At 47.2% G+C, this 115,343-nt stretch carries 86 protein-coding genes and 1 pseudogene (1 of these 87 running past the window's edge); 42 read left to right on the top strand and 45 right to left on the bottom strand.

Features of this window, described 5'->3' with window-relative positions; genetic code table 11:
- A protein-coding gene (locus Q369_RS0117685) for a porin family protein (protein WP_031529115.1) crosses the window boundary here: on the top strand, positions 1-67 show its 3' portion. 509 nt of this gene lie to the left of the window's left edge; only the last 67 of its 576 coding nucleotides appear in the window; the start codon falls outside the window, past its left edge; it ends in the stop codon at positions 65-67.
- A gap of 235 nt (positions 68-302) precedes the next feature.
- The gene (locus tag Q369_RS0117675) at positions 303-563 is read left to right on the top strand and encodes a hypothetical protein (protein ID WP_031529114.1); all 261 of its coding nucleotides are present in this window, start codon (positions 303-305) and stop codon (positions 561-563) included.
- 63 nt (positions 564-626) lie between these two features.
- On the opposite strand, the gene Q369_RS0117670 is transcribed toward Q369_RS0117675, so the two are convergent.
- From Q369_RS0117670 to Q369_RS0117645, 6 genes are all read right to left on the bottom strand, one after another.
- Positions 627-2,291: an FAD-dependent oxidoreductase gene (locus Q369_RS0117670; protein ID WP_031529113.1), complete on the bottom strand. Its 1,665-nt coding sequence runs from the start codon at positions 2,289-2,291 to the stop codon at positions 627-629.
- A 22-nt stretch (positions 2,292-2,313) separates the two neighbouring features.
- Positions 2,314-4,326: an FAD-dependent oxidoreductase gene (locus Q369_RS0117665; RefSeq protein WP_031529112.1), complete on the bottom strand. Its 2,013-nt coding sequence runs from the start codon at positions 4,324-4,326 to the stop codon at positions 2,314-2,316.
- A gap of 35 nt (positions 4,327-4,361) precedes the next feature.
- On the bottom strand, positions 4,362-5,801 hold the full coding sequence (locus Q369_RS0117660) for a RagB/SusD family nutrient uptake outer membrane protein (protein WP_031529111.1): 1,440 nt from the start codon (positions 5,799-5,801) through the stop codon (positions 4,362-4,364).
- Positions 5,802-5,828: 27 nt separating this feature from the next.
- Positions 5,829-9,149 carry a TonB-dependent receptor gene (locus Q369_RS0117655; protein ID WP_229206882.1) on the bottom strand — a complete coding sequence of 1,107 codons (3,321 nt, stop codon included), beginning with the start codon at positions 9,147-9,149 and terminating at the stop codon, positions 5,829-5,831.
- A gap of 207 nt (positions 9,150-9,356) precedes the next feature.
- Positions 9,357-10,487 (bottom strand): FecR family protein, encoded by a 1,131-nt coding sequence (locus tag Q369_RS0117650; RefSeq protein ID WP_031529109.1) that lies wholly within the window; start codon positions 10,485-10,487, stop codon positions 9,357-9,359.
- 117 nt (positions 10,488-10,604) lie between these two features.
- Positions 10,605-11,213, bottom strand: coding sequence for an RNA polymerase sigma factor (locus Q369_RS0117645; RefSeq protein ID WP_031529108.1), 609 nt, complete (start codon positions 11,211-11,213; stop codon positions 10,605-10,607).
- A gap of 296 nt (positions 11,214-11,509) precedes the next feature.
- Here Q369_RS0117645 and Q369_RS0117640 point away from each other — a divergent pair, with 296 nt between their 5' ends.
- Together Q369_RS0117640 and Q369_RS0117635 are read left to right on the top strand one after the other, a co-directional pair.
- Entirely contained in the window at positions 11,510-11,794 is a 285-nt protein-coding gene (locus Q369_RS0117640; protein WP_031529107.1) for a type II toxin-antitoxin system TacA family antitoxin, read from the top strand.
- Positions 11,784-12,299 carry a GNAT family N-acetyltransferase gene (locus Q369_RS0117635; RefSeq protein WP_031529106.1) on the top strand — a complete coding sequence of 172 codons (516 nt, stop codon included), beginning with the start codon at positions 11,784-11,786 and terminating at the stop codon, positions 12,297-12,299. The genes Q369_RS0117640 and Q369_RS0117635 overlap by 11 nt, the downstream gene beginning before the upstream one ends.
- Positions 12,300-12,350: 51 nt before the next feature.
- Here Q369_RS0117635 and Q369_RS0117630 read toward each other — a convergent pair whose 3' ends face one another.
- The 4 genes from Q369_RS0117630 to Q369_RS0117615 form a co-directional block, all read right to left on the bottom strand.
- Positions 12,351-13,700 carry an aryl-sulfate sulfotransferase gene (locus tag Q369_RS0117630; RefSeq protein WP_031529105.1) on the bottom strand — a complete coding sequence of 450 codons (1,350 nt, stop codon included), beginning with the start codon at positions 13,698-13,700 and terminating at the stop codon, positions 12,351-12,353.
- Positions 13,701-13,703: 3 nt separating this feature from the next.
- Positions 13,704-15,305: a SusD/RagB family nutrient-binding outer membrane lipoprotein gene (locus tag Q369_RS0117625; RefSeq protein ID WP_031529104.1), complete on the bottom strand. Its 1,602-nt coding sequence runs from the start codon at positions 15,303-15,305 to the stop codon at positions 13,704-13,706.
- 14 nt (positions 15,306-15,319) lie between these two features.
- On the bottom strand, positions 15,320-18,508 hold the full coding sequence (locus tag Q369_RS0117620; RefSeq protein WP_031529103.1) for a SusC/RagA family TonB-linked outer membrane protein: 3,189 nt from the start codon (positions 18,506-18,508) through the stop codon (positions 15,320-15,322).
- A 186-nt stretch (positions 18,509-18,694) separates the two neighbouring features.
- Positions 18,695-22,810 carry a hybrid sensor histidine kinase/response regulator transcription factor gene (locus Q369_RS0117615; protein WP_229206881.1) on the bottom strand — a complete coding sequence of 1,372 codons (4,116 nt, stop codon included), beginning with the start codon at positions 22,808-22,810 and terminating at the stop codon, positions 18,695-18,697.
- A gap of 180 nt (positions 22,811-22,990) precedes the next feature.
- Between Q369_RS0117615 and Q369_RS0117610 the strand changes: the two genes are divergently transcribed.
- Positions 22,991-23,638, top strand: a complete 648-nt coding sequence (locus Q369_RS0117610; protein WP_229206880.1) for a GDSL-type esterase/lipase family protein — start codon at positions 22,991-22,993, stop codon at positions 23,636-23,638.
- A gap of 28 nt (positions 23,639-23,666) precedes the next feature.
- Entirely contained in the window at positions 23,667-24,392 is a 726-nt protein-coding gene (locus Q369_RS0117605; RefSeq protein ID WP_031529100.1) for an esterase family protein, read from the top strand.
- Positions 24,393-24,418: 26 nt separating this feature from the next.
- Here Q369_RS0117605 and Q369_RS0117600 read toward each other — a convergent pair whose 3' ends face one another.
- Positions 24,419-24,979, bottom strand: a complete 561-nt coding sequence (locus tag Q369_RS0117600) for an RNA polymerase sigma factor (RefSeq protein ID WP_031529099.1) — start codon at positions 24,977-24,979, stop codon at positions 24,419-24,421.
- Positions 24,980-25,360: 381 nt separating this feature from the next.
- Between Q369_RS0117600 and Q369_RS0117590 the strand changes: the two genes are divergently transcribed.
- From Q369_RS0117590 to Q369_RS0117580, 3 genes are read left to right on the top strand one after another with little or no spacing between them, the layout of a single operon-like run.
- On the top strand, positions 25,361-25,588 hold the full coding sequence (locus Q369_RS0117590) for a helix-turn-helix domain-containing protein (RefSeq protein ID WP_031529098.1): 228 nt from the start codon (positions 25,361-25,363) through the stop codon (positions 25,586-25,588).
- Entirely contained in the window at positions 25,569-25,886 is a 318-nt protein-coding gene (locus tag Q369_RS0117585) for a HipA N-terminal domain-containing protein (RefSeq protein ID WP_031529097.1), read from the top strand. Before Q369_RS0117590 ends, Q369_RS0117585 begins: the two co-directional genes overlap by 20 nt.
- Before the next feature lies 1 nt (position 25,887).
- Positions 25,888-26,868, top strand: a complete 981-nt coding sequence (locus tag Q369_RS0117580) for a HipA domain-containing protein (protein ID WP_035333654.1) — start codon at positions 25,888-25,890, stop codon at positions 26,866-26,868.
- A gap of 135 nt (positions 26,869-27,003) precedes the next feature.
- Here the strand turns inward: Q369_RS0117580 and Q369_RS0117575 are convergent, their stop codons facing one another.
- Together Q369_RS0117575 and Q369_RS0117570 are read right to left on the bottom strand one after the other, a co-directional pair.
- Positions 27,004-28,788 carry a RagB/SusD family nutrient uptake outer membrane protein gene (locus Q369_RS0117575; RefSeq protein WP_031529095.1) on the bottom strand — a complete coding sequence of 595 codons (1,785 nt, stop codon included), beginning with the start codon at positions 28,786-28,788 and terminating at the stop codon, positions 27,004-27,006.
- 7 nt (positions 28,789-28,795) lie between these two features.
- Positions 28,796-32,152, bottom strand: coding sequence for a SusC/RagA family TonB-linked outer membrane protein (locus Q369_RS0117570; RefSeq protein ID WP_031529094.1), 3,357 nt, complete (start codon positions 32,150-32,152; stop codon positions 28,796-28,798).
- A 352-nt stretch (positions 32,153-32,504) separates the two neighbouring features.
- Here Q369_RS0117570 and Q369_RS0117565 point away from each other — a divergent pair, with 352 nt between their 5' ends.
- Positions 32,505-33,371 carry a lysophospholipid acyltransferase family protein gene (locus tag Q369_RS0117565; protein WP_169739260.1) on the top strand — a complete coding sequence of 289 codons (867 nt, stop codon included), beginning with the start codon at positions 32,505-32,507 and terminating at the stop codon, positions 33,369-33,371.
- Between the two features lie 13 nt (positions 33,372-33,384).
- Here Q369_RS0117565 and Q369_RS0117560 read toward each other — a convergent pair whose 3' ends face one another.
- Entirely contained in the window at positions 33,385-34,572 is a 1,188-nt protein-coding gene (locus Q369_RS0117560) for an ABC transporter permease (protein WP_031529092.1), read from the bottom strand.
- Positions 34,573-34,726: 154 nt separating this feature from the next.
- On the opposite strand from Q369_RS0117560, the gene mnmH reads away from it, so the two are divergent.
- From mnmH to Q369_RS0117545, 3 genes are read left to right on the top strand one after another with little or no spacing between them, the layout of a single operon-like run.
- Positions 34,727-35,773 carry a tRNA 2-selenouridine(34) synthase MnmH gene (mnmH, locus tag Q369_RS0117555; protein ID WP_031529091.1) on the top strand — a complete coding sequence of 349 codons (1,047 nt, stop codon included), beginning with the start codon at positions 34,727-34,729 and terminating at the stop codon, positions 35,771-35,773.
- A 5-nt stretch (positions 35,774-35,778) separates the two neighbouring features.
- Positions 35,779-36,819: a selenide, water dikinase SelD gene (gene selD / locus Q369_RS0117550; RefSeq protein WP_031529090.1), complete on the top strand. Its 1,041-nt coding sequence runs from the start codon at positions 35,779-35,781 to the stop codon at positions 36,817-36,819.
- A gap of 50 nt (positions 36,820-36,869) precedes the next feature.
- Positions 36,870-37,571, top strand: a complete 702-nt coding sequence (locus tag Q369_RS0117545; RefSeq protein WP_051664124.1) for a DUF2490 domain-containing protein — start codon at positions 36,870-36,872, stop codon at positions 37,569-37,571.
- 30 nt (positions 37,572-37,601) lie between these two features.
- On the opposite strand, the gene Q369_RS0117540 is transcribed toward Q369_RS0117545, so the two are convergent.
- The gene (locus Q369_RS0117540) at positions 37,602-37,985 is read right to left on the bottom strand and encodes a DoxX family protein (RefSeq protein WP_031529088.1); all 384 of its coding nucleotides are present in this window, start codon (positions 37,983-37,985) and stop codon (positions 37,602-37,604) included.
- 112 nt (positions 37,986-38,097) lie between these two features.
- Here Q369_RS0117540 and Q369_RS0117535 point away from each other — a divergent pair, with 112 nt between their 5' ends.
- The 11 genes from Q369_RS0117535 to Q369_RS0117480 all read left to right on the top strand — a co-directional run bounded on the left by Q369_RS0117535 (position 38,098) and on the right by Q369_RS0117480 (position 54,078).
- On the top strand, positions 38,098-38,436 hold the full coding sequence (locus tag Q369_RS0117535; protein WP_031529087.1) for a winged helix-turn-helix transcriptional regulator: 339 nt from the start codon (positions 38,098-38,100) through the stop codon (positions 38,434-38,436).
- A gap of 50 nt (positions 38,437-38,486) precedes the next feature.
- Positions 38,487-42,275 carry a bifunctional metallophosphoesterase/BamA family protein gene (locus tag Q369_RS0117530; protein WP_031529086.1) on the top strand — a complete coding sequence of 1,263 codons (3,789 nt, stop codon included), beginning with the start codon at positions 38,487-38,489 and terminating at the stop codon, positions 42,273-42,275.
- 191 nt (positions 42,276-42,466) lie between these two features.
- Positions 42,467-42,829: a YtxH domain-containing protein gene (locus Q369_RS28410; protein ID WP_051664123.1), complete on the top strand. Its 363-nt coding sequence runs from the start codon at positions 42,467-42,469 to the stop codon at positions 42,827-42,829.
- Complete coding sequence (locus tag Q369_RS0117520; protein WP_051664122.1) at positions 42,829-43,260, top strand: YsnF/AvaK domain-containing protein; 432 nt, start codon at positions 42,829-42,831, stop codon at positions 43,258-43,260. The genes Q369_RS28410 and Q369_RS0117520 overlap by 1 nt, the downstream gene beginning before the upstream one ends.
- Before the next feature lie 40 nt (positions 43,261-43,300).
- Positions 43,301-44,233, top strand: coding sequence for a YsnF/AvaK domain-containing protein (locus Q369_RS0117515; protein WP_035333650.1), 933 nt, complete (start codon positions 43,301-43,303; stop codon positions 44,231-44,233).
- Between the two features lie 187 nt (positions 44,234-44,420).
- Positions 44,421-44,996 carry an RNA polymerase sigma factor gene (locus Q369_RS0117505; protein ID WP_031529082.1) on the top strand — a complete coding sequence of 192 codons (576 nt, stop codon included), beginning with the start codon at positions 44,421-44,423 and terminating at the stop codon, positions 44,994-44,996.
- A 123-nt stretch (positions 44,997-45,119) separates the two neighbouring features.
- The gene (locus Q369_RS28405) at positions 45,120-46,160 is read left to right on the top strand and encodes a FecR family protein (RefSeq protein ID WP_051664121.1); all 1,041 of its coding nucleotides are present in this window, start codon (positions 45,120-45,122) and stop codon (positions 46,158-46,160) included.
- 160 nt (positions 46,161-46,320) lie between these two features.
- Positions 46,321-49,743, top strand: coding sequence for a TonB-dependent receptor (locus tag Q369_RS0117495; protein WP_051664120.1), 3,423 nt, complete (start codon positions 46,321-46,323; stop codon positions 49,741-49,743).
- Between the two features lie 26 nt (positions 49,744-49,769).
- On the top strand, positions 49,770-51,344 hold the full coding sequence (locus Q369_RS0117490; RefSeq protein WP_031529079.1) for a RagB/SusD family nutrient uptake outer membrane protein: 1,575 nt from the start codon (positions 49,770-49,772) through the stop codon (positions 51,342-51,344).
- 12 nt (positions 51,345-51,356) lie between these two features.
- A complete protein-coding gene (locus tag Q369_RS0117485) occupies positions 51,357-53,435 on the top strand; it encodes a CehA/McbA family metallohydrolase (RefSeq protein ID WP_031529078.1) in 2,079 nt (692 codons plus the stop codon).
- 142 nt (positions 53,436-53,577) lie between these two features.
- Entirely contained in the window at positions 53,578-54,078 is a 501-nt protein-coding gene (locus Q369_RS0117480; RefSeq protein WP_051664119.1) for a GyrI-like domain-containing protein, read from the top strand.
- A 77-nt stretch (positions 54,079-54,155) separates the two neighbouring features.
- Here the strand turns inward: Q369_RS0117480 and Q369_RS0117475 are convergent, their stop codons facing one another.
- Positions 54,156-54,599: an SRPBCC family protein gene (locus tag Q369_RS0117475; protein ID WP_031529076.1), complete on the bottom strand. Its 444-nt coding sequence runs from the start codon at positions 54,597-54,599 to the stop codon at positions 54,156-54,158.
- A 140-nt stretch (positions 54,600-54,739) separates the two neighbouring features.
- Here Q369_RS0117475 and Q369_RS0117470 point away from each other — a divergent pair, with 140 nt between their 5' ends.
- From Q369_RS0117470 to Q369_RS0117455, 4 genes are all read left to right on the top strand, one after another.
- Complete coding sequence (locus Q369_RS0117470) at positions 54,740-55,732, top strand: GlxA family transcriptional regulator (RefSeq protein WP_031529075.1); 993 nt, start codon at positions 54,740-54,742, stop codon at positions 55,730-55,732.
- Between the two features lie 59 nt (positions 55,733-55,791).
- Complete coding sequence (locus Q369_RS28400; protein ID WP_031529074.1) at positions 55,792-56,676, top strand: helix-turn-helix domain-containing protein; 885 nt, start codon at positions 55,792-55,794, stop codon at positions 56,674-56,676.
- 62 nt (positions 56,677-56,738) lie between these two features.
- A complete protein-coding gene (locus tag Q369_RS0117460) occupies positions 56,739-57,743 on the top strand; it encodes a quinone oxidoreductase family protein (RefSeq protein ID WP_031529073.1) in 1,005 nt (334 codons plus the stop codon).
- A gap of 98 nt (positions 57,744-57,841) precedes the next feature.
- The gene (locus tag Q369_RS0117455; protein ID WP_157488232.1) at positions 57,842-59,626 is read left to right on the top strand and encodes a family 1 glycosylhydrolase; all 1,785 of its coding nucleotides are present in this window, start codon (positions 57,842-57,844) and stop codon (positions 59,624-59,626) included.
- Between the two features lie 30 nt (positions 59,627-59,656).
- Here Q369_RS0117455 and Q369_RS0117450 read toward each other — a convergent pair whose 3' ends face one another.
- On the bottom strand, positions 59,657-62,158 hold the full coding sequence (locus tag Q369_RS0117450) for a phosphocholine-specific phospholipase C (RefSeq protein ID WP_031529071.1): 2,502 nt from the start codon (positions 62,156-62,158) through the stop codon (positions 59,657-59,659).
- A gap of 154 nt (positions 62,159-62,312) precedes the next feature.
- Positions 62,313-63,149 (bottom strand): helix-turn-helix domain-containing protein, encoded by an 837-nt coding sequence (locus tag Q369_RS0117445; protein ID WP_031529070.1) that lies wholly within the window; start codon positions 63,147-63,149, stop codon positions 62,313-62,315.
- 174 nt (positions 63,150-63,323) lie between these two features.
- On the opposite strand from Q369_RS0117445, the gene Q369_RS0117440 reads away from it, so the two are divergent.
- Genes Q369_RS0117440 through Q369_RS0117430 form a run of 3 tightly spaced genes read left to right on the top strand, consistent with a single transcriptional unit; the run spans position 63,324 to position 65,078 of the window.
- Positions 63,324-64,136, top strand: coding sequence for a 3-keto-disaccharide hydrolase (locus tag Q369_RS0117440; protein ID WP_229206879.1), 813 nt, complete (start codon positions 63,324-63,326; stop codon positions 64,134-64,136).
- 34 nt (positions 64,137-64,170) lie between these two features.
- Positions 64,171-64,569 carry a Dabb family protein gene (locus Q369_RS0117435; protein WP_031529068.1) on the top strand — a complete coding sequence of 133 codons (399 nt, stop codon included), beginning with the start codon at positions 64,171-64,173 and terminating at the stop codon, positions 64,567-64,569.
- A gap of 53 nt (positions 64,570-64,622) precedes the next feature.
- On the top strand, positions 64,623-65,078 hold the full coding sequence (locus Q369_RS0117430; protein WP_031529067.1) for a ferritin-like domain-containing protein: 456 nt from the start codon (positions 64,623-64,625) through the stop codon (positions 65,076-65,078).
- A 48-nt stretch (positions 65,079-65,126) separates the two neighbouring features.
- Here Q369_RS0117430 and Q369_RS0117425 read toward each other — a convergent pair whose 3' ends face one another.
- Positions 65,127-66,044, bottom strand: coding sequence for a ClpXP adapter SpxH family protein (locus tag Q369_RS0117425; protein WP_031529066.1), 918 nt, complete (start codon positions 66,042-66,044; stop codon positions 65,127-65,129).
- Between the two features lie 152 nt (positions 66,045-66,196).
- On the opposite strand from Q369_RS0117425, the gene Q369_RS0117420 reads away from it, so the two are divergent.
- A complete protein-coding gene (locus tag Q369_RS0117420) occupies positions 66,197-66,505 on the top strand; it encodes a winged helix-turn-helix transcriptional regulator (protein ID WP_031529065.1) in 309 nt (102 codons plus the stop codon).
- Between the two features lie 14 nt (positions 66,506-66,519).
- Here Q369_RS0117420 and Q369_RS0117415 read toward each other — a convergent pair whose 3' ends face one another.
- The 11 genes from Q369_RS0117415 to Q369_RS29275 form a co-directional block, all read right to left on the bottom strand.
- Positions 66,520-67,044, bottom strand: coding sequence for a TlpA family protein disulfide reductase (locus tag Q369_RS0117415; protein ID WP_031529064.1), 525 nt, complete (start codon positions 67,042-67,044; stop codon positions 66,520-66,522).
- Position 67,045: 1 nt separating this feature from the next.
- Complete coding sequence (locus tag Q369_RS0117410) at positions 67,046-67,483, bottom strand: rhodanese-like domain-containing protein (RefSeq protein ID WP_031529063.1); 438 nt, start codon at positions 67,481-67,483, stop codon at positions 67,046-67,048.
- Positions 67,484-67,591: 108 nt separating this feature from the next.
- Positions 67,592-69,115 (bottom strand): sensor histidine kinase, encoded by a 1,524-nt coding sequence (locus tag Q369_RS0117405; protein WP_031529062.1) that lies wholly within the window; start codon positions 69,113-69,115, stop codon positions 67,592-67,594.
- Positions 69,116-69,283: 168 nt separating this feature from the next.
- A complete protein-coding gene (locus Q369_RS0117400) occupies positions 69,284-70,030 on the bottom strand; it encodes a LytR/AlgR family response regulator transcription factor (protein ID WP_031529061.1) in 747 nt (248 codons plus the stop codon).
- Entirely contained in the window at positions 70,030-71,682 is a 1,653-nt protein-coding gene (locus Q369_RS28395; protein WP_051664118.1) for a sensor histidine kinase, read from the bottom strand. The genes Q369_RS0117400 and Q369_RS28395 overlap by 1 nt, the downstream gene beginning before the upstream one ends.
- 142 nt (positions 71,683-71,824) lie before the next feature.
- Entirely contained in the window at positions 71,825-72,727 is a 903-nt protein-coding gene (locus Q369_RS0117390) for a bestrophin family protein (protein ID WP_031529059.1), read from the bottom strand.
- 94 nt (positions 72,728-72,821) lie between these two features.
- Positions 72,822-75,998 (bottom strand): efflux RND transporter permease subunit, encoded by a 3,177-nt coding sequence (locus tag Q369_RS0117385; protein WP_031529058.1) that lies wholly within the window; start codon positions 75,996-75,998, stop codon positions 72,822-72,824.
- Positions 75,999-76,036: 38 nt separating this feature from the next.
- Positions 76,037-77,146 (bottom strand): efflux RND transporter periplasmic adaptor subunit, encoded by a 1,110-nt coding sequence (locus Q369_RS0117380; protein ID WP_031529057.1) that lies wholly within the window; start codon positions 77,144-77,146, stop codon positions 76,037-76,039.
- A gap of 42 nt (positions 77,147-77,188) precedes the next feature.
- Positions 77,189-78,553 carry a TolC family protein gene (locus Q369_RS0117375; RefSeq protein WP_031529056.1) on the bottom strand — a complete coding sequence of 455 codons (1,365 nt, stop codon included), beginning with the start codon at positions 78,551-78,553 and terminating at the stop codon, positions 77,189-77,191.
- Between the two features lie 344 nt (positions 78,554-78,897).
- Positions 78,898-80,595 (bottom strand): sodium:solute symporter family protein, encoded by a 1,698-nt coding sequence (locus Q369_RS0117370; RefSeq protein ID WP_031529055.1) that lies wholly within the window; start codon positions 80,593-80,595, stop codon positions 78,898-78,900.
- The gene (locus tag Q369_RS29275) at positions 80,592-80,729 is read right to left on the bottom strand and encodes a hypothetical protein (protein WP_169739259.1); all 138 of its coding nucleotides are present in this window, start codon (positions 80,727-80,729) and stop codon (positions 80,592-80,594) included. Before Q369_RS29275 ends, Q369_RS0117370 begins: the two co-directional genes overlap by 4 nt.
- Before the next feature lie 188 nt (positions 80,730-80,917).
- On the opposite strand from Q369_RS29275, the gene Q369_RS0117360 reads away from it, so the two are divergent.
- From Q369_RS0117360 to Q369_RS0117350, 4 genes are all read left to right on the top strand, one after another.
- The gene (locus tag Q369_RS0117360; protein ID WP_084165775.1) at positions 80,918-82,678 is read left to right on the top strand and encodes an alpha-L-rhamnosidase-related protein; all 1,761 of its coding nucleotides are present in this window, start codon (positions 80,918-80,920) and stop codon (positions 82,676-82,678) included.
- A gap of 30 nt (positions 82,679-82,708) precedes the next feature.
- The gene (locus Q369_RS27810; RefSeq protein WP_262485491.1) at positions 82,709-84,919 is read left to right on the top strand and encodes a family 78 glycoside hydrolase catalytic domain; all 2,211 of its coding nucleotides are present in this window, start codon (positions 82,709-82,711) and stop codon (positions 84,917-84,919) included.
- Positions 84,909-85,550, top strand: coding sequence for an alpha-L-rhamnosidase-related protein (locus Q369_RS29690; protein WP_262485490.1), 642 nt, complete (start codon positions 84,909-84,911; stop codon positions 85,548-85,550). Before Q369_RS27810 ends, Q369_RS29690 begins: the two co-directional genes overlap by 11 nt.
- Positions 85,551-85,621: 71 nt before the next feature.
- Positions 85,622-87,136 (top strand): capsule assembly Wzi family protein, encoded by a 1,515-nt coding sequence (locus tag Q369_RS0117350; protein ID WP_051664117.1) that lies wholly within the window; start codon positions 85,622-85,624, stop codon positions 87,134-87,136.
- A gap of 3 nt (positions 87,137-87,139) precedes the next feature.
- Here Q369_RS0117350 and rfbD read toward each other — a convergent pair whose 3' ends face one another.
- A complete protein-coding gene (gene rfbD, locus Q369_RS0117345) occupies positions 87,140-87,997 on the bottom strand; it encodes a dTDP-4-dehydrorhamnose reductase (RefSeq protein ID WP_031529052.1) in 858 nt (285 codons plus the stop codon).
- Between the two features lie 371 nt (positions 87,998-88,368).
- On the opposite strand from rfbD, the gene Q369_RS0117340 reads away from it, so the two are divergent.
- From Q369_RS0117340 to Q369_RS0117330, 3 genes are read left to right on the top strand one after another with little or no spacing between them, the layout of a single operon-like run.
- Positions 88,369-89,616, top strand: a complete 1,248-nt coding sequence (locus Q369_RS0117340; protein WP_031529051.1) for a polysaccharide pyruvyl transferase family protein — start codon at positions 88,369-88,371, stop codon at positions 89,614-89,616.
- The gene (locus Q369_RS0117335) at positions 89,604-91,133 is read left to right on the top strand and encodes an MATE family efflux transporter (protein WP_031529050.1); all 1,530 of its coding nucleotides are present in this window, start codon (positions 89,604-89,606) and stop codon (positions 91,131-91,133) included. The genes Q369_RS0117340 and Q369_RS0117335 overlap by 13 nt, the downstream gene beginning before the upstream one ends.
- Positions 91,134-91,143: 10 nt before the next feature.
- Positions 91,144-92,067, top strand: a complete 924-nt coding sequence (locus tag Q369_RS0117330; RefSeq protein WP_051664116.1) for a glycosyltransferase family 2 protein — start codon at positions 91,144-91,146, stop codon at positions 92,065-92,067.
- Between the two features lie 39 nt (positions 92,068-92,106).
- On the opposite strand, the gene Q369_RS0117325 is transcribed toward Q369_RS0117330, so the two are convergent.
- The 14 genes from Q369_RS0117325 to Q369_RS0117260 form a co-directional block, all read right to left on the bottom strand.
- The gene (locus tag Q369_RS0117325) at positions 92,107-93,471 is read right to left on the bottom strand and encodes a sugar transferase (protein WP_031529048.1); all 1,365 of its coding nucleotides are present in this window, start codon (positions 93,469-93,471) and stop codon (positions 92,107-92,109) included.
- Positions 93,472-93,697: 226 nt separating this feature from the next.
- Positions 93,698-95,203 carry a capsule assembly Wzi family protein gene (locus Q369_RS0117320; RefSeq protein ID WP_051664115.1) on the bottom strand — a complete coding sequence of 502 codons (1,506 nt, stop codon included), beginning with the start codon at positions 95,201-95,203 and terminating at the stop codon, positions 93,698-93,700.
- A gap of 28 nt (positions 95,204-95,231) precedes the next feature.
- A complete protein-coding gene (locus Q369_RS0117315; protein WP_031529046.1) occupies positions 95,232-96,725 on the bottom strand; it encodes a glycosyl hydrolase family 28 protein in 1,494 nt (497 codons plus the stop codon).
- Complete coding sequence (locus tag Q369_RS0117310) at positions 96,722-97,837, bottom strand: glycosyltransferase (protein ID WP_169739258.1); 1,116 nt, start codon at positions 97,835-97,837, stop codon at positions 96,722-96,724. The genes Q369_RS0117315 and Q369_RS0117310 overlap by 4 nt, the downstream gene beginning before the upstream one ends.
- Positions 97,838-97,893: 56 nt before the next feature.
- The gene (locus tag Q369_RS0117305; protein WP_031529044.1) at positions 97,894-99,000 is read right to left on the bottom strand and encodes an EpsG family protein; all 1,107 of its coding nucleotides are present in this window, start codon (positions 98,998-99,000) and stop codon (positions 97,894-97,896) included.
- Between the two features lie 7 nt (positions 99,001-99,007).
- Positions 99,008-99,811, bottom strand: coding sequence for a glycosyltransferase (locus tag Q369_RS0117300; protein WP_169739257.1), 804 nt, complete (start codon positions 99,809-99,811; stop codon positions 99,008-99,010).
- Positions 99,812-99,822: 11 nt separating this feature from the next.
- Positions 99,823-100,734: a glycosyltransferase family 2 protein gene (locus Q369_RS0117295; protein ID WP_031529042.1), complete on the bottom strand. Its 912-nt coding sequence runs from the start codon at positions 100,732-100,734 to the stop codon at positions 99,823-99,825.
- 10 nt (positions 100,735-100,744) lie between these two features.
- Positions 100,745-101,164, bottom strand: a complete 420-nt coding sequence (locus Q369_RS29770; RefSeq protein ID WP_310589011.1) for an acyltransferase — start codon at positions 101,162-101,164, stop codon at positions 100,745-100,747.
- Positions 101,165-101,381: 217 nt separating this feature from the next.
- On the bottom strand, positions 101,382-102,539 hold the full coding sequence (locus Q369_RS0117285) for a glycosyltransferase family 4 protein (RefSeq protein ID WP_031529040.1): 1,158 nt from the start codon (positions 102,537-102,539) through the stop codon (positions 101,382-101,384).
- Positions 102,540-102,547: 8 nt separating this feature from the next.
- Entirely contained in the window at positions 102,548-103,441 is an 894-nt protein-coding gene (locus Q369_RS0117280; protein WP_051664114.1) for a glycosyltransferase family 2 protein, read from the bottom strand.
- A gap of 50 nt (positions 103,442-103,491) precedes the next feature.
- Positions 103,492-104,814 carry a UDP-glucose dehydrogenase family protein gene (locus tag Q369_RS0117275; protein ID WP_031529038.1) on the bottom strand — a complete coding sequence of 441 codons (1,323 nt, stop codon included), beginning with the start codon at positions 104,812-104,814 and terminating at the stop codon, positions 103,492-103,494.
- A gap of 243 nt (positions 104,815-105,057) precedes the next feature.
- Positions 105,058-107,439 carry a GumC family protein gene (locus tag Q369_RS0117270; RefSeq protein WP_031529037.1) on the bottom strand — a complete coding sequence of 794 codons (2,382 nt, stop codon included), beginning with the start codon at positions 107,437-107,439 and terminating at the stop codon, positions 105,058-105,060.
- A 40-nt stretch (positions 107,440-107,479) separates the two neighbouring features.
- Positions 107,480-108,298, bottom strand: coding sequence for a polysaccharide biosynthesis/export family protein (locus tag Q369_RS0117265; RefSeq protein ID WP_031529036.1), 819 nt, complete (start codon positions 108,296-108,298; stop codon positions 107,480-107,482).
- 225 nt (positions 108,299-108,523) lie between these two features.
- Positions 108,524-109,381: a tyrosine-protein phosphatase gene (locus tag Q369_RS0117260; protein ID WP_229206877.1), complete on the bottom strand. Its 858-nt coding sequence runs from the start codon at positions 109,379-109,381 to the stop codon at positions 108,524-108,526.
- Positions 109,382-109,813: 432 nt separating this feature from the next.
- On the opposite strand from Q369_RS0117260, the gene Q369_RS0117255 reads away from it, so the two are divergent.
- The 3 genes and pseudogenes from Q369_RS0117255 to Q369_RS0117245 all read left to right on the top strand — a co-directional run.
- Positions 109,814-111,448 (top strand): DUF1800 domain-containing protein, encoded by a 1,635-nt coding sequence (locus Q369_RS0117255; RefSeq protein WP_031529034.1) that lies wholly within the window; start codon positions 109,814-109,816, stop codon positions 111,446-111,448.
- Positions 111,449-111,457: 9 nt separating this feature from the next.
- A complete protein-coding gene (locus Q369_RS0117250; RefSeq protein ID WP_031529033.1) occupies positions 111,458-112,987 on the top strand; it encodes a DUF1501 domain-containing protein in 1,530 nt (509 codons plus the stop codon).
- 145 nt (positions 112,988-113,132) lie between these two features.
- Positions 113,133-115,343: pseudogene (locus Q369_RS0117245) on the top strand (hypothetical protein); the annotation flags it as partial.

Raw genomic sequence — 115,343 nt, 5'->3', positions numbered from 1 at the left:
CAATCCTGATTTCAAAAACAGCGTAATCCAGGCAAGTTTGTTCTGGGCGATCCCGTTGGTGAAGTAATCATATTCATTATTTTGAAAAGCGGACGGGCTGAACAGCTCGTCCGCTTTTTTGTTGCCCGCTCAGGTCCGGACCTGCTTCATTCATCCATTCATTTCAGTAACGGTTCAGCGGTTCTCCCCGGCAACTTAGAAAAGCACCCGAAAAGTGACTTGGAAGCCATTGTATCCTTCGCACGTTTTTTCTAAGTTTATAATCGACTTGCAATCAGCGAATCTCTAAGCCGGGTAGCACAGTGATACTTCTTGAATTGATACTCTTTATTGTCGCCGGGACGGTCTGCTTCATCGTTAGCCAGATACTCAACTGGATAGACGAGAAGTACCCTTCCAAAAAAGAGTATGTACTCCCGCCAAGAAAGCGGCGCGGAAAGATCAAAGCAGACCTGGACATGGTCCTGCATTCCTATCAGCAGGGCTTATTAAATGAGGAACAATACCTGGATCAAACCGACGAGCTGATTGACGAGCTGGCTGATTTGCTGCACAAGAAATAGTCCCATTAACAATACAAAGGCATCAAAAAAGGCCTTCCCGAAGTGAGAAGGCCTTGATTCTGATCATTTGCCGGTTGACGGTGCCACGTATTCAAGTCGCTGTTTATCTTTTAGCAGCTGCTTGCGAAGCTCGGCATAATCCACATCCTGTACCGCCACTTTCTTGTCGATCGCCAGTACAGCTGCCGAAGCGGCACTCTGGCCCAGAATCATAAACACCGGCTCCATCCGGATAGATCCGAATGCAATGTGCGTGCTCGACAGGCACAATGGAACCAGCAGGTTCTGGCATTCTGCTTTTTTAGGTACCAGCGAACCATAGGAAATTGCGTAAGGTACCTTCGGATGCACACCAATATCCCCTTCGTTTTGGACAAAACCATCTTCTTTCACATACCGCTGCGCATTATGCGCGTCGAGGGAGTAAGATCCCATTCCCACTGACTGGTTCACCGGCTTTTTACCCAGAGTTTCATTTTCTGTCATTACTTCCTGGCCGATCATCCGGCGTGCTTCGCGCACGTAGATCTGATGCGGCCAGCCGCCATTGTCCTTGAACTCATCCTTCGGTAAGCCCCATTTCGCCATTTCGGCGCGCACACTGTCGGGTACGTTCTTGTCATTGGTCAGATAATACATCAGGCCTTTTTGATAAAGCTCGTGCTCTTTGATGATCTGCTTCCTGCGCTCGTAAGTAGCATCGGGATAGTCGTAATTTTGCCCGATGAAATCCGTGCTGAATGGACCGTGGTTGTTGGTATCGGTCTTTTTGTTTGGGATTGGATCGTATTTGTCGAAAGTTTCTGACCAGCCTGCTTTGTAAACCCTTGCCAGCAGCTCATATTTCGCAGGATCATAGCCTTCGGGTTTGGCAAACGGAATGCGGTTGTCGGGATTGGATGACAGGCACATACGGAAGCAGTAAGCCTGGATCTTGTTATCACCGTCGCCGTTTTTCCCGATTGGCTCGTCTGAAACATAAGGAAGCAGGCCGCTCTTCGGATCGCCCTCGATTTTGTACGGACTCACGTTCTTTTTGAAATAATGCCCATGCTGAAAAACGCCGGCTTGTATCCCGTTCCATTCCTCGTTGTAAACGCTGTTGGCCTCGCGTCCTACGTGGTATTTCACGCCGGCAGCAGCCATTAAATCTCCCTCGTAGGTAGCGTCGATGAACATTTTTCCTTTGAAGGTTTTGCCGCTCAGTGTTTTGAAGGAAACGATTTTACCACCTTCCATCTTCACGCCCTTTTCGCGGTCGAGCCACTCATCGCGGTACACTTTCAGGTTATTCTCTTTCACAAAATCTTCAAAAACACGCTCTGCAACCTTTGGTTCAAATATCCACATGGTCCGGTCGGCACCGTCCATTGCCGGCGTGCCCTGGCCTTTGTTACCGTACTCTTCTTTCTTTTGCCACTGCCAGGCTTCCGGCTTGTCGTAATGCAGGTACACGCGGTGGTAGAACTCTCGCGCCAGTCCGCCGATCACGGATTTATTACCAGTATCAGTAAATCCCAATCCCCCCGACGAAAGGCCGCCCAGGTGTTTGTCAGGAGATACCATAATTACAGTTTTGCCTTGCTTCACTACCTGTACTGCTGCCGTAACTGCACCTGAGGTACCTCCGTAAACGACTACATCTGCCTCAAAATCATTTTTTTGGACTTCCGCAAACAGCAAGGCGGGAAAAAGGGCTGCCAATATAAATGCGACTAATTTTTTCATTTTTAAAAAGGTTAGGTAAAAATTATTGAACTGCCGGCACCATCAGCACAGCATCTGCGAGTACCTGTCCGTCGGCTCCTTTATTGGAGATTTCAACAAAAGCTTTTGCACCCGCAGCTATATCAAAGTCGCCCAAAAACACCCATTCACCGGAAGTTTGACCAACGACCTGCACATCAGCAGTTTTGATAGATACATTCTTCTGGCTTTTACCGTCAGAAACAGTGAGTGGAATAATCGAAGACAACCCGGGCAGCTTAGGTAAGTAGATGTAAGCCGCGTACTTGCCAGATTTTGGTATGACCGGCGTAAACCGTACAGATTGCAAGTTTTTCGTAGTTGTGTCAGAAGCGAAAAACGAAGGCCCGTAGCCGCCCTTGTTGCCGGTGGCCCATTTACCTTCCACTTTCACGTTCCGCGCATCTTCATTGTCAACTACCACGTGCTGGATTCGGCCGGTAACCAGCGGATTAGCGGCGAGCTGCTTTTGCAGCTTTGCAACATCCACTTTTTGAACCGGCAGCTTGCCGTCGATTGCCATTACCGCCGCCGCCGCCGCTGACTGGGCGAGAACCATGAACACCGGTTCCATGCGAATAGAGCCGTAAGCAATGTGCGTGGCAGACAGGCAAACGGGGACAAGCAGGTTAGTACATTCAGCCGGTTTCGGAACAATAGCCTGGTAAGAAACAGGGTAGGGGCCAAAGCCGCCCACTTCCACATTACCTTCGTTTTTTACCATCCCATTCACCACAAGACGCTGGATATTGTGCGAATCCATGGTGTATGCGGCCATTCCCACGCCGTCGCTTACCACCTTTTTGCTTTCGCAATTGGCTTGCGTCATCACGTAGTTACCTACCATTCTCCGCGCCTCACGCACATATAGCTGTGGCGACCAGTTACCTGTGTCGGTGTATTCATCTTTTGGGTAACCCCATTTCAGCATTTCGCTCCTGAGCTCCTGAGGTACCCGCGGATCGTTACCCACAAAATACAACAGCCCTTTGGTATATACCTCGTGCTCGCGTATGATCTCCTCACGCTTCCGGTAGTTTGCATCGGGGTACGCGTAGTTGGTCCCGATCATATCTGTCGAAAAGCCATTACGATTATTAATGTCCGTTTTGTTGTTGGGCATTTTGCTCCAGATGAAATAATCATTGAGCGTCTTCCGCTGGGGCTGCTTGTTCATGAGTCGCACCAAAAGCTCGTAGCGCGTCGAATCGTAACCGGCAGGCCGCGTGATCGGCAGCTGGTTTGCAGGATCGGAAGTGAGGCAAATGCGATAGTTGTAAGCCTGTACTTTCTTGTCACCCGTTCCATTAGGCAGCAGTTTTTCATCCGAAATGCCCCACAGCAAGCCGCTTTCGGGCTTCCCTGGGATTTTGTAAGGATCAATGCCGTCGGGAAACTGGTGGCCGGTCATCAGCTGCACGCCATTGATCGTCTCCCCATATTCCGCATTCGATTCCCGGCCGACTGCATAAGAGACACCAGCGCGCGCCATCAGATCGCCCTCGTAAGAACAGTCAATGAACATGGCCGCCTCGATCGTGGTATTGGTCGCCGGATCGGGTTTTTGGCTGTTTTCCAAAACAATGGAGTTGATCACCGTTCCATTCTTGCTTGCCGAAACAATCCTCCGCTGGTAAGTGACCTTAATGCCGGCTTCATCGAGGTACTGCTGCAGATATTTCTTTGCCACGTGAGGCTCAAAGATCCATTGCTCGAACTTGCCGTAATGCTTGCCCAGCCTGCGATAGAAATCCAGGGAAAGTCCCGATATCGCGTATTTGTTACCGATGTCAGTCTGTCCCAAACCGCCCGAGGTCATACCGCCCAAATGCGAGGTAGGTTCGATGAGGGCGACAGTTTTACCCATTTTCTTGGCTGTATAAGCCGCAATTACACCTGCCGCGGTGCCGCCGTAAATGCAGATATCCACTTTTTGCGCCGCCGTCTGCGGCGAAGTGCGAAATCCGGAAGCGACAAAGGCAGTCAGGATCGTAATAGCTACCAGTTTTATCCTCATTTCAAGATTGATTTAGTGAGTAGTATGGACATTTCTTAATAGCCCGGGTTCTGGTCGGTAGGCTTGATCGCCTTGTTATAAAGCAGCTCGGAGTTGGGGATCGGCCAGAGCATGTGCTTGTCTGCCACCACGATTTTCTTTGTTTCCAAAATTCGCTGCTTTGCAATGCCCAATCTTTTGAGATCGTTCCACCTTTTGCCCTCGTACATGGTTTCATACCCTCTTTCCTGCACAACCTTATCTATAAAGGCAGTAAGTCCCGCAAAATCACTGAGTTTGAAATCCACTGCCGAAGGTGCTTTGGAGTTAAACCCGTAAGCCCTGCGATGCACTTTGTTCAGACTTTCCAAACCTTCTGCGGTCGGTTTTCCATTGGCGCGCGCATCAGCCTCGGCGTGAAAAAGCAGCAGATCGGCATAGCGGTACCAAGGGTAATCATTGCCTGCGCCCGCTGTGGCAGCCGGATCGCGGTACTTGCGGAAAAGGCAGGAGTTAGGCCCGAGCCCAATATCTACATTGTACAAAATGTGCGCTTTGCGCAGGTCTTTCGCATCCCAGTTCTTGATTACCGGGTTGGAAACCGAATCGGTATACTGCGCGTAAACACCGCCCGGACCGTAGTAGTTGTATTTATCCGTCTTACGGTGCGCGTAAGTTACCAGCCCGAATCCCTGCTGGCGCGAGTACTTGAAATAGAAAATCTCTTCGGTGGTATTGACAACCTCAGGCCCGTAAATCTTTTGGAAATCCTCGGAAGTAGCCACTTCCACCAGCGAGTATTTATTGCTTTCGATCACTTCCTTCGACTTGGTCTGAGCGCCGGCCCAGTTTTCCTGGTAAAGGTATATTTCTGAAAGAAGTGTCTTCGCAGCCCATTTTGTAGGTCTGCCAATTTCAGCCGGGTTGTCAGGCAGGCCGCTTTCAGCTTCCAAAGCATCGGCAAGGATCAGTTTATATACATCTTCCACACTCGCGCGGGGAATCTCTGCAACCGTCATATTTTCCTCGGTACGCAGCGGCACGCCGCCCCAGTTCCGTACCATTGCAAAATAAATCAGCGCACGCAGGTACTTGGCTTCGGCAACAAACATCGCCTTTTCTTCCGGCGTTGTGCTGGTACCTTTCGGAACGTTGCTGATCACCAGGTTCGCATTGCGGATCGATTGGTAAAAGTTATCCCAGATAACAGCCACGCGGTTGATATTGGTATTATCCAATCCCTGGTAAAGACTCACGGCAGTCTGTGTACCGCGTGAATTTCCATAATCGGCCAATCCTTCCAACTGTGCCGGATAGTTAATGGAAAGTCCATTATCGAGTCGCATCGGACCGTAAATGGCGTTAACTGCCGCCTTGGCTTCCGAGGCAGTATTATAGAAGTTTTCCGAAGCCAGCGATTTTGGTTTTTCTTCCAGTATGTCCGAGCAGGACATGAAAACCACGGCTGAAAACAAGCAGGTGAATATCTTGTTCATTTGTAAATGTTTATGCTTTGTTAAAAATCAAAACCCAACTCTTAAACCTACTGTGGTCGTCTTGGCCGCAGGGTATACATAATGGTCGATACCCTGTACAAACGAGTTACCGCTTCCATAGGAGTTTACCTCGGGATCATACCAGGAGTATTTCGTAAAAGTGATCAGGTTCTGGCCGCTCACGTAAATCTGTGCGTTGCGAAGCCATTTCAGGTCGAGCCTGGATACCGGCAGATTGTAGCTCAGCTGGATATTTTTAAAACGGAGGTAAGAGCCGTCTTCTACGAACCTGTCTGACATTTGAGCCTGCGAAGAAGTCCTGATAATCGGGTATTTGGCATCGGTGTTGGTCGGTGTCCAATGGTCCAGATAAACCTCGCGCGGCATATTCAATGCCTGCCCGTAATCATAACCTTGTCCCTGCGCACTCAGGTTGAAAATGTCGTTGCCCTGAGATCCCTGGATGAAGACATTCAGGTCAAAGTTTTTGAAAGACATGGAAGAATTGAAGCCGTAAGTAAACTTGGGATTGGGGTTACCAATGATCCGCTTGTCGCCCGCGTCCCTGGCGCCGTTGTTGTTGAAATCTTCATAGGCGATAAATCCTTTGTCATCATAACCTTTCTCTACATACCCGTAAAATGAGCCGAGCGGAAAGCCCTCACGAAGAATGTTCACATTATCGTTCACAGCCGCACCGATCGTTTGTCCCAGAATGTCATTTCCCCCGTACAACTTCATCACCTTATTTTTGTTGATGGAAAGGTTGGTTGAAATGTTCCATTTAAATGCGCCTTCCAGTACAGCTGCATTCACGCCGAGTTCTAATCCTTTGTTCTGGATCTTACCGATATTCTGGATCGTATATGTGAAGCCCAGCGAAGAAGGAAGCGCCACATTGTTCAGCAGGTCGCGCGTGTTTTTGATGTAATAATCGGCTGTCAATGTAAAACGGTTGTTAAGAATACCCAGATCAAGTCCAATGTCAGCCTGCGCAGTAGTTTCCCATTTCAATGGAGCAGCAAGCCGCGTTCCGGGCGCGTAGTAAATGTTAAGCGCGTCGCCGAAAACAACCTGGTTGGAGACAAGTTGGTTTAAGGTAAAATAAGGCTGAATGGAAGTATTGCCGGTTTCTCCGTAGCCTGCACGGATTTTCAGGTCTGAAATGAAAGGAACATTCTTGATAAAGTTCTCTTCCGAAACTCGCCATGCAAGTGCGGCAGAAGGGAATGAACCCCATTTCTCACCTTCGCTATACCGCGACGATCCGTCGGCCCGGAAGCTGATCGTAGCAAGGATCTTGCTGTTAAATGTATAGTTCACCCGCGCCAGGTAGGAGAGCAGTGCCCACTTCTGATAAGAAGAAAGCGGTACATCCTGGGTAGCAGCAGCGCCTATGTCGTAAGTTTCCTGGTTATCACTGATGAACCCGCTTCCCGACGTGCGAAAAACAGTTGCTGTGTAATCCTGGTAAGTAAAACCGGCCACAGCCGATATGTTATGCTTGCCGAAATCCTTGATATAATTGACCGTATTCTCGCTCAGAAAGCTGGTAATTTGCCCTGTCTCAATCCGAGCCGAACCTTTCGAATTAACAAACCGCGTGGTGGTATAAGTATCGGTTCTGTCGTCGGTATTTTCAATACCGGCTAGTGTTTTCAATGTCAAACCTTTCACCGGCTCAAAGGTAAGCGCCGCATTGGTCAGCACTTTGTTGGAGCGGATCTTGTCCGAATAGTAATTGAGGTAGTTCAATGGGTTAACAATCACATTGGAACCCCAGGCATAAGCCTCCGCCAGTCTGGAATAGCTTCCGTCGGGCAGGATCGCGGGGATAGTAGGGTAGCCCGACAGCATCGCCGACATCAGTGTACCACCCCGGTTGCCACGCTCCGAATTCTTGCGGTCGGAATCAATGCGGCTGAGAATGGAGCTGATGTCGAACTTGAACTTCTTACCGATATCAGAGCTCAGGTTGAGCCGCAATGCATTGCGCACGTAGTCACTGCCTTTGACGATTCCGTCCTGGTTAAAGTTGCTCAGCGCGACAGAAAACCGCGTTTTCTCGGTACCCCCGCTCACAGTTACTGCGTGGTTCTGAATAGGAGCTTTGCGAAAAACAATATCCTGCCAGTCTGTACCCTCACCGAAGCTGTTGATCTGATCCTGCGTAAAGTGCGGCGCTACGCCGTCGTTGGCCGCTTGCTCATTGTAGAAATTGGCATACTCTGTTGCATTCATCAGGTCAAGCTTTTTCCGGATTGTCTGAATACCGTAATAACCTTCATAATCTACATTGACGCGACCCGCTTTGCCGCGTTTGGTAGAGATCAGTACCACGCCATTTGCCCCGCGTGAACCGTAAATGGCTGTCGCCGAAGCATCTTTCAGTACTTCAATCGATTCGATATCAGCATTGTTGAGCAAAGTAGGGTTACCGGAGTAGGGAAAACCGTCGACCACGTAAAGCGGCTCATTGCTGCCCTGAATGGAGTTGGTACCTCTCACACGCACACTGATCGGACTGCCCGGCGCACCTGTATTCTGCGAAACGTACACACCAGCTGCGCGCCCGGCGAGTGACTGAACCAGGTTGGTGGCCGGATATGCATTCAGCTCTGTCGATTTAATGGAAGCGACCGAGCCGGTCAGGTCGCTCTTTTTCACCTGACCGTAGCCGATAACCACGATTTCCTGCAAAGACTTATCTTCCAGTACCATGTTCACGATCAGCGCCGACTGGCTTCCGATCACAACCTCCTGAGACTGGTAACCTACAAAGCTGAAAATGAGCACTGCATTGGCCGCCGCGTCGGGTACATCCACCTGGAACTGGCCTTCTGCGTCGGTGGTGGTACCGGTCTGCGTGCCTTTCAAAACCACGCTCACGCCGGGTAATCCCGTCCCTTTTTCATCCAATACTTTTCCGGAGACGTTTTTAGCAGGTTTTACAGCGCCCTCGGCTGCTTTCACATCGGGCAGGCTTCCCTGTCTTTTCAAAATGATGATCTTCCCTGAAATTTCATATTGCAGTCCAAGCGGCGTAAGTACCTGATCGAGCACTTCATATAAAGGCTTATCCTGGGCTGAAACAGTTACTTTCCGGGTTGAGTTGATCAGCTTGGAGCTGAATACAAACCGGACATCAACCTGCTTTTCGAGCTGGGCGAGGACTTTCCTTATTTCACTTCCATTCGCTACAAGGGATATTTTCTGACTGAGCAGCGTTTGTGCACGGCCCTCACGCGCATAACTTGTTCCTATCAACAAGAGGGCAAACAGGAGTTGGGTAGCTGTTATTCGCATCGTCCACTTTAATACCTGGCGGCACTTTAAAGGTTTTTTCATAGATTTGATTGTTTTGTTAAGATTGAAAAGTTGGCAAAACAGCCCCCGCCTCCGAAATGGAGGTAAATGACGCCAATCATGTGGGGACAATAATCAGGAGTCGGTAATGCGGGAACATTGCCGGCTCTTTTTACTTGGTAGTCAGTGATTTCTGTTTTTTATAATCGATGTGGGTTAAGGGTTTAGAACTAAGACAAGGTACTTGTATCAATTCCGGCAGCCTCTGCTGTGAATGACAATCTGTCCGTCAATGATCTCGTAATTTGCCTCGATCGCTTTGCAAATGATCGATAGCTTTTCATGAAGCGTCTGGTTATCCAGCATTGCGGTAACGGGGCAACCGTTCAGCAGCTCTTCGTCGAAAATAATGTCAATGCCGTACGCCTTTCCAATCGAAGCGATTGCCTGGCTTGCGGGGGTATCTTCAAATTCAAAATGGGGTACCTGCGATTTTGAAACCACGATCTCGGGCTTCTCCACCAGCGTTTTGACCATTCTTATATCATCTCTTTCAAAAATGATCTTCTGATTCGGAGAAAGCACCACGCCTTCCTGCTCGCGTTTGCCCGCCTTAGCCTGCAAGCCTGTGCCGGCTTTGGTGAATACCGACACCCGGCCCGTTTTTACCTCAACGGTAACCTGGTGGGACGATTCAAAAGCTTTGATCGTGAAGCTGGTACCCAGTACTTTGGTCACTAGCTCATTGGCATACACGAAAAAGGGACGGTCGGGATCTTTGGAAATCTCAAAAAATGCTTGTCCATTCAATATCACTTCCCTTTTGGATTCGGTGAACTGAATGGGATAGCTGATGCTGCTGCTGGGAAAAAGCGTGATCTGGCTGCCATCCGAGAGCTTTACAACCATCGGCGCGGCGGTTGCATTTGTCTTTTCTATTTGTTGTGGTTTCGATTGTTCCTGTACCTGGCCGGTCCCAACTGTACCAAGCGCAGGCAGCCGCTCATTGAAGTTTAATTGCATCAGACCCCAGCCAGCTACGATCAGCAATGCAATGGAGGCTGCAATCCTGAACCAAGCTGCTTTGTAGAATGGGCGCCGGGGCAATGTGTACCTGCCGGGCTCGTGATCAGCCTGCTGGATTCTTGCCACCGTACTTTTCACGATACTGTCAATCTCAGCGGCAGATAACTCGGGTTCCTTTGCACGTAGCGCCAATACCACCTGACGCGCCTGCTGGGCCACAGGCAATATCTGCGGATTTTCAGCAAGCCACTGCGTCCACGCTGCATCACTTTCGCGCGTCGGAGCGAGTACCCACTGCCTGAAAAACGGGTCCCAGACAAAGTCCTCAGCTTCAAAATTTAGGTATTGGTCCATACAAGATTTTGCGTCTATGTTACGATAGACAAAAACCAGTGGGCGATACCAATAATTTTTAAATTATTTCTGGATAAAAGATAAAAAGGGGATTTGAAGCTGGATTATAGCAGCTTTTTACTGGAAAAAATGAATCAAAGCAAAGACAATAAACTCGGCTTTCCATTGATTTTGCAGCTGTTTGATAGCGATTTGAAGCAGGTTGGAGACGGTTTGCGGGGATACTTCCATGATCTCGGAGATCTGATGGCGCTCCATTTCCTGGAAAAATTTCAGGTATATCACTTCTTTCTGGCGGCGCGGCAGCTCGTCAACCAGCTTTTTGAGCTTGTGTGTCAGTACCAGCGTGGATTCGTTTTCAATGTACTCCTGCTCGACTGAAAATTCGATTTCAAAGGTACCTTCCTGATTGTCAAAAGGTTCGTCAGCAAGCCGCGACTTGCCGGTAATGTTGCGGTGCATCAGTCTCCGGAGCGACGCCATCATGTAAGGTTTGATCGCGATATCCGTGCTCAGGTTCTGCCGTTTTTCCCAAAGTGCCAGAAAAAGATCCTGAATGCAGTCTTTGACAAACTCCTTATCCCTTGAAAATTTGCTGCCGTAATGAAAAAGCGCCCGGAAGTGCGTCGACATTAATTGATCAAATGCAGTTACATCACCCGCAACAAACCGCAGCCACAACGCTTGATCGTCGGGCGCTTCGGAGCGGGGTAATGCTATTTTCATCAGGGTTTCGGTTTGATATCCAAAATAATGATAAATAACCTGTAAATCACAATATTCTTGTGAAATTGATCAGATTAAAGAAACGCGCGGCTGCCATTTTCAATGTGTCTACATACCACTGGAAACAAAAGAAATCGCTTGGCGTCGGTAAGACAGGAAAAAGCGTGAAGATTTAAAGTGGACCTACCGCGACGTCCACGAAGTACATTTGGTATGTACGCCACATTTACGTACATTAGCTTTTAGGTAAGCAAAAGTGATGTCTCACCTGAAAGCTAGTATATAACAGAATAGCAATGGCAACATTAGTAAATGACCGCATAGATGTAAGGATCAGCAAAGAACAAAAGGAGCTGATCAAGTATGCTTCGGCGCTCCGTGGATTTAAGAGCCTGTCAGAGTTTATTATTTATTGCGTCAATACAGAGGCTGGTAAAATTATCATGGATAATGAGAAGGTGCTAAAGACGATCGAAGACAAGAAGATTTTTGTAGATGCCATTCTGAATCCGCCAGCACCGGGGGAAGGTCTTAAGAAAGCGCAATCAGCGGCCTTAAACCATGAAATAGATGGGATTTAGCATTAGTATATTAAATAGTACCCATAAAAAAGAAAACTTCTGTTGTGACAGGGAATCGTTAGACGATTACATTAAAAAACAGGCAAAGCAGGACGTAAAACGTTCACTAGCGATCTGTTATGTATTGGAGGATAGCGACGGTGTAGTCAAAGGGTATTTTACCCTTTCGGCAGCATCAGTTTCGCGCGAAGATATGCCTGAGACAATGCTTGTAAAACTACCCAGGGGATATGCGGATTTCCCGGCAACATTGCTTGGAAGGCTGGCTCTCGACAAAACCGTTAAGGGACAAAAACTAGGATCTGCGTTGCTTTATGCAGCATTGAAAAAAGCCCTGATTAACGCTGAGGTAATCGCGTCACTAGCAGTAATAGTTGATCCGCTGGATAACGACGCAAGAAAATTCTACGCCAGACACGAGTTTATAGACCTGCCTGGCAGCGGGCGGATGTTTCTCCCGATGGCGACAATCAGAAAGTTGGTTGAGCAGGAAAGAACTGTTTAACAACCAGCTTGTAACAACACTTACCGTTCCGCCTGGACATACCCAACGCTTTTACAGCTGAAAGGGATCGATAATATACTCGGCCCGGTAAATGGGATTTGAGGTATTCAAAGTCCAGATCACATGGCCTGTCTGGTCCGTTTTGATCAGCTTTCCATTGGTAGCGCTGGCGGAGAGGATGTTTCCGTCAGGTAGCAGCATTGTACTCCCCATAATTGCCGAATAAAGATCGGGCGGGAAGGTTGCATTGATCTTGCTGGTAGCTTCCAGCGTCGTTTCATTCAGTGCAAATGAAAGGACCCGGGTGGTTGGCCTTGCGGCAGATCCATTGTCAAACAGCATGATCTCGTCATTACTGTTCCGGTGCGCAAAGTGCTGGAAAAGGAAGTCGGAGCCTGCCGGCATTTTGATCGTCCCGTTCTTCCCAAGCTTCCACATTACTTTACCCGAAGTAGCATTGATCTTCCAGACCTGCGAGAGTGCGCGCAGGGAAATGATGTAATTGTTGTCTTTATCAATGACCAGCGAATTCCCCCAGGGCTGCGCATAGTTGGTTGGGTCAATGTTGGTCAGCTCGTCAAAGGTTGACCAGGACCAGATCTTGTTACCCTGGCTGTCGAGCACGAGAATACCATCGCCGGGCAGATTGTTTTTAAATTCATTGGTGATCGCGACGATATTGCCTTTGCTGTCCATTTGAAAATCGTGGTGCACCGACTTATCAAAGCCTTTTTCACCCATTTTAAAATAAGAAAGCGTATCGCCTGCAAGTGAAGTTTCAAGGATAATGTTACCGTCGCCCATCGGCGTAGCGTTTTCATCCAAAAGCATTATCAGCGAATGCTTTGGCGTAAAGCGAGCCGTTTTGATCACGTATTTGGCCGGTGGTGACCAGTACCAGGCGATTTTCCCGGTTTTATCCAGGATCACCAGTCCATTCGGCTTGGTCGAGGGCACCAGAAAGTAGTATCCCGGCAAACTCTCCCGGATATTGTTCTTGCTTTCATCATAGTAGGCTTTCAGCCAGGCGGGCATTTCGGCTGTGGTAAAGGTTTTTATCTCACCGGTTTGCTCCGCTCCGTCAGCCGCCTTTGAGATAATGCGGTAGTTATAGGCAGTCTTTTCTTTCAGCTGAAAAAGCGCAATGGAGTGGCTTTTCTTGGATAAAGAAACGGCCGACATAGCTGCATTGTTCTCGTTTTCAGCAGCCGGCCAATACCTTACACTTGCTTCCGATTCTCTGTTCAAAGTAAACTTAACCCTGGCTGTTAATGCAGATAAACCGCTGTTCAGAACAGTAGCAGATTGAACCTGCGGCGTGACAGCAGGATTATCGCTCTCGCAGGAAAAACCGATTCCTGCAAGAGCGATCCCTAAATACAGATTGAATTTTCTAAGCATAAGTTATTCTTTGTCCCACCAAACTCTTTTCAGCCAGTCGTCTGCGCCGCCGATCCTGCCGATTGCCTCGGTGTAGTTCGTCGGGTTTTGTACCGCCTCGGATTCAGGATAGAAAAAGCGGCGCGGGATCACGCCATTGGTACCGCTGGTGTACCAGTCCACCGAAGTGAAAGGTACCAGCTTGGGGTAGCCCGTTCTGCGGAAATTCGAATAGGCTTCGCTTCCGTTCAAGAAGAAGTTTACCCACATCTGCTCGTGGATCACCTTCATCCGGCCGTCGAGCGTGGTAGGGAATACGCGGTAATTGGCTTTCAGCTCATCAATAGCGGCTTGCGAGATAGCAGGCGCGCCGGGGTAGCTGCTCATCATTTCACAGCCAGCCTGAATGCCTTTCATGAAATGCTCCTGCGGGTTGGTTTGTCCGCCCCAGCCGCGCGAAGCCGCTTCGGCCAGCAGCAGCTCAACCTCTGCATAAGTCAGGTGAAAAAACGGTGCATTGACTGCAGCTACGTATTTGCTGGGCTGCATCCGCCGGTAAGCCGTTGGAACCACCACGCTCTGCCCGGAAGCAAGCTTGATCGTCTGATCGGGCATCCACACATTCCACGACATGCCCCCATAAGTCAAACCTTCCTGCAGATAAGCTGTAATATCAAGGTTATTGTTGTTGTCAATTGCTTCGCTGCCGTTAACAGGCAGGTAAGTGCCTCCGTAGATGAACAAGCGCGGATCTTTGGTGGCTTTCAAATGGTCCACCAATGTATTGGCCAGCCTGAAACCCGAAGAAGAAACATCGGCCTGGAATACCTGCGAGCGACCATTTCCGCGGTTTTCACCGAAAGTATAGTTGATAGGTTCGTGGCGCATCATGCAGGTATAGCTGTTATCGGTCATTACACCGCCGGCAATAGCCGCTTCCACCTGCTGTTTAGCTAGGTCAGGCTTCACCTTTGTAAGGCGAAAACCGAGGCGAAGCCGCAGCGAGTTGCCGAATTTCATCCATTTATCAACATTTCCATCGTAAAATGCGTCGCCTTGCACGGTGCCTTTGGTCGCGTCCATTGCTTTTACAGCCGCATCCAGCTCACTGAAAAAGCTGTTGTAGATCTCTTCCTGCGTGTCGTATTTGGGCAAAAATATCTTGTCCGTATAACCTCTGATCGCCTCCGTGTAGGGGATATCTCCGTAAAGGTCGGTAAGCCGTGAAAAGATGTACACCCGCAGAATCCGTGCAGCGGAGTTGATGTTAACCTGGTCCGGGTCACCGTTGGTCCGGTTGATCAGGTCCTGGATGTTTTTCAGATCGCGGGGATAGGTGGTTTCCCAGAGCGTGTACCATTGGCCTTTGTCCAAAATGCGGTACTGACCTCCGTGCTGCGTCCACCAGGAGCCTGCCAGGTGCTGCACCAACGGCGAGCTGATCGCCAGATCGTAGCGCCACACATCCTCGCGCTGGCCCGACAGGTCAGCTTGTACTTTGGTCAGCTGCACACCCGGAGAAATCGTGGAAAAGCCCGCGGGGTTCTTGTTTAACTCTTCAAAATGCTCGGTACAGCCCTGCATAAGCATCGCCAGAGCTGCCAGTGAATATATGATCTTTTTCATGTTCAATGTCTTGTTTAAAATTTCACTACCAGATTGAAACCGTATCTTCTGCGGCCAGGCAGAGAGCCGTATTCGAAACCTTGTCCATTCCCATTGTTGTAGTTGGACTCAGGGTCGATGTTGGGTGTGTTCTTGCTGATAATCCAGAGGTTACGTCCGATTACACCGAGTGTAATGGTTTTAAATGGCGTCTTTTTCAGCAGCGAGCTTGAAAAGGTATAGTTAAGTCCCAGGTCACGCAGCTTGATGTAGCTCGCATCATAAATAAACGGTTCCGGAATGTTGTTACCGATGCTCTGCCAGTAAGCCGCCGGGCTGATCGGGATCGTATTAGGAGCTCCTTCCTGGTTGACACCCTCGCCGATAAATCCTCTGTTGGCACGGTCAACGTAGTAGGGGCTCGTCGGATCGTCCAGGTTAGCTTCCTGACCGGCTGCCTGCGCGGCAGCTTGTGCCAGCTGGCGCTCGCGCTGGTATGCATTCCAGCCCTCGCGGCCTTCTTCGGTATTGGCGTGCGAGCCGTTCATGTGCATGGTCATGTTGGTCATCGAGAACAGATCTCCGCCGACGCGCACATCAAATGCAGCTTTCAGTTGCAGGCCTTTGTAACCGACAGAAGTAATCACACCGCCTGTCCAGTCAGGTAAGGTATTACCCAGTGCCATCGGGCGGGCAGTTGGAAGCGGCTCTCCATTGCTGGTGTTGTAAACACGGTTTCCATTGGCGTCGCGCAAAAAGCCATTTCCCATGATTGTTCCGAAAGGTTTGCCCTTTTCAGCAATGATCGTCGCACCGGCCCAGCGCGCTTCTGCTACCGTGAAAGTTTCAAGCAACTCACTCAGCTCGACTACTTTGTTCACGTTTTTCGCAAAGTTCAGTGACAAATCCCATTGAAAACCATTGTCGAGTTTCACAGGCGTGGTGTTCAGGAGGATTTCCACACCGCGGTTTCTCAGCTTGGCTGCATTGAGGGAAGCCGTATTAAAGCCGGTTGTTTCCGGTACTGTGATATCCAGCAAAACGTCGTTCGTAACTTCATCATAATAGGTAAAGTCCAGGCCGACACGGTCGTGGTAAAGACGGATGTCAGTTCCCAGTTCAAACGAAGTCTTGATCTGCGGTTTCAGATTTGCATTCGGGATAGAGCCGCCCAGGATTTCTCCCATCGGAAGCCCACGTATCGAGCGGCCGGTCAGACTGTACGCGAAAGTGGTTTTATAAGGATCAAAATCACTACCAACCTGTCCCAGCGAGGCGCGGATTTTGGCAAAAGACAATACAGGCGATTCGATCTTGAATGCATCTGTCACGACAAAGCTCGCGTCCACGGAAGGATAAAAGAAGGAGTTGTTCTGCGGAGGCAATGTGGATGCCCAGTCGTTTCTGCCCTGCACGTTCAAAAACAGGAACTCGCGGAAGCTCAGCTGTGCGCTTGCAAAAACAGATTGTATCTCCTTGCGGTTGTCAAAAGGCTGGATCAGCTTTTCTGTGAAATTGACCAGATTGGCAGTCCCGGGCTGGATAATCTGCGTTGCGCTGATGTTGTTTCCCTTGCTGCGGTACTTCATCAGGTTAGCACCCAGCATCGCCGAGATCTTGAAGTCTTTCCCCAGGTCTTTATTGAAATTGAACAAACCCTGAAAGTTGGTCTCGTTCGTGTTCATCGACAGCTGGTTCAATGCGCCGCCGTCGTAGGCCGGAGTGTATTTATCGTAAAAATTCTCGTGGTTGAATGTAAAAAAGTCGGTACCTGCCTGCAAGTTGAGGCTGAACATGCTATTGAATGTATAATTCATGTTCAGGTAGCCGCCTGCTCTCTCTTTGGTACTTCTGTTGAAAGTTTTGTTGAGCGTCCAGTACGGATTGGCGCGGTAAATGTTACCTGTGTAGTTTTTGTAAGTTCCGTCCGGATTGGTGTAATCCTGTAACCAAGCCTGGTCAAAGTTGGCAGCAAGGCCCAGTAAACCGTTCCCGATATTGTTTACCTCATCGGTCAGTGCCGGGCGGTTTCTTACTTTTTCGGTCATGTAGTTAATTTTCGCATCCACAGAAAGCTTGTTGGTCACTTTCGAAGTAGCCCGGATCGCAAAGATGTTTTTGTCATAGCCGCTTTTTGGGACAATGTCGCTGTTGGCAATATTGGAATACGACATTCTGACTGTGTTATCATCTTTACCGCCGGAGACAGCGATCGTGTTCATGGCCGTTCTTCCCACTCTGAAAAAATCCTGGATGTTATCGTCCATGTACCGGTAGGGGCGAACCGTGCCGTCTGCCTGGGTAATGGTTTCAAAGTCGGTAAACTTCGGTCCCCAGTTGCTGGTAATGTTTCTCGCCTGCAATGGGTCCGTTGGAAAAACACCGTCATTTCCCTGTCCGTAAGTTTTCTGGCGTTCGTCCATTCTGGTCGAAATTTCGTCGAGAGTAAATGAGCTGTTGAGCTCTACACCAACGCCTTTATTCGCCTTGCCGCTCTTGGTAGTGATCAGGATTACGCCGTTCAAAGCGCGGCTTCCGTACAATGCAGCGGCAGCCGATCCTTTCAGTACCGAAATGGACTCGATATCGTTGGGGTTAATGTCAGAAAGCCCGTCGCCAAGGTCGAACCCGCCCCATTGACTCGCACTTCCGATATTCCCATTCACCGCCGGAACCCCGTCGATCACATACAGCGGCTGGTTGCTGCCCTGCAATTCACGTATCCCGCGGATCACCACCCGGCTTGAACCCGTCGGGCCGGCTGTGGTGGAAGAGATACTTACGCCCGCAACTTTTCCCGCAATGGATGCAATCGGGTTGGTTTCGCCATTGTTGGCAATATTCTCTGCGCCTACGTCAGAAACCGCGTACCCAAGCGCGCGCTTTTCCCGCTTGATCCCGAGCGCAGTTACAGTTACCTCCGAAAGTACCTGCGTATCTGCATTCAGGGATACATCCATGGTTGTCTGCGTGCCGACAGTTACATCTTTTGGTGCATAGCCAATAAACGAAAAAGTAAGCACGCCGCCACTCGGCACGTCAATGGAATAGTTTCCATTAGATCCTGAGGCAGTGCCCTGGTTAGTGCCTTTCACAAGCACCGAAACGCCCGGAAGCGGCTCGTTTGTTTCTGCATCTTTGATAAAACCCTTCACGGTTACGTTCTGTGCACGAAGCTGGAAGGCCAGAAGCAGAAAAAGAATGAGAGGAGAAATTCTTTTCATAGAGTTGTTAGTAGATAATTTTGCAAGGATACGGAATTTAGAAAGAGTAATTTGCAGCTGTTGGACAATGCAGTACATTGTTTTGTCGCCTAAATGCAAAACTAGCGACATAATCCGTGTGAACCGGGTATCCAAATGTTACATATTGCGTTATCAGTTGTTACCTGCCACATGTAACATTCACCGTCAGAGCACCGGCGGCACAGCGCTGCTCTTCTTGCGGCCGGCATAGGCGGAAGGCAGCTCGCCGAACTTCTCCCGGAAATGTTTGGCAAAGTATTTCGGATTGTTGAAGCCAACCTGATATGCGATTTCCGAAACAGTCAGCTGGCTTTGCTCCAATAGCTGCCGCGAACGGTCGAGCCGGATTGTGCGTATAAAGTCAACGGGCGACTGGCCGGTCAGCGTGTTCAGTTTGCGGTACAAATGAATGCGGCTCATGCCCAGTTCCTTGCTGAAAGCCTCCACCGAAAAGTCCGGATTCGCCATGTTTTTTTCAACGACTTCGATGGCTTTCTGGATCAGCTTCTCGTCGAGTGAGCTGATCGCCACATCTTTTCCTTTGATTGTGACCTGCTGGCGGTAAGCCTTTCGGGCTGCACGCTGCTGGTTAAGCAAGCTTTTGATTTTAGATTGAAGTATCTCAAAATTGAATGGTTTTTCGATGTAGTCCTGGGCGCCCGTCTGATAACCTTCCAGCTTTTGTTCCTCCGAATTGCGCGCAGTCAGCAGCAGCACCGGGATGTGCGAGGTAGCTGCATTCTCTTTGAGCCTGCGGCAAAGCTCGATCCCATTCATTTCAGGCATCATCACGTCACTCACGATCAGATCGGGCAGCTCACCCAATGCATTTTTCAAGCCCTGCTTGCCGTCTGCTGCTTCCAGTATCTGGTACTTTTCCGAAAGGTTTTCTTTGAGGTAATGCCGGAAATCTGCGTGGTCTTCTACCAGCAGGATTTTAGGGCGTTCCGCAAGGAGCTCTGCGGATTGTTCGGCGCTGGCGGAAGCGGCATCCTGGCCTGGGACTGTTTTCGGGTCCGGCGCAGCTTCCCGGGGATCAGGAGCGGGAAGTGTTACGGTGAAGCAGCTTCCCTGGTCCGGCGCGCTGGAAACAGTGATCGTTCCCCCGTGTATCCTGACAAACTCGCGCGTGATCGACAGCCCGATGCCGCTTCCCTGGTTGACCATGCTGACAGGCAGCTCGTTTTGAAAAAACCGGTCGAAGATCTTCTCCTGCTTCTCTGCCGGGATGCCAATCCCGGTATCCATTACATTGATTTCCAGCAATGTAAGCTGCTCCTGATTCCGGATAATATTAGTAGTTACCTTCACGGTTCCATTCTCGGGCGTAAATTTGAATGCATTGGAAAGCAGGTTAAACAGGATCTTTTCAAGCTTATCCTCATCAAAAAGTGTAATAAGCTCTTTCACCTGTGACTCAAAGCTGAGCTTCACATGTTTTTTCTCGGACAAATCCGAAAACGAGAAGGTAGTCTCGCGGATAAACCGAAGAATGTCGCCTTCACGTGGGTTGAAGCGTAGTTCCTGAAATTCCAGCTTACCCAGGTCAAGCAGCTGGTTAACCAGGTTCAGCAGCCTTTTCGCATTGCGGTAAATCAGGTTCAGCTGACTCTGCCTGCGGGGCTCGTCCGTTTCCCTGACCATATTTTCGATCGGCGACAAGATCAGTGTCAGCGGAGTGCGGAATTCGTGGCTTACGTTGGTGAAAAAGTTGATCTTCATCTGGTCCAGCTCGTGCATGCGCTGCGCTTCTTTTCGTTCCTGCTGATGTTCAAAGCGCATCCGCTCACGCCGCAGGATCTCTCTTCTTGACAAATACAAAACCACCGCGATCAGTAGAATGTAGCATGCGACGGCCGTCCAGGTCTGCCACCAGGGCGGTAGGATTACGATTTTAAGCTCAGCGCCGCGTGGGCTCCATACGCCGTCGTTGTTGGAGGCAGTTACTTTAAAAACGTAGGTGCCCGGATCCAGGTTGGTGTAGGTAGCCCTGCCGGATTTGTCGATAGCCGTGATCCATTCTTTATCAAACCCTTCCAGCTGATAACGGTACCTGTTTTTTTCAGGATGGAAAAAGTTAAGAGCTGAAAATTCAATGGAGAGCACATTCTGGTGGTGCTTGAATGTGATCTGCGAACTTTGGTTCAGCGCTTTTTCCAGGATCACCGAGCCGTCGCTTTCTTTTCCGATACCCACTTTTTTGTTAAACAGATAAAGTTCAGACAGGATTACCTTCGGCATCGCATTGCTGCTGGTAATGCTTTCAGGATCAAAAAGGTTAAATCCTTTTGACCCGCCAAAGATCACCTGGCCCGAGCGCGTGGTTAATGCGGCATTCTCGGTAAACTCTTTCCCTTGCAACCCGTCGGACTCGTCGTAATTAATAAAGCTGAACTGCCATTTCCCTGCCGCGCCCGAAACCTGCATCTTACTGATCCCATTGGTGGTACCCAGCCACAGATTTCCCCGTCTATCCTGGGTTATTGACAAAATTGTGTTGTCAGGCAAGCCGTCTTCTTTCCGGAGCGTTCGAAAATTTTGCTTTTCCTGATCATATAAATTCAGTCCCTCGTGGGTACCGATCCAGAGCAGGCCGCGGTCGTCTTCGAAAATGGCGTGGACAAGGTTATTGCTCAATGCGCTGTCACTTTCGGCATCACTCAGAAAGTGCTGGAAGCGATTGGTCGCGTAATCGTAGCGTTCCAGCCCGTAGGAGGTACCTACCCAGATTTTACCCGCTTTATCTTCCGTGATCTCGCTGACATAGCTGGCATGAACAGAATTGGGCGCGCCGCTTGCATAATGTGTGAAAATGCCCGTAGATCTGTCGAGCCGGTCGAGGCCGCCGTTTAATGTACCTATCCAGAGCTGACCTTTCGAATCCTCAAAAATCTCCCAGATACTATCGTCTGCAATGCTGTTTTTATCCGCAGGGTTGTGCCTGTAGGTTTTAAATGTTTTCCCGTCGAAGCAGCTCAGTCCGCCGTAGTAAGTGCCGATCCAGAGCTTCTTCTGGCTGTCGATCAACAGGCTTACGATCACATTGCTGCCGATTGAATTTGCATCGCCGGATTTGTGCAGGTAGCTTTTAAATGTGTTTTTCTGCCGGTCAAAGTAAATCAGTCCGCCCCCGTTTGCGGCCAGCCACAAATTTCCTCTTTCGTCTTCTGCAAAGCGGTTGAGGTCATTGAAAGGTAAACTGGCCGCTTTGGAGCGGTTGTGCTCGTAAATGGGAAAGCGGAAGATATTCTCGTGGTAGTAATTGATCCCGTCTTTGTAAGTACCCGTCCAGATAATGCCGCTGTCGTCTTTATAAAGGCTGTTGATCGTATTCTGGCTGAGGCTCTTCTTATTGTCGATATCGTGCACCAGATAGCTGATCTGCCATTTTTGTTTGTCAAGAATATTGATCCCACCGTGGTCGGTACCGATCCAGATCAACCCGTTATTTCCCTCTACGATTCCCTGAATGATGTTGGAATTGAGCTTTGGCCCGGGCGTATTTTTATCAATGTGGGTAAAAGCCTTTTTCTCCGCATTGAAGTAGTGGACGCCGCTGTTAGCCCTCAATACGTAAATCCACAGATCGCCGTCCCTGTCGATCGTTATGCTGTAAGGCAGCTGCTGGCCGGGGTTCCGTTGCCGGAGCGCAGTGTTGCGGTACAGCAGCCGGTGGCTTTTTCCATCTATCTGATCCAATACCCCGTTCCGGTGCACTACCCAAAGATCACCTTTGTGATCCCGGCCTATCGCCGCAATGCGGTTGTCGCTACGCCTGTAATGCAGATACCGCGTAGACCTGCCCTGGCGGTACTGATAGATCCCCGTCGAATCGTGAACAAACCAGTATTTACCCGGACTCTCTTTCACAATGTTGGAAACTGCTGCATCGGGAAGTCCGAAGCGGCGGACATAATCGATGGTGTTCCGGATAAAACTTTCTTTTTCCGGGTCAAAGATACTGATCCCTTCAATGGTAGTGACCCAGATCCTGCCTTGGGGGTCTTCGAAAAGCTTGATAATGTGGTTGTTCTGAACCGAAGAAGAGTCGCGGATATCATTCCTGAAAACCCGCACGTTCCTGCCGTCGTACCGGTTGAGGCCCGAAATAGTGCCAAACCACATATAACCCCGGCTGTCTTTAAGAAAACAGGTTACCTGGTTGTTGGATAGCCCACTGGTCGCGTCCAGCTTCATAAACCGGTAAGGGGTGGATTGTGCGGACAGCTTGTTGGGCTGAACAAGAAGAAGTAAGAAAAAGAAGAGGATTTTTCCGCGCATCCGCAGCATCATTGAGTTTAGTAACCAATATAATACATATCTGACAATTTGGTGCGTGCTGATTTCGGGCTTGCGAAAGCCTGCCCGCAGGAACACATTTTTTGAAGATAACACAATCAAAAATTTGTCTTAATATGGAGACAACATTGGTTAGCTATCTTTCACGCAGTTCAGGCGGTAATGCGCCTGCTGTTTATCCGGGCGGAAGCCCCATTTGAGTCGCGTATGATTTGGTATGAAGAGGAAGTTTTGAGAGTGGAGAAAGAGGCGGGGAAGCTGGTATATCAGCCGGAAACGATATTCTACGGCAGTTCCAGTTTCACTTTATGGGACACATTATATTCCGATTTTGAGGACTTAAAGCCTGTGAATCTGGGATTTGGCGGCTCGACACTGGCGGCTTGCAGCTGGTTTTTCGACAGGATCATGGCCCAGCTCGGTCATGCGAAAACAATGCTGATCTATGCCGGTGACAATGATCTGGGTGACGGACGGAATGCGATGGAGGTATGCATTTTTTACCGGGAGCTGATCGCTCAAATCCGCAGCCGCTTTGGCGCAATCCCTTGTTATTACATCAGCATAAAGCCCAGCATTCAACGGTGGGAGCTGTTGGCTGAGATCAAAGCGACCAACCAGCTGATTCGTGAGGAGACTGAGAAGGATCAGTTTCAACATTTTGTTGACATTTTTCCTGCTATGCTCGGGACAGACGGGCGGCCGGTTAAGTCTTTCTTCGAGGCCGACGGGCTGCATTTGAGCCCGGCGGGATATGCGGTTTGGGAAAAGGAAATCCGTAATGCTTTCAGGTTGACAGACCACAAGTGATATGATCAGTTCGCCATCTTGCCCGGTAATGGAAAGACAGTACCAGAAGTGGTTCAGCCCCGTGCTGGACAGGGAAATGGAAATGCTTGTTTTTGGGACTGGCGGCACACCCGTTATTTTCTTCCCGACCAGAGCGGCGCATTTCTACGATCTCGAAGACTGGAAGATTATCGATGCAATGGGCGAGCGCATTAACGCGGGTGAGATTCAGGTTTTTTGCGTTGACAGCATTGATCAGGAAAGTTTTTATTCCGAAAAACCGCCCCGCGACCGTATCCTGCGCCATTTGCAATACGAACGGTACATACTCAACGAAGTAGTCCCTTTTATCAGGAGCAAAAACCGCAGCAAGCAGCTGACTGTGGCAGGATGCAGCCTGGGAGCTTACCACGCAGTGAATATCGGATTAAAGCACCCGACGGTTTTTACCAAAATTGTAGGCATGAGCGGCCGCTATGACCTCACTAGGTCGCTGGAATTCTTCGCGGATCTGTTCGATGGTTATGTTGACGAAGACATCTATTTCAACATGCCCAATCATTTCGTGCCCGGTATCCGTGACCCCAAACTTTTGAAGCAGCTCAGAAAACTGGACCTGACCATTGTTATCGGAAAGGAAGATGCTTTTCTGGCAGATAACGAGCAGCTAAGTGCGTCGCTGAATGCGATCGGCGTACCACATCAGCTGATTATATGGGAAGAAGAGGCGCACAGGCCCAGGTACTGGCGGCAAATGGTGAAGCTATACCTGTGAGTTGACTCCATTCTGATCTTGCCGGATCAATGATCGGGCATTTCCGAGAGCATTTCCCGTATCTCCATTAATGCACTTCTGACTCTCGATTTGACTGTGCCCAATGCGATACCGAGCTGAGCAGCGGCGTATTCGTGGCTGAAATCCTGAAAATAGATCAGTTCAATTACCTGCTTTTGTTTAACCGACAGCCGCTCAACATACCCGTTGAGCTCACTGGCGCTAAGACGCGGATTCGCGATGATCAGCGAGATAATATCTGCCTCCCCAACGGTTTCCCAGCCCACGTGGTTTTTGAATTTGAGATTGGTGCGAAGCCTGTCAATGGCCGTGTTGCGTGCAATGTTGAGCATCCAGGTAAAAAGCGTGCCTTTTTCCTTCTGGTAGCTGCCAATGTGGATCCAGATTTTCAGCAATGTATCCTGCACGATATCCTCCACCTGGTGCTCGTCCCTGATAATCTTATGTATGATTTCAGAGAGTGCGGGTGCATACCGGTCGTGCAGCAACTTAAATGCGGGGTTATCGCCGGCTTTAAGAAGCGCTACCAGTTCCGTTTCTGAAAAAGTCAGATCGTGTTTCTTCATCGAATATAAATCCGGTTGGCACGAAGCGGTTTTCAGAAACAGGCAGGTTCAAGGTGGACTGCAAAGAGCTGGCTGCGGCGGGTGGCGCGGGGTGAAAACATGATGATGGATGTTGATGATGGTAACATACGCCCGGCACTTGTCAAAAAGATCGAAAGTGATGGTTCTTTTGCTAAATTCTCACTGAAGTGAAAATCTCCGCCGGTAGGTTTCTGACAAAACAGAATACAAGAACCGGTATTGTAATTCCGATTTAATCCTAATTCACTGCATTTAGTTAGAGATTTGACGTAAATAAATCAAATCGGAAATATATTACTGATTAAGTAGTAAAGTGCGTGTATTTCATGTAAATTTCGTAAAATACATAACATATTACCGATGAACAGGGTTGAATTGGGCAGATATATTGCTGCCAGGCGCCAGGATCTGGGGTTGAAGCAGGAGGATGCGGCCGAGATGGCGGATTTGACTGCCAAAACGCTGTATACGATCGAGCGGGGTAAAGGAAACCCTTCGCTTGATTCGTTAGAGAAACTCCTGGACGTACTGGGTTTGACAATCAATGTAACGATCAGATCGACAGACGATGAAGGGGCTCGTTTATAACAATGGCACACTGGCCGGATTTCTGGAAAAGGATCCAGGCGGCCACTACACTTTCGAGTACGAGGCTGCGTATCACGCTGATACAACGAAGCCTGCAATCAGTCTTACTTTACCCAAAAGCGCGCGCGTCCACCATTCAACAGAGTTGTTCGCCTTTTTCTTTGGCCTGTTGTCGGAAGGTGTTAATAAGGATATTCAATGCCGCGCGTTGCGGATCGATGAGAATGATCATTTTAAAAGATTGCTTTTGACGGCCGGAGAGGATACGATCGGCGCGATAACAGTTAAACCTGAATAGTATGCAGTGTGCAGCTTGCTACCGAGACTCGAAACACGATTTTTGTCCCAAATGCAGTAAAAGGCTTTTTGACGGGACCAAAATCGCCGCGCGCCTGGCTTATGCAGCGCCCAAAGCAGACAATCTTCCTGAATATCTGAGACATACCACACGTCTTTCCATTTCGGGTGTACAGCTTAAATATTCGCTGCGCCGCGATGAGAAGGCATTGGTACTTACTGAAAATAAGGGTGAGTACATTGTAAAACCAATCCCGCCTTCCACTCAGCTGGTTGCGATAGAAGACGCGCCTGAAAACGAACATCTCACCATGGAGATTGCAGAACAGGTATTCAACATCCTGACGGCCGCCAATGCATTGATCTATTTCAATGACGGCCAACCTGCCTACATCACCCGAAGATTCGACTTGAAAGCCGACGGGACAAAATACCAGCAGGAGGATTTCGCCCAGCTCTTGAACCGCACAAGCGTATCGGACGGGCAAAATTACAAGTACGATGCTACCTATGAGGAGATTGGAATATTGATCCGCAAACACGTTGCCGCCGCGCCGCCGGCCATTGAAGCACTTTTCAGGCTGGTAGTTTTCAATTATATAGTCGGCAATGGAGACGCGCATCTCAAAAACTTCTCACTGATACAACATGAATCAGGCGAATACAGAATGACGCCCGCCTACGATCTGATGAGTACCAAGCTGCACACACCTTATGAAAGCGATATTGCCTTAGAGCTTTACGACGGTTGTTTGGATACAGCGTTTTACTCCGTAAACGGCTACTACGGCCGGCCTGATTTCATCGGATTTGCAAAGCGCCTTGGAATAAGTGACAAACGAGCGACCGGAATCCTGGATTTTTTTACCAATCATGAAAAACAGGTTATAACGCTGGTAGAACGCTCCCGCTTGTCACAGGAAAGTAAAAGCAAATATGCCAAGATCATGCGGGACAGACTTCTCCGGCTCAGGGGAAGGTAAACAGCGAGTGTAGTCTAGACTTGAATTTAACCAGGTTGACCAGGAATAAAAAAAGCGGGATCGCTGCATTCGAGCAATCCCGCTTTTACAAGCGTTAAGGAAAAAGATCAGGTAACCCGATCGGCAAGCTTGCCGTTATTGCCAGCCCGGGTTCTGGCCCAGCTGTGGATTCCTGACGCGGTCTGCTTCGGGAATAGGGTAGAGGTACTTTTTGTCAGCCCATTCGCGGGGGCCGGGGTTCCAGATTACCTCGCCGGAAGTGCCGTTCGAAAGCTGCAATCTTCCTGCCGCAGTTGATGGACTCACGTCAACAAAGGCAATACCCGGCGTCGTGGAGCTCGGCTTGGTACCCTGGTAAAAGTACACGTCGTTTTTCCCGTCGCCATTCAGGTCGTGTTCTCCGAGCTTGCTCACGTACATTCCGTTCATTGGAGCCTGCTGGAAAAGATCTCCAAGTCTCCAGCGGATCAGATCGTCGCGGCGAAGTCCCTCAAAAACCATCTCTGTACCACGGTCACGCAGCACTTCCAGCAGCACAGGATCGGTGAATTTACCATTGAAAAATTCGATCATGTACGGATCCGCGACAGTAGGTAAAGTAGTGAGTGTAGCACCTGTGATACCTGCCCTTTTGCGCAACGCACCAATCGTGTTTGTCCATTCAGTTGCCGTCATCTTGTCAAGTTCAGCCAGCGCCTCGGCTTTGTTCAGCAGCACTTCTCCCCAGCGCATAATAATGTGCGCATTGTCGTTACGGCTTTCGTCGTCATAAGGGAAACGCTCGTCGTATGACCATTTGATCGGCTGATAACCTGTCACGGTTTGGGCGAAATTTGGCGGTGCAATCACAGGAACTCCATTCTCAGTCCGGGTATAATCACCCACGCGGATTGTTTGTTTCAGGCGCAGGTCGCGGTTTTTTACCTCTTCGACAAACGGCGTTGTCTTGTATCCGGCTTTGCTGGTAAAAGGTGTTCCGTCCAGGTTGAGGTAAGTGTTGACAAACCGGCGGGTCAGGCTCGGGCGGTTACCATAAGTAGGGCTGATAAACCGGCGGTTGGCCGAACTGTAAATCTGCAGGCTCGCGCTTAATGCGACGGAAAGAATAGTTTCGTCGGTATACGGCGTGCGGGTAATGAACATTTCGCGGTAAGCCCTGTCGAGGGAGGCGCCCTGGTGCAGCGAAAAGCCCGTGATCGCATTTGCCTCTTTCACCACTTCCTCATACCACGCATTGGCAGTCGACTGCTTGTTATAGCTGGTGTGGTACTTACGGAAGGATGCTTCATACAAACAGATCCGCGTTTTGTACGCTCTTGCAACGTTTTTGGTAATCCGGGTAACTGACGGATCGGAAGTCAGGGTAATGTTTTCAATGGCAAAATTAAGATCTGCCAAAACCTTCTCCATTACTTCAAAACGGTCGTCACGCGGCGCGTTGAGTCTTTCCATATCCGTCACCCCGATCGGTGTTTCGATCCAGGGTACGTTTCCAAAGCGCTTTACTTTATCAAAATAAAAGTAGGCCCTGAAAAAGCGCGCGAGGCCCAGGTAATGGTTCTTGGTAGCAACCGTGCTTTTCTCGGCATTAACAATGAAATAGTTGATGTTACGAAGCGGCCGCCAGTTATCCAGTGCCCACCCGGAGCTGGTGATCGGGCTCAATGCACCAACCGCCAGGTAATCGTCGACGCCATTTCTGGCTACGATATCAGAAACATCATCATCCTGGAAAACGCCTACATCTGTGTTAGGGAGCAGGTCGTAAAATGAGTTGCTATACAATTCGAGACCGCTTTCAGAACCAAAAACAGCTTCGTTGGTGGCTGTATCCACCGGGACTTCCGTCAGGTCGCAGGAACTGGTTCCCAGCAGCAGGGAAATGACCAGCGTGGTGGTTAGGTATTGTATCTTTTTCATAGTTGAATTAAAAGTTGAGTGTCAGACCTACTGATATTGCTTTGAGCATCGGATAATTGTATCCGTCACCCGAAGTACCGCCACTGAGGTCAGGGTCGGATCCGTAGATATTTGTCACGTCTGTGTCACGCGTCCATTTGTACATCGGCGACCAGGTCCACAGGTTTTCTGCTGACAGGTACACTTTCAGGTCACGCGCATGGATTTTCTCCACAATGCGCTGCGGAATGGTATAGCCTACTTGCAGGTTTCTCAGCCTGATGTAGCCTGCATTTTGCAGAAAGCGATCATTCGGTACTTGCAATGCGCGGCCGGTACCTTGTGCCGTATACCCCACCAATCGCGGCAGGTAAGCGTCGTAGTTGTTCAGTTCGGGGCGGAACATATTGGCCTCATGCCAGCGTGGATATGCATTGTAAGGTCTGTTGTACTGGCCCCAGAAACGTGCTTCTGCCGACGGGTACCAATCCTGTTTCATCACTCCCTGGAAAAGCCCGCTCAGGAAGAAACCGTTCCAGTCGCCCGACAGGTTGATACCGAAAGTGCGGCGCGGTTCGGAGTTCCCGATGATCGTCTTGTCACCCGAATTACCAACTCTGTTCAGGCCGTGATAAATCACATTGTCACCATCCAGGTTCTTAAATTTGATATCTCCCGGATAGTTCTTCCTGGTGTTCGTGTTCGGAATGTTGGCTTGTGAAGGTGATTCCAGGATCTCGGCTTCCGACCGGAACAAACCTTCCACCTGGTAGCCCCAGATCTCCCCGATGCGCTGACCTTCGTAATACTCCCTCTGATTTTCGTTCGGGTTGTTGACGTTCGTCAGGTTCTTGTCCGGGTTGTTGTATTTGGTGATAATCGCCCAGGAGTCTGCCAGCATGAATTTCAGGTCGTATTTGAAGGGTTTCGAACCTAAGTTAAACTGGTCTGCCCAGCTCGCTGTCAGCTCCCAGCCTGTTGTCTTCAAATCAGCGTAGTTGCCTTTCGGAACTTCAATACCGAATACATTGGGTACTGTCGGTCCTACTGTAAACATGTCCGAAGTGCGGCGCTGGTACATATCGCCCGTAAATGAAAGCCTGTTTTTGAGTGTGAAGAATTCAAGACCAACGTTGGCAGTCGTCGAGGTTTCCCAGGTAAGCCCGTCAGGAACAACACCAGGCTGGCGGGTACTTTGCGGACGGATTCCATTGATCACGCGGCCCGATTGCGAAATGGAGAATTTCTCGTTGAAAGAGTAAGGATCTACATTACCGTTACCCAGCGACCCGTAGGAAGCGCGCAGTTTTACATTGGAAAATACATTCGGGTTTACATTCCAGAAAGGCTCTTCCGAAATGCGCCATCCTGCGGATACCGAAGGGAAAAATGCCCATTGCTGGTTGGTTGGGAATTTTGACGAACCGTCGTAGCGGCCATTCACTTCCAGCAGGTAACGCTCGCGGAAGTTGTAGTTCAACCTGAAAAATCCACCTGCGATCGCCCACTTTTGCAAACCACCCGTGGTTACAATACTTTGTCCCAGTGCAAGGTTGATATCGTCGGCATCTGCATACACCAGCCCGTTTCTACGCGCTGTCAGATTGCTGTAATTGGATTGCTCGTAGTTAAATCCGGCAAGGAATGTAAAGTTGTGTACCTCATTGAAAGACTTCACATAATCTGCGTAGAAGTTGGTAGCCAGGTAGTTGGTAGTCCGTTTTCTTTCCTCGATATCATTGGTATTTGTACCGGTATAACCAATTACGCCCTTTGCGCGGCTGTAAGGAACCTGCACGCGGTTTTGCTGGCTGGCAATATCAGTACTCTGGAATGTCAGGTCAGCGCGGACGGAAAGTGTTTTATCAAAAAACTGTGCTTTAGCGGCTATCTTGTTTTTCAGGAAGCGCTGCGTGTTATCGATGGCATTCTTCCCGATGTAGTAGTCTCCTACTGTGTATGCAGCTGAGAAAGAAAGCGTTCCGTCGGGATTAAGCAAAGGCGCGAGCGGGTGCCCTTCGTCGGCAATGTTACGGTAAATACCGCTCCCTTCGCCCACGTTAATCGGCTGGTGGTATTTCATAGTCGAATACTCGGTATTGTTGTCAATACGGAGCCACGGGGTCACCTGAATGCTGCCTTTCGCGCGCAGGTTATACATGTTGTAAGTATCGGTATTGTACCGGAACAAACCGTCCTGTCCATTATAACGCCCGCTCAGCAGGAAAGTGGCCTTGTCGTTACCGCCTGAGATAGACAGGTTGTGATCGTGCGCGCTGAAACGTTCTTGATAAAGTTCTTTGTACCAGTCTGTACTGTAGAAATACTGGTACTCACCTGTATTCGGGTCCACTTCAAAGCGCGGCAGCGAAGGATCTTCCCATCTTCTTTTGATCTCGGCCAGGTAAGCCGGTGAAAAGCTAATGGTCTTGTTGATCGCCGTCGGGGTATTTCCATTGTCGTTCCAGCGCGACCATGCGTCGCTGAAACCTTGCGCCCAGGGGTAAGATTCAACAATATTGTCAGGAACTTCGGTTGGCGATTTAATGGAGTAGTTGGCTGAGTACGACACCGTGGTCTTGCCTTCCGAGGCCGACTTGGTGGTGATCAGAACCACACCGAATGCGGCGCGGGCACCATAAATGGAAGCCGAAGCTGCATCTTTCAGCACCGAAATGCTCTCGATATCATTCGGGTTCAGAAAGCGCGGATCCGCTTCTACACCGTCGATCAGTACCAGTGCATTCCCGCGCTGCCCGATAGAAGTGGTACCGCGGATATTGAATGCGGGCGACTGGGTTGGTTTACCGTCGAGCATTTTAAGGTTCAGGTTCGGAACAGCGCCCACCAAACCCTGGGTCACATTGGTGATCGGACGGTTGCGCAGCACTTCCTGGCCCACCTGGTCAACGGCGCCAGTCAGGTTTACTTTCTTCTGGGTACCGTACCCTACAACAACTACTTCGTTCAGCGACTTGGCGTCTGCTTTCAGCTGTACATCAATGGTGCTCCTGGTACCGATCTCAATCTCCTGCGCCAGGTACCCCACATAGGAAAATACCAAGGTGGTGCCCTCTTCCGGAACGTTGATCGTGAACTTGCCATCGGCGTCGGTGACAGTACCTATCTGCGTTCCTTTCACAATCACATTCACGCCTGGAAGACCTTGCGGTGTTGGGCCGTCGGTCACTTTACCGGTTATTTGGCGGTCAGCGAGCAGGGTTGACGCGGTGGTGGCGGGACGGGTGGGCAGAAGTGCTATCTCTGCCTTTGCGGGTGTTTTTGCCCAGCTTACGCCACCCACAAGGGCGATCAACGCAAAGCGAGCCAGCGAGTTTGGTACGGTGCTCCCCGGAAGGAACAGCCTGTTCTTGCAGCAATGCATAAATAGTAGATTTTGTTAATAAAAGAGTTGATGTTGTTGAATGATAGCTTGCAATTCGAGGAAGGAGTTCCGTTCAGTGCCTCTGGCGGGCTGCGGAACAACCGCAGGGTTTAACGGTGCAAAATTGAATAATTCCGATAAGATGTACTTTCGAAGAGGAGGTATTTAACAATTTAATAATCTAATCTGATTACAAGTTCAAAGCTGGGGTAAATGGCACTTTACTACTGTTTATTGAAATTTTAATATAATTTAATTGCAAGTAAAACGGGGTTTTTGTGTTAAATGATAGAGGATGAAAACGGCTGATTTGAACCCATTGGTTTGGACGGCAGTTATCAGGTTATCAGCTATGAAAAATAACACACAAACTTCTGCCTTTCACGGCGTGAACAAATTTCTGTTCGTGGCCGCGTCGGCTTTGTCTTCTCTGATCTATCTGGTGACTTATCACTTGATGAAGTACCGTTACAAGGTCATCAAAAAAAATCTCTCAACTTCTTTCGGACGTGAGGGCGAACAGCGGATCAGGGCCATTATTTCCAAATACTACAAACACCTGGGCGATCTGGTGATTGAACCGTTTTTGTATTACGTCGTTAGTCCGGGCAGCCGGAAGAAACTGGCCAACTACACCAACCCGGAGCTACTGGAAGAATTTTACAGGAAGAAAAAACATGTTGTGCTGCTCGCCTCGCATTACGGGAATTGGGAGTATCTGATCAATTTACCCAAAGTGGTCAATTTTCAGGTTTACACTGCCTACACGCCCATTTCAAATGCACGTATCAACAACTGGATCCTGAAAATGCGTTCTTCGCTTGGCGTGCGGCTGATTCCCAAGCAAAGCTTCTATCGCGGCGCATTATCCACATTGAAACAGCACGAAAATCCCTCGCTCGTGGTGGTGATCGCAGACCAGAGGCCGGCCATGGACGCGAAATATTTCGTCGATTTTTTAGGTCAGAAAACGCGGGTACAGATCGGCGCGGAAAAGCTGGCGATTGCGTCGGATTCAGCAGTTGTATATCTGGAATGTACTAAAAAGTCGCGTTTCCACTACGACTATACTTTCCATCTGATTGCAGAAAAACCGTCGGAGGTATCACCGATGACAATCACGGATGCATACTACAACAAGCTGGAAACAAACATCTCCAAAGCCCCGGCGCATTGGCTGTGGTCGCACGACCGCTGGAAAGCACTTTCGCAGGATTGATCCGGTACCGCGTTCATCGCGATTTCTTGTTTATCAAATAGGTTCGCATCGGTTCAGTCGGAATCCGGAAAACGATCCACAAGCTGATCAGTATGCTGCTCAGAAGGGACAGAAGAAGTATTCCCGTTGAAATAGCAGCGTATCCGGTGAAGTTCCCTGTGAATGGGGCATCGAAAAAGAAATCGGATGCGGCAGCCAGGATGAAAGAGGAAACGCAGGCGATCCCGCCCGAAAGCAATACGAGCAAGCAAACCCGCCTGATGAGCTTCCGGTTGCGGTCCCCGCTTGTGATGGTTTGATAATCGTCTCCCAGACTGATCTGTAACAGTACCATCCTGACGAAACTATTGATGGATTCCAAAAGTGCCAGCAGCAGACTGATCAATGAAGCACACCATGCAAAAACCTGAAATCGGCTGAGCAGTGGATTGAAGTAACTTGTTCTCAGCGGTTCAATGCGCATTTGTTTTCTTGTGAGCAAATTATCAAATATGCCGCTTTTGGGATGTGAAAAAAGCGCTTCTACTGACGCCTGCGCATTGTGCCCGCTTGTCCCGCCTTTGAACAACAGGTAAGTGATTACGCCAAATTCTTCCATTTGACCAGCTATACCCGGATCATGCCGCTGTGCTAACGTGGGCATTGAAATAAAAAGACCGGCCGCGATTTGAGAATTCCCCGGCAAATTCCTCGCAACTCCCGTTACCCTGACCGGCTGTTTGATCTTTCCGACATAAAATACTTCACCGACCGCGTCTTTGTCTCCAAACAAATCAGCTGCTGTTTGCTCAGTCAGAACAGCAGTAAATGGTTTCTGCAAAGCTGATTTTGCATTGCCTTTAACAAGTGGAAAATCGAAAATCTCAAATACGGACGCGTCAGCAAACACTCCGTTTGCGGTAAGGGAACGCAAACCAGTACTTTTTAGCTGGAAGCTGGCGTGTGATAACCTGGTCACTTTTTCGACAAGGTTCAGACTTGACTCAATCCGGGAAGCTGCGGCATAACTTGTAACACTGCTGCCAACCTGCTCGCCGGGTGTGCTTAAAGTGCTTTCGAGCTTGTAAATGCGGTTTCCCTTCGAATGAAAGCGGTCGTAATCCAGTTGGTATTTGAAGTGACAAACCAATATGGTGCAAACCGAGATAGCAAGACAGAGGAATACAAAACGGATCCTGATTTCTTTTTTGATGTCAATCATTGATAGGCAGGGATGGGAGCTGTTGTTGAGTGAGTACAATTCTGCTTTGCTTTCGGCCTGATAGCTTTACTTTATTATACTCCAGTATTCGGGTCAAGGTTGGGTCTTCTCAATCAGAAATAGTGTTAATTTGCCAAAGCCTGCATTCCTTTTTATGATCAAAAACATTTCCATTCAGGAGTTTCTCTCCATGAAAGCCGGTATCGTGCTGGCAGATGTGCGCACGCCCGCTGAATTTGAGCACGCGCACATTCCTGGTGCTGTTAACCTGCCGTTGTTCAGCAATGAGGAAAGGGTGCTGGTGGGCACCACTTACAAGCAGGTCAGCAGGGAAGCGGCCATTTTGCTGGGCTTTGATCTGACGGGTAATAAATGGTCGGGTTTTATAAGAGAAGCGCTCGACTTGGCTCCTGATAAAAGAATTGCCTTGCACTGCTGGCGGGGCGGAATGCGCAGCGGGGCAATGGCGTGGGCGCTGGATCTGTACGGTTTTGAAGTGTTTTTGATTCAGGGTGGCTATAAGAGTTACCGGCAATGGGCCAACCAACAGTTTGCCCGCGAGTACCAGCTGCTGGTGCTGGGCGGCATGACGGGCTCGGGAAAAACCCGGCAGCTAAACAAGCTACGGACTCTGGGAGAGCAGGTGATCGATCTGGAAGAGCTGGCGCAGCATCAGGGTTCGGCTTACGGGACGATGAACAAAATGGTACAGCCTAAGCAGGAGCAGTTTGAAAATGACCTGGCCTGGGTAATGAAGGATTTAGACATTACCCGGCGCGTCTGGCTTGAAGACGAAAACATGAACATCGGAAAAGTGACTGTGCCGCGCGCCTTGTGGGCTTCCATGATCCAGGCACCCGTTTTGAATATCGAGGTGGAAACAGCGCGGCGGGTTGCCGGGCTGGTCCGGGAATACGGCGCGCTGGACAAGGATTTTCTGATTACCTGTACGCAGCGCATTCATAAGCGGCTGGGCCCGTTGCAGACGAAACAGGCTATCGAAGCAATACAGCAGGACCGGATGGAGGATTTTATCAGGATCGTGCTGGTGTATTACGACAAAGCTTACCTGAAAGCACTGGCGCGAACAGAACCCGGCCGGATACATACGCTGCCACTCGCCGGAGATTCTCTGGACGAGGAGGTGCGTCAAATTTTAGATTTTGCCAAAACAATTAAAACGCACAGCGTACAATCATAGCTTTTATGAATATTGATGAAATTAAGTTAACCCAGTACTCGCACGGCGCTGGATGCGGGTGCAAAATCAGTCCTGCCATTCTGGACACGATACTGCACAGCTCGGTACCTGCGGCTGTTGACCCGCGTTTGCTGGTGGGAAATGACAAGCGGGACGATGCAGCAGTACTCGACCTTGGCAATGGAAGCGCGCTGATATCGACAACTGACTTCTTTATGCCGATTGTTGACGATGCATTCGAGTTCGGGCGCATTGCTTCCACGAATGCGATCAGTGACGTGTACGCAATGGGCGGAAAGCCGGTATTAGCAATCGCGATCCTGGGCTGGCCGGTGGACAAGCTTCCCGCCGAAGTAGCACAGCGCGTGCTGGAAGGAGCAAGAGCTGTGTGCGCCCAGGCAGGGATTACGCTCGCAGGCGGACATAGTATCGACTGTCCCGAGCCGGTTTTCGGACTGGCGGTGAATGGGATGGTCGAGATAGAACATCTGAAACAGAACTCAACAGCCACGGAAGGTTGCAGGTTATACCTGACCAAACCGCTGGGCGTGGGCATACTGTCAACCGCTCAGAAGCGCGGCATTCTCCGGGAATCTGATGCTGCGATTGCGCTGGAAAGTATGACGAGGCTCAACAGCCTGGGTGAGGTATTGGGTAAAATGCCGGAGGTGAAAGCGCTTACCGACGTAACCGGTTTTGGGTTGCTGGGCCACCTTTCAGAAATGTGCGAGGGGAGCGGCCTGGCGGCTGAAATTGAATTTGATAAAGTCCCGGTGATTGCTTCACTCCCGTATTATCTGGAGCAGAACTGCTTCCCCGGCGGGACACAGCGTAACTGGAAGAGTTATGGTCACAAAATAGGCGAGCTCACCGAAGCACAACGCTACATTCTGGCTGATCCCCAAACCAGTGGCGGCTTGCTGATCGCCGTGGAAGCGCCGGCTGCTGAAAACTTTGAAGCAACGCTACGCACAATGGGTTATGACCTGACTTGCTTTGGGGAGCTGACCAGTCAAAATGGTGAAAAGCTCATTCAGGTGAGGTAAAGTACTCCGGTTGTTTTAAGGAAAGGATAGCCAATCTAAAATTCGCCGTAATGATGGTTTATCCATTCAGAATGCTCATTGTCGCAATGGTACTCTCTTGCGCACACGTCCATGCTTTTGCACAAAACCCGTACAGCGGCTGGGCCTTTCTGTCACATACGCAGCAACTGGGTAAAAAGTGGGATCTGCTTTTTGATGCACAGGTGCGTACGGGAGAGCAGTTTAAACTGGTGAACACGCTGCTTTTGCGGTCTGCGCTAAGTTACCGTGTGAATGATGAAAACTCGTTTGCATTGGGTTATGCATCAAAAAACGACTGGGAGCCTGAGGGTAATGAAGTCCGTTTCCAGCCTGAACACCGCATTTACCAGCAGTATCAGCTGGATGTTAAACTCGCTAAAACCGAATGGACGGTCCGTGCCCGCTTCGAGCAGCGTTTTATACGCTCGGAGCGGGTTTTATTTTCCCAGCGCGCGCGGGCATTTACCGCTTTTCAGATTCCTATTTTTGCCAATGAAGATTTCAAAAAAGGACTATACCTGAATTTTCAGGATGAAATCTTCCTGAATGTTTCCCGTAAAAGCCATGTAAACAATTCGGTTTTCGATCAAAACAGACTTTTAGGTTCTGTCGGGTACCGGTGGAGTGAGAAAATTGATACCGAACTGGGCTATATGTACTGGTTTCAGCGGGAACAGGATGGAGATGCTGCAACGAATGTGATCCAGCTGATGATCACAACCAGCTTCTGACCACGCGGCAGCTGAATTCTATGTGCAAAATCACTTCCTTCCCCGGGCGATAAACCAGGCGATCAGCGCGACGACAAGGTTAAATGCAATACCGGACCCCTCTGACCGGGAAAGGTGAAAGACAACCGCAGCTGCCATCAACGCCATAACCCCATAGGCGGCATACCGTGTGAGCTGCGGCCAAATGCCGAGCAGCATCGGGAATATCAAGCCGGCGGCAGCAAGCAGGTCGACGGTTCCTGTGAACTTCACGAGCCCGGGATGATCTGCGGCCCAGGGCCACATTTGCGCCAGTTCGCCGGCAGGCTTGAAAAGTTTCATGAAAGATGCCCAAACGAGCGTAGCCGCCAGCTGTACCTGCGCAGCCCATAGGAAGAGGTTTATGGTTTTTGAAATAGGTTGTTTGCCAGTCATTTCTGAGTTGTTTAGATTGAAGGCAAAACTAGATACCTTTACTATCCCTTCGATAGCGCTTCCTGTTTGGATAGCGCTATCCAAAAGGATAGTAACGTAAATTCAAAAACAGATGTTAGCAAAAGGTGGTTGTCCCAAAACAATGCTCACGATCAGTGATGCGCTGGAAGCTGTAAACGGCCGGTGGAAATTACTGATCCTGTTTACACTCTCTGAGCGGCCCAAGCGGTTCAAGGAGATTGCGAAGGCAGTGAACGGGATTACCGATAAAACTTTGTCAAAAGAATTAAAAAGCCTGGAAGCAAACCAGCTCATTAAGCGCGATGTGTATGACACATTTCCGCCGACTGTCGAGTATACTATCACTCCGCATGGGCTATCCCTCGAAAAAGTGCTCGACGAGCTGCACTTCTGGGGTTTGGCGCACAGAAAGCAGGTAATCGGCAGCTAGCGCATTTGCCGGTCAATGGGAAAATGCTTCATATATTTAAGAATTACGCTATGTCTTCACTATTACGATTTGGTTTTCTCTTCATCATTTCCTCTATACTCGTCTCCTGCGCAGGATACCGCACGCGCTATTCCAAAGAAGCACAGAACTGGCAGTCCAATGCGCCCGATCCTTCGTTGAAGCTCAAACATACCATGTACCTCATCGGGGATGCAGGAAATGATTCTCCCGAGCATCCGGCGCCCGTTTTGGAATACCTGAAAGCAAAGCTCGCCACTGAGCCAAAGGAAAGTTCCGCATTGTTTATGGGCGACAATATTTACGAATTTGGAATGCCACCCGCAGAGGATTCGGCTAAACGCAGAGTGGCCGAGTACCGGATCGATTCGCAGCTGGAAACGCTCGCAGGGTTTAAAGGATACCCTATTTTCCTGCCCGGCAACCACGATTGGCGCGGCTGGGGGATCAAGGGGGTAAAACGCCAGCAGAAATACGTGCAGCAATACATCAATTCGCGCCGGGGAAAAACCGATAAGGAGGATTATGAAAATTATTTCCTGCCGCTTGATGCCTGCTCTGGTCCGGAGGTGGTGGAGCTTAATGATAATGTGGTCATCATCGTTGTCGATTCGCAATGGTGGCTGGCCGACTGGAACAAGGATCCGAGGATCAATGACGGCTGCGAGATCAAAAACCGTGAACATTTCAGGTTTGTATTCGAGAATGTAGTGCGCAAATACAGGAATAAAAACGTGGTGATCGCCATGCACCATCCGCCTTATACCTACGGTCCGCATGGCGGCAAGTACACATTCAGGCAGCACCTTTTCCCATTGACTGATATCAATTCAAACCTTTATATCCCGCTTCCGGTAATCGGCACTCTGGCCGCCATATTCCGCGGTACGATTGGTTCCAGGCAAGATATGGCCAATCAGCATTATAAGGATCTGAGAACGGCTATTCTGGCCGGGGCCAAGAAAAACGGGAATTTCATCATCGCCAGCGGACACGAGCATACCCTGCAGTACATTGAGAACGACGATCAAAAATTCATTGTAAGTGGCAGCGGCTCGAAAGTCAGCCCTGTGGGAATGGGAAAAGGTTCGCAGTTTGCGGCCACCTCGGTCGGTTTCAGTACGCTCAGCTTTTACGAAGGCGGCGAGACCTGGGTCAGGTTTTGGGAGGTAAGTAAAGACGGGAAGGATGCGAAAATCATTTATCAGAAAAAGGTCAAAGACGCGCTCAAAGTAGCCGAGATAGATCCGGCAACGCATTTTGCAGAGTACGCGCAGCACCGGGATTCTACCGAGCAGTTTGTAAGCAAAACGGTCGTTAAGCCCGTCGGCAAGTTTCACAAAGCTTTTTTTGGCACACACAACAGGGATTTATATACCAATAAATATACTTTCCCGGTCATGGATCTCGACCAGGCAATGGGCGGGCTTACGCCGGTAAAGCAGGGCGGGGGCAACCAGACCAACTCGCTCCGCCTGCGCGACAAAAGTGGAAAAGAGTACGTGCTGCGCGGATTGACGAAAGATGTAACCCGGTTTCTGCCGGCTCCATTCAACAAAATGACGGCTGCCAGATATGTGGTTGAAGATAATTTTTTATCCACTAATCCATTTGCGCCGCTGGCCATGCCCGCGCTGGCAGAAGCGATTAACGTTTACCACACCAACCCGAAGCTCGTTTATGTACCTGCCCAGCCAGCGCTGGCCAGTTATAACTCCGTTTTTGGCGGCACTATGAACCTGTTTGAAGAGCGGCCCGACGGTAAAAAATGGAAAGAGGCTGCATTCTTCGGCCATGCCGACAAGATCATCAGTACGCCGGATGTAGTGGAAAGTATTCTGGAAAATAACAAAAGCAAAGTCGACGAACCCTGGATGCTGCGCACACGCCTCTTCGATTTCCTGATCGGTGACTGGGACCGGCACGATGACCAGTGGGCCTGGGCTTCCATCAGGCAAAAGGACGGCGGTAATCTGCTGCGTCCCATTCCCCGCGACCGCGATCAGGCTTTTTCATTATACGACGGTTTTATTACCAATGTAGCCGGACAAACGCTACCCTTTCTGCGGCAGCTGCAAAGCTTTACCCCCGAAATCAAAAGCATGAAATGGACTACGTGGAGCGCCAGAATGATGGACCGGACCTTTCTTAACAGTCTGAGCTGGGAGCAATGGGAGGAGCAGGTAAAATTTATACAGGCGCATTTGACAGACGAGGTAATCCGCAGTGCATTCTCAGCCTGGCCGGAAAAAGCCAGGGAAACTGCTGCTCCGGCGATCATCAAAAGCATTACCACGCGCAGAGATAACCTGATGCGCATTGCAAGGTCCCACTATGAATTTCTGGCTAAATCTGTCAATGTGATCGGATCGGATGAAAAGGAGCGTTTCGTAGTGGAAAGAATGGACGACGCACATACCAGTGTAACCGTTTCGGAAATCAACAAAAAAGGCCAGCTCAAAAAGCAGACTTTTCACCGGGTTTTCGAAACGGGACTGACCGAAGTGGTAACACTTTACGGGAATGGGGACGAAGATGAATTCCTGATCAAAGGCGATGTGAAAAGGGGAATAAAAATCCGCATTGTCGGAGGTACCGGTAACGACCTGGTCGCCGATAGTTCGCAGGTACATTCAGGCGGCAGGAAAACGATTGTATATGATGATCTGAAAGAAAACCGGATCTCAGCCGGGCCTGAAACGAAAGATAAGAGGACCAACAATTACGGTTTTAACACCTATGAGCGCAGAAGTGCGGAGAGCAACTACGATATCCTGCTTCCCATTCCCATCGCAGGTTACAACCCCGACGATGGTTTGTTTCTGGGCGGGAATGTAAGTCTGACCAAATATGGATTCAAAAAAGAACCTTACGCTTCCATTCAAACATTCGGGGCGAGCTTTGCCTTCAACACACTTGCGTTCCGGGTGAATTATACGGGTGATTTTATCAATGCATTTAAAAAGTTCGACTTTTACCTGGACACGCATTACCGTGGCCCCACTTACGCTTTCAATTACGCGGGCATAGGCAATGAATCTGTGCGGCCGGTGCAGGATCCCAACTTCTATCGGGTCCGTCAAAGCTCATTGTATGTTTTTCCAGCAATCAAAAAGCGCTTTGCAGGTACCAGCGGCTTTATTGCATTGGGGCCCTATGCAGAAGTAAACGACATCCAGGCGACGGCTGGCCGCTTTATCACCTCGCCCGAGAATGGTTTGGACACTGATATTTTTGAAAGAAAATACTACTCAGGCGCTAAGTTCCTGATCGATTTCAATGGCGTAGACCATATTTCGACGCCCCACCGCGGAATGAGGTTCAATGCGGCGTTTAACTGGACAAGCAACCTTAACACCGGCTACAACTTCGCCGCTTTGCGCGCACAATTGTCGTATTATACTCCATTGGACAGCCGCGAAAATATCATTCTCGCCACTCAGCTAGGAACGGGTGTGAATTTCGGGGATGGTTATGAATTTTTTCAAATGCCGGTGATCGGCGGCAGGCAAGGGTTGCGCGGTTACCGCACAGAGCGGTTTTACGGGACAAGCAGCTTCTGGCACGCTACCGACCTGCGGGTCAGGCTGGGCAGCAGCACCAATCCTGCATTGCCGCTTACTTACGGCGTTTTCGGCAGCTTTGATCATGGGCGTGTGTGGCTGGAAGATAATCCTTCCTCCAACTGGCACTTCAATTACGGAGGCGGCATCTGGCTGGCGCCGGTGGATATGGTAACTATTGCAGCAGGCGCATTTATACCAAAAGAGAAGGCGGAGGAAAAACCGAGGATTTCTGTACAGCTCGGATTTTGGTTTTGACATTGAGCAACAGCGGGCCTACTGTGCAATTAAACCGACAATAAATTTTGATACCATTTGTTTCCCCATATTTTTTCGGGGTTTACGATTCACCTTTTGAGGGAATTTCAGGCAGTTTACCTGATAATCGGGTTTCTCAACCACTGGCACATTTTTAGTTATTGTCGAGGCTCAACTAACTACCATACAAGATGAGCTCGAATTTTGATTATGAACACGAAGAAGAATCTAATGGCGGATTTGCATTGGGTTTTCTGATTGGTGCTACCGTAGGTGCATTGGCTGCAATTCTTTACGCGCCAAAATCAGGCGTTGAAACCCGTCAGCACCTGAAAGACCTGGCTGATCAGCAAAAAGACAATCTGAAAAACCAGTGGGAAGAAACCAAGGCGAAAGCTGCGGACGCAGCTGAAATGGCGAAAGAGAAGCTGAATTCAATCGCTGATCAGGCAAAAGGTGCGGCTGATACTTACGCTGACAAAGCAAAGGGTGCAGTTGACCATGTGGCCGACGAGACAAAAACAACGGCTGACAAATTTCAAAACCGTTATTGATGAACGCCCGGGAGGATGACTTTCAGCGCATCAATCAGGGACTACCAGCTGAGCAGTCACAGATTATTCCTGTGATTGCCGAAAAGCTGGTAGTCACTACGGAGCGTGTGGAAACCGGGAGTGTCCTCGTTTCGAAGAAAGTTGTAGAAGAAGAAGTACAGATTGACCGTACCATCGAGAGTGATCAGGTGGTAGTGGAAAGAAAAGAGATCAACCGCTACGTCGAGACGGCACCGCCGGCGGTCCGGCAAGAAGGAGATGTTACTATCATCTCCGTCATGAAAGAAGTGCTTGTAGTCGAAAAACGACTGATGCTGGTTGAGGAAGTTCATATTACAAGACAGCAGGAAAAAACGCCGCAGCGCTTTTCGGAAACGTTGCGACGAGAGGAAGTAAGTGTGTCCAGAAATCATCCTGGTCAACAGGGTTAAGGGGCACGCGCATCAACAAACTATTTAATCTAAGGAAATCATGGCTAAGACAGTTGTTGGAATATTTGAATATGAAAGTGACGCGCAGCAGGCACAAAACTACCTGCTGGCAAATGGGTTCGCCGATGGCGACGTAGATATCAAAACCGCATCGTACACTTCTGATAGTAGCGCAGCAACTGTTAATCAGGACAACGATATGATGGACCGTGTCGGGAATTTCTTCAGAGATCTTTTCGACGGCGACGATGAAGAAATCAAACGATACTCAGAAGCAGGCAGACGCGGTACAATCGTCACTGTACATGCTACTGACGCTGTGGAAGCAGAAGCTGCGGCAGCAATACTTGACCAATACGGAGCAATAGACATAGATGGCAGCTCGGAAAATTACCTGGATGATAATGCCGGAATAAATACGCCGGCTACCGCATACATTGATCCTGTCGTGCCCGCATACCAGGATACGCCTGTGACTACCTACACAGAAAGTAATGTGGATACTTTTGAAAACCGTGCGCTTGACGTTACGCCCGACGAGTTGCGCCTGACAGACGAATCGCTTGTTTCAGACGAAAGAAGTGAGTCACTGCCCGTGATCGAGGAGCAGTTACAGGTTGGCAAGCGTGAAATCGAGACTGGCGGAGTACGTTTAAGAAGCCGCATTGTTGAGCGTCCTGTTCAGGAGAGCATTCGTCTTCGCCAGGAGCAGGTAAGTATCAACAGAACTCCCGTTGACCGGCTCGCATCCGAATCGGAGCTGGATACTTTCCGCGAGGGTACCATTGAAATGAAAGAATATGCAGAGATCCCTGTGATCAGCAAGGAAGCCCGCGTGGTGGAGGAAGTAAGCCTCAACAAAACGGTGGACGAGCGAAATGAAGTCATTCATGAAACGCTTAGAAACACCGAAGTGGAAGCCGAAGACCTGACGGACGAGGAAAGACTGAGAGGATCAGGACTCGATTTATAAGAACGGAATGCGAACAGCAGATGACAGGCGCCTACTTGGGCGCCTGTTTTTTTGTCAAGGCTGATCAAAGCAGCAGCACGCACATGGCCGAAGCTGAGCGTGTTATATTATTGTTATATCTTATCAGGATTTTATTGTTTCTTTTGGCTATTTCAATATTTTTGAAAGGTCTTAAATCAGCAATAAATTGAATAAGAAACCACTACCTGACGAGGCAGCGTTGCTCAGTCAGGTGAGCTGTGGCGATGAATGCGCCTTTAAGCAGCTATACGAGCATTATTCAACCGCAGTTTACAGGGTAGCATACCGGTACCTTCATTCTTCTGAAATGGCCCAGGACGTAGTTCAGGAAATTTTCCTGACGATCTGGAACAGGCGGGCGGAGTTCAGGCAAGTGAATGCTTTTCAGAGCTATTTGTTTTTTATGACCAGGAATCTCTGCCTGAAATACATGAAGGATCTGGCCAGGGAAGCGACTGCGCAGGCCGAATTTTCTGAGCGGATCGATGTGAATGGACAGGATACTTCCGAACCTTATCATGCATTGCTCGACCAGGCGCTGCAACAGCTTCCACCGCAGCAAAAAAGAATTTTTGAGCTCGCCAAGATCCAGGGATTAAGCCACGAAATGATCGCCCGGATACTCAACCTTTCGGCGAGTACTGTGAACAACCACATCACCGCCGCTCTCAAATCGATCAAATTACGCCTGCAGCAATACACGATCAGTCTGGCCTGGCTGATCCTGTCGTTCCTTCTATAATTTTCAAAAAAAAATTTCTGCGGACTAGTTACTCCCTGCCAGTTTGCACTCTTATACATAAACCGGGTTGATAAAACGGACCTGCCTGCGCAAGAGGCCGTTGTCAGCCCCGACAGGAAATTCATGAACAGATTTGAAACTTTACTAAACCGGTACCTGGGCCAAAGTGCTTCCAAAGAGGAAACAGCTGAATTATTTCGCATGATCAACACCGGAGAACATGATCATTTACTCGGTGAGAACATGCTGAAAGATCTTCGGGAACAGATGCTGGTGCCGGGTTCGCAGCAGGAAGACGAGCTGATGGAAAGACTGTACGAGCAGCATATCAAAAGCAGGATTGAAGTTAGCAGTCATACCAAATCCAGAACATTAAAGCTGAGTAGCTGGCTGGCTGCCGCGGCAGCGATAACGGGCATTGTAATGGCTTCCTGGTGGTTTTTCCGTGATCATGCTGACAGGCAGCAGGCGGGCATGCAGCGTGAAGCAAAGCCTTTTCCCATTGCGCGAACTGATGTGGCCAGCTTCCACGACAGGCAGCTCATTCATCTTCCCGATGGAAGTACGGTGCTGCTCAATAATGGTGGTGAGCTGACTTACAGCCAGGAGAACTTTGGCAAAGCCGGCCGGGAGGTCACACTTTCCGGTGAAGGTTTTTTCGATGTGAAGCATGATCCTGCACACCCGTTTGTGGTACATACCGGGAAAGTCACGACAACCGTCCTGGGTACGGCCTTCAACGTTACCGCTTCCAGGAGTGAACAGCAGGTAAAGGTAACTGTAACGCGGGGCAGGGTGCGGGTAGGTGATCAGGACAGGACTTATGATGTGATTACGCCTGACCAGCAGATTGTTGTAAATACCACTACGAACGATTTTATCAAAGAAAACGTAAATGCGCGCCTTGTTGCAGGATGGAAAGACGATTTTATCATTCTGGACAATGTCACAATGCGGGAGGCTGTAGCAATTATCTCGCAAAAGTTTAATGTAAAACTGACGCTGGCCAATGCAAAACTGGGGAATTGTCACGTGAGCGCGTCTTTTCTGAATGGCGAGCGCCTGGAACATATCCTGAAAGTGATCGCAGCTGTAAATCAGCTTTCATACACCATTCAGGCCGACGGGTCTGTGCAGCTCGATGGTGAAACAGTATGCCAATAATGACAAATTTTACAAAACAGATGAATACGTATATAGAAGATAGTTAGAATTCGTTTGCGACAATCCTGCGGGTTGTAAAGCAGAAAATCCACCCGGATTGCGGCCGGATGGATCGGAGTGCTTCAAAAATCATGTTCCAATCTTAAAAGCAATGCAAAGTATGAAAATTTTTATTACTGAACCTAACGGTTTGGGAAAGGGAGCATTACGCCGTCTTTTTCACAATCCTGATCTACAATTCGTCATGCGCGTGAGTTTTTGTTATTTGCTTCTTCTTGTGCTCAGCATGGAGCTGCTGCTGGCTGGACCGGTCCGCAGTCAGAAACTTGAAGATATACGCGTTACTCTGGAACTGCGCAACGAGAAGCTTAAATCGGTTTTCGACAAAATTGAAAAGCAGACGCGGCTGAACTTCGCTTACAATGAACTGGATATCGCATCATATAGGTCTGTCAATCTTGTAAAAGGCAGCTATAAGGTCAGCGAAGCACTGGACCTGACATTAAAAGCTACGCCTTTTGCTTATAAGCAGCTTGATAAAAGCGTGATCATTTACCGCGCCCAGCCAAAACAAGAAAGCGCATTACCAGAGAGCTCCGCTTTACCAGCAAAGGTGCAGCAGGCTATCTTCAAAATTGCTGGGAAAGTCACCACCGCCTCCGGCAGCGGCATTCCGGGTGTCAATGTTGTATTGAAAGGCACGAACATCGGGACACCGACTGACGTGGAAGGCAGGTATTCGCTGGATCTGCCCGACGGGAATGGTACCCTTGTGTTTTCTTACATCGGGTACATTTCCCAGGAGATAGCAGTGCAGTCGCAGTCGGTTTTGAATGTGGTTTTGCAGGAAAACAAACAGGTGCTCGACGAGGTGGTTGTGGTAGGATACGGTACCCAGCGGAAAGGAAGCATGACCGGCGCGGTGGGGACAATCAAGAAGGAAAACCTGCTCAGGAGACCCGTTTCAAACATTCAGCAGGCATTACAGGGCCAGCTGCCCGGCCTGACTATCGTCGATAACGGCGGCGCGCCGGGTAAGTCAAACACAACTGTGCGGGTACGGGGAGTTACGACGTTGAGCGACAATAATCCTTTGATCATTGTGGATGGAATCGAGCAGCGGCTTGCCGACATTAATCCAAATGACATTGAATCCGTATCCGTTCTGAAAGATGCCTCTTCGGCTGCGATATACGGCTCGCGCGCTGCTAATGGGGTTATTTTGGTAACTACCGTACAAGGTAAGTCTGGGAAGCTGGCGGTGAATTACCACGGCTACTACGCTTTGCAGCGGGCAAATAACAAACCGGAGCACATGGCCCTGGAACCGTTTATGCGGATGCTGAATGTAGGTGCGGTGAATGCGGGCGTGGCGCCCAAGTATACCGAGGAGTACATTCAGGAGTACGTAAATGCAACCGACCGCCTCAAATATCCGCTTCCAAACACCTGGTTTAATACACTTTACAGTGTTGCTCCCCAGCAAAATCACTCCATCTCGGTCAGCGGAGGTAATGAGGGGGTAAGATCTCGCCTAAGCCTGCGTCACCAGAACCAGGATGCGATCGTTCCCAATTCCGGATCAAAAATCAATGAGATAAGATTGAATACAGACTTCAAATTGTCGTCGAAAATCACATTGAACACAGATATCAACTACCGTTACACGTCTTTTACATCGCTGGTCAACGACAACAATCGCTATGAGAATATTTACAACCGTATGTTCCATTCAAGTCAATGGGCTGTGCCGAAATATCCCGACGGTACTTACGGACTCAGTGCGCAGGGGCACAATCCGCTCATGTATGCGGAGATAGCGGGTGTCTCCAAAACCAACGACGACTACATTATCGGCAATTTCAAAGGCAACTGGGCAATTACAAACGACCTGATGTTCTCCACGCAGTTTGCCGCCCGCTTCAACAACACGATGACGAAGGCTTTTGCCAACAAATACGAAGTGCGTGATTACTACAATAAGGATATTGTCAAAAAGAACGTCCTGATCAACAGTCTGAACGAGGACAGGATATTCTCCCGGGAGATCACGATTAATAACCTGCTTACTTATTCAAAGGAAATCGGCGCGCATGCATTCAATGTGCTGGTGGGGTATTCGCAGATCAGTAATAACGGGAATAATGTCAATGCATTCCGGCAAAATTTTTATAACAATAACATACAGTCAATCAGCCAGGGTGCGAATGATAACACTAAAAACAATGGCGGTGCCGACTATCAATGGGGCTTGCGTTCGTTTTTTGGCCGTGTTAACTATGCTTACCAGGACAAATATCTGCTGGAAGTCAACAGCCGCTATGATGGTTCCTCCCGGTTTATGCAAAACAGGCGCTATGGCTATTTTCCATCCATGTCCGTGGGCTGGCGTGTTTCCAATGAGCAGTTCTGGGAGAAGCTGTCCACTTATGTGAACGACTTCAAATTGCGCGGATCATGGGGTAAAAACGGTAACCAGGCGGTAGCGCTTTACAGCTACTTTCCGACATTGAGCCTGGTGAACTACACCTTCGATGGCGTGCCCGCATCGGGTTACGCGCAGCTGAACCTGGCCGATCCTGATCTCACCTGGGAAACCACCACGCAGACCAATCTCGGCCTCGACGCACAGCTGTTGAGCAACAAGGTTTCGTTGACGATCGACTATTACAGAAAGCGCACCAATAAGATCCTGCTGGTACTACCTGTTCCTGGAACGCTAGGGTTGAATCCTTCCGCTAGGAATGCAGGCGTGGTTGATAACAATGGCTGGGAGTTTGCACTCGGCGCTCAGAACAAGTGGAACCAGTTTGCATTGGATGTGAATGCCAATTTGAATATTAACAACAATAAGGTGGTGAGCCTGGCCGGAACCGGTCCTTATATCAGCTCCGATGAAACTGACCCTATCTTTATTATTGGTGAAGGTTATCCGATTAACTCGCATTGGGGCTATGAAACCGACGGATTGTTCCAGACGCAGGACGAAATATCCAAATACCCGACGCTGGTAGCCGGTACCAAGCCGGGAGATGTGAAGTATGTGGATTTGAATGGCGATGGGATTATCAATCCGTCCGACCGCAAGTACCTTGGCAACAGTTTCCCGAAATACACTTTCGGAATGTCGCTGAATATGTCATACAAACAGTTTTCACTGGATATCCTGTTGCAGGGAGCTGCTCAGGTGAAAACGCGCCTGGCCGGTGCGCTGGCCGAAATGGGCAACAATGAAGGGTTTACCCATGCGATCTTTACAAATAATTACTGGACACCCGAACACCGTGATGCACGTTTTCCGCGTCCGTTGAAGTCAGACCTGCGCAATTTGTCATCGTCGGACCGGATGATGATCGACGGATCTTATCTGCGGATGAAGAACATTCAGCTGGTTTATCAGCTACCGGGCAAGCTGACAGAAAAGGCATTTATCCAGCGGATGAACGTCTATGTTTCCGGGACGAACCTGCTGACTTTCTCAAAGCTGAACGAATGGAACCTGGATCCGGAGACAATCTCGGGAAGGGGAGCCGTTTACCCTCAAACCTCGCTTTACACCCTGGGCGTCAATCTTTCTTTTTAGTGATCAAAGCAAAAATTCCGCATGTCATGAATACATACTTACGAAATACCATCGCCATCATCTTACTAAGTGCGGCATCTGCCTGTGACCGCCAGCTGCTGGACACGATCCCCAACGACCGTCTGCCGGTAGAGTTGTTCTGGAAAACGGAGCAGGATGCCACAATGGCGGCCAATGCGATTTACACTTACCTGGAAGGACCGGGCATTTTCAGCTGGGACGGTATGACCGACATCGGGCATACCAACCAGAGCTTTGCAACCGAAGCCCTGATCGAAAAGGGACAAACCGACGCGCTGAATAACAAAATCCTGTCGGAATGGACCAATGCGTACAAAGGGATCAGAGCTGCCAACAGCTTTTTTAACAACATCGACAAGGTACAGAATGCAGATGCGGGGAAAATCAATGTGCTGAAAGGTGAAGTGCGGTTTTTACGGGCTTACCTGTACATGAAACTGGCCAGCTTGTACGGAGATGTTCCGCTGATCACAACTGAAATTTCATTGCAGGAAAGCAGGGAAGTGAAGCGGGAGCCTGTGGCTGAGGTCTGGAACTTTGTGGTTTCCGAGCTTACTGAGGCAGCTTCCCTGCTGCCTTCTGCCCCGAAGCAAAAGGGACGTATCTCCAAAGGTGCAGCCCTGGGATTCAAAGCGCGGGCGCTGTTGTATGCTTCACGCTATGAGGAAGCTGCGGCAGCGGCAAAGGAGGTAATGGGCCTGAATGTTTACAGCCTGTATCCTTCGTATGAAAAACTGTTTAGCTATGAGGCGGAAAATAACCAGGAAGTGCTCCTTGATAAACAGTTCATCAAGGATAACTATAACAATAACGTATTTGCAACCATGGCTCCTTACAGTCAGCAAGCCAGCACAAATTCCTTTGTGCCGACAAAGAACCTGGTAGATGCATTCGCGATGAACAACGGCAAAGACATTAACGATCCGGCAAGTGGTTTTGATCCGAAGAATCCGTACTCCAACCGCGACCCGCGGCTCAGGTATTCCGTGTTTGTAACAGGCGAGCGACTGCCAGACGGGAAGATCTATAACCCTGTTCCCGGAAGTGGCACAGCCGACGCAGTGGGTTACAGCTACATTACTTCCACGACAGGTTTTACATTGAAAAAGTACATTAATCCGCAAGACCTGGCGCAGCCTGCCAATGGAGGGATCAACATCATTCTGATGCGATATGCAGAAGTATTGTTGACCTACGCCGAGGCCAAAATCGAATTGAACCAAATGGATCAGAGTGTGCTCGACGCGATCAATCAGGTGCGGCAAAGGCCCGATGTCAATATGCCGACTTTGAAGGAGCTGGCTTCCCAGCAGATGATGCGCCAGATTGTGCGCAGGGAGCGCCTTGTAGAGCTTGCATTCGAAGGTCTCCGCTTCCTGGATCTGCGCAGGTGGCGCATTGCAGAGCAGGTTCTTCCGGGCAAGGTTTACGGGATGACTTATCTCGAAAACGGCAGTCTGAAAACCGTCGAAGCACCGGCTTTTGAAAGAGCATTCAACAAAAACAGGGATTATCTGTGGCCAATTCCACAGAAAGAACGCGATCTGAATCCCGCATTGACACAAAACCCAAATTGGTAATCTGACACAGCTATGCATATCAAACATACGAGCCTGCTTGCTTTTCTGCTTTTATTCGGCCGCCAGTCGAGCGCCCAGCAAACGATCGTGGACCAGGGGCTATATCACCTTCGCGCGGGAACAGAACGGGAGTGGGACAGCTTTACCGGCACGCCGCAAAAGCAACTTTCCATCACCTTCAATGCCAGGCAATATCCGTCGCCCGCAACACTCAGCCTGAGGCAGGAAGATGTGAAAGCCCCCTGGGTTGTGCATTTGAATGGACAAGAGCTTGGAATGCTTGATCAGGATGAAAATGCGCGTGTGAGATACCTGGCTGTTCCATCCAATGCTTTGAAGGAGAAAGGTAATGTACTGACGATTCAGTCGAAGGATTTGGGTGGAAAAACGGATCTGTTGCCTGATGATATTGTGGTAGGGGACATTCGGGTCATTGATAGTACGCCAGATCAGCTGATTGAAGAGGCGCAGGTAAATGTGCGCATTCTGGAAAAAGGGCCGGGCAGCCTGGTACCGGCAAGAATAACAATCACAACCCTGCAAAAAGCGCTGCAACCTATCGGTGTTGCGCCCGGGCAGCAGCAGCTCGCGGTACGGGTGGGATGTGTTTACACCAGTGACGGCAAAGCCTCCTTTACATTGCCTGAGGGGAAATACAGGCTGTACGCAAGCCGGGGGTTTGAGTATGGCGTAGATTCTGTTCTGTTGGAGGTGAAAAAAGGCCAGGTCTCGGACCAGCAGTTTTCCATTCAAAGGGAAGTTCCTACGAAGGGCTGGGTTGCTTCGGACACCCACATCCATACCTTCACCAACTCCGGCCACGGGGATGCGACCATACAGGAAAGGCTGGTGACACTGGCCGGAGAAGGGATTGAGCTGCCCGTCTTCACTGATCACAACATGGTATATAATGCCAAACCGATGATAAAGGAAATGGGACTGAATGCATTGTTTACCCCGGTAACCGGCAATGAATTTACCACGCAGGTGGGCCATTTCAATGTATTTCCCCTTGCTGACGGAGCCAAGCCGGCCGATTATCATGTTAAAAACTGGAAAGCGGTTTCAGAGGAATTGGCTGACCACAAGCAGGTAGTTATCCTTAATCATGCCCGCAATATTTTCTACAATTTTCAGCCATTTGGTCCATACAGGCATATTTCAGTGGCCGGGCAAGGTCTGGACGGCTGGCAATTGCCTGCCAATGCGATGGAAGTGATGAATTCAAGTGCACAGCAAAAAGACATTATGCAGCTGTACATGGACTGGTTTGGTCTTCTGAACAGAGGCCACTTTCTTTCGCCGGTGGGTTCGAGTGATTCCCACGACGTGATGCGCTACCTGGTGGGGCAGGGCAGGACCTATATCCAGTGCGAGGATGAAAAGCCGGGTGAAATCAACGTGGATAAAGCAATGGACCAGTTACTGGCCGGGCGTGTAATGGTAAGTTTCGGGCTAATGGCCGAGATCCATGTAAATGACACCTACGGAGCAGGCGAGATCGTTCCATTAACAGGGCAGGACGCAAAGGTTTCCGTGCGCGTGCTGGGACCTTCGTGGATTAAGGCAGACCGTATCTCTTTGTATGCAAATGGGAAGAAGATACGGGAAGCCCGCATTACCGGCGACGGAAAGAAGGGCGTAAAATGGGAGGGAAGCTGGACTGTGCCCGTCAAATCGCAGGATACTTACTTCGTAGCAATAGCAGAAGGGCCCGATCCATTGCGTCCGTTCTGGATCATACCTAAACCGTTTTCCCGTCTTTCCAGTGTGTGGAACCCTCAGGTAATCGGGTCCTCAGGCGCTGTCTGGGTAGATGCCGACAAAGACGCAAAAAGAACGAGTGCATTCAGCTACGCGCAGCAGCTGGTCGCGCGTGCAGGTACAGATGTGAAGCAATTGGTCAGCCAGCTCAATGCTTTTGATGAAGCAGTTGCAGTTCAAACCGCGTCCATTTTGCAGGAACAAAACAAGCTCGCGGAGGTAGTAGCATCTCCCCATTTCAAAGGCGCATCAAAACCGGTAAAAACAGGCTTTGATCTTTTTTTTACGTCACTGCAAGAGTCTGAAAAGATCAGAAAAAGTGAATAGTCATCGAGATGAGCTAAGCCGCTGTCATGTTGCTGATTGTAAGTACTAATTATGTCTCAATCCGCCCTTTAATTTGACGTTTTTAACCTCCGGTGATCCTGGACGAAACGGTAGATTTGCATGACAACAAATCAGTAAATGGATGATGCTATCAGATCCTAAATCAGAGCGTCGGAAGGCGTGGGCCTATCTCGCTATTGCGAAAACCGTTCACATGAACGATATCCCAGACATATTGCCTCCGCTCATCCCGGAAGTAAAGCAATGGATGCAGCAGCGGGACATTGAAGCCATCGGTCCTGACTTTTTTCTTTATAAATCCATGAATGAAGAAGGAGAGCTGGAATGCGAAGCGGGTTTCCCAATCAGTCGTACTGTTGAAGGCGACGGGATGGTGACCGCAGGATTTTTTCCGGGGGGTAATTACGCCAGCATTGTTTATACCGGTGATTTTAAGGATATGATGCAAGCCCACGTTGCCCTGGAAAACTGGATAAAAGAGCAAGGATTGACAGAAAAAAAGCAGGTCACAAATGGAAAGACCCAATGGGGCGGACGAACGGAATTCTACCTCGTAGATCCTGAACTCGAACCTGACCCGCAGAAATGGCAAACAGAAATCGTCTTTTTACTGGCTGATTAATGGTTTTTTTAACCAAGTTATGCCGCCCTGCCCCAGATCATTTTGGGTCGGGCGGCTTTTTTGCTTTGCTTCCACATTCAATTCCAGTTGTCGATTTTGACATCAACGGGGTCGGGGCTTCCTGCTCCGGTTTCGAGAAGTGATTTGAGGCTCATCAGAAAAACGGCCCATTTGGTGCTGCAGTGATGCATAAATTCCACCGGCTCCTGCCAGTTCAGGTGTTTGAAGAGAAGTATGACAAAGTCGCCGTCCTGTTTCAGCTCGAAACGGATGGTAGTCGGGATCCATTCTGCGGGACCGTCCACAACCTCCCAGACAACCCTGGTGGGCGCGACAAGTTCTTTCACTTTCATATCAAAACCGCCGGCTCCGAACCGGAACCCGATGATATTTCCTACCTGGTCGCCTTCGCCCCGGGTATCTGTGGTCCACCAGCCAGCCAGTCCGGCATTGGTAGTGAGTGCCTGATAAACATCTTGGGGGGACGCCTTGACCCCGATCCGGTGCAGGATATCTGCCATAGTTGCTTTTGATTAGGTGTTGGTTTCACTGTGTTGTTTTGTCAAAAGTATTGACTTGCAGAAATATAGCAACTATGCAAAATGGACAATCCGACGGGTTGATTTGGACAAGATGTATTGATACCTTTCTGCCAAAAAACATGAAAAAGATAACGATTCTCGTTCCCCAGGGGCAGGGTAACCTGAGCAGTATCGTAGGCGCTTACAAGATCCTCACCCGCGCTAATAGTTACTGGAAAGAAAAGGAGAACAAGGAAGGGTACCAGATAGAGCTGGCAGGACTTTCGGGCGAGCAGGACTTTCATGATGGGCTATTCTCGGTGCGGCCGCACACCCATTTATCCGAAGTCAAAAAGACCAGCCTGATTATCATTCCTTCCGTAAACCACCGGTTCCAGGAAGCTATAGACCAGAATGCGTACCTGATTCAATGGCTGAAAGATCAATATATGCTGGGTGCCGAGGTAGCAAGTATCTGTACCGGCGCATTCCTGCTTGCACAAACCGGGCTGCTCAGCGGCAAGAGCTGCTCAACACACTGGGCTTTCGCAGATTCATTCCGCGCCATGTTCCCGCAGGTGGATGTGAAACGCGACGGGCTAATCACCAATGAACATGGCATTTATACGAATGGCGGGGCTTTTTCATTCCTGAACCTGATCATTTATGTGGTGGAAAGGTACTTCGACAGGCAGACAGCGATTTTCTGTTCGAAAGTATTTCAGATCGATATCGACAGACAGAGCCAGGCGCCCTTTATTATTTTCGCCGGGCAAAAGTCGCATGATGATCAGATTGTAAGAGAAGCTCAGACTTACATAGAAAACAATCTGCAAAGCAGAATTTCCATTACCCAGCTGATCTCCAACTATGCTGTGGGCAGACGAAACTTTGACAGGAGATTTATCAAAGCAACCGGCAACACGCCGATCGAATACGCACAGCGCGTGAGGGTGGAGGCGGCGAAAAAGGCTTTCGAGATCAGCGCCAAGAATGTGAAAGAAGTAATGTACGAGTCGGGCTATTCGGACATGAAAGCGTTTCGTGAGGTATTCAGAAAAATCACGGGCCTGTCGCCGTTGGAATACCGGTCGAGGTACAACAAGGAAGCGGGCTTTCAAACCTTTCCCTAAGTCTCCATTCACTTTTGCGCGTCGGGCACTAATTTGCAAACTGTTAATTGTCTTTACGTATGCGGATCTCCTATCAGAATGAGTTGATTTTCCCTGAGAAGTGCGTAGGGGAGGATTCAGGAAAGCAGCTTTACCGGTATTACGAGCAGTCGGAGCAGCTGCCTGCCACTTCGCGTATTCACTGGTTTGACTTTCACACCACTCGCGCTCATACGCTCCATGTCAGCTATCCCGAAAAGTTTTACAAAATGGTGCTTTGCATTGCAGGCAAGTCGCAATCGGCGCCCAGGTTTTCCCAGGGATATGAATTCAGCACAGGACAGGCGCTTTTTTATCAAACAGATGTGGAACCCTACAAAGCGGCGCTGCCGGCAGATACAAGATTTAAGATTATCCATATCCACCTCTCGGAGGAGCATATTGCATTGCTTGCCAGCCAGGTACCCATGCTTTTTGATCAGCCGGTCAAAACAATGCGGTTATCCGAAGAATGCGCAGGTGCCTTTTTACAGTTGAAAAATATAGCAAAGGAAAGTCCTGGTCTGCTGCGCCTTTTTGAAGAAAAGCTGATCACCGACCAGCTCTTTGGTCTTGCCACACAGTTGTTGCCACGTCAGGGTAGAAAAGACATTTTGCAGGAAGCGATCTGGCACATTCATCAGGCTGACCGCTACCTGACGATCGCAGAACTCGCGCAAATGACAGGCACAAATACCTTCCGTATCAAACAGGTTTTTCGCGACGAGCTGCATACTTCCGTGTTCCAGTACCAATCAGAATTCCGGCTCGAACGCGCGGCACGCTTGCTGCTGGACACTTCGATGCCTGTGCATGAAGTGGCGATCCAATGCGGCTACGAGAGTCCGGCCGCTTTTTCCAATGCTTTTACAAAGAAGCATGGCATCCGCCCTCAGGCATTCAAAAACTCCCGGGCGCGCAAATAAGGCTCCCGTTCCCGCAAATGCTGAGATCTGCGCAGCGGTAATTTTGCTGAAAAATCCAGACGATGAAAGCAAATGTAATTACCGCTCACGGGCCAGCTCGTGCAGTTTTTGAGATCAGGGAAATACCTGAACCTGTACCAGCCGCCGATGATCTGATCTTAAAAGTGCTGACAACCAGCATCAATCCGCTCGATTGCCGCATTCGAACCAAAGCTTCAGTACCCCGCCAATTTCCGGTGGTGCTCGGTTTTGATGTGTGCGGGGTCGTTGTGGCAATGGGGAGTAATGTCAAAGGTTTTGCTGTGGGCGACCGGGTAATAGGATCACCAAGTCCCTTTCGGAATGGCGCGAATGCAGAGTATGTAGCAATGGATCACCGCTCCTGCGCATTGGCCGGCGCATTGGATGACAATACTGCCGCGGCAATACCGCTGGTTGGCATTACCGCCTATGAAGCATTGTTTGACAGACTGGCCATTCAGATGGGTGACCTGGTGGTGATACACGCCGGTGCCGGCGGGGTGGGGCACCTTGCGATCCAGCTGGCGAAGAATGCCGGATGCACCGTAATTACCACTGCCAGCCGAAGCGAGTCAATGGCGTATTGTTCCGGCGAGCTCGGCGCTGATCATGTGATTAATTACCAAAAGGAAGATGTGACCAGCCGGATAATGGATCTAACAGGCGGGCAGGGAGCGGCGCTGATACTTGACACGGTTGGCGGAGCTACGTTCAAACAATGCATTGAGTATGCAGCCTACAACGGGAAGATCTGCACGATATTGCCGGTAGCGACCGACGAGCGCGAGGGCTATCGTTTGCTTTTGAAAAATACTACATTAAGCTACCAGTTCATGGGTGGCCCTTTGCAGAACCCCGCTGACAACAGGCAGGGCAAGATTTTGGAGAAGCTCGTCGCACTGGTGGAAAGCGGGGCATTACAGACCCACATATCAGGAGTTTACGCCCTGGAAGAGCTCCCGCTCGCACACGAACAAATGGAGAAAGGCCACACAATAGGCAAGCTGGTGGTGCGTGTGGCTGAAAATGATAAAATGTATACTTAAAGATCGCGGGGGTCCTGGCTTGCTGGTACGGGTTTTATTATAAGGACGAACATTTGGAAAGGACTCCTAAAAAGTTCTTTGGACCTAACAGAGCCTTTATGAAAACTTCTAATCATGCCATTGAAATCTGGGGCGGACTTGAATGTACCATCAACCGCGTGAATGACAGCTACTTCGATCAGCTGGAATATGCAAGGCACTACGAGCGTGACGGCGATATTGAATTGATCGCCTCTCTTGGGATCAAGACTCTGCGGTATCCTGTCCTCTGGGAAAGGCACCAGCCGGACTTGGACGCGGAAATCGACTGGCGTTGCACCGAAACGAAACTACAGCAGATCCGTGAGGCGGGCATGAATGTCATTGCAGGACTTGTGCACCACGGCAGCGGACCCAGGCATGTGAATTTTTTTGACGGCAGTTTCGAAGAAGGGTTAGCAGACTATGCAGTTAGTGTTGCAGAAAAGTTTCCCTGGATCCGCTATTATACGCCGGTAAATGAACCACTTACGACGGCCAGGTTCTGCGGACTTTATGGGCATTGGTATCCCCACCTGTGCGACGAGCTCAGCTGTTACAAAATTTTGCTAAGCGAATGCAAAGCAACTGTGATGGCCATGCAGGCGATCCGCCGGGTTAATCCCGAGGCCGAACTGATCCAGACAGACGATCTGGGCAAAACTTACAGCACACCATTGCTGAGCTACCAGGCTGAATTTGAAAATGAACGCAGGTGGCTTTCCTATGACCTGATTTGTGGCACACTTACCCCCGAGCATTTGATGTGGACGCGTATGGTCACGGTCGGTATCGATCCAGAACAGCTCCACTACTTTCAGGTTAATCACTGCCGGCCCTCCGTAGCCGGCTTTAATTACTACATAACCTCTGAGCGGTATCTGGATGAGAACCTGCACAAGTATGATGCGCGGACTCACGGCGGCAACGGGATCCATGCTTACAGCGACGTGGAGGTAGTAAGAGTACCCTATTCAGAGCCCATTGGTGCGGGGGTACTGATACGCGAGGCGTGGGAGCGCTTCGGTCTGCCGATATCTATAACCGAGTGCCACTTATATAGTACGCGGGAAGAGCAGATGCGGTGGCTGCATCAAATGCTGAGTACCGCAGCAGCTTTAAAGTCTGACGGAGTGGATGTCAGGGCCGTTACCGTGTGGGCACTGCTTGGACTTTATGGCTGGGACCGGTTGGTAACCCGGCCCTGGGGCGGGTATGAGCCCGGTGTTTTCGACGTCAGCAATAATCAGGTACGTCCCACTGCACTGGCAGGTATGATCAAAGCAATCAATGCAGGAGCATCCTTTCAGCACCCGCTTCTTGAAACTGCGGGCTGGTGGCAGCGGCAAACCCGACTGTTCCCCTCGTGCAGAGACCATTCCTGGCAACCAGACGCAGAATCGGCTGGCGATTGTCAGCCGCTCTTGCTTTTGGATGAAGGTGGCGATTTCGCTGCATCAGTGCGCAGGATCTGTTTGGAAAGAAATATCCCGGTTGTGTCGCTCAGTAAAACGGCAGGCGCGGGGTTTTCATTGGCCCAAATCAAACATCTAAACCCATGGGCTATTTTGCATTGTCTTTCCCCCGATTTTAAAAGTGCTCAGGACAGTAAGGAACCCGAAGTCCTGGCCGGCTTGTGCGGCGGGTTAAATGTCCGTTACATGATCTGGCAATCGCGCGGTAATATGGATTATACTAAAAACGTGCTGGCCACGAACCCTGAGACGCTGATACTTGGCGGCTCTTGTTCTGGCCAGCACGCTGCTGATCTGCTGCACCAGGCACTCAATATGCTGCTGGACGGTGCTGCGGGGCTGCACGATCTGGAAGCGGATTTAATGGCAGAACATACAGCTGTCCATTAAACCAGACCTTTCAGGCAGCAAGATCAGTGCTTACACTACGCCGCCCATCAATGGGTCCGTTTTAGTAACAGCGCCGGTTTCTACACGACCAGCGAAGCGCTCTTCGAATCGCTGACTATCTTTCACTCTAACGCTCAGGTCATACCAGTTAAAGCTTTTAGACAAATCGAAAGTAAACCGTGTACTTCCGCCAGCCGCAATGGTCTTTTTCTTGTCACCTGTTTTATAGCTGTTATCAACGAGTTCAACGGCGTGCGCTTTGTTATCCTGGTTTGTAACTGAGATAATGACATTGCCCGTCAGCTTCGAGTTTTTTGACTCATACTCGCAGCTTACCACCAGTAGCGGGTTATTCTGGTCGCCGGTGAATTCACGGAAAAATCCGTTTGGCCCGTAAATGCGCAGGTGATATTTGCTGTTTTCAAAGTCGCTGATCTTGTACTGGTCAGCCAGTGAATCGCCTGGGGATACACTATAATCCCAGGAGCGCAGAGTCTCGTTTTGGTACGGGTTCATCGCGTATACCCGGAATGGAGAACCGGCAGCTTTCTTGCCAAAAACTCTGTTCCCGGCCTTGTACGCTACTTTGATCTGACCTGTTGCTTTGTCAAAGTGGTTATCTACATAAAGCTCGTAAGGCAGCGCGCAAGCAGCCCGCACTCCTTTTTCCTGCGTCGGGAATAATGCAGATGCTACCGGATTGGCGCTGATTTCCTGGATTTCGGTTGCTGAAAGCTTTTTGAAATTGTCAGGCGCCTGTTTGAACTGTGCCTGGTGAATGCCTTCGATGAAAGGTTTTTTGTCAAGGAACTCAGGTTTCTCAATTTTTTCGCCATTGTAAGGCCGGAACACCGAAGTAAGGTCACCGCAAATGGTACGCCTCCATTGCGTGATATTTTCGTCAACGATCTTCTTGTTGAATTTGCGCTCTACAAAATTTTCCAGGAACTGCAGTGAAGAGGTATGGTCAAACACTTCCGAGTTGACAAACCCGCCGCGCGTCCATGGTGACGCAATGATCATCGGCACCCGGTAGCCAAGCCCGATCGATCCATCACGGAGCTTGCTGTCGGACATGGAAGGGTTAGTTTGCTGTGTTTTGGTGGCAAAGTCCAGCTTAGGATCAATATTAGCTGAAACTTTACCGGTATTCTCTTTATACGGATTGGGTACTGTATAAGGTGGAAGGTGGTCGAAGTAGCCGTCATTTTCGTCGTAAGTCAAAACGAAAATCGTCTTTTTCCATACCTCCGGATTTTTGAGCAAAATCTCCATTACCTCGCTCACATACCAAGGCCCGAACCAGGGCTGCCCCGGGTGATCAGAGAAATGCGCAGGCGGCATCAGCCAGGATACAGCCGGCAATGTACCGTTTTCCACGTCCTGACGGAACTGATGAAATACATCCCCTTTGGGTACACTCAGCGTCCGCTCTGTTCCATTGTCGTCGTATTGCATGGATGAGAGTGCGTGGAAGTCCGCATCGTTGATGTTTGTTGTAAATGCCATGGTATTCAGGCTTTTCTCATTTTTCGATAATGCATTGAAAGTGTCGGCGTTGAATTTCGCCTGGGCTGTCTCGATGTTGGCGAGTACTTTTTTAGCAGCTGCCAGCTTCTGTGCATTTCCGTCGCCCGGTTGTTTTTCAAGCGCTTCGATGGTTTCCAGAATGGCCTCTTTTTTGGTTTGAAGATTGGCAATACCACCCTCGTGGAAGCGCACATTGTACTGCTTGAAATATTCCAGCACATTGGTCCCGAAGTTACTCAGCCACGAGCTTTCTTCCCCTTTCAGCCCGTAACCCATTGTGATTTCATTCTGGTAAACCTTCCAGGGGACACCGATTTCTTCGAGTCTTTCGGGGAAAGTTTTCCAGGTTAGTTCAGGATAAACGTAGTTGCTGATGTTCCATAAATGCGCCTTTGCATCGGCCTCGTTCTGCTCGCGTACAGTTCCGCTCATCCAGTAATAGCGGTTGGGGTGGGTTCCTGTGATGCTCGAACAGAAGTTGTGATCGCAAACTGTAAATGCATCTGCGAGAGAGTAGTAGAACGGGAAGTCGGACCTGTCGCAGTAGCCCATTGTGAGCGGAATGTGGGAAAATTCCTTGCGGCCCGGCTTCTTCACGTCCAGCCATTTGTCGTACTTACCACCGTTCATCGCATCAGTCTGGTCGCTCCAACCGTGCGGCACCGATCCCATCCACGCCACTTTGGTATCTTTTACATTCAGGTGAAACGGCGCATAGGTATCGCCTTCCTTATTGGACTGGAACCAGACCTTATTCTTATTCGGCAGATCAATCGCACGCGGATCATTATAACCGCGCACGCCCTGCAAGGTACCGAGCTGGTGGTCGAAAGACCTGTTTTCGAGCATTAAGAAAACAATATGTTCGGCATCGTAAAACGTACTTCCGGGTTCAGGATTAATGGCCAGCGCCTGCTGAATCACAGGCGGCAGCATATTGGCCATAGTACCTGTACCGGCCAGCATAGCCGCTTTTTTAAGAAAATCTCTGCGTGAATCCATTTAATAATTAGTGGTAGTTGCGCTTAGTCGCAATAAAAATAAGATTAAAAAAGAAGCACAAAATTATCCCAACCCACAGTGCCAAATGTTAAGTCGCTGTTACGATTTGATGATTTTTTGGGTGGGGGGTAAATGAGGCGATGTACGCTTTCCCCTACACCCTCATCCGGAACAGGAGCGGGGTGGTGCCGGTGTACTTTTTAAATTGTTTGCAAAGATGGCTTTCGTCGGTGTAGCCAAATTCGTGGGCGATTTCGCTGAGTGTCAGCTGGCTGTAAAGCAGGCGGGCTTCTATGAGCTTGATCTTGTGCTTGATGATGTATTGTTTAACCGATTCACCCGTATGTTTCTTGAAAAAGATGCTGATGTAGGCAGGCGCGTAATGGAAAGTGTGGGCCAGATGTTCGATTGTGAGCTCCTGCGGCTGGTAAATGTGCTTTTTGATATACATCAGGATTGCTTCTATCGAATCCTGCTGGACAGGTTTGCTCTGAGCCTGACTGAACAGGCTTCGCGCCAGGATGATCAGCATACTGCGCATCAGGTTGTCGCGGATTACCTCAAAGTACTGCGATTGATCATTGGCGGATTCAGCTTCCAGGACCGCCAGCAGCTGGTGAAGTTTCTCTCTTTCCTGCTTGTCTGTCACGATGGAACCTCTGCTTTGTGAAGACGTATTCAACAGCCCGCGAATAATCGGCTGCCAGGGGTGGTCCTTATCTCCGGGGAGTTGCTTGTGAATGGATTCGTTGAAGCGGACAAAGCTGAATTCGGTCAGTTCCTGAATTTCAAAATGGTGAAAGTCTTCGGGACCAAGAAGAAATACGTCGCCCTCGGCATATTCAAAGGCATTTCCATTGATATGGTGGATACCACTGCCTTTCAGTATGAAAATGATCTCGAAGTAGGTATGCTTATGCACCGAATGCACCCATTTCAAAGCCTCGAAATGGTAAATGCTGAATGGGGTATGAAGAACGTACCGTTTCATTGGGCAGAGATTATCGTAAACCTACCAATTTACAATGGATTTTTACAACAGGGCTGGACTGGCACCGGCTAATTTTGCTTTTGTAAACTGGGCTAATAAGACAATCTAAACAACTATATGAAACGAACATTTATCTTACTGTCAGGCTTGGTAATGGTTTTAACGCTTTTTTCAATGCAAAAGCCAGCTGAATGGACACCGCTTCTGGATAAAGACCTTACCCAATGGGAAAACTACCTGAGCTATAATCATAAACCAGGCTACAATGGAAAAATACCAACAGATCAGGCTGGTAATCCGATAGCGCCCATTGGTTATAACAAAGACAAAGGCGGCGTATTTTCAGTGATGGAACAGCAAGGCAGACCTGTGTTGCGAGTGAGCGGCGAGACTTACGGCTGCGTTTTTACACGTAAATCATACAAGAATTATCACCTTAAACTCGCGGTTAAATGGGGCGAAAAGAAGTATGAACCCCGGCTGGACAAGCTGCGCGACTCGGGCATTCTGTATCATTCTACCGGTGAAGCCGGGGCAGAATACTGGCGTACCTGGATGCTTTCACAGGAATTCCAGATCATGGAAGGACATATGGGCGATTTCTGGTGCCAGGCCAATTCTGCCATTGATATCCGTTCCTTCCAGTCCGAAGGAGTAATGAACCGGGTCGCTGACCACAAGCAGCCTTTTGGGACATTCAAGAGTGGATCGGATTATTATTGTATGCGCTCGGTAAATCACGAAAGTCCGGCCGGAGAATGGACCAACCTGGAACTGATCTGTTACGAAGGGAAGAGTCTGCACATTGTCAACGGACACGTGGTAATGGTGCTCAATAATTCGCGTTACATCACGCCTGAGGGTAAGCAAGTTCCGATGATCAGTGGTAAAATCCAGCTTCAAAGCGAAGCAGCGGAAATTTTTTATCGCGATATTCTCATCAAAGAGCTGAGCGCAATGCCCAAGGAATACGCGGGATTATTCTAAGAATCAAAACGTATCACATTTAATGTAAGTAGAAATGAAGCAGCAATCAAGAAGGAATTTTGTTAAAAGCAGCCTTTCGGCCGGACTGATATTGGGTAGTCCCGCGGGTTTGGCCCCCAAAGATGTGTTTGTACACCATGTTCTGTTTTATCTGAAAAATCCTGGCAATGCAGGCGATAAGGAGAAGCTGCTGGAAGGATTGAACAAGCTGGCCAAATGCCCGACGATCAAAATGGTGCATATCGGCACGCCCGCAGCTACAAACCGCGACGTGATCGAGCGGAGCTACGCTTATTCATGGTTGTGCTTATTCGATAGCCCGGCCGATGAAGAAGCTTACCAGAAGCACCCGATCCACGATGATTTCAGAAACAATTATGCGCATTTGTGGGAAAAAGTAGTCATTTACGACTCAGTTGGACCAAAGAGGTAGTTCCCGGCTGGCATGATATTCGTATAGTCATCGGAAACAAACAAAAACACATTATGGCAACTGTTGGAAACGCCACCGGCGTAATTAATGATCTGATTGAAATTAATAACGACCGCGTAGCAGGATTCGAAAAAGTAATAGCGGACATTCAAGACGAAAATGTAGACTTGAAAGAATTGTTTCAAAGTTATGCACAGCAAAGCCGTAAGAACGGTCAGGAGCTCGCTGCGATAGTGGGCGCTGCCGACGAAGTTGAAACAGGTAACAGCGTAAGTGGTACTTTGCACCGCGCATGGATTGATGTAAAATCCTTGTTTGGCGGTAGCGATCGTGCCAGCATTTTGTCGGAAGCCGAGCGTGGCGAAGACGCGATTAAGAAAGCTTATCAGGATGCATTGTCAAGCTCAGATCTGCCAGCAAGCGCGGTCGAGGTTGTAAGAAGCCAGGCGCAGGAGATCAATTCTGCTCATGACAAAATCAAAGCATTGAGAGATATTGCCAAAGCGTAATCCGAGCAATACTTTAGAAAAGCTGCCCCTCAAAGGCAGCTTTTTTTGTCACCCTGCGACTGTCCACAAGGAGCCATTCCTGGTCGCCAGTTCAGTCAGGTGACCTTCGCCGGCCAGGGTTCGCAGCTTTTCTTCTGCTTCAACCCGGGGTTTATTTGAAAGTTCGGCGAACTCGCGGGCGGTAAGAGAACTGTACTTGCTAAAAAGGCTTTCCCACTTCGTGTCAATCTCTTTCTTCAACGCTGCCGGAGATTGGTCCAGCAAAGCTGCTTCGTAAACTGAATAAGGTTTTGTCCCGTAAACCTTCTGCTGATTACCCTGCGCATTCACAAAGAACAGGGTTGGAAAACCTCTCACGCCCAGCTGCGCAGCCAGGGCGAGGTCTTGTTTAAACAATTCGTTTGCTTTTCCATTGAAATCGCTTTCCAGCTGTGCGGCGTCCAGCCCAACTTTGGTAGCAGCTGCGGCCATGTTTTCCCATTTGGTGATATTCCGTTTTTTGAGGAATACCATTTCCCTTAATTCCCGGAGAAAATAAATTGCTTTTCCTGAGTCCTGCATTTGTGCGGCCTTGAATGCAATGGAAGGGGGATAGGAGGAATGCAGCGGATCTTCCAGCCAGACATCGCCGTCAATCGGCATGTCGTAATGGAGACTTACTTCGTCCCAGTGCGATGCCACGTCGGAAGGCTTGCTGATCCCGCCGCTGTTGTAGCTCCAATCCGGCAGCAGTCCGCCCATGCGATATGCTACCTCTATATATTGCCCATATTCCAGTTTGAGCTTGCGCAACTGCGGTTCAATTCCCCAGCAGGAGGAACAAATGGGATCGGTGAAGTAGATGATTTTGACGGGAGCAGAAGCAGGGCTTTCGGTTCCGGCAGTTGTATCAGTGGACAAGCCGGGGACTTCGCAAACTCCCGTTTCTATATCACACAAGAGTGGGTTATTAGGTGTTGATTCCATTCTCAATATTTGGTTTGGTACAAATCTCGGCAAGCTTTGAATGCGGGTCAATTAGTCAAAAAAAGTTGACTGCCTGTAATCTGTAACTTTTCCTTAACCTGTCCTGTTGCTCCATTGTACAGGATGCAGAGTTAATAGAAAATGTGAATTATATGGAAAATGGCAGTGAGACCCAGAGCCAATGCCCGGCCGAAAGCTTGCTTAAACAGCTGTCTGGCAAATGGAAGCCGCAAATATTCCGGCTTGCATTGAAGCGGCCGGTGCGTTTTAATGCATTGCTGCGCGAGCTGGAAGGTTCCAGCAGGCAGGCGATCGCGAGTGCGCTGAAAGAAATGGAAGAGCAGGATTTAATCCGCAAAACGGTAATTAACCCCAAACCGCTCCATATTGAATATACACTTTCGGAAAAAGGAAAGTCGGTTATCCCAATCTTCAAACAACTTGAAAATCTGGCTGAATAGGCCGCATTGATCTGTTAGGGCTGCTTTGCCGGCAGCTTGACCTGCGAAGCAATGGCGTCTTCCAGTTCTTTACCATGCAGGTTCACAGCTGCGACTTTTCCCGTTTTGTCAACAAGTACATTAAATGGAAGTGCTTCAATTCCATAAGTGCCCGCAACGGGTGACATCCAGAATTTGAGGTCACTTACCTGCGGCCAGGTGATTGCCAAATGCGCAATTGCCTTTTCCCAGGCAGGTTTTTTACTGTCCAGGGACACGCCCAGAATTTCAAACTGCTCCGAAGTTGAAAACGTCGTGTGGAGCTTTTTCAACTCCGGCTGCTCCTGCACGCAGGGTGCACACCAGCTTGCCCAAAAATCGATCAGAACCACTTTTCCTCGCATTGAGGATAGTCTGACCGTATCTCCGCCCGGCGCGGGCAGCGCAATTTCCGGTGCCTGAGTGCCGGCTTGCACAATGGTACTTTGGGCATTTGCATCTAGCGAAAATGCCAGCAGCAAAAACGGCATCAGCAGGGATCTGCTCCATTTATTTACCATATCAGTTCACAGGATACCCCTTGTCTATCCAGTCGGTTTTGATGTTTTTAGGAATATCGAGCAGGCGCGCTTTCTTGAAATTCTGTTCTTTGGCTGCGGTAAATGCGGGACGGATATTCGGGCATTTTTCAAACGGGCAGCAGCCGCAGTAAAGCACAACTTCCTGATTTTTGTCCTGTTTGGCCAGTAGAGATTTCAGCTGGTCGATATTGCCGTGCTCGTGTGCAGCCCCCGCATCGAGCGAGCCTTTGATAACTGGCTGCGGTCCGACATTGATGATCACAGGCTTTTCTGCCGACGGATCGTTAATCTGCTTGGCCAGCTCTTCCGTTGATTTGAGCTCAGCTGTTGTCCAGGGTTCTTTGGTAACCTGCGCCTGCGCCGCACCTAGCGTAAATATGCCCAGTATCAGACTGGCGATAATGCTGAATTTTCTCATAGTGAAATATGGTTTTGGTAAAAATACGTCATTGTGATGTATTATCTAACAACGTTACGGAGAAGAAAAAGAACATCTGCATCAGCTTTTTGACGTGAAAATGTTTGGTCAGAGCGCTTGTCCATTCTGATTTTCGGCAAGTGTTGGCAGATAGACCGTAAAGGTACTGCCGCTCCCAAGTCCTTCGCTCCAAACCTCAACGCGACCGCCGTGCATTTCTACGAGTCGCTTAACAAGTGTTAGCCCGATACCCAGCCCTCCTCTGGCGCGGGCAGGTGAATTGTCGGCCTGAACAAACAGCTCAAAAATTGCCGACAAATAATTGTATTCCAGTCCAATCCCGTTATCCCTGACTTGCAGAACAGCTACGTCGCCTTCCTTTTTTAAAGACAAGCATACCAGGCCGTTCTCGTCGGTATAGCGGGCCCCGTTTGTGAGAAGGTTGGTAACCACCTGGGTTAAACGTGTAGAGTCCCCGCCGAGGTAAATAGGGTAGGGAGGCAGGTTTATTTCAAGAAGTCGGTTCTGGTCGCGGTAGAACTGACCTGCTTGGTCCGCTGCCAGACGCACCAGCTCGACCAAGTCAACCTGCTCTTTTCGCAACTCAATTTTGCCATTCGTAATGCGGCTCAAATTTAGTAAATCGTCCAGCAGCCTGACCAGGTGTTCAGTCTGGCGATTCATCATCGTCACTGTGGAGCGGACTATTTCCTGATCGCTTCCTACCAGGTTGAGCACCTGAATTCCCGATCGGATCACGGCCATCGGGTTGCGCAGCTCGTGCGATAGCATGGCCAAAAACTCATCCTTCCGCCGGTCGGTTCTCCTGAGCGATTCCTCTGCTTGTTTCCGGTCAGTAATATCGAACATCACGCCGCAGGCCTGCACGGGTTCGCCATCCCTTTCCGCAGTAACCCTGCCGTGTCCGCTCATCCAGCGTACCACGCCATTATCGCGGATGATCCTAAACTCTGCATTGTAAAGGCTGCGCTCGCGGACCATCTTATCGAGCTGCATTTTAACGAATTCGGCGTCGTCAGGATGCAGACGGTCGAGAAATACTTCAGCGAGCATAGGCTCGTTTTGCGGCGGTACTCCCATCAGCGTAAATTGCTGCTCATTCCAATAGACCTGATCAGTGACAAGGTCCCATTCCCACGTAGCCATATCGGCAGCGTCGACAGCCAGCCTGGTCCGCTCTTCTGAATGGCTGAGCGAATCTTCGGCCTGCTTTTTTTCGGTGATGTCAATATTCAGCCCGAGCCATTTTTTGACAGAGCCGTCTGCATTCAGTACCTGTGTAGCCCGTAAATTTGTCCACCGCCAGCCTCCCTGCGGATTTTGCAGCCGAAATTCTGCATTGATAGCAATTCCATCATTTAAAGCTTGCTCCCAGGCGCGGGTGGCGGCATCCTTGTAGAGCGGGTGAACAGCAGCCAGCCAACCTTTTGTCAAGAGTTCCAGGCGGGTTTGACCGGTGTAGGTACGCCAACTGGGCGAGTCGCAAACAATAGTACCCTCGGGATCTGTTTCCCAAACGGCCTGCGCAAAGGAAGTCAGCAGAGTATGGTAATCCTGAATATCCAGCAGACCAAATGGTCCTTCCGGATCCTGTTCAATCGGTTGGTTCATGATAAAGAAATGAATAGCCTGCCACTCGTCAGCGCGTTACTCGAGTGCTCCAGACTTGAATAGACTGGCGCTGTTTGAATACAATAGCCGTGCCAATTAAGAAGGTGCAATCCTGGATTATCACGACGCATGCTTCAACTTTGCACGATAGACCTGCAAAACTGAATATTATCCGGAAAGCGCTTTTCTGACGATATCTTTTTTCAAGCGTGAGACAGGGATTTTGGCTCCGTCTTCCATCATCAGGTACCCGCTGTCTTCCTTGATTAAGCTCCTGATGTAAGTCTGGTTGACCAGATGCGAATTGTGCGGCCGCAGAAATCCATAGTCGGCAAGCATTTCATCGTATTCAAACATTGGTCGCGACACAAGCATCTGCTCGCCTCCAACCAGAAAAAATATCGTGTAATTGTTTTCAGCCTGGCAGCGGATGATCTGAGAAACCTTGACAAACCTGGTTTCTTTCGCAGATGAAAGCCCGATCCGGTGTTCTGACCTTTGGCGGGAGTCTACAAGCAGGTCCATTAAATTGCGTACCTGCGTGTTTTGCATTTTCTGTTCAATCTTTTCTCGCGCGCGCTGTACAGCTGTTTGAAGTTCTTGCGGGTCAATGGGCTTCAGGATATAATCCAAAGCCGAGAAGCGGATCGCCTGAATGCCGTATTGGTCATAGCCAGTCACAAAGATCAGTTCGAAATTGTGGTTGGGCAGTAGTTTTAGCATTTCAAACCCATTCTTTCCCGGCATTTGAATGTCGAGAAAAACAATGTCCGGGTTGACGGATAAAATGAGTTCTGCCCCTTCGTCAGCATTCCCTGCGTGACCGGCAACAGTAACCTGCGGGCAGTGCCTTGCGAGCAGCGCAACCAGATTGTCTACATTATGAACTTCATCATCGATAATTACTGCCCGCATCAAAGCCAGTGTTTAAACGTTATTGTAGCCCGTGTCCCATTTCCATCCGACCCGATCTGCATCTTGATCAAGCGGCGCTGCTTGTTTAAAAGCTTGATTCTTTCCCGCGTCAGAGCAAGGCCTTTGCCGCTGGTTTTGTCGGACGTATCGAACCCGCTTCCATTGTCTTTTATTTCAATGATCAGTGCTGTCCCGTTTTTCATGAACGAAACGGTCAGCTGTCCCTCTGCGCCCAGTGCCGAAATGCCGTGTTTGATGGCATTCTCTACGATCGGCTGGATCAATAGCGGCGGCACTTCGGTTTGCAGGTTACTTACTTGCGGTTCGATCAGGAGCTGGTAAGTGAAGCCGAACCGAAGCTGTTCCAGTTTGATATAATTTTCAATATTGCTGATTTCGACTGAGAGAGGCACCATTTCCTTTTCAGATTGCGTAAGCGTATTTCTCATCAGCTTACTGAAACCCGAGAGGTAGGTATTTGCGTGGTCAATCTCATTTTTGTTAATCAAGCCCTGAAGTGAGCCCAGTGCATTGAAAATGAAATGCGGGTTGAGCTGCGATTGAATGGCTTGCAGTTCCAGGTTTGTTTTGGCTGCGAGCTGTCGGCTTTTCTTTAATTTACTTCGGAACCAGAGGTAGATGATGCCGCTGATAAGCAGGAGTGCAAGCCAGGGCCGGGCTAATATAGCTATTGGAATGAACATCAGTAGTTGTCCATTATAAGCCAGGCTGTTCAGCCAGTGATGGTCTACTGAGAAAGGGTAGCTACCGAAGTTCTTCTGTTCTGCGCTGTATGAAAATTGCAGCTCGTAATTACCGTCAATCAGCCAGGTCCAGTTTTCATTAGATTGTTTCAGCTCAATAAATGGAGTAAGTTCTCTGAATGTCCCCATCCAGTGACGGTTTTCAGGGCCTATTGTATAGCGAATGCGCGTCGGCTTAATCTCCCCGTCGTAATAAGCTTTCTTAAACCCAAAAAAGATTGTATTCTCGGCAATAGACAGGCTGTCGGGAACAGCATTGGGCTTGGAGTACGTGTTGGGAGCCCTGTTGAAGAAGTGCATAAACCTGCGTAGTTCTGTGGTGTCGGCCAGGTTGGCATTCAGGTTCGTATTAATATTTACATAAAACAGTTCAGGTTTGGGATAATGCAATGCTATTCTAAGCTCACTGAGTAATTTTCCGGCGGAGTCTAGAAGTGAGATTGTGGTGCTGTCCGGCCCAAATGGTAAAGAAGGTGCGGCAATACATCTTTCTTGGCCAAGTAAATAGGCCGCAACTGCATTGTTGCGTCGATCAAACCCGGGTATTTGTCCATCCACCAATAGCTGGTATCCTGCCGGCAGCTTCTCCCCATTGCGGATCACCGGGATTAGCAGCTCGGCCGTTCTGCCTGCTTTAACGTAGAAAATTCCTGGCCGGGAAGAGATGAAAGTCGGCTTGGTAACCGTGTCTATAACTGCGTACCCGGCGACTTCCCGTTTTTCCTTTTCAGTAAAGCTCCGAATGATCAGGTCCAGGCGCGGCTGTGTGCTTTTTTCATTAATCAAAAACCGGTGCGCGCCTTTGTCAAGCAACAACGTTTGACTGCTTACAGGACATGCAACATGAATGAGCAATGCAATAAGCCAGAATGATCTCCATGATTTCATACTTCAAAAGTTTGGTTCATGGCAAAGATCAAGCAGCATGGCGGCTGGAAAAGATGGGATTGTGCGGATAACGCCTGTCGATGTGTAAAATGCAGGTAACTTCCGAATCTAATCAGGGCAGGGGCTCATTTCTCCTGAATCATTACATCACTATCCCATTCTTCGGCAGGATCTTCTCGGGGATTTTGTCTGCTCCGATCAGTTGCAGCAGGTTGATTTCGATTGTTCGGGATAGCGAGGTCATCGGGATATCGTTGGGGCTGTTTTCGAATGGGTTTTGCAGGATATAGGCGATCCATTCCACGTAGAAGAAAAGAAAAGAGATCACAAAGGTGATCGGTATGGCGATCCTTCCGATGCTTTCTACAAGTCCCATGGGCAGGATCAATGTGAAAATAAATATAACCAGCAAGACAAAAAAGCTGTACTGAGTTGGGAAAACTGTGTTCTTAATGCGCTCGCACATTCCCATGGAGTTACACAACCTCTGGATCGTATCGTCGATGTTCTGGTATAGCAAAGTCGGAATTTTACCCTGCTCGTGCAGCTCTGCCATTTTAAACTGGATCAGGTTCAGGATCGCATTGGGGATATTATCCTGAGAAGCCACATAGTCGTGCTCGCTTGCGCTCAAATGCAGGTCGGCGTAGACGAGCACCTGGTTTTTTCTCAATGAATTGGCCAAAGCGTAGCACCAGGCAATCTGCAAATGGGCCAGATTGGAAACAACCTCGTCTTTTTCATTTCGCTCTGTACTGATGAATGCGCTTGACTGGCGTATCAGCGTACGGCTGTCGTTCACGATTGCGCCCCAAATCTTTCGTGCTTCCCACCAGCGGTCGTAAGCCGAGTTGGTACGGAATCCCAGCAGCAGCGAAAGTGCTGTGCCCAGAATGGTGATAATGGAGATTGGAAAAGATAGAAAATGCCAGTTTTGAGTACTGTAAAGATAGAAGACGAGGGTTGCGTAGAGGGTAACAGCGAGAACTCCGGCCCAGATACCTCTCAGCAGCCGCCAGATCGAAAATACTTGTTTTACGTACATAAACTGCTTGAAAGATCTTTTTTGAAAAGGTAACAAAAAAACGGAGCTCCGGGGTGACCCCCAAAGCTCCGTTTTAAAATATTATGCCGGTTGATCAGACAATTGCCTGCTCGGTGGCCGGCGTACTGCCATCGTCTTTCTTGTGGTGACCTTTTTTGCCCATTGCCAGCTTTTCGATGGCAACAAACAGTACCGGTACAACGAATATCGCCAGCGAAGTGGCGGCAAGCATACCACCAAATACAGTCCATCCGATCGTCTTACGTGACTCGGCCGCGGCACCACTCGCAAATGCAAGCGGAAGTACCCCGAGGATAAATGCCAGCGACGTCATGATAATCGGCCTCAAACGCAGCTGTACCGCTTCGAGCGTAGCTGCTACCAGCTCCATACCGTGGTCGACGCGCTCTTTCGCGAATTCGACGATCAGGATCGCGTTTTTGGCTGCCAGACCGATCAATGTGATCAAACCGATCTGTGCATAGATGTTATTGGACAGATTCGGCAGGAAAGTCAGCGTCAAAATGGATCCGAATGCACCAATTGGTACTGCAAAAAGTACAGAGAATGGAATCGACCAGCTTTCGTACAATGCAGCCAGGAAGAGGAATACGAATATGATTGAGATAGCGAAGATCGTGGTTGTACTGTCACCAGCCTTGATCTCCTCGCTACTCATACCCGAGAATTCGTAGCTGTAACCGGCCGGCAGCTTCTGTGCTACCTCGCGCAGGGCCTGAATAGCCTGCCCGGAGCTGTATCCCGGCTTCGGCGTACCATTGATCTCCACCGAACGGTAAATGTTATAGTGCGAAATCAAAGCAGGGTTTTCTACTACTTTGGAGGTAACCAGCGCGCTTAAAGGAATCATGTTCCCTGCCTGGTTACGGACATAAAATTTCTGGATTTTGTCGAGAGAAGACCGGTAGCTACTGTCGGCCTGCACCATCACGCGGAAGTTACGGCCGTAAAGGTTAAAATCGTTCACATAGCTGCTACCCAGTAATGTAGAGAGCGAGCTGAATACGTCTGATACCCTTACCCCTAGCTTCTTGGTCTTTTCACGGTCTACATCGATCTGGTAACTTGGCGTTCTCGCATTGAAGAAGGTATACGCCATTGCAATTTCAGGACGCTTGTTGACCTCTCCCAAGAAGTTACGCATTACACCTTCAAATTGCTGGATATTGTCGGTACTTGTCGACTGTTGCAACTGGAATGTAAAACCGGAAGTCGCACCGAGACCAGGGATCGCGGGTGGGGCAATAGCCAGTACCCTTGCTTCCTTGATGTCAGCCGTTTTTTGCTGGATCTGCTTGATCACAGCCTGCACGTGGTGCTCGGCTCCTTTACGGTCGGCCCAGGGCTGCAAGCTCAGGAACAGGGTTCCGACGTTGGACTTGTTTGAGAAACTCACTACGTTAAGACCAGCCAGACCACCTGCAACGCGTACTTCGGGAATGGTACCGATCCGCTTCATGATTTCTTTGAGCATCGCGATGTTACGCGTTGTCGACGTAGCCTCCTGCATTTCATAAGTTACAAAAAGCCGCCCTTCATCTTCCACAGGAATAAATCCGGAAGGTTTGTTTTTGAACAAAAAGAAAAGACCTACGAAAAGACAAACCATCATCACCAGCACCAGGGGCGTCGCTTTGATCCATTTGGACACGCCGCGGGTATAGCCGCGTGAGACTTTATCAAACCACCTGTTGAAACGATCAAAGAATTTTTCCAATGCGTTTTTCTTATCGTTTTCTCCTTTGGATGGTTTCAGCATGATCGAGCACAAAGCCGGGGTCAGCGACAATGCGACGAATGCAGAAAGGAGTACAGAAACCGCAATTGTGATCGCAAACTGCTGATAAAGTCTTCCTACGATACCTGGCACAAAACTTACCGGTACAAACACAGCAGCAAGGATCAATGCAATCGCGATAACGGGGCCGGAGATATCTTTCATCGCCTGAACAGTAGCTTCTCTCGGCGACATTTTCTTTTCATCAATATAATGCTGCACCGCCTCGACGACCACAATCGCATCATCTACCACGATACCAATCGCCAGTACGAATGCAAACAACGTCAAAGTGTTGATCGTAAAACCGAATGGAATGAAGAATATCAGCGTGCCAATCAGCGAAACAGGGATCGCAAGAATCGGGATTAGAGTCGCGCGCCAGTTTTGCAAAAACAAAAACACTACGATCACTACAAGTACCATCGCTTCTGCAAAAGTTTTGAGCACCTCTTCAATAGATACCCGCACCACAGTTGCAGTCTCGTTTGGAATTACATAGTCAATGTCTTTCGGGAATGTTTTCTTCATTTCCTGCAAAGCCTTCATCACACCATCGTAGGTAGCCAATGCGTTTGCACCCGGCGCCTGATAGATCAGCACGAAAGCGGCCGGCTTACCTTGTACGAATGCATTGGACGCATAATCAAACTTACCCAGCTCTACCCGTGCCACATCGCGCAGGTAAACCACGCTTCCGTCTTCGGGAGAGGCGCGGACGATGATGTTGTCAAACTGCTCTTTGGTATTCAACCGGCTGTTTGTCAAAACACTGTACTCAAAGGTCTGTGTGCCTGGTTGCGGGTTTCCACCGATGGTACCGGCAGCCACCTGCAAGTTTTGCTCAGCCAATGCAGCTGAAACGTCGGCGGGTGTCATGCGGAGGTTAGCGAGCTTATCGGGATCGAGCCAGATACGCATACCAAAATCATCTGCTCTTGACACGATATCACCAACACCTTTTACACGCTGTAATGCGTCTTTCAGGTAAATGTTGGCGTAGTTACCAATGAACTGCGCGTCGTGGGTTCCATTAGGCGAGTACAACGCAAGAACAATCATGATACTCGGCTGGCGCTTCCGCACGGTAAGTCCGAGGCGTTTTACCGCGTCAGGCAATGTTGGCTCAGCCACACTTACGCGGTTTTGAACGTCCAAAGCCGCAATGTTTACGTCCGTTCCCACGTCGAAAACGACGTTGATGCTGCTTTGTCCGCTGCTGGTGGAGTTACTTGACATGTAAGTCATACCCGGCGTACCATTGATCTGGGTTTCAATGGGCGTAGTGGTAGTCTGCTCGACCGTCTGGGCATCCGCTCCCGTAAAGTTACCGCTCACCGTTACCGTGGGCGGGGTTACGTCGGGGTACTGGGCCACTGGCAGGATAGTCAGGGCGATCAGGCCCACCAAAACCAGCACCACGGAGGTGACAATGGCGGTGACGGGTCTTTTTATAAAAATATCTGCAATCATTTTTACTGGATTATATTAAATGCGACAAGAGGACCGGATTAATTACCTTCTTTGATAACCGCCCCTTCTCTTAGGTTTTGCACGCCTTCAACGGCGATTTTTTCTCCTTCTTTAAGACCTTCCTTCACGATCACATTCGGTCCGATTGCGGTTCCCAGGGTCACCCTACGCTGGCTTACCTTGCTGCTGTCGCCTGCCACGTACACGAAGAATTCGCCCAGCTGCTCGGTTACCGCTTTGTACGGGATCACCACCGATTTGGCAGCTGCATTGTTGAGCACGCGTACCGTTCCGCTCATTCCGGGGCGCAGGCTGTTATTCTGATTGGGAAATACCAATCTGGCTTTGATGGTCCCCGTCTGCGGGTCCACTGCTCTGTCGAGTAGCGCCAGCTTGCCAGGTACCGGGTATATGTCAGCACCAAATTTTAATGTGAAAGTAGAGTCGTTCGCCTTGGCGTTTTTCATCAGTGTCGAAAAGCGGTAGATCTCTTTCTGGTCGACATTGAAATCAACGGCGAGCTGGTTGTCAGTTGAAACTGTATTCAAAACAGTCTGACCGGCGGATACCGCAGCGCCAACTTTAACCGCTGAAATGCCGATTACGCCATCGAACGGCGCCTGCACCTGGGTGTACCGCACGCTCGTTTGAACCGCCTTGATATTGGCCTTGGCAGCTTCTGCCTGCCTTCTTGCGACTTCAAGAGCTGCATCTGCATTGTCAACGAGCTGTTTAGCAACAGCGTCATTCTTTTCCAGCTCATGGTAACGGTCTGCGTCTTTCTGAGCGCGTGCCAGATTGGCTTCCTGTACGTTCAGGTTAGCTACTGCCTGCTCATAGTTGGCATTATAAAGCTGTGCATCGATCGAGTAGAGCAGCTGGCCTTTCCTAACCCTTGCGCCGTCTTTGAAATGAATACCTGTAACAAAGCCTGTCACCTGCGGGCGCAGCTCGATCTCGTTCAATGGTACAACAGTACCGGGATATTCATCATAGTAGGAAGCCTCGCTGGTGGTCACCTGCTCCATTTTCACTGCGACTGCCGGTGGCTGAGCAGGCTGCTGTTGCTGCTGGTCTTTCTTTCCGCAAGCCACTACGATCAACAGGAGGGCTGCAACGGGATAATATTTCATGGTACTTTTGAGCATAACTGGGTAATTTCTATTGATATCTGTGATTGGGTCAACCGCTTAGAGGTAATTGATCTGGCCGAGGGCTCTCTGCACATCGATTTTGCTGGCAAGTACCTGATACAGCGCATTGTAATAATTGATTCTGGCTAATCTCAAATCCGTTTCCGATGTAACCACTTCGAGGTAGGTTTTGATACCTGATTTATATTGAAGCTGTATCACATCGTATACCTCGCGCGCCAGGTCCACATTTTCTTTCTGGGCCAGAAGGTCTGTCAAATTGCCTTTGTAGTTGGCCAGCGCTGCGGCGTATTCGGCATTAACATTGTTTTGAAGTCCTTTTACTTCCCAGTCCAGCCTTCGCAGCTGCCATTCAGACTGTCTCAGGTTTGCTTTTCTTCTGCCGCCCTGAAAAATGGGAAGTGACAGTGTCAGCAATCCAAATGAGTTAGGGTAGTTTTTGGCATACAAATCCGTAAACTGGTTATTTTGGAAGTTCAGGTTATAAGCTCCATTCAGCGCGATATTCGGCAGATAGCTCCATTTATTATACTGAATATTGGCTTCCTGCAGCTTGCGCTGGGTGGAAAGGATCTGATACTCGATCCTGGTCGTAAAATCTACATTTTGCAAGGTATCCAGCATGATCTCACGTTCCATTTGCAAGGTATCATAGGTGATATTCAATGCTTTGTTGAGGGGATAGCCCATCAGCGATTTGAGATATTCGATCTTCGCTTTCAGAATTTCCTCATTGCCTTTCTTATTGGCGCGTGTGTTATTAAGCGAGATTGTCGCTCTTTTATAGTCAATCTTGTCTGCAATGCCTGACTTGTACTGATTTTCCGCATCACGCAAGCTTCTTTCAAGCCGCACAATGTCTTCTTCTGCAACATCAACCTGCTGGGAAGTGGCGATTACGTCGTAAAATGCCTTAGAGACACTGACCGCCAGGTCCGTTTTGTTGTTGGCTGTATTTTGAGAAGCGGCGAGCTGCACATCACGCTTGGTTTGATTGGCCAGTAAGACATCCCGGTTGAAGATCTGCTGAGATAGGGTAAACTGCGCAGAGGAAATGTTACTCACACCCAGCTTAACAGGGTTTCCCGCGATAATGCTGGTTTGCACAATGAAATTGTGCTGCAAATTGTAATTAAAGTTGATCTGCGGATACCAGTCTGCAAGGCGGCTTCTGATCTGGTTTTCGGTAATGCGTTCATCGATCAGCGACTGCTGAATGACCGGCTGGTTCTTGATTGCGTAAGCAACAACATCCTGCAATGTAGCCTGTTCCAATTCCGGCGCCTGATCGGCGGGCCGGGTAATCGCCTGGCCAAGGAGTATGTGGAAAGAGTTCAAAAACAGGACTGCCGAGCCAACTGCCAAACGCAATAGTTTTTGTGGCTTTGACAAATACTTCATTTAGTAAATTTTTTTGAATAAAGAGATAATGTGATCTGCAACGGGGATTGTACTAACACTGGCTGAACAGCGTCAGCTGTCTGCGGGTACAAACAGCAGATCAGACCTTAACAGGAAGGAGAAGTGCGGCAACATACTGATAAACATTAAGGTAAAATTTTGTAACAAACGGTTACATATAAGACGCAGGAAAAAGCTTCCACACAGCTCAATTGCATTTATTAAGGATTAAAGCACAAGAATAGTTTCAAGGCTATAGCGGAAAAAGCCGCTGTAAGCGGCATTTTCTTTAAAGAATTTTATAAAAAAATGGAATTGTGCTGATCAGTGCAACAATGGGTTTGTCAGGCAGGCTGGCGGTTGGGTTCAGGCCAGATCGACTCGATGATCCAGGCGAAAGTGATCACCAGCACGCAGCCGATGAGGTTTAGCCACAAAAAGGCAGTCAGCTCGGTCATATAACTGATTACGACAAAGATCTCTCCCAGTACACTTCCCCAGAATACAGCCCGGCTTCCAATCTTTTTGAAATAGAATGCAACCAGAAATATTCCCAGTATAACGCCGTAAAACAAAGACCCGAGAATATTAACTGCCTCGATCATACTGCCCAGGCGGGAAGCATACTGTGCGACGAAAATGCAGAAGATACCCCAGAAGAATGTAGCCCAGCGTGAAGCTTTCACATAGTCGCGGTCGTCGCTGTCTTTCCGGATCATTCTTTTGTAAATGTCAACCACGGTACAAGAAGCGAGTGAATTATAAGCTGCTGCTACCGAGCCCATCGAGGCCAGCAGGATTACCGCGATCAGAAGTCCGACCATTCCCACAGGCAGGTAATCGATTACAAACCGCAGGAAAATGTAATTCACGTCATTAATATCATTCCCGTCAGCCTTGGAAAGCAGTGTTTTCGCGTCTGCTCTCAGATCATTGACCTTTTTATCCAATGCAGAGAGCATATCCCCGTTTGCACGAATGGCAGTTTCATCGTCTTCTCGCAACGCCTTGGTCAGCTGCATTACGTAAGGACGTTTTTGATCCTGAACCTCCTCGTGCTTTCTTTCCAGCTCCTGATATTGTGCGGCATACTGACTTGTTTTCACCTTATCCACTACCGTCTGGTTAAAGAACAGCGGCGGCGTGTTGAACTGATAGAATGCAAAGACCAGTATACCCACCAGCAGGATCAGGAATTGCATCGGTATTTTCAAAAGTCCGTTCATAGCCAACCCGAGCTTACTTTGTCCCTGCGAGCTGCCGGTCAGAAACCTGCCGACCTGCGATTGATCGGTACCGAAGTAGGAGAGTTGCAGGAAAAAGCCGCCGATCAATCCGGACCACACATTATAGCGGTTGTTCAGGTCAAAGCTGAAATCGATCAGGTTAACCTTCCCCATTTTGCCTGCTACATGCACCGCATCCGAAAAGGAAACATCATCCGGGAGGAATTTGACAACCATTACGCCAGCTACTACCATACCAATGGTAATAATGCCCATTTGCTGCAAATGCGTGTGAGAAACGGCCTGGGACCCGCCGGCGACGGTGTAAAGCATTACAATCCCGCCACAGATAATGTTAGTCCACGTAATATCCCAACCCAGGATCGCCGAAAGGATCAGTGAGGGTGCGTAAATGGAAAGTCCGGTGGAAAGTCCGCGTTGCAGCAAAAACAGAAAGGCAGTTAATCCGCGGGTTCGAAGGTCAAACCGGCCTTCCAGGAATTCGTAGGCGGTAAAGACTTTGAGCTTACCAAACTTGGGGACGAATGTAATGCAAAGCACCACCATCGCGAGCGGTAAGCCGAAATAGAACTGGACGAAGCGCATTCCGTCGGTATAAGCCTGTCCGGGCGCAGAAAGAAATGTGATTGCACTGGCCTGCGTGGCCATGAGTGACAAAGTCACGTGGTACCACGGCATTGACTGTCCTGCCAGCAGAAAGGAATCGACCGTCTGTTTCTGGCGGCTGCGGTATATTCCGTAACAAACAACAAATATTAATGTAAGGGAAAGTACAATCCAGTCAAGGTAGTTCATTGAAAGTGTCTCATAAAAAGATAGAAGAGCAGGATCAACACAGCCAGTGTGCCGATCATCAGGATATAGAGCTGTCGCCAGCTATTGACAAACGGGGGAAGTCCGTCGCGCGGGTTGTTTTCCTTCACATTCATGGCCTTGGTGGTTTAGGCTGTGCTTCAAAATTAGAGGTAAATGCAGCACCGACAAAATTGTAACGGTTTTTCACGGCTTTTAGCGTATAGTGGTTGCATGCAGGCAGGCGCAGCAGGACACAACAGGCTAGTTTGTAAAACTATAATCATTTATTTTCCTGCAATATTACAATCTATCCTAAGCATTTATGTTCAAAAAGTACTTTCCATTGCTGGGATCAGCGCTACTGTTTTTTGCGCAAACAGCAGCGTCGCAGAACCTGCCCCCGATTTTTGACCAGTCCTATCAAAGTCAGCAGGATTCCCGCGTCAGACATTACCTCACACCTCAACGCATTGTGTGGAGTTCTGACAAAACGGGCACGAGCGTGATAGATGCTCAGAAACTGCTGGTTAAAGGTTCGGGTCAGGCGGATCTGGTGCACCAGAATTATTGCAGGCTGATCAGCACGGAGCAGCAAAAGCCGGGTATCCTGTTTGATTTCGGGAAAGAAATACAAGGTGGCATTCAGCTGATTACCGATCAGCCTGCTAACCAGAAGCCTATCCGGGTCCGTATCCGTTTTGGGGAATCGGTGAGCGAGGCGATGTCGGATATTGATACGGTCTCAGGCGCTACCAACGATCATGCCATGCGCGACTTTGTGGTGGAAGTACCCTGGCTGGGCAGTATGCAGGTAGGTAACTCCGGCTTCCGGTTCGCGCGCATTGACCTGGTGGACCCAAACAGGGAACTGCAGCTCAAAGAAGTCCGCGCTGTGTTCGAATTCCGCGATATACCTTATCTCGGCTCATTCAGGTCCAGTGACGACCGGCTCAACCAGATCTGGAATGTGGGAGCGTACACCGTGCATTTGAATATGCAGGAATATCTGTGGGACGGGATCAAACGTGACAGGCTGGTGTGGGTAGGGGATATGCACCCGGAAGTAATGACGATCAATACTGTTTTTGGTAAAAATGAAGTGGTAGCCAAGTCGCTCGATCAGGCGCGCGACATTACCCCGCTGCCTGGCTGGATGAATGGGATCAGCGCTTACTCGATGTGGTGGGTTTTGATACACAGGGATTTGTATAAAAATCAGGGTGATCTTGAATATTTGCGCAAGCAGCAAAAATACCTGGTAGGTTTGCTGGATTTGTTGATTCAAAAAACAAAAGACAACAAAGAAAATCTGGACGGAACACGTTTCCTGGACTGGCCTTCCAGCGAAAACCAGCAGGGAATCCATGCAGGCTTGCACGCGATGATGGTTATGACGCTCGAAGCAGGCGCGGAACTTTGCACGATCCTGGATGAGCCAGCGCAAGCCTCCAAATGCAAGACTACGGCTGCTCAGCTGAAATTGTATGTACCGGAAATAAATGGCTCCAAACAGGCCGCTGCCCTTTTGTCAATGGCAGGACTTGTAGATCCGCAGAAGGCCAATGCAGAGGTGATCGCACAAGGCGGCTGCGAGCGCTTTTCGACATTTTACGGGTATTATATGCTTCAGGCGAAAGCCAAGGCAGGAGATTACGCGGGCGCGCTGGACTGTATACGCAGCTACTGGGGCGGAATGCTGGATATGGGCGCAACCACTTTCTGGGAGGATTTTGACCTGGCCTGGACAAAGAATGCATCTCCCATCGACGAGCTGGTGCCCGAGGGGAAAGACGATATCCACGGCGATTTCGGCGCATATTGTTACAAAAACCTGCGCCACAGCCTTTGTCACGGCTGGGCATCCGGACCAACTTCCTGGCTTTCGGAACATGTGTTAGGTGTGAGTATCGTTGAGCCTGGCTGCAAGACGATCCGCATTAAACCTAATTTGGGAGATCTTGCCTGGGTGGAAGGTACTTATCCCACACCAATGGGCGTCGTAAAGATCCGTCACGAAAAGCAGGCAAATGGCAGCATTAAATCTTCAATTGATGCGCCAAAAGGTGTTAAGGTACTCCGCTAACCATAGGTAGGTTCTTCCTTTTATATTATTATGAAAAAATACGTACTGGCATTGGCAATTCTGATGATGGCAACCGAAATGAAAGCAGCCGGACTTACTGCCTCTTATCTCCGCTGTGAATACAAGGAAAATCCGGTTACCGATGTACCGGCGCCGCGGCTCAGCTGGGAGCTTTCGTCAGATCAGTCTAACCAAATCCAAACGGCTTATCAGATTATTGTCGCGAGCTCTGAAAAGGAGCTTACGGAGAGCAAAGCCGATCTTTGGAATTCAGAAAAAATTCCTTCCCGCGCTACTTATCAGATTGAATACGCGGGAAAGCAATTGCAATCCGGTCAGCGTTGCTACTGGAAAGTACGCAGCTGGGACAAGAATGGGGTAGCTGGTCCGTGGAGCAAAGTTGCGCGCTGGGAAATGGGACTGCTTGACAAATCGGAATGGAAGGGCGAATGGATCGGGCTGGACCTGGATCATTTGGGCAAAGGAAAGGTATACCATCTTCCGCCAGCGCCTTACCTGCGAAAAAAGGTGCACATCAAACCGGCCGTCAGAAAGGCAACGCTTTACGTGACGGCTCTCGGCCTTTATGAATTTTCAATCAACGGGAAAAAAATAGGAGATGCATTTCTGACTCCGGGCTGGACGGATTATGACCAAAGGGTTTACTACCAGACTTACGATGTAACAGGTAATTTGAAAAGCGGTGCCAATGCGCTTGCCGCGCAGCTGTCTTACGGTTGGTGTGCAGGTTATCTCGGTTATTCATTATTGGTACAAAACCCGGTTGTCCGCGCATTTTACGGAAAAGTGCCGCTCTTGAAGGCGCAGCTGGAAATCAGCTATCAGGATGGGACAAGCGAGACGCTTGTGACGGACCAAAGCTGGAAAGCCAGCCAGGGCGCTCTTTTGGAATCGGATCTTTTGAATGGAGAAACCTACGATGCGCGCCTGGAAGAAAAGGGTTGGAACACTGCCGGCTTTGATGACCAGCAATGGAAGACGGCGCAGGTATTTCCAGATAAGCCCGACAGGAAATTGCAGGTATATCCCGGTCCGCCGGTGCGGGTTACCCAAACATTGGCAGTAAAAACAACAACTCGCAGGCCGGACGGTTCTTACATCATGGATATAGGCCAGAATTTTGCGGGTATTGTCAGGCTGAAAGTTAAAGGGCGGGCCGGAGACACGATACAGCTGCGTTTTGGTGAAAAGCTGCACCCTGACGGGCGGCTGATGACGGAGAATTTGCGAATGGCGCGTGCTACTGACACCTACATTCTAAGAGGCGATCCGAATGGAGAAGTCTGGGAGCCGAAGTTTACTTTCCATGGATTTCAGTTTGTTCAGATCAATGGGCTTCGTCAAAAGCCAGATAGTGAAACCTTAGTCGGCCTGGTAATCGGATCAGATACCCCGAAGGTGGGCACATTTGAAACAGATAACGCGATGGTTAATCAGCTTTACAGCAATATTGACTGGACACAGCGGGCCAATTACATCGACATTCCCACGGACTGCCCCCAGCGCGACGAGCGGATCGGCTGGACAGGCGACGCGCAGGTTTACGTAAAATCAGCCACTTTCAACCGCGATGTAGCTTCTTTTTTCACCAAATGGGTTGTGGACCTCAACGATGGTCAGCGGGAAAGCGGCGCCTATCCACTTTACGCGCCCGCGCCGGACCTGCGCAAAACCGATACATTCTCACCAGGGTGGATGGAAGCGGGCATTATTTGTCCCTACCAAATTTACCGCGCATACGGAGATACGCGCATGATCAGCCAGGGCTGGCCTTATATGACGGCTTTTATGGATTTTTTGGAAAAAAGAAGTAAAGGAGAGTACGTCTTCAAGGAGAATGCATTTGCGGACATTGACCCCAAAGGTGGTTTTGGTGACTGGCTTTCTTTCGGCAAGAAAACACCGCCAGATCTGCTGGCTTCCTTTTACTACGCTCATTGCGCAGACTTAATGTCAGAAATGGCCGAGGCAACCGGCAATATGAGAGACAAGCAACGTTTCGCAGAAACTGCGGCAAAAGTCAGAAAGGCAGTTCGGGCGCATTACACTGACGCGGAGGGTCGCTTCAAATGTGATGAGAAAGCTTACGGGGACGGGGCGGGTTATGTAGATGGTGCGCTTGGGTTTACCGGTCACACCCAGACTGCGTACGCGAATGCGATTTATATGAACATCATCGATCCTGCTGCAATGAAAAAATCAGGGGGATATGCTGGCTGAGCTGCTCCGTGAAAATGGTGGAAAGCTGGCAACCGGGTTTCTGGGAGCAAAGCCGCTGCTTCCCGCACTATCAGCTACCGGTCACTCTGACCTGGCTTACAAGCTTTTTCTGAGCAAAGAGTTTCCATCGTGGGGATTTGAAGTCGAAAACGGTTCTACCACCATCTGGGAGCGTTGGGACAGCTTTACGAAGGAGGACGGCTTCAAGTACAATGCGGCGATGAACTCGTTTAGTCACTATGCATTCGGTGCGGTTTGTGAATGGATGTTCGGCAATGCGGCGGGCATTAAAGCTACGAAGCCCGGCTTTGCAGAATTCGATATCAGGCCGGAGATTGCACCTGACGGAATGGAGCGGGAGAGTATCGGTCGCCTTGCGGCCAGTCTGCGTACAATGAATGGACTGATCAGTTCTCAATGGGCAAAAACACAGAACGGCTTGACCATGAAGGTAGCAGTACCTGTTAATACGACAGCCCGGATTTACATTCCGCAGTTTGGCGAAAAGCAGATTTCATTAAATGGGAGGGAAATTCGACAATTAAAACAGGTAAAGATTTTGGGAAAAGAAGACGGGTACACCGTGGTGGAGGCGGGTTCGGGAACCTACGAGTTTATCGCCGCGCATTGATGAACTTTCGATTTATTTGTTAACTTTTGCAGTTAGAAACTAAGAACTCAACGTCTAATTTGCTATTGTTAATGGATTTACAAAAAACAGGCTCTTTGAAATCAAATTTCTACATTCTCGCATTCGTCGCTCTTTTCAGCAGCAGTGTTTCTGTTGCTTCTTCCCATTCAGTCCCTGAGCCAGTTGCGCCAGAGGACACGATCGCTACAAAATCACAAGGCAAAGCGTGGGTAGAGGTAGCTGCATACGGGTCCACTGCGTCGCGTACTCCGTTTTGGCTGCATGCCAATCAATGGGGAATCGTGCCGACCACAGGGCAGGTTTTTAGTCCGAGGGTGGGAGTGGAAGGCAGAAGCGTTTTGACGAAAGACGAAAGCAAAAAGCTGAAATGGACGCTGCCGTACGGGGTCGAACTCGTGGGTAACGTAAGTAAGTACAGTAAGCTGCTGATCCCGCAAGCTTACGCAGGGATTGCGCTGGGAAACTTCCAGCTGACTGTTGGCCGGCGCAAGCAGTATGTCGGCTTCAACGATCACGAGCTTGGAACGGGCGCTTATATGTGGTCGGGTAATGCATTACCAATCCCAAAAGTCCAGATCGGGTTTGAAAACTACGTACCCCTGATTAAAAATTTCTTCTACTTTAAAGGCTTCTACTCCGACGGCTGGCTGGAAAACAGCAGACCAGTTACCAGCGAGCTGAAATTGCACAACAAAGCATTGTATATAAGAATCGGAAAGCCAAATGGCCTGCTGCAACTCCACGGCGGCTTTAACCACGCAGTACAATGGGGCGGGAAGAGCCCTTATTTTACTGTTGATGGACAGATGCCGAATGGTTTCGATAAATACTGGTATGTTATTTCGGGAGCAAAACCGCTGGGGAAGGTAGATGGGATTTCCGACTTCGACAGAACCAACAGAATAGGAAACCACGTGGCAAGTATCGACGCCGGTCTGGAATTGAATTTCAAGTCTGTTAATATTATGTTTTACCGACAAAGCCTGGTAGAAGACGGCTCGCTGTTTTATCTCAACAATGTGAAGGATGGTTTGAACGGAGTTACTTTCACAATGAAGAACACGGAGCCGAGGGTATTCTCATTGCAGAAACTAACGCTGGAACTGCTGTATACCAAGAGTCAGGGTGGCAGCGAGGCAGTCGACGGCAACCAGATCCGCGGAAAAGATGATTACTTCAACAATGCGCAGGTAAGGGACGGCTGGTCTTACTTCGGCCGCGGAATGGGCACGCCATTCATTACACCACAGACTGAAAATAACTGGCCCAGGTATGCTGATTTTTTTACTAATAATAATCGGGTGTGGGTGACGCACATTGGTATGAAAGGGGGAATCAATGATGCTGTATGGACAACAAAATTGTCACTTTCCAGCAACCAGGGCACATATGATGCACCTCTTCCAAGTAAAACCTACCAGTTTTCAGGAGTTGTTGGAATAGCTAAGCCGACAAGACTATTTGGCGGCTCAACTATCAATGCTGCAATCTCATTAGACCAAGGCAAACTATTTGACAATGCCTTCGGCGCAATGCTTTCTATCCGGAAAGATCTGGTTTTCTAATTCTTATTCAGCGGTGAGCCTGTCAATGCAAACCGCCAGACTATCTCGCCAGTAAGGTATCTTGATATCGAAGGTAGCCTTGATTTTTGATTTGTCCATTACGGAGTAGGCAGGGCGCACAGCTCTCGTTACATATTCAGAGGTTTTAACAGGATTGAGTTTTACCTCTGTTTGGCTGATATCAAAAACAGCTTTCGCGAAGTCGTACCATGAGGTTACACCTTCGTTGCTGTAATGAAAGATCCCGTAGCTGCTTTTGCCCGAGTCAATAATATCTAGTATTGCTCCGGCGAGGTCAATCGCGTAAGTCGGAGAACCTACCTGATCAACTATTACGCCGAGTTGGTCACGTTCTTTCCCGAGGCGCAACATTGTTTTCACGAAGTTGTTTCCGTACTCTGAATACAGCCAGCTTGTACGGATCGTAACATGCTCAGGCAGGATTTCAGCGATGGCCGCTTCGCCTTCCAGCTTGGTCAGCCCGTAGATGTTTTCGGGTTCTGCCGGGTCGGTTTCACTTAGCAGGCCTGTTACATTCCCTTTGAATACAAAGTCAGTGCTGATGTGCACGAGCGTTGCCCCAGACTTTTTGCATGCAGCCGCGATGTTGGCAGCTCCGTCCCGATTTACTTTCCTGCAGGTTTCCTGATCGTCCTCAGCTTTATCTACTGCGGTATATGCAGCACAGTTAATTACGTATTCAGGCTTTTCCTCTAAGAAGAGCTTGTCGAGCAAATCTTCACTTAATATGTTCCCAGCCTCTTCTGACGGAAATGAGATGTCGTTAATACTTCTTTCTGCAGAGACTTTTTTCAGGCAGCTACCAAGCTGGCCAGACGCGCCGAGGACTAGGATTTTCATGTTTTTGAAAACGATGGATTATGTAGCAAAGATAAAAGTCATTTCCAGATATCATGAAAGCACAAGGATAATATCCCTGCTCATCTATACATATCGGTAGAATATTAAATAATTTCGCGGATTTTTAGCAATTATCCAGTTCTAGAGTAGCTTGAATAGTACCGTTTTTAAATTGTTGATATTGGTTTTTTTCTACTTCAGTTTAGATTGCAAATCGATTATCTTACCTTTGTTAGTAAGGAATAGTTAGGCGAGAATCATAAGTTTTTTTATGAAGGTGTGGTAATTGCGCTGAAAAGCAGCAATTTACTTGTCCGACTTTTATCTTTTGCTAACTCTATTTTAATTCAACGTTATAAATTCTTTAAATCATGGTGCCAAGTAGTCGGAAGAAAATCCTAATTTCTGGTGGGTGGGGGTATGCTAACTTAGGAGATGATGCGATTTTAATTTCAACAATTGATCTGGTAAAGCAGAAATATCCGGATGCTCAAATATCCGTAATGACTTATAATCCTTCGGAAACTTCCGATGCAGTTTCAGATCCAACTATCCGAATCATACCATCTATCCACAGGCAGCTAAGTGGAACTGCGTCATTCAAAAGGTTAAGAGTTGCAGATCTTTCCAAGCCACTTGGGCAAAGCAAACAAATTGAATTAACTCCTTTACAGAAAAGGGCTCGCCGATATCTCTTGCGGTTTCAGGATTTTTACTTCGCGACCAGGTTCGAGTTATTCAGTATGTTTCCTACATTGGTCTCAGGTTTAGACGAATTTAAAAGTGCCGATTTATTTATTCAGGGCGGTGGCGGCTATTTTATTGAGGGCTGGAAGGACAGCTTTTTGTCGCGAATATTGGAGTTAAAGATCGCACATGAACAAGCAGTTCCCATTTTAGTGATTGGCCAGAGTATTGGTCCAATAACTAATGTCAAATTCAGAAATCTCGCTACAAAGCAATTAGGTTACGCTGATATTTTAAGCATCAGAGATATTGATTCATTTAATGAACTAACATCTTATGGTCTGAAACCCGTGTTAATCCCTGATACTGTACTTTCTAAAACAGATTTCGAATATAAAAGGAAACCAATTTTGGCTATTCTCCTGGGAAGCCAAAGTTTGACGGAGTCACAGTTGGATCTTTTTAATAAAACAATTTCAGAGCTGCCAGATCTGAACAATATAGAGGTTCGAATTACGGTGTCCCGATTGTGGGAGGCCGATCTTGCTAATGCAAGCAAATTATATCATAGCTTAAAATCCTATCCAAATGTTCAATTAATAATTCCGAAATCAAGTTCTGATTTGCAGAATATATTGGGCGAATGTTCTGTATTGGTAAGTCAAAATCTACATGGGTTGATTTTGGCATGGCGTGCTGGTTGCGCAAGCGTTTGCATTAATACAAAGAGAAAGTTTGTCTCTTTCATGGAGCAATCAGGGCAATCAAGCAGAATTACTTCGTTGAACGACTTAACCATGGAGAAGCTTTTAGCTCTAATTGATGAAGCTTTTAAAGAAAACGAGGCAGAACGTGAGTTAAGGAGAAGCGATTTATCTACAAAGGTAAAATCGCAGTTCAATGCTTGTCTTGATAGGATATGGAAAGATTAGCTTCTAAAAGCCAGACAAAGTCTTCCGGCTCAAAATACGTTGCCTTGGCCTTTATCTGGGGGCTTATTGCAAAAGTACTGGATGCGGGGATGAAGCTTTTCACTGTACCACTTCTTCTACATCATTATGGTTCAACAAATTTCGGGGTCATTAGTCTTGCGATATCTGTCAACGCATATCTGCAACTGCTCGATCTGGGCATCAACACGGGTGCCGTCAAATTTTTTTCACAATGGATTAAAGAGGGCAAGCGCGAACTGGTGGACTCGGTGGCGAGAACCAGCATATCTTTTTACGGTCTTGTCGGAGTTGTTAATGCCTTAATTCTTCTACTAATTGCTTTCTATGGAATAGATTTATTCAAAGTTTCGGGTAAACAAGCAGAGGTGTTGCAGAACATGCTTTTTATACTCGCTGGATTCGCCATTTTCAACTGGGCTACATCGGTATTTAGTCAGTTGCTTGTTGCGAATGAAAAGATCTATTATATACAACAGATCAACATGGCCAGAAGTGTAGTTAGCTTTTTAGCCGTGCTATTTACAATCTACTTCAAGTTAAGTCTTATTTCTTATTTCATCCTTTTCACAGGGATTAACAGCTTAGTATTTGTTCCATTCTACATTGTATCAAAGAGGGATAAACTAATAAGTGGATTTAAACCGGCACTTGATTTTAATAACTTTCTTGTAATCTTTCGATACAGTATTGCCATAATCGCAATGGGCATTTTTCAAATGACCGCGAGTAAGTCCCGGCCAATTATCTTAAGCATTTTTGCGAATGAAGGTCTGAAGGCGGTTGCAGAGTTCCGGATTTTGGAGACAATTACCATTTTCGTTATTTCATTGGGGGGGATGTTCTCGTCGATATTTCTGCCTAAAACTTCCAGGCTGGTTCTAGAGAAGGATAAGACTGCAATGGAGAATTTTGCATACGAGTCTACGCTTTATACCTCGATTATATGTGTCTTACTTTGTGCGCCATTTATGCTATGTGCTGAAGAAATTATAACAATTTATGTCGGCGTCCAATTTGCTTTTCTTTCAAAGTGGCTTATTGCGTGGATGATTGTTATTTTAAGCTATTTGCATAGCTCTCCGGTTAATAGCCTGCTTTTGGCAAAAGGAAGAACAAAAACATTGGTTTATTCAACCGCATTTTCTTGTATCGTTTCTCTTTGTGTAAATGCACTTTTAAGCACACGTATCGGTGTTGGCGCTGCGATCATAGGGCATTCTGTTTACATTTTGATTCAGATGTCTTTGTATTACTTGTACTTCAACAACAAAATTTTAGGCCTGAGATCTTGGTTGGTCTTTAAATCTTTTATTGTACCAGCTGCGATTGGCGGAGTCTCAATTTTCGCGGTTACACTTTTACCATTTGAATTCGAGAATCTGTTTTTTCAATGCATAATTAAATCCACTGTATTCTTAATTTTGTTTGCATTACTCTTAATGAGTTTTAGAGTAGTCGCTCCAAAGGAATTTTTAGGTAGGTTGAGAAAGAAGTAAATGTAATTCTATGGGTAAGGTATATGTAGTAATAGTGACTTACAACGGCATGGCTTGGATCGACAAATGTTTAAAATACCTCGCCCTGAACGATGTAGATCATCATGCTATTATTATTGACAATAATTCAAGTGATGGGACTTACGAGTATCTCAAACAAAACTTTGATCGTAGCGGTTATACTTTGATAAAGTCGGATGTGAACCTCTGGTTTGCTAAAGCGAACAATATTGGAATTAAGTTGGCTCTAAGGCAGAATGCAGATTTTGTTTTTCTGTTGAATCAGGATTGCTATTTACATGCTTCATCACTTAGAGAATTAGTAAATGCTAGTATTGACAATAAGGAGTATGGCATCTTGAGTCCAGTCCATCTAAATGGCGGGGGGACTCAACTCGACTTCAATTTCCGTACGTATATGCGAAGAACAGAGGGTATATTAGATGATTATGTACTTGGCAGGTTAAATCAAGTTTATGAAACGAAGTTTGTGAATGCTGCTGCTTGGCTAATAACAAGCGAATGTCTAAGGCGTGTTGGGGGGTTTGATACGATGGTCTTCTTTCATTATGGAGAAGACAATAATTATTGTCAGAGAGTACTTTTCCACAAATATAAGATAGGAATTGTACCAAAGGCCAGGGTCGAGCATGATCGGCATCTAACCATTAAGCCGTTTAATTATAAAAGAGAATTGACTCGTAGTAAAATACCGATTTTCAATATTAATCTCAGCGAATCGGCTGCGTTTAAAGCGCTTTTACAAGAGCAACTCAGGTTACTAGGGAAAGCGTCGCGGAAATTAGCGACCCTAGAATTTAGGCTGTTCCTTTTGAATTTGAAGCTAGTAGCGGAGATTGGCGTCACCTTTTTCAGAAAGGTATCGAAGAATAGAAAAATTAATAAGCAGGGTAATTTAGCGTGGTTAGAATAAGGTCCTAATTCGGCATTGCATTACTTTTCTTGTTTGACTTTACTGTCCTCTTCCCAACACCATAACCTGTAAGGTCCGAAATATAAGCATTACGTCGTCAAGCATGCTATATGATTTTAAATATTGAAGATCATACCTTAACCGTTCAACATTTTTTGCCATAGTGTCTGCATAACCAACATTTATTTGTCCGATTGATGTTATTCCTGGTTTTACCGTCAAGAGACGTTGGAATTCATGAGGTTCGGCTTCCATCAGCATTTCCACATCATATTTAAACAGTGGCCGGGGTCCTACGACGGACATCTCTCCTTTAAGTACATTTATAAACTGAGGTAGTTCGTCAAGCCTTGATTTCCTTAAAAAACGTCCAATCGGAGTAATTCTTGGATCATCATCGCCTTGTGAATGCTTTAATCCCATTTTATCCGCATCGACGTACATACTTCTGAATTTGTAGATATCAAACATCTCACCCCAGCGACCAGAACGTTGTTGTTTAAAAAATACAGGCCCAGGTGAGGTAATTTTTATAGCTAAGAAGACAAGGAAGAAAATAGGTGCTCCCAAGACCATGACAGTTATTGAGAAAACCAGATCAAAGGCGCGCTTCGCAGTTTGCTCGTTAAAACTAGAAAATGGCTTTGTGTTTACCTGGATAATGGGATACATATCGTGGTATTCTATTGTTGCCATGTTCGTCATAAAGCCTCGAAAATCAGGAACAAGCCTTATCTGAGTTCTCTGACGCTCTGCCATTTTTATAATATCTCGTACCTGGTCGTCACTGACCTCATTAAGGCAGCAGTACACATAGTCAAGCTGCTTTTCTTTGACGAATGACTCCAATTCAACGACCGCATTTTCCTGTCCAAGCTCAAACATTCCATAATAGCGATAACCAAGTTCTTTTCTTTCTCCATAAAATTCTCGGATCAGCGAAGCAAGGTCACCTTTTCCAACAATAGCAAAGCGGTTGTAATTATATCCTGCATGTCTGTAGAGCTTTAGAAAGAGGACGGAAGTAGCCCGGGCTATAGTTGATAATAGCATGAATAAGCCGTAGGTCATAAGAAACTGGTACCGGCTGTAAGTTTCTCCCTGCTTGCTCAAGTAAAGAAAACCCATGATAATAGCAGCATGGATAAGCACCGCTTTAAAAAATCTCCCTAACTGCGTATTGAAATGAAACGATAGACGAGAAAATTGATACGTTTTCAGTATGTAGATGGTAAGAATCCACAGCAGGTTAGCAAATAGCAGCAGGTTGACGTACTGGCTTTTAAAAAGTTCTGAAAAACCGTCAAAGCGAAGTAAATACGCAGAGATGAATGAGACGTTTAGAAGGACTACATCAGCCCATAGATGAGCCTTCGGCAAAACTCCAGGATAGTGATTTTTCATGATATAACGTTGAGTGACTTTTTTAGACCTTTACAGCAGATCTTTGTATAATAGAAATATCTGAGATCATGTTGGTTTGGGAATATTATGCGGAGCCCTAAAAGCGACCCAGCATTGTCTACAATTCTACTACAATTACATCGAAATTACAAGCAATTTTTTCGGGACGTTTGGAAAAGTTTCTAAGGAAATTTTTCACTTCGAGAATGTCGGTTTAATGCAATAACTACTTGCCTATCAAGCCCCTTTTTACCAAGGTTACGTGTGCTCCTGCGGTCCTTCTATAAAGTTTTCCAGCGTCTAATGCAAGCAAGATACGTAAATCAACAGCCCCTAGTAATCTTGTTTGACAAGGAATGGTTGAGTCAAGGAGGAGAGACAACTGATTTGTTCCACCCGGAAATTCTTTTTCGTAAGTACCTTTGTTCTCTGAAAATGACATTTTGTATACAAATGAGATATTGCTCAATTTCCCTGACACGCCTAAGTGAAACAGTTTGACACGGGTGTTATTAGAATATTTGTAGATGCTGTTTCTTGGAAGTAGATCATCGGTTTGCTCTTTGGGTACAATGAAAGGAGTGCCGATGGTACTGCCGTCATAAAGCCATCCGGAATATTGGACGTGATTAAAATAGTCGTCGCGCCCTCTCGGACCACCGTCTAGTGTAAACGCCGAGCCCCCCTGATCTACAGTATAGAGAAATTCTGCGGTGACTGCATTAATTTGAATATCGCTGGACTTCTCGCCATTGAACTTCAGTGAGAGTCCATTCAAGCCATCTTTAAACCCCTTTCTATAGTACAATGAACCGTCATCGTAAAGGAACTGCCTGTATATCACAAGAGTTGTACTGCGGATAGAAGCTTCTAGTGAAAAATCAATAGAACCAAGGTGATTTCCAACTCTGTTACCCCTGTCAATTGCATCATACTTTGTAGGATCGACAAAGCCAAAGGTTGGTATTCTTTTACCTGAAAAAACATACCAATAGTCAAGCAAGTCTGATGGATAGTTTTTGCCAACTGTATATCGATTTGGCATGATTACTGTGCCTCCCCATTGTACGTTGTGATTGAAGCCCCCGGCAAATCGCACTGGCCACTTAGGTTTACCTAATTTGATGTAAAGAAATTTTTGATGTAAGTAATGGTTTTTCACAATTCGATTGGCATCAAACCAGCCGTGTGAGAGCATTACTTTGAATGAGAAAATATCCTTGAAGAGTCGAATGTAATCAGTGAATCCTATCTGTATCTGAGGAATAGGAACGCTGTTTCCTGACTGAATGTAGGAGCCACTGGTTAACACGGAATCCCCCACAATACCAATGATCTGTTTTCGACGTCCGCCCCATATTTCTAATTTTCTAAGCTTTGCCTTTATATATGCTTCGGTAACAACAACAGCTGATCGTTTTCCTAATGAAGCCCATACTTCTGCACCATATCCCAAATCCCAAGTTTTTCCGCGATAGTCAGACTTGATGCTCGCCCCGGCAAGAACAACCGGATTATGCAACGGCACAATCCCAAACTGGTTTGCGTGAAGCCAGAAAGGCGTATTGCCAAGGGTTGAAGCAAGTATGCCAACTTCTGACTTGAATTCAGTAGTGCGTTTGGGGATCTTGTTAGCTGACGTAGAGTCCTGCGCAGGTGCATTTTGTGACCATAACAATAAAGTTACTAGTACAAGGACTTTGAAGAACACAGTTAAATCTGGTTTAGCCATTTTGTTTCTGTAAAGGTTCGGCGCCTTGTTATTCGATGATGGTCATTCTTTCCACAAACTTGTTAACTGAAATTGCGGGCGTCCTAACCGAAGTACTTTTCAGGGCACGCGAGCGAGTGTTGTTGCTAGCAGTTCCCACTTGTACAGGGTCTTTGTTAAACTTGAAATTTCTTATGCTAACATTGCGGATTGTGCGTGCGCCATCAACTCCTTTTATTGTTCCAGGAGTCGCACTCGTTCCATTGTATTGGATATTAGAAAAGTAGATATCCCGAATATCGCTGCCGTAATCGTCTTTGTCGACTGAATGAACCTTTGTGTAATTCAACCGGATGATTTCACCAGCTGTTATGTCTTCGATGCTAATATCATCCCAATGTACATCAGAGACATTCGCTTTGTCCGAAGCCATAATAGACATGACACCTGAATACATCCCAACTTTCTGCGTATTTTCAAGAACCGCTATATTCTTGAACCTAATATTACGATACGTTGCTCCTTTACTTTCTGGTCCTATCAGCATATTATGTGCATCATCTGCCCATAAGGTAGAGTTCTTTATAAGAATGTCCAAAGTAGGATTGCCATTCAAACTCTTAATGCTTATGTTATCATCCGCGCTCCTTATGAAGCAATCTGCTATATTGATGTTTTTAGATTGTGATAAAGTAATACCATCCGCATTAATCATATGGCCAAATATCTTCACATTTCTAATATTAACCTGCTCGCAATTGTCGATAAAGAGGGACCATACTGGGGAGTCAATTAGTGTAATCCCATCGATCGTGATATTCTTACCATTTTTAAACTTCAACAAATTGGGGCGAGTCTTTGAACGATCGTGATTTAATATTTCACCATTCAGTATTCCCCTGCCCCTTATAGTTAGATCCTTTTTGTTATATACATTTATACTTCCCTGTACAAGGGCACCACCATTCAAATAGATTGTTTGGCCGTTTTTAATCTTGATGTTTTCTGCTTTGTGCACGCCTGGGCCTAGGTATATGATATTTGGATCATTTTTATCCGGGATATTACTTTCTAAGTCATTAGCGAAAATAAAGAGGTTATTAAGGCGGTCATTGTCTAACTCTATTGAAAGCTTTTGTGCTTTGTGGATTGTGAATTGTATGAAGTTACGCCCCTTTATGAATGTAATACCCTCATTTCTTGGTCTAACTACTACATTTTGCATTATAGCTGACTTCGTTTGAACCTTGATATCGATTCCTCGCGAGAAAGAAGCATCGAAGTTCGCAAAAGCGCATCTCCCAGACTTAGACAAATTCCTAACGTTCACTTTTGCAGTTTGCACTTCAACTTGCTGCCAATTAGTGTCTCCCGGCACTCTAACCAAAATTTCATAACGGTCGCTTTTTTTAATCTCAGCTGGCGTAATATATGTAACTATACTCTGGCTCTGTACGAACCTGGTAAATAGAACCAGAATGGAAGCAATTATTAATATTTGAGCTTTGTAAATCGTCATTTCGATGTTAATCGTTACAATCATTTTAAGACGCCTAAATAACAATTCTCGATGTCGCGAATTGCTTTTTTTATGTTGTGGTTTTCGTTAACGTAGAGCTTTCCTGCCTGACCAACGCGGACAGCTGATGCATGGTCTTCAATTAGTCTTACAATCGTTTTTGCAAATTCTTCCTTGGTAATGCATGCAAATCCATTTACTTCATTTTGTAAAACATCATTGCATCCGTCACATTTACTTCCAATGCACGGGATACCCAGAGACATTGCCTCTAACAAGGAAAAAGGAAGACCCTCGAAAATAGATGTCAGGACAAAGATATCTAGGCTTAATAAAAAAGCCTGCGATCCGGTAAAATGTCCCCATTTAAGAATCTTAAACTTGTCTTCTAATTTGTAGCGTTTAATCAATGCTTCTACTTCCTTACCCAAGTGGTCAGTTTCACCTGCTCCTAATATTAAAAATTCTACATTTGGGTATTTTTCAACTACTAGACGCGCAATCTCAACAAATAAAAGCGGGTTCTTCTGATAGGTTAGCCTGGCAATTGTTCCAATGCGGAATGGTCTGTTGGTACTATAAGGTTCCAACCTCTTGATGAAATCACTATCAGTGTTAATCGCATTTAGCACCACATCAATTTTGTGCGGCTTGTGTCCAACCTCATATTGCATTCTGTAAGCTTCTGAGTTTGATACAGCTAAAATCCTGTCCGTTAGTGGTTTAGCTAATACTTCAAGCGAAAAAAAGATGGTTCTTTTTAGTCCGGTAAAGGACAAATATGACGGACCATTAGGGGTCAAAACGCTCATTATACCGCATACCTTCGCTACTATCCGACCAAGGAAGCCTCCCTTAGAGCTATGTACATGTAATAGTGCTGGCTGTTCTTTTTTTATTATTCTACGAAACTGCCAAATGTTCTTTAGGTCTAAGATTGGATCCAATCCTCGGGCCATCTTTACATTATATATTTTGATGGAAAGGGAATTACATAGATCATTGATGCTTTGCCCATAAGGACAGACCATTACAATGTCAAATTTTTCTCTATCAATATTTACTACAATCTCTCTTATGTACGTTTCAACACCTCCTAGGGATTGTGTTAGAAACAGAAGCTTCTTACGCTGCATATTTGGAAGATCCATTCAATAAAAGGCAATCTATACTAATGTAGGGACAAGTGAGATTAGAAAAGCGCCAGGTGAAAATCATACCTCGCAACAAGGATCAGATTTGCTATTCCAAATATAAAAGTGGCTAAACTTATTTGGAACTGGTACCGTCTTAGGCCACTCCAGTAAACAAGGGGATATCCGATTAGCAGTGGGAAGCCGATCCATGCAAGTGAGGCAATTCTATCAACATAAGGAAAACTAAAGAAAAGCATGAAAATAGAGCCTTGGATTAGGTACCATTTTACTATTGATTTGTAAAACGGGTTCTTCCATTTAATCGAAATTGTGTAACCTATTAGGCCGAATAAAATCGTGTATAAAACAAAATCAATTCTAAACCCAACAACCTTATTTACTTGATCGTAAACGCCAGTTTTGAAAGCAAGTGCAGACGATGGGAAAAGTGAGTAGACCAGATTTTGGATAATTTTGAATAGATCTAGCCCGGTTATACTAAGAGCCAATACGGCAAACCAGACGAACAAAGCCTGTCGTTCAGTTTTTAAGACAGATGCGCCCAGAATTGCTACTGCTATGAATCCCGCGCTTGAGTGAATCAGGAACAGCACTAATAAAACGAAAAGTCCCAGTACTCTTTTCCATTTTGTGGGATTATAAAAGAAAAGATATAAAACCCAAAAAACACCCCCGACTATCAACGAATTCCGAATCAGATTAAAAAGAAACGAGTAATAAATAAAGGTGCTGGCAAAAATAAATAGGGGGAAATGCCAACTTTGTCTAAATATAAGCTTGAAAGATATAAATGTACTTAACAGAAAAGCAGCACTAATTATGAAAAGAAAAATGTCAAATTTATCACTGAACAGAATTGAGAATTGTCCCAAACTAAAAAAGAAATAGTTAATTTGTTGCTGAACAGGTATCGCTTCGTAGGGAAGACCACTCTTATACATAGTGAAAATGTTCGAGTACATTATTGTATCAGTGCCAAGATCCAAAGGCCTGTTCGCAGTGTACAACAAGATTACAATCATCCATAGTGTCATTACAATCCGGCTTAGTGTTGATCGCCCTAGCCCGAAGGAAAGAATGTAACTTAATCCAGCAACTACGTAAAGAGCGACTAGTACATTGTACCATTCGTTTAAGTCCATTTAGTATTTATTTAAAGAAGTATTTCTTGAAACGGTTAAGGAGCGAGTAGGGTACTACATAAAGAATGCTGGTATATAATATCCCTGCAAAAAAGTACCATCTAGGAGTGAAATTCTCCGATATTGCTTTAAGTCTATTTATGACTTGTTTCTTTCTCTTAACGGTACTGATGGATGTAGAAGATATTTCTTTGCGTATAAGTACTTGTGGGATCATGGCACATTCGAAATTAGAAACGAACTTGAAAAAATATGCATAGTCCATCGCTACCACGTAATCTTTCGGGTAATAACCAACCTTTTCAATAGCTTTCACACGAAACATGACTGTTGGATGTTCAAAGACGGTGTTAAAGTAGACCCTTTGGCGGATTTTCTTCATAGTTGTCGGAAACCTCTTTATCGCAATAGTCTTACCTGTGTCTAGATCAAAGTATTCACAAAAAGTGCCAAGCAGATATATATCCGGGTTTTCGATTAGAAAATTTCGCTGAATAGTTAATCTATTTGGCATTGAAAGATCACCAGCGTCTAATCGTGCTGTATAGAGATATTTATTGGACTCAACGTACTTGAGCCCGAGAATAGATACATGGATGATTCCCTCGTGCGGAATTCGAACAATCGTCAAATTGAGCTTTGGAAATTGTGCGTAAAGGTATTCATCGGGATATAGTGCTGGGCTGCTTCCGTCATCAATTATAAGGACATCAAAACTTACTTCTTCTTTCAAGCTTTCTAGCGATCGGATTAAACCTTCTCTGTTATTGAAATGGGGTATAATCAAGCAAAGATCACTTTTTTTGTTCATCACATAGTTAGTCATAAAGCTTTCTTGTAATATCCGCGTAAGTAGTTGAGATATGAAATCACAACCCTCAGAGAATCGATGGCAAAGTAAACGAAAGGAAGGCGGCTATGCTTTTTAGCCCAATTGTACCGCGTCTTTATATTGATAGGAGACTTAATTGAGGATTGAGTTTTCCAAAAGTAGCTTAGGGTAGGTGCTGCGTTGGCGTTTTTATCGAATCTTACCCCGGTTTCCCCGACTGCACTTTTTAGGTAGGCCCTGGTGGCAACAATCAATCTATAACCCTTCAACTTAGCTCTATATGAGAAATCGTAATCTGAAGCGTAATGGGGGAAGTTCTGCTCATCATAATACCCAATAAGTTCAATCAGCTTCATTGGAAATAACGTTCCGCGACCCGGCAACAGATCTGAGTCGACATGCCCAAGATTTTTGATGCTATCATAGTGCGTATTTGGCGCAAAAGTCGATCTTATCCGCGTTGATATGTGATTCCAAATACATCCGGCAAAGTCAATTAATCCCTCTTGTGATCCGTCAAGAGACACTGATCCAATCATTGACTCCTTGTGAAATTGATTATACGTCTTCACAAGTTGCTCTAAGTAATCTTGTGGAACAGTAAGATCATTATTGAGAGTCAGAATTAAATCTCTGTTCCAATCAGGTTTTAAATTATCAGCAACAAACCTGATTCCAAAGTTTGTCGCAGCAGTCCACCACATATCATCTGATCCCTTAATTATATCTATTTCCGGAAGATTCTGCTTCACGTAGTCAAAAGTGGCACTATCACTTTCACAATGATCAACTACAACAACTTTATAATCGGAATAGGTTTGCTTCTGCAAAGACAGTAAACAATCCTGTGTTAGTTGAAGGCGTTTGTAAACCACAATGATTATATATACTCTTGGATCCATAATAACCGAATTAGTTTTTTAAAGATGAAGAATATTGAAATTTAGGATCCCGAACATCTCCCACAATTCTTGCAGGGTTTCCAGCCACAATAGCCATGGATGGGACATCTTTAGAAACGACCGACCCGGCGCCAACAACGGCTCCCTCGCCAATAGTAACCCCTTTAAGAATAAGGGAGCGAGCCCCAATAAATACATCTTTAGCAATGTGCACTGGCTTGGCTTTTATTGCCCCCTGATTATTTCTGAAATCCGGGTGAATTCCATGTGCATCATTGTCTGTTATAACAGCGCCGCTGCCCAGTAGCGTATTATCGCCAATTGTAATCTGGGTGCGACATGAAATACTCACACCAGACATACCTACATCATTACCAATCGTAATTCTTGCGCCCGGCACCATTGCTTTAATCGTAACATCTTGAAACACTCCCAAGGAATTGTATTTGGGATTACTGCAGGCAGTCCATCGCAGCCCTATGGTAAGTTTGGCATTCTTGTGTACGTAAATCAAAGGCAGCCCGTATAAACGCCAGCTAGAATTCCAAGAGCCAATATACAGTATACAGTAAATGATGTCTCTTGGATATCTCCAAGAATATAAAAGGTGTCTGACAATATTACTGAGGCGTTCGCGCATAAAATAATCAGAAAGATTTCGTTAGCAATTCTTCGTAAACTTGAAAAACGCGTTGTGAGTTAATTTGATTATCGAAGTTCTTCCTGGCAAATAGTTCAGCTTGTCCGCCCATTTTTCTACGCGCTGGTTGATCGTTTCCAAGGATCTCGCAGTATTTACAAAATTGTTCCGGTGTTTCATAAAGGAAGCCTGTCACCTTATCAACAATAAGTTCGTTTACTCCACCTAAATTCGCACCGATACTAGGCTTCCCCATAGCCGATGCCTCAACAATCGATCTTGCAAAATGTGGCTTCGTAAAAGGTACAACAAGTATATCGCTTGAAGCAATGATAGATGGAACATCTTCTCGGAAGGGAATGAAATGTATTTGAGGATCCCCGTTTGCACTTTGTACCACCTTGTTTGTGTAGGTGTCTGTAAGTTCTGGTTTTAGGCCGGCTACAACAAAGTGAAAGTTGCTGTGCTTAGCTGTTAAAGTTCTTGCAGCTTCAACAAGAGCCAAAGTCCCATTGCTCTCAGAAAACCTAGCTAAATATAGAAAAATGATTGAGTTAATTGGCAGGTTTAATTCCTCTCTAAGTATATTAGAAGCTATTTTGGAGTTGTAATCTTCAAAGTTAACCGCATTATAGATGATCCTGACGTTACCTCGAGTCTTCATGCTTGCTGCAGAAAATTTGTCAATAGCAATGAATTCATCTACATATTTAAAGGCAAAATGCTTGATAACTTTTCCACATAGCGAATTCTTTAAAAGTGGTTCCCGCACGTGACAAACTACTTTAATTTCTTTGTTTACCGATTTTGCCGCGATAGCTACAGCGAACAGGCAGGATGAATTTAAATGTATAAGTTTTGGTCTGTTGTCTTGAATAAATTTGCGAGCGTTCAAGAAGGACTGAGGTAAGAACAAAAAGTTCTTCACGAACAATTTAAAATGCATTCCGCTGACTGTTGAACCATGAAACGGGAATATGTTTTCAGTGATGAAAAGCCTCAGAGGCCTTTCTTTAAACAGATTTAAGCCAGGGCCTTTTTTAATACATAGCAAATTTACGTCGTACCGAACGTAATTAATCTTATCAAGAAGAAAAGAGAGGCTCCTTGGTGCCCCACCTAAATTCCCGCTATGATGAACGAATAAAATCTTTTCCTTATTCATAAGAGATACTATCCTCTTTCTGCTGTTTTACCAAATGCAAACTTGAATTCTTCTAAGCGCTCCACGAAATCCAAGTAAGTTTTAATTGCAATAACCTGAACTTTCTGTTTGGAAGGCAAGTCATTTCCATAGCGATTTAAATAATAGTAAATTTCATTCAACCTAGGTATAAGGGCCCATAATACTTTTGCAGAGGCTTTTAAACGGCTTGATCTTCTCATTCCAGCTCTTCCCCCACCAACCCTTCGAGATTTTTTTACCAACTCGCTCATTTTGTGTCGTGCAGGATGCTTGACCCTTACTTCCGGGGAGTACGCAACATTGAAGCCTTTGGCTTGTGCGCGTCGCGCCCATTCGTGATCGCCTCCTGAGAATAATGACTCATTAAATTGTCCAACATCGTCAAATACCTTCTTATAAGAAAACATATTACCTGTAACTGACGAATTTAAACGCTCTACCACCAAATCCTGTTTAAAAGCGTACACTTTCTCATAAACCTCAGCTGGTAATAACCTATCACCTTGAAAGAATAAATCGATATGACCCGCAATTCTGCTTATTTGTGGATTACCTGCAAAGAAATTGCAAGCATTAGCTATCCAATCTACTTCGGGAATACAGTCAGAGTCAGTAAAGCCAATGATCTCGCCGTTCGAAACGGAAATAGCCGCATTTCTGGCTGCGTATGATCCCGGCGCTGCTACTTCGATTATACTGCAATTACTAGGAAAAATAAAACCTGCCGGCGTTTTATCTGTTGGATCATTATTGGCTACTATAATTTCAAATTGGTCTCTTGATAAAGTCTGCTTTGATAAAGCCGAAAGACAAACCGCCAATCTATCCCAGTCGTGAAATGTGGGAATAATAATTGAAACTTTTTTGGAGCTATAGAACATTTGAGACAAAGTCAGAGTTTTTCAGCACTTTCAATCTTGCAACCTGGACACTAAGCAAACGCTATGGTGTTAATAGTTTCGCGGCCTACACTGAAATAGGTAAAGCCAAGATCACGCATTTGCTGTAGATCATATAAGTTCCGTCCATCGAAAATGACTTTCTCTTTTAAAAGTTTAGACATTTTCGCGAAGTCGGGAGTGCGAAATTGCGGCCACTCAGTAAAAATCATTAATGCATCAGCTTCGTCAAGCGCCGCGTAAGCGGTTGGGCAATAAGTAATCTCTGTAATGAGTTTTTTTGTATTCTCCATTGCCTGAGGGTCGTATACAGTAACTCTTGCGCCTGCGGCAATTAATGCTCTAATATTTTCTAAAGCAGGGGCCTCTCTGATGTCATCTGTATATGGCTTAAACGCAAGTCCCCACACAGCAATGGTCTTTCTTGACAGGTTACCTCGGAAATATTCATCAACTAGTGGCAGAAGTTTTTTCTTCTGGTCTTCATTTACTGCCATAACGGACTTCAATGTACGGAAGTCATATCCGTAATCTTCTGATGTTTTTGCAAGAGCTTTGACATCTTTTGGAAAACAACTTCCACCATATCCTATGCCAGCAAAGAGAAATCTCTTTCCTATTCTACTGTCCGCGCCTATGCCTCTTCTGATATTGTCTACATCAGCGCCAACTCTTTCACACAGGTTGGCAATCTCATTCATAAATGTGATTTTGAGTGCAAGGAAGGAATTGGCAGCATATTTTGTCATTTCTGCGGAGCGTTCATCCATAAAGATGACTGGATTACCCTGGCGTACAACTGGCGCATAAAGTTTTTCAATCACTTCTCTCGCTCTTATTGAATTGGTGCCTACTACAACCCTGTCAGGTTTCATGAAGTCTTCTACAGCAACACCCTCTCTCAAGAATTCTGGATTTGATACAACATCAAAATCGACTTCTGCATTAGCTGCAATTGCGGCATGTACTTTTTCTGCAGTACCAACAGGTACAGTACTTTTATCTATGATTAATGCATACTCAGAAAGAATAGGTCCTAGGTCGCCAGCTACCTTTAATATGTATTTTAGATCTGCTGAGCCGTCCTCACCCGGAGGAGTCGGCAGGGCCAAAAATATTACCTGTGCGCCTTTAATGCCACTTTTTAGATCTGTGGTAAAGGAAAGTCTTCCTTCCGCTACATTGCGTTCGAAAAGCACATCCAATCCTGGCTCATAGATTGGAATCTTTCCGCTATTTAACTTTTCAATTTTATCAATGTCGATGTCTATACAAGTTACCTGATTTCCAGTTTCGGCAAAACAAGTTCCTGTGACCAGACCGACATAGCCTGTTCCCACTACTGCTAATTTCATGTTGCAGAATATTAGAATGAAGAATTGACCGGTAACTGGCTAAACTGCTTGGAGAATCCAGGTATTGAGATACGTGGAAGAAGGGGCCGAGTGGCAAGGAGTCTTTGATGGGAAATTTTTCATGATCGTTGAGTAATGTTGAATTGTTGTTAATACTTTCAAAAATGGAATCAAAAGAGAGCGTTTACAAACTTTTAGTTTCATTTCTGAAATCAAAGTTTGTAAACACATTTATATAGTCTATTAACTTCTGGTTATCATTTTTCTAAGCTTTGATTCGAAGCTTTGCACCTTATTTTCCTTCTCATCTCCATAGTACCCGTATCCATAGCCACCATAGCCGTATCCATACCCATATCCCGCGCCGTACTTAACTCCATTAAATATGACTGAGAGATTATTGAATCTATTAGTCCTCTGCAAGTCAGATAAACGTCTCAGGTGATCTACTAAAGTGTAATTGAAGCGCACGAGGTACAGTGTTGCATCAACATACTTTTCAATCAACGCGGAATCTGTTACAAGCCCGAATGGGGGAGAGTCAATAAGGATATAATCGTATTGCTCCCGCAGCTCAGCCAGCATAACGGGGAGTCGCCCATTACTAATTAACTCTGATGGATTTGGCGGAATAGGTCCACTGGTTAGAACGTCGAACTTAGGATGAATTTCTGACGGTTGGATAAAATCTTCCGGAGTGCCCTGACCAATCAAACAGTTAGAAGCACCGTACTTATTAGTAATTTGTAGCCGCTCGTGCAAGGTAGGTTTTCTAAGGTCTAAACCTATTAATAACACGCGCTTGTCGGAATAGGCCAAGCTCGCAGCGAGATTAATACTTACAAAACTCTTTCCTTCGCCGCCTATGGAGGAAGTGAACATAATCACGCGACAAGTCCCATCTCCTAAATATTGCAAATTGGTCCGGAGTGCTCTGAATTGTTCTGCTACTGCACTGCGGCTGGTCATTTTAATAACCGCCTCGGCTGGTTGATTTTTTTCCGTTTTCATATATCCAATATCTCCGATCACCGAAATATGGGCAAGCTTTTCGATATCCTCTCGGGTTTGGACTGTATTATTTAACATTAACAGCAAGTTGATCAAAATGACTGGCAGTAAGATCCCGGCAGCGCCTGAACCAAGCCACACGTAAAGCTTTTTTGGCTTGATTGGGCTCAAAGAAGCAGTAGGAGCATCAACAAGGCGGCTGTCCGTAACAGTTGCTGCATAACCTAATGCAGTTTCTTCTCTTTTCTGTAACAGGTAGAGATAAAGGCCTTCTTTAATACTTTGCTGACGTTTAATCCCAACGTATTCTCGCTCTTTCTGTGGAATGCTTCTAAGGCCAGCAGAAAAGCGGGAATTAACACCCTCTAAGCTCGATTTCGTTACATCTAAACCCCTACGTAGGTTTTGCACATTTTCTCGGATAGCTTGACGTGTATTTGCAATCTGAGTGTTTATAGTTCCCAGAAGTGGATTACTTGCCTGCGTTGTTTGCGCATATTTTTCGCGCTGAATCTGAAGATCATTGTACCTGGTCAAAAGAGATACCAAGATGGGATCATTAATCATATAAGTGGCAGGGGCAGGGGCGCCATCACCAGCGTTCTTAATGTAATTATCAACACTCTCTAAGACACTGATCTTAATATTTACATCATTGAGTTGTGCGTCATTCTCCTTGATATTTTGTAAATACAAGTTCGACTCGGCGCTAATATCTGTCAAGCCTTGAGTTCGTTTGTAAGATTCAACATCTTTTTCAACATCACCCAGTTCACCTGTTATAAGGCCAAGTCGCGACTCAATGAACTTTAGCGTATTACTTGCTTCACTGTTCTTATCATTGAGGGACGATTGCACATAAACATCTAACAGTTTATTTAATACGTCTTTGCCACGTTGAACTGAGGTATCTTCAAAACTTAACTCGAGAACTGTACTTTTTTGATTTGGCTTTAGAATTTCAAGGCGGCCAAGCATGTTGCTGGTAAGCCTTTTTACGTCGCTAAAGTTAATTCTTACATCTTTGTACTCCGAGTCTACACCTTTTAGTACTGAGAATAGTCCCCAGGGATTTCTAAATCTTTGACCAAATTGGTACTTCGCGTCCTCATCATTAATGGAGAAAGTGTTTGCATCGATAACATGAATCTCTAGCGGATTTTGTAAACCAAACTCAGATATGAGCTCAGGCTTCACGATTACCGGACTAGCTTTATAAAGATCAACAGTTCTAAGCCCATCAGTTGTTTCTACGTTAACATCAAGCTGGAGCTCACGAATTGTCTGTTCCATTAGTGATTGAGATTTCAAAATCTCAACCTCATTTTCGACTAGCTTGTTGCCTCCGAACTGAGCCATTTCTTCGATGAAATCATTCCCACTGCTCAGACCCTTCTTCTCATCTTTGATCAACAATTTCGCTTTTGATAAATACACAGGCTGCTTGATTTGAAGATAGAAGAAAGCAGCCGTAAACGCAACAGCCAGGCATAAGGGGAATAAAAACCAATATCGAAGATATCCGCGTAAGTAAGTCTGTAAATCGAACTTCTTTTCCGCTTCCTCCATCGGTTCATGGTTCAGGTCAGCGTTCCGGTTGTTTATAACAGCCATATTGTCTTTTGTTAAGCTTAAAAATAGTAACGTTGAATAATTAGAATAATCTAAAGCGATAGATCAAGAGACTCATTGCTGTAATTGCGCTCAAGAAGATAGGAGCTAGTTGCACAGCACGGTCAGTCGTGTTCATTCGAGCCTTTATAGGCTCAACATAAATCACGTCGTTCTTGTGCAGATAGTAGTAAGGTGATTCGAATATTTCTCTGGAAGTAAGATCTACGCGTGCATACTGACGTTCGCCTTTTTCTTCTCTAATGATCATCACGTTGCTACGCTTTCCAAAAATAGTAAGATCACCTGCCAGACTAAGTACCTCGGGCAAAGTAATTTTTTCATCTGGAATGACGTAGACTGCTGGCCGATTTACTTCCCCGAGAACTGACACTTTGAAGTTGATATTCTTAATGTTCACGGATGGTTCTTTAAGGTAAACCAAGAGCCTTTTCCGAATTGTATCAGCAGCGACTTGGGTTTGCAATCCTACTACATGTATTTTGCCAATAAGAGGCAGTTCTATATTTCCGTCATTGTCAACCAGGTAACCGAAAGGTTGACGTGCTGTGTTGCTTCCAGATCCATAGCTTACAGATGTCGATGTAAATTCATTAGCTGCATTGAAAATGGCATTTGCCTCCGTATTTAAGCTTCCAATGTTTATGGAAAGCATATCATTGCTTGCAATAGTTGGCACGTAGCTCTGCGAGATCTTCGTAGAGGAAATTCTTGTAGTGTCTCCTTGGAAATATACAATAGTTTTTGGCGATACACATGAGCTAGTACCAGCAAAGATTGCTAAGAGGATAGCAACCAAAATTGAAATCGATCTCGTGAGTTTCAGTGTAGATAAAGACATAAGTGAACGATGAGTAAAATATTGAAGTAATTAATCAGTTTAGGGTCAGTCTCTTAACCGCATCTAGGAAGTGCCTGAGTTGGTGAATCATTGTTATGAAATCTCGAGAAATGGGTATGATGCAATTCTTGTTTTTTACATCTAAATTCCCAAAATCTGAATAGATTCAAGCTGCTGCCGGTTCAATTACTCAGAACAAATATAGAATAAATTCAATTCGGAAAACTAAATATCGAGGAGTTTTTCATTAGCAAATGGATATTTAGAAACCCAGTTATTCTTATCGCTTTTTTTGATGAGCTCCAAGTGCTGAATTTTGTGTGCATCTGTTCCGATGAATGTGATTAAATTGTTCTTCAGGAGCCATTCAGCCATTTTTTGAATATTTTCACCGTAATAGCCAGTAAGCGATAAAATATTTAATTGTAGCTCGCAACCTCCATCGACTAATTTCTTATACTCTGACGGGTTAGAAAAGAAATATGTATATCGCTCAGGATGAGCTAGCACCGGCTGATAGCCCTTAGACAGAATAGTGAAAATATTTTCTGAGGTATTCATTAGAGGTGTCGAGTATGGAAGTTCCACCAGTAAGCGGTTACCAGGTAGTGTGAGCACTTTCTCACCATTGGCCAACATCTCATTAAAATGCTCATCTATAAAATATTCAGCTGCCGCATTGATTTCAATTGTGAGTCCCGCCAATTTAGCCGCTTGTCTCACTTCTTCGATACCGGTCAAAATTCTCTCAGGAGTATTCCGATAGCAATCCCACATTACATGTGGAGTGGTGTATATTTGAGAATATCCTAGTGTCTGCATTTTTGCGGCCATTTCAACAGCGTCTTCAACTGTTTCTACTCCATCGTCAATCCCTGGTATTATGTGTGAATGGATGTCAACCCCAATGTGACCAAGGTCTACTTCTTTCGTCTTTTTCCTGTCAAATAGCCAGTTGAACATATTTGTTGGCTCTCCAAATTTACGTAATAACAACGACTGACATTCAGCCTTTGCATAAATCCCTAATTGGACAAATTTAAGATTAAAAAAGTGAATCACGCAAAACTTTGATCTCTCCATAAAATCAAAGGCATTTAGAAATCAAGTGTAATCGTGATCCTGTCCAAGAAGTCGACAATCTAAAATTTGTCTCCGATCGGACGAAAACACGGTAAGGAGCTACATTCACAGTATGGAGTAAAAAAAATCGGTACTCGGAGCTCTAACTCCGAGTTTAACGCATCTTTTTTGACTCATTCATGCAAGTATTTGCCAAGTTCATGCAACAAAAACCCGGCTTAGAATAATTGTAGATTATTTGTAGAATTACTTTGCATCCCTATTTAAAAATGTCGTACTTTTGTATTAAGAAATTTGCAGCAGAATGAATGAGATCGCTTGGGCTATTGTAATCCGCCCTCAGGAATGGTGTGTTCCTCGTCTGTTTAGCAACTCTTATAAGCCTAAAGTTACTTCCGTAAGTGCCGGATAATTGTAAATAGTTTGAAGCAAATGGCATACTTAGATCCTTATAATCTTTCTCTGACTCCGAAGACAGCAGCGCATTTACTTAGACGGGCAACCTTTGGCCCCACACAACAAGAGATCAAGGCTTTGGTGGGTAAGACTCCCTCAGAAGCTGTTGATATGCTAATCAACAATTCGTCATTCACCCTCTCTCCACCACCACCAGTAGAGATGCAGGAATCCAGATCTGATTACGGACAGACGTTTCTCGATAAACCATATACGAACCGCAACTTCGCGTATTATTCTTATATCAAGTACTGGTGGATTGGCTTGATGGCACAGCAAAATGGGAAGCCTTCCGTTTTGGAGAAGTTAACTGCTTTTTGGCAAAATCATTTTGTGACAACCTATGCTTCTTTCGAAGACTACCGGGCTGTCGATAAATATCTTCGTTTGCTAAGAAATGGAGCACTGGGCAGTTACCGAGATATGGTTATTCGTATATCGAAAGACCCTGCCATGCTTTATTTCCAGAATGGCAATGAAAATACAAAAGGCCAGCCGAATGAAAATTACGCTCGGGAGCTGCAGGAACTATTTACAGTAGGTCAAAAAAACTTCAGTGGTAAGCAAAATTATACCGAGGATGATGTAAAGGCCGCTGCAAGAGTTCTTACCGGATGGCAGGTCAAAACGTTGGCTGGGACGGGCTCTGATTCGCTAGGCTCTGTTTTTACTGCCGCTCGCCACGATACATCGGACAAAATCTTCTCTTCTTATTACAATAGTACTACTATAATTGGGCGGAGTGGAGATTCGGCTGGTGATCAGGAGCTCGGAGACCTTGTCGACATGCTACTGCGGCATCCGGAAACCCCAAAATTTATCTGTCGAAAGCTCTATAGATGGTATGTTAATCCGAATGTTACTCAGGAGATAGAGGATCAGGTAATTGTTCCGCTCGCAGATTTTTTCAAAAGTAGTGGAAACAACTACGCTATAGCACCTGTACTTGCCAAGCTACTGAAAAGCCACATTTTTTTTGATAACAGGAATATTGGAGCAATTGTCAAGTCGCCTTCAGAGCTGATGATTGGTACGTTGCGCTTTTTTGATCAACCTGTCCCCGATATCACAACTGAACCAGCAGCCTTCCGGACATTGATGACCTTCTTGGCAAATAGCATGGACGGCATGCAGTTGAACTTGCTTAATCAGCCTTCAGTATTTGGTTCAATTCCTTACTTCCAGACTGGCTATTCAATGAATTGGATCAATGAAACCTCGCTTGGGCTGCGTGGTAGTGGAACTGACACGTTTGTTTATCCGACACTTACCATTAAACCTGGGTATATCTTAGGAATAGACGTCCTAGGAAGGCTTAGTGCTATTCAGCCAAACTTCTCGGATGTGACAGGAACACCTGCGATCACGTGTGAGGATGTACTTGCAGAGCTTTCTAAGAATATGTTTGCGACCGATCTCGATCAAGCCCAAAAAGATTTTCTGATCGATTCAATTATGATGATGAATAGCAGCGGTAGAACCACGTGGATTAGAGAGTGGGATGCTCTACGGGCGGATCCAACTAATGGAAACAAGAAAGCCACTATCAATTGGCGGTGTCGCGCGTTGTTAAAGTATATGTTGCGTATGGCTGAGTATCAATTATTTTAAGACTCTGTGATGAAAAGAAGAGATTTTTTGAATGCAGCATCTGCTATGATGGTTCCCGTTATGTTAAACGGGTTCGGAGTAAAATCGTTTGCGAAGGGATCATCTTTGGTTCAATCCTTGAAGAGAACCTCTGCGCTGAACAATGATCGGATTTTAGTAATTATATATCTTGGCGGCGGGAATGATGGGCTTAACACTGTTATTCCGCTTGAGTATTACTCGGAATACTATGGCCTAAGAAGTAATATCGCAATTCCGGAAAGTAGCATACTTCGGCTTTCTGGAAACGCTGAGACAGGCTTTCATCCCGCTATGACAGGAATGCGTCAGATGTACGATGATGGCAAACTAGCGCTGATTCATTCGGTTTCATATCCCAACCCTGATCAATCACATTATCGGTCTACCGATATATGGATGACAGGTGTTGACTCATCGCAGTACGCTAATTCTGGCTGGGCCGGGCGATACTTAAATGAGAGATATACGGGCTATCCTAATGGGTATCCTAGTTCAGAAATGGAAGATCCGCTCGCAATTCAGATCGGTCAAATTAGTACGACTACATTGTTGGGCAACCATCAGTCAATGGGCGTAACTATAGAAAATCCACAGTCTTTTTATCAGTTGATAGGGGAATCTGCGAATGCTGGGACTGGTAATTTACCGTGCTGTGATGCGGGGGAACTAATCGCTTTTATTAGACAAAAGCAGGCACTAGCAGTTGGTTATGCTTCTGAAATTAAGGCAGCGGCAGATGCGGGTACAAATATGGCGAGCTATCCAGCTGCTTCAGAAAAGAATGAACTTGCCGAGCAGCTTAAAATCGTCGCCAGGCTAATCCACGGCGGGCTTAAATCTAAGATTTACTATGTTGAACTTGGGGGATTCGACACGCACTCTACCCAAGTTGGTACTACAAGCCTTGAAGGTGTACACGCTAGACTGTTAAAAAAGCTCTCCGATGGGATAGCTGCTTTTCAGAATGACCTTAAACTTCAGGGAACAGAAGACAAGGTTCTAGGAATGACCTTTTCAGATTTCGGTAGAAGGGCAACTTCTAATGCCTCAAAAGGAACAGATCATGGAATAGGTGCTCCGATGTTTGTTTTTGGCAGTGGTATAAAGCGACAAATTGTTGGTAATAATCCAGACCTAGTTAACGGTTTATTACCAGCTTCTCCTGCTCCGGGAGTATTAAACCGGGATATCAAAATGCAAATCGATTTTCGCCGGGTGTATTCGGATATTCTTAATGATTGGTTCGGTACCGCAGATTCCAGCACAGATCAAATCCTCTTCAAAGACTTCAAAACTACTTCTCTTTTTTCAGAAGTTGTTCAATCACTGGCGTCCGGCGCATGGATTAATCCAGAAATTTGGTCAACTGGGCGTATCCCCTCTTCGAGAGACATAGTACAGGTTAACGCGGGCCACAACATTGAAGTAGGACAAAACATTAGCGTCAAAAATGTGAAAGTCAAAGCAGGAGGGGAGCTGAAGTTCCTAGGTGACTACGGCGTTAATATTACTGGTTGACCCAACAGCTCTCGTCGCAAATCAGGTCTAAATAACCTGATGATGTTAGCACCACGCCCATGCTTGTAGAATTATTTATTTCAAATTATAGTATTTATATTTTTATATTACTGAATGAGATTGCTCATTACATTGAACAAATTCTATGAATCCTAATGCCAGCTTGATTCAGATTTATAAAACTCTGTTACTAACCATAACTTTCATTTGCACACTTGCGAATGAAAGTTATGCACAAAATGGAATCGTTGTGACGGAGCGCAACTCGCCGTTCGGAATTGTTAGTTTCTCTGCTTCCTCAAAACTCACTGGAATTAGTAATACTAAGCATGTTGACGGATACGTCAAAAAGTACGGCCCGTCTTACTTTGTCTTTCCAGTAGGGCAAAGTGGATCATACAGACCCTTCGCAGCAGAAGCGGACGGGATCGCAGGAGCTTACTTCAGGGCTGATCCATCAACGGCTTCTCTACCCACCGGCGCGCCATTTGCCAGCTCCAGTATAGGACCTGACATTAAAAATGTCAGTAAAAAAGAATATTGGGACATAAACGGCGCAAATTCGAGCAGGCTTTCCCTGACCTGGGATGTTGGCAGTGACATAGCAGGCCTGACTGGCCAATCACTTCAGAATCTCGCCATTGTAGGATGGAGTGCGACAAGTTCAAGATGGGAAGTTATAACAGCCACAATAGATGAACTAAGTGTTTTTGGTAGTGCCAGTTCATTGGAGAAGGGATCCATAACGACAATTGAAAAGGTTGTTCCCAATCAATATCTAGCGTATACTCTAGCGTCCTTAAATACGAGCGCAGTAGCCGCAAGCTACGAAGGAGACTTACAAAGCGCCAGCTGCTCAGAGTTAATCGGGTGGGCATGGGATAAAAATCATCCAGAGGCTGCTTTGACCCTCGAACTGGTAGTAGAAGGCACTGTTCATGCTACATTTGTTGCCAATACGCTGCGCACTGATCTTGTAAATGCCGGCAAAGGTACCGGCAAGTATGGATTCAAAATCCAGTTACCAAGCAATCTGATTACTGGAACAACACAACAGGTCAGTGTTCGTGTGCGCAGTAGCAAATACTTACTTTCTGGCTCACCTAAATCAATAAATTGTTCCTATGGCGGCGCATTTGAGGTTGCCGATTGTGGCACAATCAGCGGATGGGTACAGGACAGGAACAATCCAAATTCCGCATTGGAGTTTGAGCTTGTGGAAGGGACAACGATTTATGCAAGTGGCGTTGCCAATATCTTTCGCGCTGATCTGAGAGATGCAGGTATTGGAACTGGTAAGTATGGATTTAAAATCCCTTTGCCACTAAGTTTAAAAGACGGTGGGAATCATCAATTAAGTATCCGCGTAAAAGGCACGACATATCTATTATCAAACACGAAGAACATTAGCTGTGCTGCTTCTCAATTCGACGGCTATGCATATGCTGATTGTCAGAAATTATATGGCTGGGCTTGGGATTTGAAATATCCGGAAACAGCCATGACTATCGAGATTTATGAAGGAAGCAAGATCTATGCGACTGTTGTTGCGGATGCATTCCGCCAAGATTTACAGGATGGCGGCATTGGTACAGCAAATTACGGGTACAGTATACCACTTCCAGCTGAGCTGAAAGACGGTAAGACCCATGCATTATATGCCCGGATCAAGGGGACATCGTTCGTTCTGAAAAACTCCCCTAGAACCTTGACTTGTGCTGTGCCTGTCTCATATGCCGGAACTTTGGAAACTGTTAGCTGTGATGCCATCCAAGGCTTTGCCTGGGATCAAAGCTACCCGGAAAGATCAATGGTAGTAGAATTAATGGAAGGAACTAAAATTTGGGCGACTGACACTGCTTCCATCTATCGTTCTGACTTGAAAGATGCTGGAATCGGTACTGGAAAGTATGGCTTTAACTTTAAATTTCCAGCAGCGTTACGGGACGGAAATGTACATGCTTTAAGCGTGCGTATAAAAGGGGCTAGTACTACATTAACAAATTCTCCGAAGAACATTACCTGCGCCTTGCCAGCTTCTTACGGGGGCGGCTTTGATTTCCTGAGCTGTGCTACGATCAAGGGCTGGGCGTGGAATAAAAACTATCCAGACCAGGCGCTTACAGTGGAGATTGTAGAGGGCAGCACTGTCCTTGCAACTGTTCTGGCGAACAAATACCGGGATGACATCAAGTCAAAAGGGTATGGAACTGGCAACTATGGGTTTGAGATCGCTCTTCCGTCATCTTTGAAAGATGGGGCTGCGCATACATTAAGCGTTCGTGTAAAAGGGACTACTTATACGGTTCCTGGTTCACCCAAGACTGTAACGTGTGCTGTTCCTGCCTTGTACGCA

The organism is Dyadobacter crusticola DSM 16708 (genome assembly GCF_000701505.1).
GTDB lineage: Bacteria > Bacteroidota > Bacteroidia > Cytophagales > Spirosomataceae > Dyadobacter > Dyadobacter crusticola.
The sequence above is the reverse complement of the archived record's forward strand: the minus strand, read 5'-3'. Positions and strand labels throughout refer to the sequence as shown.

Bases quoted from the DNA above. Each gene is read 5' to 3' on its own strand.
- Q369_RS0117350 (WP_051664117.1), top strand. From the start codon at position 85,622: ATGGATTTACAAAAAACAGGCTCTTTGAAATCAAATTTCTACATTCTC.
- Q369_RS0117280 (WP_051664114.1), bottom strand. From the start codon at position 103,441: ATGTTCTATAGCTCCAAAAAAGTTTCAATTATTATTCCCACATTTCAC.
- Q369_RS28395 (WP_051664118.1), bottom strand. From the start codon at position 71,682: ATGAAATCATGGAGATCATTCTGGCTTATTGCATTGCTCATTCATGTT.
- Q369_RS0117640 (WP_031529107.1), top strand. From the start codon at position 11,510: ATGGCAACATTAGTAAATGACCGCATAGATGTAAGGATCAGCAAAGAA.
- rfbD (WP_031529052.1), bottom strand. From the start codon at position 87,997: ATGAAAATCCTAGTCCTCGGCGCGTCTGGCCAGCTTGGTAGCTGCCTG.
- Q369_RS0117410 (WP_031529063.1), bottom strand. From the start codon at position 67,483: ATGAGAAAATTCAGCATTATCGCCAGTCTGATACTGGGCATATTTACG.
- Q369_RS0117300 (WP_169739257.1), bottom strand. From the start codon at position 99,811: ATGAACAAAAAAAGTGATCTTTGCTTGATTATACCCCATTTCAATAAC.
- Q369_RS28400 (WP_031529074.1), top strand. From the start codon at position 55,792: ATGCGGATCTCCTATCAGAATGAGTTGATTTTCCCTGAGAAGTGCGTA.
- Q369_RS0117565 (WP_169739260.1), top strand. From the start codon at position 32,505: ATGAAAAATAACACACAAACTTCTGCCTTTCACGGCGTGAACAAATTT.
- Q369_RS0117570 (WP_031529094.1), bottom strand. From the start codon at position 32,152: ATGCATTGCTGCAAGAACAGGCTGTTCCTTCCGGGGAGCACCGTACCA.
- Q369_RS0117560 (WP_031529092.1), bottom strand. From the start codon at position 34,572: ATGATTGACATCAAAAAAGAAATCAGGATCCGTTTTGTATTCCTCTGT.
- Q369_RS0117480 (WP_051664119.1), top strand. From the start codon at position 53,578: ATGATGCTATCAGATCCTAAATCAGAGCGTCGGAAGGCGTGGGCCTAT.
- Q369_RS28405 (WP_051664121.1), top strand. From the start codon at position 45,120: ATGAACAGATTTGAAACTTTACTAAACCGGTACCTGGGCCAAAGTGCT.
- Q369_RS0117635 (WP_031529106.1), top strand. From the start codon at position 11,784: ATGGGATTTAGCATTAGTATATTAAATAGTACCCATAAAAAAGAAAAC.
- Q369_RS0117530 (WP_031529086.1), top strand. From the start codon at position 38,487: ATGTCTTCACTATTACGATTTGGTTTTCTCTTCATCATTTCCTCTATA.
- Q369_RS0117665 (WP_031529112.1), bottom strand. From the start codon at position 4,326: ATGAGGATAAAACTGGTAGCTATTACGATCCTGACTGCCTTTGTCGCT.
- Q369_RS0117310 (WP_169739258.1), bottom strand. From the start codon at position 97,837: ATGCAGCGTAAGAAGCTTCTGTTTCTAACACAATCCCTAGGAGGTGTT.
- Q369_RS0117440 (WP_229206879.1), top strand. From the start codon at position 63,324: ATGCAAAAGCCAGCTGAATGGACACCGCTTCTGGATAAAGACCTTACC.
- Q369_RS0117605 (WP_031529100.1), top strand. From the start codon at position 23,667: ATGGAAAGACAGTACCAGAAGTGGTTCAGCCCCGTGCTGGACAGGGAA.
- selD (WP_031529090.1), top strand. From the start codon at position 35,779: ATGAATATTGATGAAATTAAGTTAACCCAGTACTCGCACGGCGCTGGA.
- Q369_RS0117615 (WP_229206881.1), bottom strand. From the start codon at position 22,810: ATGCGCGGAAAAATCCTCTTCTTTTTCTTACTTCTTCTTGTTCAGCCC.
- Q369_RS0117425 (WP_031529066.1), bottom strand. From the start codon at position 66,044: ATGGAATCAACACCTAATAACCCACTCTTGTGTGATATAGAAACGGGA.
- Q369_RS0117575 (WP_031529095.1), bottom strand. From the start codon at position 28,788: ATGAAAAAGATACAATACCTAACCACCACGCTGGTCATTTCCCTGCTG.
- Q369_RS0117385 (WP_031529058.1), bottom strand. From the start codon at position 75,998: ATGATTGCAGATATTTTTATAAAAAGACCCGTCACCGCCATTGTCACC.
- Q369_RS0117475 (WP_031529076.1), bottom strand. From the start codon at position 54,599: ATGGCAGATATCCTGCACCGGATCGGGGTCAAGGCGTCCCCCCAAGAT.
- Q369_RS0117455 (WP_157488232.1), top strand. From the start codon at position 57,842: ATGAAAACTTCTAATCATGCCATTGAAATCTGGGGCGGACTTGAATGT.
- Q369_RS0117400 (WP_031529061.1), bottom strand. From the start codon at position 70,030: ATGCGGGCAGTAATTATCGATGATGAAGTTCATAATGTAGACAATCTG.
- Q369_RS0117265 (WP_031529036.1), bottom strand. From the start codon at position 108,298: ATGTCTTTATCTACACTGAAACTCACGAGATCGATTTCAATTTTGGTT.
- Q369_RS0117390 (WP_031529059.1), bottom strand. From the start codon at position 72,727: ATGTACGTAAAACAAGTATTTTCGATCTGGCGGCTGCTGAGAGGTATC.
- Q369_RS0117340 (WP_031529051.1), top strand. From the start codon at position 88,369: ATGGTGCCAAGTAGTCGGAAGAAAATCCTAATTTCTGGTGGGTGGGGG.
- Q369_RS0117360 (WP_084165775.1), top strand. From the start codon at position 80,918: ATGTTCAAAAAGTACTTTCCATTGCTGGGATCAGCGCTACTGTTTTTT.
- Q369_RS0117305 (WP_031529044.1), bottom strand. From the start codon at position 99,000: ATGGACTTAAACGAATGGTACAATGTACTAGTCGCTCTTTACGTAGTT.
- Q369_RS0117250 (WP_031529033.1), top strand. From the start codon at position 111,458: ATGAAAAGAAGAGATTTTTTGAATGCAGCATCTGCTATGATGGTTCCC.
- Q369_RS0117285 (WP_031529040.1), bottom strand. From the start codon at position 102,539: ATGAATAAGGAAAAGATTTTATTCGTTCATCATAGCGGGAATTTAGGT.
- Q369_RS0117540 (WP_031529088.1), bottom strand. From the start codon at position 37,985: ATGACTGGCAAACAACCTATTTCAAAAACCATAAACCTCTTCCTATGG.
- Q369_RS0117660 (WP_031529111.1), bottom strand. From the start codon at position 5,801: ATGAACAAGATATTCACCTGCTTGTTTTCAGCCGTGGTTTTCATGTCC.
- Q369_RS0117545 (WP_051664124.1), top strand. From the start codon at position 36,870: ATGATGGTTTATCCATTCAGAATGCTCATTGTCGCAATGGTACTCTCT.
- mnmH (WP_031529091.1), top strand. From the start codon at position 34,727: ATGATCAAAAACATTTCCATTCAGGAGTTTCTCTCCATGAAAGCCGGT.
- Q369_RS29690 (WP_262485490.1), top strand. From the start codon at position 84,909: ATGCTGGCTGAGCTGCTCCGTGAAAATGGTGGAAAGCTGGCAACCGGG.
- Q369_RS0117315 (WP_031529046.1), bottom strand. From the start codon at position 96,725: ATGATTGTAACGATTAACATCGAAATGACGATTTACAAAGCTCAAATA.
- Q369_RS0117585 (WP_031529097.1), top strand. From the start codon at position 25,569: ATGAAGGGGCTCGTTTATAACAATGGCACACTGGCCGGATTTCTGGAA.
- Q369_RS0117330 (WP_051664116.1), top strand. From the start codon at position 91,144: ATGGGTAAGGTATATGTAGTAATAGTGACTTACAACGGCATGGCTTGG.
- Q369_RS0117335 (WP_031529050.1), top strand. From the start codon at position 89,604: ATGGAAAGATTAGCTTCTAAAAGCCAGACAAAGTCTTCCGGCTCAAAA.
- Q369_RS0117625 (WP_031529104.1), bottom strand. From the start codon at position 15,305: ATGAAAAAGATCATATATTCACTGGCAGCTCTGGCGATGCTTATGCAG.
- Q369_RS29275 (WP_169739259.1), bottom strand. From the start codon at position 80,729: ATGAATGTGAAGGAAAACAACCCGCGCGACGGACTTCCCCCGTTTGTC.
- Q369_RS27810 (WP_262485491.1), top strand. From the start codon at position 82,709: ATGAAAAAATACGTACTGGCATTGGCAATTCTGATGATGGCAACCGAA.
- Q369_RS0117495 (WP_051664120.1), top strand. From the start codon at position 46,321: ATGAAAATTTTTATTACTGAACCTAACGGTTTGGGAAAGGGAGCATTA.
- Q369_RS0117260 (WP_229206877.1), bottom strand. From the start codon at position 109,381: ATGGAGAGATCAAAGTTTTGCGTGATTCACTTTTTTAATCTTAAATTT.
- Q369_RS0117445 (WP_031529070.1), bottom strand. From the start codon at position 63,149: ATGAAACGGTACGTTCTTCATACCCCATTCAGCATTTACCATTTCGAG.
- Q369_RS0117650 (WP_031529109.1), bottom strand. From the start codon at position 10,487: ATGGACCAATACCTAAATTTTGAAGCTGAGGACTTTGTCTGGGACCCG.
- Q369_RS0117645 (WP_031529108.1), bottom strand. From the start codon at position 11,213: ATGAAAATAGCATTACCCCGCTCCGAAGCGCCCGACGATCAAGCGTTG.
- Q369_RS0117580 (WP_035333654.1), top strand. From the start codon at position 25,888: ATGCAGTGTGCAGCTTGCTACCGAGACTCGAAACACGATTTTTGTCCC.
- Q369_RS0117275 (WP_031529038.1), bottom strand. From the start codon at position 104,814: ATGAAATTAGCAGTAGTGGGAACAGGCTATGTCGGTCTGGTCACAGGA.
- Q369_RS0117490 (WP_031529079.1), top strand. From the start codon at position 49,770: ATGAATACATACTTACGAAATACCATCGCCATCATCTTACTAAGTGCG.
- Q369_RS0117610 (WP_229206880.1), top strand. From the start codon at position 22,991: ATGCGCCTGCTGTTTATCCGGGCGGAAGCCCCATTTGAGTCGCGTATG.
- Q369_RS0117375 (WP_031529056.1), bottom strand. From the start codon at position 78,553: ATGAAGTATTTGTCAAAGCCACAAAAACTATTGCGTTTGGCAGTTGGC.
- Q369_RS0117590 (WP_031529098.1), top strand. From the start codon at position 25,361: ATGAACAGGGTTGAATTGGGCAGATATATTGCTGCCAGGCGCCAGGAT.
- Q369_RS0117460 (WP_031529073.1), top strand. From the start codon at position 56,739: ATGAAAGCAAATGTAATTACCGCTCACGGGCCAGCTCGTGCAGTTTTT.
- Q369_RS0117670 (WP_031529113.1), bottom strand. From the start codon at position 2,291: ATGAAAAAATTAGTCGCATTTATATTGGCAGCCCTTTTTCCCGCCTTG.
- Q369_RS0117420 (WP_031529065.1), top strand. From the start codon at position 66,197: ATGGAAAATGGCAGTGAGACCCAGAGCCAATGCCCGGCCGAAAGCTTG.
- Q369_RS0117655 (WP_229206882.1), bottom strand. From the start codon at position 9,149: ATGAAAAAACCTTTAAAGTGCCGCCAGGTATTAAAGTGGACGATGCGA.
- Q369_RS0117430 (WP_031529067.1), top strand. From the start codon at position 64,623: ATGGCAACTGTTGGAAACGCCACCGGCGTAATTAATGATCTGATTGAA.
- Q369_RS0117325 (WP_031529048.1), bottom strand. From the start codon at position 93,471: ATGAAAAATCACTATCCTGGAGTTTTGCCGAAGGCTCATCTATGGGCT.
- Q369_RS0117515 (WP_035333650.1), top strand. From the start codon at position 43,301: ATGGCTAAGACAGTTGTTGGAATATTTGAATATGAAAGTGACGCGCAG.
- Q369_RS0117405 (WP_031529062.1), bottom strand. From the start codon at position 69,115: ATGAACCAACCGATTGAACAGGATCCGGAAGGACCATTTGGTCTGCTG.
- Q369_RS28410 (WP_051664123.1), top strand. From the start codon at position 42,467: ATGAGCTCGAATTTTGATTATGAACACGAAGAAGAATCTAATGGCGGA.
- Q369_RS0117450 (WP_031529071.1), bottom strand. From the start codon at position 62,158: ATGGATTCACGCAGAGATTTTCTTAAAAAAGCGGCTATGCTGGCCGGT.
- Q369_RS0117620 (WP_031529103.1), bottom strand. From the start codon at position 18,508: ATGAAAAGAATTTCTCCTCTCATTCTTTTTCTGCTTCTGGCCTTCCAG.
- Q369_RS0117380 (WP_031529057.1), bottom strand. From the start codon at position 77,146: ATGCTCAAAAGTACCATGAAATATTATCCCGTTGCAGCCCTCCTGTTG.
- Q369_RS0117320 (WP_051664115.1), bottom strand. From the start codon at position 95,203: ATGGCTAAACCAGATTTAACTGTGTTCTTCAAAGTCCTTGTACTAGTA.
- Q369_RS0117415 (WP_031529064.1), bottom strand. From the start codon at position 67,044: ATGGTAAATAAATGGAGCAGATCCCTGCTGATGCCGTTTTTGCTGCTG.
- Q369_RS0117255 (WP_031529034.1), top strand. From the start codon at position 109,814: ATGGCATACTTAGATCCTTATAATCTTTCTCTGACTCCGAAGACAGCA.
- Q369_RS0117485 (WP_031529078.1), top strand. From the start codon at position 51,357: ATGCATATCAAACATACGAGCCTGCTTGCTTTTCTGCTTTTATTCGGC.
- Q369_RS0117435 (WP_031529068.1), top strand. From the start codon at position 64,171: ATGAAGCAGCAATCAAGAAGGAATTTTGTTAAAAGCAGCCTTTCGGCC.
- Q369_RS0117600 (WP_031529099.1), bottom strand. From the start codon at position 24,979: ATGAAGAAACACGATCTGACTTTTTCAGAAACGGAACTGGTAGCGCTT.
- Q369_RS0117630 (WP_031529105.1), bottom strand. From the start codon at position 13,700: ATGCTTAGAAAATTCAATCTGTATTTAGGGATCGCTCTTGCAGGAATC.
- Q369_RS0117295 (WP_031529042.1), bottom strand. From the start codon at position 100,734: ATGGATCCAAGAGTATATATAATCATTGTGGTTTACAAACGCCTTCAA.
- Q369_RS0117520 (WP_051664122.1), top strand. From the start codon at position 42,829: ATGAACGCCCGGGAGGATGACTTTCAGCGCATCAATCAGGGACTACCA.
- Q369_RS0117470 (WP_031529075.1), top strand. From the start codon at position 54,740: ATGAAAAAGATAACGATTCTCGTTCCCCAGGGGCAGGGTAACCTGAGC.
- Q369_RS0117270 (WP_031529037.1), bottom strand. From the start codon at position 107,439: ATGGCTGTTATAAACAACCGGAACGCTGACCTGAACCATGAACCGATG.
- Q369_RS0117370 (WP_031529055.1), bottom strand. From the start codon at position 80,595: ATGAACTACCTTGACTGGATTGTACTTTCCCTTACATTAATATTTGTT.
- Q369_RS0117535 (WP_031529087.1), top strand. From the start codon at position 38,098: ATGTTAGCAAAAGGTGGTTGTCCCAAAACAATGCTCACGATCAGTGAT.